Below are 110,907 nucleotides of genomic sequence, written 5' to 3'. Positions count from 1 at the left end.
GGCTATTTCGGCGCGGACAGCTTCACCTATACGGCGACCGGCCCCGGTGGGGCATCGGCGCCGGCGACCGTCAGCCTGACAGTCGCGACGCCGACCGCCCCGGTGGCGGTAAACGTCAGCAACGTCGCGGTGGCTCATGACAGCGCGGGTCAGGCCATCGATCTGTCGGCTTCGATCACAGGCGTCCACGCCAGCATCGCTATCGGGACTGCTCCGGCCCACGGCACGGCCAGCGTTTCGGGCGACGTGGTGACCTATAAGCCGAGCGCCGGCTACTTCGGCGCGGACAGCTTCACCTATACGGCGACCGGCCCCGGCGGAACCTCGGCGCCGGCGACGGTCAGCCTGACCGTGGCGGCGCCGAGCGCGCCCGTTGCGGCAAACGTCAGCAACGTCGCGGTGGCTCATGACAGCGCGGGTCAGACCATCGACCTGTCGGCTTCGATCACAGGCGTCCACGCCAGCATCGCTATCGGGACTGCTCCGGCCCACGGCACGGCCAGCGTTTCGGGCGACGTGGTGACCTACAAGCCGAGCGCCGGCTACTTCGGCGCGGACAGCTTCACCTATACGGCGAACGGCCCCGGCGGAACCTCGGCTCCGGCGACGGTCAGCCTGACCGTGGCGGCGCCGAGCGCGCCGGACATCGATCCGCCTGCACCGGTCGTCGTCCAGCCGACCCCGGGCGGGTCAGCCACGATCGCCCTGCCGCCCGCGACTTCAGGCACGGTGACGGGCTATCGCGTGGACAGCGCGCCCGCGCACGGCCAGGCGGTTATTCAGGCGCCGGGAGCCGGCGGGACGGAATGGAGCGTGGCCTATACGCCAGCTCCCGGTTTCATGGGCGAGGACACCATCGCGGTGGTGGCCCAGGGGCCGGGCGGCGAGTCCGCGCCGGCGACCATGACCTTCCGCGTGCTGGGCCAGGCGCCGGATCTGCAAGGGACTTCGCAGGGCGGTCAGGACGTGGTGTTCGAGCCGACGACCAGTCTGACCGGTGGCCCCTTCCAGGGCCTGGTGATCACGCGTCAGCCGACCTCCGGGACGGCTCAAGTCGATGGCCTGAAGATCATCTACACCCCGGAGGCCAATGCAGCGCCGGCGGCCCGGCGTATGGCGATGCGCGCGGCGGCGGTGCCCGCCGCGGGCGCTCCGGCGTCGATGGACTATGCTGTCATCCTGCCCTTTGGCCAGTCCCTGCCGGGCACGATCGAGGTCCAGACCGTCAGGGCTCCGACCCCGGTCCTGGCGCCGCTGACCGCAACCACCCTGGCCGGGCGTCCGGTGACGGTGTCGCTGACGGACACGGCGACGGGCGGGCCCTTCGTCGGCGCCACGGTGGTCGACGTCACGGATGAGGCCGGGACCGCGATCCTGACCGAGGGTGGCGTCGCGGGGAACCGCACCTATGATGTGACCTTCACTCCCGAGGGCGACTTCACCGGAACGGCCAGCGTCACCTATACCCTGTCCAATGCGGGCGGTCCGACCACGGGCGTGCTGACGATCACGGTCGAGGCGCGCTCAGATCCCTCGCTGGATCCGGAAGTGCGTGGGCTGGTCTCAGCTCAGGCCGATACGGCGCGTCGCTTCGCTCGTTCGCAGGCCGACAACTTCCATCGCCGTCTTGAACAGGTACGTCGCGGCGGCGGCGCGGGGGTCAGCAACCAGATGCGCTTGAATCTCGGCGACGGCGGGCTGAACCAGGACCCGCGAGAAGCCCTGCGTCAGCAACTGGGCCAGTCGCCCAGCGACCGCGACGACGGCTTCGACCGTCTGCCGTCGACCCGGATGTCGGCGGATGACGCCGCGACGCGACAGGCTGACGCGGGTCAGTCCGGCCAACCGGCCAAGGGCGGACTCGGCGTCTGGACCGCGGGCGCCATCGACTGGGGGCGTCGCGACGCCCAGGGGCAGCGCGACTATCGCTTCAGCACCTCGGGCGTCAGCGCGGGCGTGGACATGGCGGTGTCGGACCGCTGGGTCGCGGGCGTCGGTCTCGGTTACGGCCATGATCGCACCAAGGTCGGCGACAACGGCACACTGTCCGAGGCCGACAGCTATGTCGGCGCGCTCTACGGCAGCTGGCGCGCCACCGACGACCTGATCGTCGACGGCGTGCTGGGCTACGGCTCGCTGTCGTTCGACAGCCGCCGCTGGTCGTCGGACGCAGGCGAGTTCGCTTTCGGCGAGCGTTCGGGCTCGGTGCTGTTCGGCTCGGCCTCGGTCGCGCTGGAACGCTCCGCCCCCGGTCTGGCCTGGGCGCCCTATGCCCGGCTGCAGTTCGGCAAGGTTGATCTGGACGGCTTCACCGAAAACGGCGCAGGCTTCTTCGCCCTGAAGTACGACGCCATGACGGTCGACACCCTGGCCGCCGGTCTGGGCGCCAGCTTCGACTGGACCGTGCAGCGGCGCTCCGGCGTTCTGACCCCCAGCCTGCGCGTCGAATGGCGTCATGAGTTCGAGGGCGCGGACGACCAGACCGTCTCCTACGCCGACTGGCTGGCCAGCCCCGAGTATCGGGTCGGGCTGGAGCACTGGGCGCGCGACAGTCTCAGCCTGGGCCTCGGCGTCCAGTGGCGGGCGCTCTCGGGCTGGAGCTACGGCGCGGACTACAGCGGTCAGGCCGGTTCGGACCTGATCAGCCACAGTCTGAAGCTGAGCCTGTCCAAGGCCTTCTGACGAACAGGACCGCGGGGCTCGCCTCGCGGTCCTTTTTTCTGATGGGGCGCGGTTGCAAAGACGGCTCGCCAGGCGCCGCGGGGCGCACTATCTCTCGGCCATGACCAAGGTTCTGATTATCGGCGCGGGACACGCGGGGGGCTCGGCGGCGGCGCTGCTGAGACAGTATGGCTTTGAGGGCGAGATCGTCCTGGCGGGCGAGGAGGCGGCGGCGCCCTATCAGCGACCGCCCCTGTCCAAGGCCTGGCTCAAGGGGGAGGCGGGTCTGGAAGACCTGCTGCTGCGCCCTGAGAGCTTCTACGCCGAGCAGAATATCGACCTGCGCACCGGCGTCACCGCGACCGCTATCGACGCGGCGGCCAAGACCGTGACCTTCGCTGACGGCCTGGTCGAGCCCTACGACGTGCTGATCCTCGCCACCGGCTCGATGGCGCGAAAGCTGGCCATCCCCGGCGCCGACCGGCCCGACCTGCTGGAACTGCGCACGCTTGAAGACGCCGAGCGGCTGAAGGCCGCGCTCGCTCCCGGCAAGCGGCTGGCCGTGGTCGGCGGCGGCTATGTCGGGCTGGAGGCGGCGGCTTCGGCCCGCGCCCTCGGCGCCGAGGCGGTGGTGATCGAGCGCATGGATCGGGTGCTGGCCCGCGTGGCGTCGGAGACCCTGTCGACCTTCTTCACTGACTATCACCGGGCGCACGGCGTCGAGATCCTGACCGGGGTCGAGGTCTCGGGCTTCGAGGACGGCGGCGTGCGTCTGGCCGACGGCGGCTTGATCGAAGCTGACGCAATCCTCGTCGGCGTCGGCGCCCTGGCGCGCGAGGCCCTGGCCCGCACCGCCGGTCTTCCTTGCGAAAACGGCGTGGTGGTCGATGAGAACGCGCGCACCAGCGACCCGGCCATCTACGCCATCGGCGACGTGACCCATCGGCCTATCCCGGTTCACGGCGGGCGGATGCATCGGCTGGAGAGCGTGCCCAACGCCCTGGAGCAGGCCAAGCAGGCCGCCGCCGCCATCGTCGGCCGCGCCGCCCCGGCGCCCGAGGTGCCGTGGTTCTGGTCCGACCAGTATGATGTGAAACTTCAGATCGCGGGCCTGCCCTTCGACACCGATCGTCAGGTGGTGCGCGGCGATCCCACCAGCGGCGCCTTTTCCGTCTTCCACCTGAACAGCGACCGCATCGTCTGCGTCGAGGCGGTCAACGCCCCCGCCGACTTCATGGGCGGCCGTCTGCTGATCGGCAAGGGAGCGCCGGTGGATGCGGCCTTGTTGGCCGACCCCGCGACCTCGATCAAGGCGGTGGGCAAACCGGCCTAGGGGGCGATCCGATGACGATGGTGTGACATCCCTGCCGCAATTGCGATTTAGTCGCAGGAGTCAGATTGTCGCAGGCGGAAAAGGTGATATTGCGAGCCGGTCTCAATCTTAACTGACTGGCTGCTCCCCCATGTCCGACCGCTCCACCGCCCTCAAGGCGCTTCTGTTCGCTTCCAGCGCCGCCGGCATGCTGTGCGCTGCGCCGGCCATGGCCGCCGACGAAGCCCCGATCGCCACAGCGGACGTGACCCAGGACGCCACGACCCTGAGCGCCGTCGACGTGCACGGCCAGCGCGTCAAGCGCGAGCCGAAGGATCCGCAGTTCGTCGCCCCCCTGGTCGACACGCCGCGCTCGGTGACGGTGATCCCGCAGCAGATCATCGAACAGACCGCCGCCACCTCGCTGCAGGACATTCTGCGTACATCGCCAGGCATCACCTTCGGCGCCGGTGAAGGCGGCCAGCCCCTCGCTGACCGTCCCTTCATCCGCGGGCAGGCCTCGGGCAATAACGTCTTCGTCGACGGCATCCGCGACACCGGCGGCCAGCAGCGCGAAGTCTTCAACCTGGAGCAGGTCGAGGTCATCAAGGGCGCCGATTCCGTCTACTCGGGTCGCGGTTCGGGCGGCGGCAGCATCAACCTGGGCTCCAAGGCCCCGCGCCTGACGAACTTCGTCAACGGTTCGGCCGGCGTCGGCACGGACTCCTATGCGCGCGGCACGGTCGACGCCAACTGGCAGGTCAGCCCGACCGCCGCCATGCGCCTGAATGTCATGGCCTCGCAGGGCGACGTGGCCGGCCGCAACGGCGTCGATTTCGACAAGTGGGGCCTGGGCGCCGCCGTCGCCGTGGGCCTGGGCACGCCGACCACCATCACCGCCAGCTACTACCACCTCGACAGCAACCAGATGCCCGACTACGGCATCCCCCTGTTCAACAAGATCTACGCGCCCGCCAATCGCCCGACCGACAGCGGCATCCTCGACGTGCCCTATGACAGCTTCTACGGGCTCAAGGCGCGCGACTATCTGAACAACACGGTCGACAGCCTGACGCTGGAGGTCGAGCACCGCTTCAACGACAACCTGGCGATCAGCAACGTCACCCGCTACTCGCAGACGCTGAACGACTATGTCGTCACCAACCCCGGCGATGGCGGTCGTTTCGACTCGACGCCGCGTGGCGCGGCCCTGGTCAATGGCGTCTGGTGGATGAAGCGGGGCACCAAGTCGCGCTGGAACCCGGCCGAGACCCTGGCCAACGTCACTGACCTGCACGGCTCATTCCTGACCGGTTCGATCAAGCACGACTTCGACATCGGCCTGGAGGTCTCGCGCGAGAAGAACAAGAACGCCTCCTATGTGGTCACGACCCTGTCGGGTTCGGCCTGCCCGGCGCCCCTGACCGGCTTTGACTGCACCCCGGTCTACAACCCCAATCCGAACGACCCCTGGACCGGAACGATCACGCGCGGCGTGGTCAGCACCAGCGATTCCGACGCCCTCGGCGTCTACGCCTTCGACGCCATCCACCTGAACGAAAAACTGATCGTGAACCTGGGCCTGCGCTGGGACGACTATTCGGTCGACGGCGTGAATGCGTCGGGCACGGTCGCGGCGCCGGTCTATGTCGCGACCCGCGGCGACTGGGACTTCTTCAACTATCAGGTCGGTCTGGTTTACAAGCCGACGGCGAACAGCAGCATCTACGCCTCCTACTCGACCGCTTCGACGCCGCCGACCATTTCGGCCGGCGACCAGAACACGGGCACGACCAACGGCTCGGGCAATCTGGCCGTCCAGGTCCTGGACCCGGAGGATACCGAGAACTTCGAGATCGGCGCCAAGGCCAACCTGTTTGGCGATCGCCTGGCCGTCAGCGGCGCCCTGTTCCACCTGACGCGCAAGAACGCCGCCGTCCTGCAAAGCGACGGCGAGTACGAACAGCTCGGCGAGGTCAAGGTTCAGGGCCTGGAGCTGGGCGTGTCGGGCAACGTCACCAGCAAGTGGCAGGTCTTCGGCGGCTATACCTGGATGGATTCCGAACTGGTCAACGGCGCCTCGGGCAACGTCAACATCGGCGACGCCCTGGCCAATACGCCAGAGCACAGCGCCAGCCTGTTCACCACCTATCGCGTCATGCCGAAGCTGAGCCTGGGCGGCGGGGTCTATTACGTGTCGAAGTCGTTCGGCGGCAACCAGGGCGGCGCCGGCGGCGGCGCGAACCGCGTCTTCGCGCCGGAATACACCCGCGTGGACCTGTTCGCCTCCTATGAGATCAACGACCGTGCTTCGCTGCAGTTGAACGTTCAGAACGCGGGCGATGAGGAATACATCATCCGCACCAACGGCGTGCACCACGCCGACCCGGCTCCGGGTCGTTCGGCCATCCTGACGCTCAACCTGCGCTACTAAGCGACCGCGTTTCGCGCCATCATGTCGGCCCCGTCGTTCATCCGAGCGGCGGGGCTGATGCGTTTCCAGACGGTGAGAGAGCCATGCTGCTGCACATCCCCGACGTCTTCACCAAGGCCGAGGTCGCCGCCCTGCGCCGGACCCTGGACGCCGGCCCCTGGGCCGACGGCAACATGACCTCGGGCCACCAGTCAGCCACCGCCAAGAAGAACCAGCAACTGCCCGAGGACAGCGTGGCGGCGAAGGAGGTCTCGGCCCTGATCGTTCAGGCCCTGAACGCCAATCCCATGTTCGTTTCGGCGGCCCTGCCGCACACGATCTTTCCGCCCCTGTTCAACCGCTACGAAGGCGGCGGCGAGTTCGGCGTCCATGTCGACAACGCCATCCGCCAGCGCGGGGACCTGCGCATCCGCAGCGACCTCTCGGCCACCCTCTTCCTGTCCGAGCCCGAGGACTATGACGGCGGCGAACTGATCATCGAGGAGCTGTACGGCGCCCAGTCGGTCAAGCTACCCGCCGGCGACCTGGTTCTCTATCCGTCCAAGAGCCTGCACCGGGTCACGCCCGTGACGCGCGGCGCCCGCGTTTCCAGCTTCATGTGGCTGCAAAGCCTGGTCCGCGACGACGCCGACCGCGAAAGCCTGTTCCGTCTCGACGTGGCGACCCAGCGGGTGAACCTCGACAAGGGGCCTAAGGATCAGGCTGTCATCGAATTGACCGGCCTCTATCACAACCTGCTGCGGCGGTGGTCAGAGGTTTGACGCCTCAGTAAACGTCGCGCCGATACCGCCCGGTGTCGGTCAACCGCATCAGTCGCTCTTCGCCCAACGCCGCTTCAAGCGCCGCGTGGACGCCCTTGGACATGCCTTCCAGGCTGCCGCAGACATAGACATAGGCGCCGCGATCGACCCAGTCGGCCATGGGCCGGGCGTGCTCCGCCACCAACGACTGGACGTAGCGGTTCTCGCCGGCGTCGCGCGAGAAGGCGCGGTCCAGACGGGTCAGGGCGCCCGACGCCAGCCAAGCCTGCAGGTCGGCGTCATAGAGGGCGTCGTGGGCCTGCGTCCGCTCCCCGAACAGCAGCCAGGCGCCGCCGGTCTTCTCATGCCGCGCCCGCGCCTTCAGGTGGCTGCGCAGGCCGGCGATGCCGGTGCCGTTGCCGATCAGGATGATGGGGGCTTCCGGCGGCGGGGCGTGGAAGCTGCGGTTGGCGCGCACCCGCATGGCCACTTCATCGCCGATCTGCGCGTCTTGCGTCAGCCAGCCCGAAGCCAGACCCGGCATCCCGTCCGGGCGCGTCATCAGGCGGATGCAGAACTCCACCCGCCCGTCCGAGGGCAGGGAGGCGACCGAATATTCACGGCTGGCCGGCTGCTCGCCGTCGCGCACCGGCAGGCCCACCTCGGCGATGTCGCCGGCGGCCCAATCGGGCGCGTGGTCGATCGGTGCAAAGGCCAGATGATACGCCTCGCCCCCGGGGCTGCCCGCGTTCAGCAGGGACCGCTCGACCAGTCGCCAGCGGTCATAGGCGGGCGGGGTCCAGTCGGGGGCGGCGGTCGAGCCGGTGAGCTGGTTCAACTGGTGCTGCCAGTGGCGGATCGCGCCCGCGTCGCCGTTGTCCACCTCGACCCGGTCGAACAGGGTCTGGACGCCGCAGCGCTCCAGCCAGTCGCCAACCGCGTGGCCGAAACTGCAGTAGGCGTCATAGGAGCGGTCGCCCAGGGCCAGCAGGCCATAGGACAGGTGCGACAGGTCCACGTTCGCCGCCATCACTTGCCGCACGAAGCGGGCGGCGCTGTCGGGCGCGTCGCCCTCGCCGGTGGTCGAGGCGATGACCAGCAGGCGTCGCGCGCCCTTCAGCGTTTCCAGATCCAGGTCGGCGAATGACAGGGGGCGTGCGCCCACGCCGCCGTCGCCCAGCGCCCGGGCCGTCATCCAGGCCAGTTCCTCGCCAAAGCCGGTCTGGCTGGCGAAGGCGATCAGCACGGCGTCGTCGCCCGCCGCTTCCGCCAGCGCCCGCGCCTGCTCGGTGGCCTTCTTCGCGGCGGCGCGCACGCGCCACACGGTCAGGCCGATCAGGCCCAGCCACAGGATCAAAGCGACGCCGGCCCACAGCCAGCGGGTCAGGTCGGCGGTCACGATCAGGCTTCTTCTTCGTCCATCATGGCAGCGAAGGCGGACGTCATGCGCTCGATCAGGCCGCGCGGGGTGCGCTCGACGAAGTGGGCCGCGATCTGCATGGCTTCGGCGAACTCCGGCCCGTCATAGGGGCCGAGCACGGTCAGGGCCGTGGCCCACGTATCGGCGCGCATGGCCGAGGCGTCAAACACCGTCACCTGCGCCAGGCCATTGTCCACCGGCCGTCCGGTCGAGCCGTCGATGGTGTGCGGATAGAGGCGTTCTTCATGCACGAAGGCCCGGCGCCAATCGCCAGATGTGGCCACCGCCATGTCGAACAGGGCCGCCACCGTATGCGGCGCGGGCGAACCCGGCACGGTCTCGATCTCGACCCACCAGGGCTGGGCGTCCGGCTTGACCCCGCGCCCCAGAAGTTCGCCCCCGATCTCGACCAGATGCGAGGTCGCGCCCATCGCGGTCAGCCGTGCCGAGACCCGATCCACGGCGTGTCCCTTGGCGATGCCCGAGAAATCCAGCTTCATGCCACCGGCCTGCACCGCCGCCTGCGCGTCGCGGTTCAGCCTCAGCTTCTGCCAACCGGACACGGCCAGCGCCGTCTCGATCTCTTCTGCGGCGGGCAGGGGATTGAGCGGATCGCGCGGTCCTGGCGGGCCGAAACCCCACAGATCGACCAGGGCGCCCAGGGTCGGATCGACCGCGCCGTTGACGTCGTCGGCCAGATCCAGCGAGGCGTTCAGCAGGCTCCAGAAGTCGTCCGACAGCTTCCACGTCCCGGCGGGGGCGTTGTTGAAGCGGCTGATCTCGCTGCTGGGCGTCCACGGGCTGAACAAGGCGATGATGCGCGCCAGCTCTTCCTCGATGGCCGCCTGTAAGGCGTCCTGCGTCGTCCACATCGGCGGGACCAGACGCACCGACCAGGTGGTGCCCATGCTTTCCCCCGCCAGCGACCAGATCAGGTCGCTGGGCGGCCGCTCCGGCGCGCGGGTGGTCGGCGGGATCAGGACGCGCGTGTCCTGGCGGCCGTCAACCGCCGCTCCGATCCGGAGCGGCGGCGGGGTCGAGCTGGAGCGTTTCGAGGTCAGGGCAGGACTTCCAGCGCGCCGTTCCACGAGGCGTTCGAGCCGGGCTGGCCGTTCACGCCCGCCGTGCGCACCGAGGCGCCCAGCCAGTAGAGACCGGCCTGCGGCCAGGTCACGGTGAAGGCGCCGTCAGCGCCCGTCTTGACCGTGATCTCTTCCGGGTTGTCGCGATAGCGGGTGCCGCCGCGCGCGATGGTCACGTCCACGCCGGCGGCGGGCTGGCCGTCCTTCAGCAGCTTGAAGGTCGCGGCCTCGCCGGCGGCCAGATCGTTGGGGTGAGTGACCGGGGCCAGTTCCAGACCCTTGCCGACGACGGCCAGATCGGTCGGCTCGCCGAGCGTCACGAAGGTCTCGGTGCGGCTGTCGGTGCGGGTCGCCTCGACCTCGGTGGCGTCGGCGGGCAGGGCGCCGGGGAACTCGGCTTCCGTGCCGCGCCAGCGCTTCTGCTCGCCGCCCTGCTTGTAGCTGGCCATGAAGCCCGAACCGACATTGGCGACGCGATAGGTGCCGGGCTGGGCCAGGTGCAGGTCGAAGCTGGAGCGATACTTGGCCTGCATGACGTTCTCGGCCTGGGCGGTCGAGCCGTCCGGGGCGGTGATGGTCAGGCCGGCCAGACGCATGGCGGCGTGGTCGGGGATGAAGACCCCGTTCGACATGCCGGCGTCGAAGCCGACCCAGGCGTCGTTGCCCGACAGCACGGTCGAGGTCGGGGCCAGCCAGGCGCGGTGCGCCTGGGCCGAGAGCGGGGCGGCCAGAACGGCGGCCAGAGACAGGAAGGCGAGCGTCTTTTTCATGATCACAGGTCCTTAGCGGGTCACGGCGACGCGAACGGCGCCCAGTTCGGTGGAGCCGGTTCCGGCGGCGGTGTTGGCGCCGCCCCAGCGGAAGGGCACGCGGACGACCTCGCGGCCGCCCAGTTCACGGGCCGCCTCGACGACGATGTTGTACTGGCCGGCGGGCAGGTTGCGCAGGCGGGCGCCCGGCACGGTCACGGCGTGACGGCCCGGGGCCTTGGACGGACCGGACACGCCGTCGGCGGGCATGGTCATCGACCGGCCGCCCTTGCGCCACCAGGTGCGCAGGTCCTTCAGCCAGTCCTTGCCGTCACCCTCGTTGTTGCGGGTTTGCTGGTACCAGACGGCCAGGGTCTGCGCCGTCGACTGATCCGGCTTCTCGATCCACACGGCCACATAGGGCCGGTGATAGGAGGCGCTGGCGATGCGCGGCAGCTCGACGTTGACGGTCAGGTCGGCGGCGCTGGCGACGGCCGGGGCGGCGGCGAGGCCGGCGGCGGTCAGGACGAGAGGAAGCTTACGCATTGGGGAGGCTCGCCAGTTGAAGAGTTAATGGATGAACAGGAGGGCGATGACGACAGGAATGAGCAGACCCAGGGCTACGATGGGCCAGGTCGAGGGACGGCCGCGGGCGTGCAGCCACAGCAGGGCCAGGCCGGTGACGGAGAAGATCACGCAGGCCACGGCGAAGACATCGATGAACCAGTACCAGACCACTCCGGCGTTCCGACCCTTGTGCAGGTCGTTGAGGTAGGCGACCCAGCCGCGCGTGGTCTTCTCGTGCACGGCCTCGCCCGTTGAACGGTCGATGGTCAGCCATCCGTCGCCGCCGGGCGTGGCCAGGGCGACATAGATCTCGTCCGCCGTGGTCTCGGTGGGCTTGCCGTCCACCTGCACCTTGAAGGCGTCTGCGGCCCAGCGCGCCACGGGGGCGGGCACAGCGTCGGTGGTTTCCTCGGGGAAGTCGGCCAGACGCGCCAGCAGGGGGGCGGGCAGGGTGGCGGTCGCTTCCTTCGTCACCGGCTCGGCCGGGATCTGGGCCGCGTGGTTCAGGGTGATGCCGGTCGCCGCGAACAGGATCATGCCAACCAGGCTGACAGCCGCCGAGATCCAGTGCCAGCTGTGCAATTGCTTCAGCCAGAACGACCGCTTGGCGTTCAGCGCCGCCTTCGGTTTCACGGCGGTCTTGGCGGGATTTGCAGCGGCTTGGTTCACAAAATGGCTGTGCCATACTCTGCGAACGATTTGCAATACCGTTTAGGCGTCGGAATTGTCGCGGGGCGGATCGTCGTTCAGCAAGTCAGCCGTACTCCGGCGCTGACCAGGCGCGCCGACCATAGCCCGCGACGCCTGTTCCCGCCCCGAAAAGGCCGCCTCGCCCGCAGCAGGCAACAGGCGTGCGACGGTGACGATCACCTCGTCGAGGGGGGCGACGGAAGGGGCGGGGGGGCTGGAGCATCAAGCGGAACCATAGCCCAGCCCAGGCCCGGTTGCGCCTCCTTAAGCCGCCTTCGCCACCGCGTGTCGCGACAGGGCCAGGCGGATGGCGTTCAGCAGGGCGTCGGGCTGGATCGGCTTCTGCGCCACGCCATCCATGCCCGCCGCCAGATACTCGGCCTCGTCGCGCGGGTCGGCGTTGGCGGTCAGGGCCAGGATGGGGACCGCGCCAGCCACGCCGGGTAGGGCGCGGATCGCCCGCGTCGCCGCCACCCCGTCCATCACCGGCATCTTCACGTCCATCAGGATCAGGTCGAACGGCGCGATGGTCGCCCGCTCCACCGCCTGTCGCCCGTCCTCGGCGGTTTCATGGGTGCAGCCGAACAGTTCCAGCACCTTGCCGGCGACGAAGCGGTTGGCGGCGTTGTCGTCCACCACCAGGACGTGGAGGGTTTCGTGCGCGGTCGGGGCGACGGCCCGCTCCTCATTCCGGCGGGCGTCGGCCTCGGCCAGCGGCAGGTGCAGATCGAAACGGAAGCGCGCCCCGCCGGCGGGCGAGCGCTCCAGCGTCAGCCGCCCCTCCATTCGCTCGACGATCTGGCGGCAGATGGCCAGACCCAATCCCGCCCCCGCGCCCTGGCGCCCCGCCTCGCCAGTATTGAAGGGCTCGAAGATGGCGACCGCCGCCTCGTCGCTGACGCCCGGCCCGCTGTCGTCGACAATGGCGTCCAGCCTCACCCGGCCGTCGTCCAGCCGAGTGGTCAGGCTGACCTCGACGGCGCCGGCTTGCGTGAACTTCAGCGCATTGCCGATCAGGTTGTTGAGCAATTGCTTCAGCCGCATCTCGTCGCCGACCACCCAGCGCGCGGCGGCCGTGTCCGTCGCGACGCTCAGCCGCAGGTTCTTCTCTTCCGCGCGCGGTCGCCACAGGGCCGACAGGTCGGCGGCCACGGCGTCGAGGTCCAGCGGCGCCGGCTCCAGAGTCAGGATGCCCGCCTCGGCCCGCGACATGTCCAGCGCGTCGGTCAGCAGCCGCAGCAGGCTGTTGCCCGAGTCCAGAATGGTGCGGACATAGGGGCGCAGCGAGGCCTGCGTCAGCTCGCGCTCCATCAGGGCGGCCACCCCCAGAACCCCGTTCAGCGGCGTGCGGATCTCGTGGCTCATCACCGCCAGGAACTCTGACTTGGCGCGGCTGGAGGCGCGGGCCTCGGCTTCGGCGCGGACCAGGTTCTGGGCCAGCTGGCTCATGGCCTCGGCGCGGCGCTTGTGGATGGCCACCCCCGCCTGCAGCACGTGCAGCCCCGCTCCGACCCCGACATAGCGTCCGCGCGAAACGACGATGAAGCCCTTCAGCAGGGCGCCCAGCCCCGCCGCGTCCATCGACTGGAACAGAACGTCGGCAGAGGCGTCGGCCTCGACCATCAGCGGTTCGGGTTCCATCAGGGCCGAGACGGGGCGCCGGGCATAGAGGGCGCGGCCGAACTCGGCTGCCATCTTCAGGGTGAAGGCGTTGCGCTCGATCAGGCCGACAGGGCGGCCGTCAGCGTCGACCACGGCGATGACCAGGGTGTCGGGCTCGGCCTGAAACCGGTCGAAGGCCTCGGCGCCGGGCGCGTCGGGCGCCATGGGCGGCGCCGCCTCGACGAAGTCTCCGATCCTGGCCATCTGGTCGCCCCTCCCGCGTTTTGCGAGAGCGCAGTTAGGCGGGCGGCGCTTAACAGCCGATTTGCCGAAAGTGAATGTTTTACAAGAACAATTTGACGTTTGCTCCGAGCGCGGAGCTTAAAGTCGGGCCAGAAGCTCCGCCGCGAAACTCGACAGGCTGTCGTCGCGCGCCCCCATGACCACGACGCGGTCGCCGGGTTGGGCGATCGCCACGATGCGGTCGCCGCAGTCGGCGCGGGTAGGCAGGGCCTCGGCCTGACGCCCTTCGGCGCGCACGCCCGCCGCTATGTCCTCGGACCCCACGCTGCGGTCGGTGGTGCCGCCGTAATAGACCGGCTCGGGCATCAGCAGGACGTCGTGCTCGCGCATCAGCCCGGCGAAGCCCTCGATGAACTCCCGCTTCATCAGCTTTAGCGGGCCGAAGCCGTGCGGCTGGAACAGGATCAGCAGCCGCCCGTCGAAGGCGTGCAGGGTCTTCAGGGTGGCGGCGATCTTGTCCGGGTTGTGGGCGAAGTCGTCGATGACGGTGATGTTGTTTTGCGTGCCGACCACCTCGAGGCGCCGCCGGATGCCGGCGAAGCTTTCCAACGCCGTGACCGCCTCATCGACCGACACGCCCAGCGCCTTGACCGCGCCCAGCGCCGCCAGGGCGTTGGCGACATTGTGCGCACCGGGCACGTTCAGCACGACCGCGCGCGGGACCTCGCCGCGCACCCGCAACTCGAAGCTCATGCCGGTGGGCAGGGGCGCCAGATCATGCGCCGACAGGTCCGCCTCTTCCTCGCCGAGCGCGAAGGTGACGGCCTTGCCGGTCGGCAGCGTCTGCGCCAGCGCCGCCGTCTCGGGATTGTCGAGGTTCAGCACCGCCGTCGTCGCCCGGCCGACGAAGCCGCCGAACAGGTCGCGCAACTCCTCCATCGACTTGTGGTCCAGCGAGATGTTGGAGACGACCGCCACCGTCGGATTGTAGCGGGCGATGGAGCCGTCGCTCTCGTCCACCTCGGCCACGAACAGGTCCGCCCCGCCCACCAGGGCGCTGGCGAAAGGATGGTCGGCGTCGGCGAAATTCTTCATCACCGCGCCGTTGACCACGGTCGGCTTGCGCCCCGCCTGATCCAGGATCCAGGCCACCATGCCGGTGATGGTCGACTTGCCGCTGGTCCCGGCCACGCCGATCGAGGTGGGGGCGGCGTTGAACAGTTCGCTCAGCAGCTGGGGCCGGGTCTTGATGGTCGCACCGACGCGCCTGGCCGCGCCGATGTCGGGCACCGTGTCCTCGACCGCGCCGGTGGCGACGACGATCTGGTCGGCGCTGGTCACGCCCGACCCGTCCTGCGGAAACAAGGTCACGCCGTGAGCGCGCAGCCAGTCGAACTTGTCCGGCGTGCGCCCCTGATCCAGGGCCCGGTCCGAGCCGGCGATGCGGTTCCCTTGCGCCTGAACGATCATGGCCAAGGGCAGCATGCCGGACCCGCCGACGCCGCAGAAGAAATAGTCTTTGTTCATCGGCTTGATTTTGACGCGCGAAACCGGGGAATGTCCGGCGGCCTGACTAGCACGGGCGACGCCGGAGGCCAGCCCCATCCCTACGTCCACTCCCTTCAAGATCGGCGTTGTCAACGCCAGCTCGCGCCTGGACCCCGCCCGCGGCGAGGCCATCCGGGCCTGGATGGATCAGGCCTATCCCGGCGGCGAGGTCCAACTGGTCTTCCATCCGACGGTCTTTGACGTGCATGGTCACTTCGGCGGCGACGACGCCACCCGCGCCCGCGCCTTCGTCGAGTTCGCCAATGATCCGGGGCTGGGCGCCGTCTGGTTCGCGCGCGGCGGCTATGGCTCCTGCCGCATCGCCGAGGCGGTCCTGCCGCAACTGACCGAGGTCGCGAGGAAGAAGCGCTATCTCGGCTATTCCGACGCGGGCAGCCTGCTGGCCCTGCTCTACAAGGCTGGCTTCCCCCATGTGGCCCACGGGCCGATGGCCTCGGACGGGGCGCGCCACGAGGCGACGGGCCGTCGCGCGGTCGACTGGCTGGTCAGCGGCGACCGCGCCTCGCTGGAGCCGTCCCTGCTGGACGACTCGCGCCCGGCGGTCGCCTTCAATCTGACCATCCTGAATGAACTGGTCGGCACGGCGCTGGAGCCGGACCTGACCGGCCACGTCATCATGCTGGAAGAGGTGTCCGAGGCCCTCTATCGCGTCGACCGGATGATGTTCCATCTGACGGGGCAGGCCTCGATCCGACGCGCGGCGGGCATCCGTCTTGGCCGGGTCTCGGACGTCACGCCCAATGATCCCGACTTCGGCCTGACGGCGGAGGAGATCGTCCGCCATTGGTGCGCGCGCTCGGGCATCGCTTATCTGGGGGCCGCCGACATCGGCCACGACCCGGACAACAAGGTGGTGCCGTTTGGTGTGAAACGCTGAGGCTTTAGCCCTTGAAGGTCAGGCCCTCGGGTCGGGCCTCGAAGCCCGACAGCCGACCCAGATAGCTCATGCCCAGCAGCGAGGCGGGCATGTCGGCGTCCACCACCAGGGCCTCGACCGAGGTCAGTCGCACCCCCGCCACAGCTAGCGAGGGCAGGACGACGGGCGCCGCCTTCACGGGGCCGGTCGCGGTGTTCAGGGTGCGGGTGAAGTCTCCGGCGGAGACGTTGACGCCCGCCTTTTCGGCGTCGACGCGGCTCAGGGTCACGACGCTGGCGCCGGTGTCGACCAGCATCCGCATCGGCTTGCCGTCGACCACGGCTTCAGCCCAGTAGTGACCGTCGGCCGAGCGCACGACCGAAGGGGCGGCGATCGCGGCTTGCGCCTCGCCCGCACCGTCCATCCAGCGCAGGGCGCCGGCGCAGGCCAGCGACGTGGCCAGGGCGGCGGCGAAAACGACAGCAGAGCGCGGGTCGATACGGATCATGACCCTAATGTGCCGCAATGGTCTTGGCGTCGGGTGAAGCGATACGGCGAACGAAAGGTTGACGGGCGAACCGCGTTACTGGCCCAGCAGCGCCGGGTCGATCCGTCCCCGCCGTCCGTCCAGTTCACCCATGATCTGCGCCCGTTCCTCGTCGCTCATCCGGCTCCAGGTGGCGATCTCGGGCAGGGTGCGCAGGCAGCCCAGGCACAGGCCCGACGCCCCGTCCACGGTGCAGATCATGACGCAGGGCGTGGCGATCGCGCGCGGCGGTCGGGCAGGAGAGGGGACAGGCGACTGGCTCATGTTTTGTGACGTTGAAACTACAATACGTCCGATCTCGGACCAAAATCTTGACTTTTTAACCAAGCTGAGCTATCTAAACCCCTGACGCGAAACGACTGACAGGGTGAGAGTCCCAATAAGCACGACGCGTCTTCTTTCATCGTTCAGCGAAAGGAGACGCCAAAAATGAACGACAAGGAGCGCAACCTCCAGCACGCCATGATGTCCTTCGCCCTGTGGGGCGGGATGCTGGTCAACACGAAGCAGATGAACAACGCGAACAACCGCGTGGTCAGTCATCCTTCCAACTTCGTGCCCATAACGATCAAACGGCCGCGCGCGTAGTCGCGAGGGCAGTTGATCCAACCGCAACCCCGGTCAGAACGACCGGGGTTTTTCAATTCCGCTTGCCTTCGTCCGTCGCCCCGCTGAAACCCGCTCCATCATCAAGAGGAGCATCGCCATGGGTCTGATCGTCGAGGAGCGCCACGGCGCGGTCATGGTCTGGACCCTGACCCGCCCCGACCGGCTGAACGCCTTGCCGGATCTGGAGGACGGCGAGGCCTTCGCCGCCGCCTGCGAGGCGGTCAACGCCGACCCCTCGATCCGCTGCGTGGTGATGACCGGGGCCGGACGCGCCTTTTCGGCGGGCGGCGACCTGAAGGCGATGAAGGCTCGCGCCGACCTGTTCGAGGGGTCGGGCGCCGCCATCCGCGAACGCTATCGCCGGGTGGTCCACCGCATCGTGCGCTCGCTGTACGGGCTGGAGGTTCCGCTGATCGCCGCCGTCAACGGCCCGGCCATGGGACTGGGCTGCGACATCGCCGGACTGGGCGACATCCGCATCGCCTCCGACAAGGCCAGCTTCGGCGTGCCCTTCATGAAGCTGGGCATTATTCCCGGCGACGGCGGGTCCTGGCTGCTGCCGCGCAACGTCGGCTATGTCCGCGCCGCCGAGATGCTTTTCACTGCCCGCTCGATCGACGCCCAGACGGCGGATCAGTGGGGTCTGGTCAACCGAGTGGTCCCGCATGAGACGCTGATGGACGAGGCCATGGACACGGCCGCCCAGATCGCCGCCCAGCCGCCCCAGGCCCTGCGCATGGCCAAGAGCCTGCTGCGTCAGGGCCGGGACATGAATTTCGATCAGATGCTGGAACTGTCCGCCGCCATGCAGGCCCTGGCCCACCTGACCGAGGATCACATCGAGGGCGTGACGGCCGTGCTGGAGAAGCGGCCGGGCGACTTCACCGGCAACTGATCGGCGAACAAAAAAGGGGCCCCTCGCGAGGCCCCTTTTCCACTTTCAGTCTCTGACCCTTAGCGGCGGGCCGGGGTCTGCATCGAGCGGCTCGCGGGGACGCCGGCGACGCTGGTGTCGCGTTTGGCGCCGGCCGTCTGACCCGGCTTCATGAACTTGACCAGGACGCGCTGGCCGATCAGCAGCGGGGCGTCGTTGACGGCCACGACCACCTCGACGACGCGCTCGTCGGTGCGTTGCGAAGGGTCGTCCGAGGCCAGCTTGCGGGCGCCGAAGACGGCGGCGCGGCGCAGGACCTTGCCGACATAGACCTTCGAGGGGTCGCCTTCGGGGGTGATCTCGACGGCCTGATCCACGGCGACGTTGGGGATGTCGGCCTCGACGATTTCGGCGCGGGCGATGCGCGGGGCGTCGGGCTCCAGATCGAACATGTTGGACACGTTCAGGGTCGAGGCGCCGGCGCCGGGGTTGGCGTAGCGGCGCACGATGCGGCCGTCGGCGGGCGAGCGGATGACGGTCAGCTCGACGTCATAGGCGGCCTGGTCGCGGCGGGCGCGGGCGGTCTGGACCGCCGACTGGGCCGAGCCGAGGCGGGCCTGGGCCTGAGAGATGGCGTCGCGGGCCTGATCCAGCTTCTGGGCGGCGACGAAGTTGCTGTCCTTCAGCCGCGCCAGGCGCTCGTACTCGCGCTGGGCCGTGGCGATGTCGACGTTGATCAGGCGAAGCTGGCTTTCGGCTTCCGACAGGTTGGCGGCGGCGGTCTGCAGGGCCAGGCGCGGCTCATCGTCCTCCTGACGGGCCAGGATTTGGCCGGCGACGACGCGGTCGCCTTCCTGCACCAGAACTTCACGCACCACGCCGCCGCGACGGGCCGCGATCTGGATGATGCCGCCTTCGATGTCGACCTTGCCGTTGGCGATGGCCGCATAGGGGCTCTCGACCTTCTTCTCGGCGGCGGCGGCCGCTTCGGCCTTCTTGGCGGCCTGGGCCTTCTGGAACATGCCGAAGCCGACGACGGCCACGATCAGGACCACGAGGCCGATCCAGAGCCATTTGTTTTTCAGAAAAGCGGGCATGGAGGTGTCCTTGAGGATCGGTGTCAGTGCGAGGCCAGAACGGCGTCGGGATTGGGGATGCGGCGCTGGTCGTCGATGATCACGCCGTCTTCGATGTGGATGACCCGGTCGGCCCAGGCCTCGAGGCGCGGGTCGTGGGTCACGCAGATGACCGCCGCGCCATGCTCGGTGGCGGCCCGGCGAAGAAGTTTAATGACGATCTGGCCGTTCTCGCCGTCGAGCGCCGAGGTCGGTTCGTCGGCGAACAGGATCTGCGGGTCCTTGGCCAGGGCGCGGGCGATGGCGACGCGCTGCTTCTCGCCGCCGGACAGGGCCGCCGGGCGCTGGTGCAGGCGATGACCCAGGCCCACTTCTTCCAGAGCGAGGGTGGCGCGCTTCTTCGCCTGATCCGGGGTCAGGCCCTGGAACTTCAGCACCGTGGTCACCTGCTGCAGGGCGCTGAGCGACGGGAACAGGTTGAAGCCCTGGAAGATGAAGCCGCAGTGGTCCAGCCGGAACTTGTCGATCTTGCCCGATGAGAAGGACCACATATCGTCCATGTCCAGGGCATCGACCTGGCCTTCTTCGGGCTTCAACAGGCCGGACAGGGCGGCGATCAGGGTCGACTTGCCCGAGCCGGACGGCCCCATGACCATGGTCAGGTCGCCGTGACGGGCGTCGAAATTCACGCCTTTCAGCACCTCGACATAGTTCTTGCCGGACTTGAAGCGCTTGACCAGACCCTTGGCCTCGATGGCGAACTCGCCATGGCGGCCTTGAACTTTCGTATGCATGTTCATCGCAGCAGGTCCGCAGGTTGGCTCTTCTTCAGGATGCCCATCGAGAGGAAGCCCGACAGCATGGAGATGGCGATCAGGCCGCCGCCCACCACGATCAGCAGGGGCAGGGGCAGGGCGATGATGACCGCCTTGGACATGGCGAACAGCGACAGCAACCAGGTCAGGCCGATGGCGGCGCCGACGCCGACCACACCGACCCAGAAGCTCAGCTCCATGACGATGCGGCGCAAGGATCCCATGCCGACGCCCAGGGCGCGCAGCGAGGCGAACTCCTTGATGTTGGCCATGATGGCACCGCGCAGGGTCTGCCAGGTGATGGCCACGCCGATGATGATGCCCAGCACCACGCAGCCGCCGATGATGATGACCAGAATGCCTTCCTCGAACATGGCGCCGGCGTTGGCGTCGGCCAGTTCCTGACGCGTCCAGGCCTTCCACTGGCCATTGCCGATCTTGTTCAGCTCGGCGACGACGGCCGGGGCCTGGGCGGGGTCCTTGATCTTGATCATCAGCGGGCCGACGCGCGGGCCGGTGTCGGCCTGACCCAGCATTCGCAGGGTGTCGCGCGACATGACCACGCCGGGTTGCATCATGTTGGGATAGCCGCGCGTCACGCCGACGACGGTGACGGTCTGGCCGTTGTACAGGGCCTTGTCGCCCAGCTTGACGCCCAGGGTTTTCAGCGCCGTTTCGTCGACTGCGACGGTGTAGGGCTGGCGCAGGGCGTCGACCAGTTCCTGGGAATAGTCGGTGGGGATGGTGACCGAGCCCGGCGTCGTGTCGATGATGCTGGACTGGACGAATTTCTGACGCGGGGCGCCCTGCTTGGCGTTATCGGCCTGGCTGCGGGTCGGATCGACCTCCTTGACCGACTGGAAGGTGCCGCCGGCGCCGTCCAGAGGCTGCACCTCGACCACGGCGGGGTGGTTGTAGGCCAGGGGAATGAAGCGGCGCGGCACGCCCGACGGCCCGTTGATCAGGCTCTTGGCGCCGGGCTGCAGGATCATGATGTCGGCGTTCGAGCGCTCGATCTGAGCAGTGAAGCCCTTGCCGATGCCGATGAAGACACCGGTCATGGCCAGCACGAGCAGGCCCGACAGGGCCAGCGCCATGACGGCGGCCATATAACGTCGCCACTCGAAGAGCAGCGTGGAAAGCGCGAGCGACATAAGACGTTTCTGATCCCTGACTTGCAGCGTTATCTGACCGGGCGAGGGGCCGGGGCCAAGTTAAATCGGGGTAAGGCGACGGCGGGTCACTGCAGACAGGGGTTGAGGCCCTTCCCCTTGCGGGTCTAGTGACGGGGCAAGAACAAGGCGGGACGCCGGGTCCACGCCTCGGGAGAGCCTGAATGTCGCTTCGTCGCACCTTTTCCTTCACCGCCTCGCTGGCGGCCCTGGGCGTAGCCGCCGCCGTCACCGGCGCGACCGCCACCCCGGCCCGCGCCGACGAGGGCATGTGGACGTTCGACAACTTCCCGATCCAGACGGTGAACGACAAGTACGGCACGCGCATCGACCAGTCGTGGCTGGACCGCGTGCGCAACGCCGCTGTGCGTCTGCAGGGCTGCTCGGCGTCGTTCGTCTCGGGCGAAGGCCTGATCCTGACCAACCACCACTGCGTCATCTCCTGCGTTCAGGACCTGTCCACGGCCCAGAACGACTACGTCAAGAACGGCTGGATGCCGGCCACGCGTGAAGAAGAGAAGACCTGCCCCGGCCAGACCGCCGAGGTCCTGACCGACATCACCGACGTCACCGAGCGCGTCCTCGGCGCCGGTTCGGGCCTGGAAGGCGCAGCCTTCGTTCAGGCCCGTTCGGCCGAGATCGACAAGATCCAGAAGGAAGCCTGCGGCGACGACCGCAAGCTGACCTGCCAGGTCATCAGCTTCTATCGCGGCGGCAAGTACGCCCTCTACAAGTTCCGCAAGTACGAAGACGTGCGTCTGGCCTTCGCGCCGGAGTTCCAGGCGGCCTTCTTCGGCGGCGACCCGGACAATTTCAACTTCCCCCGCTACGCCCTCGATGCCGCCTTCCTGCGCGCCTACGAGGACGGCAAGCCGGTCTCGAGCCCCAACCACCTGAAATGGAATCCGAACGCCCCGGCCGAGGGTGAAGTCACCTTCGTCGCCGGCAACCCCGGCTCGACCTCGCGCCTGCTGACCATGAGCCAACTGGAGCGCCTGCGCGACCAGCAGATTCCGGTCACCCTGATCCAGGGCTCGGAATTGCGCGGCCGTCTGGTCGAGTACTCGACCCAGGGCGATGAAGAAAAGCGCGTCGCTCTGGACCCCATCTTCGGCCTCGAGAACAGCTTCAAGGTCTACTACGGCCAGCAGGGCGCCCTGACTGACCCGGCCTTCATGGGCAAGAAGCGCGAAGAAGAAACCGAGCTGCGTCAGCGCGTCGCCGCCGACCCGGCCCTTGCCGAGCGCATCGGCGATCCGTGGACGGATCTGGAAAAGGTTCAGTCGACGGCCCGCGACCTCTACCTGCCTTACCGTCAGCTGGAAGGTAACGCCGGCGGCGGTTCGACCCTCTATTCCTACGCCCGCGCCATCGTCCGCGCCTCGAAGGAACGCGCCAAGCCGGTCGCAGAACGTCGCGCCGGCTATTCGGACAGCGACATCGCCGCCATCGGCCGTCGCCTGGCCTCGGAAGCCCCGATCGCCAAGGGCGTCGAGGAAATCCAGCTGTCCTTCTGGCTGTCCAAGACCCGCGAATACCTGACCGTCGACAACGCCAATGTGAAGTCGATGCTGGGCCGCGAAAACCCCGAGGGCATCGCCGCCAGGCTGGTTGAAACGAAGCTGATCGACCCGGCCTTCCGCGCCCAGGCTCTGGCCATGACGCCGGAACAACTGGCCGCCTCGGGCGACCCGATGATCGCCTTCGTCCTGGCCAATGACGACGCCGCTCAGGCCGTCCGCACCCAGTGGGACGCAGGCGTCAACGGCCCGACCGCCCGCGCCGCCGAAAAGGTCGCCCAGGCCCGCTTCGCCGTCTATGGCGACAACCTGTACCCCGACGCGACCTTCTCGCTGCGTCTGTCCTATGGTCAGGTGAAGGGCTGGACCTATCGCGGCGTGACCGTGCCGGCCTTCACCTACATGGGCGGCCTGTACGAGCGCGCCACCGGCGCCGAGCCGTTCAACGCGGCCGCCCGCTTCGTCGACGCCGAGAGCCGCATCAACAAGAACGTCGTCTATGACTTCGTCTCGACCAACGACATCATCGGCGGCAACTCCGGCTCGCCGGTGATCAACGCCAAGGGTGAAGTGATCGGCGCCGCCTTCGACGGCAACATCCACTCGCTGGGCGGCTCGTTCGGCTACGACGGCGAACTGAACCGCACGGTGACGGTCTCGACCGCCGCCGTCACCGAGGCCCTGCGCACCGTCTACAACCAGCCGCGCCTGCTGCGCGAACTGGGCGTGCGTCGCTAAGCCTGCGCGTCAAGCAAGACCCTTCTCCCCTTGCGGGAGAAGGTGTCATGCGCAGCAGGACGGATGAGGGGTGTCGGCGACGCGGGTTGAATTTCAGCCTCGCCGCCGGGACCCCTTTTCGTAACCTCGCGCTCACACCCCTCATCCGAGCGCTCCGGCGCCCACCTTCTCCCGCAAGGGGAGAAGGACAAGGAACTCCTCATGCGTCACATGTTCTTCGCCTCGGCCGCCGTCCTGGCCTTCGCCGCTGCCTCTTCGGTTGCTTCTTCGGCGCGGGCCGAGGAGGGCATGTGGACCTACGACAACTTCCCCATTGCCCGCGCCAACCAGACGCTGGGGACCTCGATCGATCAGGGCTGGCTGGACCGCGTGCGCCTGTCGTCGGTCAAGTTCGGCGGCTGCTCGGCGGGCGTCATCTCGGGCGAGGGCCTGGTGATGACCAACAACCACTGCGTCGCCACCTGCGTCGCCAACCTGTCCACGCCCCAACTGCAGTACGCCGAGACCGGCTTCACGCCGAAGAGCCGCGAGGAGGAGCTGAAATGCCCCGGCGGTTCGGCCGAGATCCTGACCGACATCACCGACGTCACCGCACGCGTTCAGAAGGCGGGCGAGGGGCTGGACGGACAGGCCTTCACCCAGGCCCGCGAGGCCGAGGCCGGCCGTATCGAAACCGAAGCCTGCGGCTCTGATCCCAAGATCCGTTGCCAGGTCGTCAGCCTGTATCGCGGCGGCCAGTTCAAGCTCTACAAGTTCCGCAAATACTCCGACGTGCGTCTGGCCTGGGCGCCGGAAGACCGTGCCGCGACCTTCGGCGGCGATTTGGACAACTTCTCCTTCCCGCGCTTCGCCATCGATGCCGCCTTCATTCGCCTGTACGAAGACGGCAAGCCCGCCGCGACGCCGACCCACTTCACCTGGAACCCGAACAAGCCGACCGAGGGCGAGCCCGTCTTCATCACCGGCAACCCCGGATCGACCCAGCGCCTGCTGACCCAGTCGCAGCTGATGACCATCCGCGACGTGGTTCTGCCGATGGACCAGCTGATCGCCTCTGAGCTGCGCGGCCGTCTGATCCGTTATTCCGAGGAGGGCGAGGAGCAGGCCTTCATCGCCATGGATCCCATCGTCGGCGTCGAGAACACCTATAAGCGCGGCCTGGGCCGGATGCGCGCCCTGACCGACCCCGCCTTCATGGACAAGCTGGCCGGTCAGGAGACCGTCTTCCATCGTCAGGTGGCCGAGAATGAAACCCTGTCGGCTCAGGTCGGCGATCCCTGGGCGACGCTGGCGGCGGTCCAGCCTCTGGCGCGCGAGTTCTACGCTCCGATGGCTCTGCTGGAAGGCGGCACGGGCATGGGCACGACCTCAGTGGGCGGCGGCTCCTCGCTGTTCCAGTGGGCGCGGGCCATCGTCCGCGGCGCTCAGGAACGCGCAAAGCCGTCGGATCAGCGTCTGGGTGAGTTTGCCGACAGCCGCCTGCCTGGCGTCCAGTCCGGTCTGTTCGCCGAGCGTCCCACCTATGCGGCGCTGGAGCAGATCCGTCTGGAATGGTGGCTGTCCAAGACCCGCGAATGGCTGACTGTCGACAGCCCCTATGTCCGCACCCTGCTGGGCAAGGAAAGCCCTGAGGCCCTGTCGGCCCGCCTGGTCGAAGGCACGAAGCTGGCGGACCCGGCCGTGCGCCGCGCCCTGTGGGAAGGGGGGCTGCCCGCCGTCCAGGCCTCGACCGATCCGCTGATCCAGTATGTCCTGGCCATTGACGCCGACGCTCGCGCCGTCCGCGCCGACTGGGACAACAAGGTCAAGGCGCCGACCGACCGTGCCTCCGAGCAACTGGCCGCCGCCCGCTTCGCCGTCTATGGCGACGCTGTCTATCCCGACGCCACCGGCACCCTGCGTCTGACCTATGGCCGGGTCGAGGGCACGGACGTTCCGGGCCAGCGCATTGGCGCCTTCACCACCTTCGCCGGCCTGTGGGATCGTGCGACGGGGGCCGAGCCCTTCAACGTCGCGCCCAAACTCTTGGCCGCCAAGGACCGCATCGACCCGAACGCGGTGATGAACATGGCCGTGTCGTCCGACACCATCGGCGGCTCGTCGGGTTCGCCCGCCGTCAACGCCAGGGGCGAGATCATCGGCGCCAACTTCGACTCCACCGTCCTGACCCAGCGCAACGCCTACGGCTATGACCGCAACGTCAACCGCAGCGTCATCGTCACCACCCAGGCCGTGACCACGGCCCTGCGCGACGTCTACGGTATGGATCACCTGATTCAGGAACTGGGCGTGGCGCCCCAGAACGCTGGCAAGGCGGCCCCGCGCCGCACGCGCCGTTGATCGCCGCGACCTTCCGGCCCGCCGCGTCTTCGGACGTGGCGGCGCTGCACCGCCTTGTCGAAAGCGCCTATCGCGGCGATAGCGCCAAGGCGGGCTGGACTCACGAGGCTGATCTGCTGGGCGGCCAGCGTACCGACGAGGCCGAGCTTCTCGACATTCTCGCCGACGCCAGCCGCGTCATACTGCTGGCCGAGGTCGACGGCGTGCTGACCGGCTGCGTCCAGGTGGCGGATCAGGGGCAGGGCCTGGCCTATCTCGGCCTGCTGACCGTCGATCCCGCCCGTCAGGCGGGCGGCCTGGGCCGTCTGCTGATCGACGCCGCCGAGGCCGAGGCCCGCAGCCGTTTCGGCGCGACCCGCATGGAGATGACCGTCATCCGCCAGCGTGCCGAACTGATCGCCTGGTACGAGCGCCGGGGCTATGTTCTGACCGGCGAGACCCGGCCCTTCCCGCTGGACGACGAGCGCTTCGGTCTGCCGCAGACGCGGGAGCTGGAGTTTGTGGTCATGGAAAAGGCGCTGGGATAACCCAGCGCCTTCTTCATTTCAGCTTGTCGACGACGGGGATCAGAGATCCCGCATCTGCTTCTGGGCGGCGTTGAAATACTGCCAGCCGGTCCACAGGGTGATGAGAGCCGCCAGCCAGATCAGGGTGTCCGAGAACAGCTGGAATGCGGGCAGGTAGTCGAAGGGCAGACCCCAGCCATCCCAGTTGCGGGCGAACAGCTGGCAGCCCAGGGCCACCATCTGCAGGGTGGTCTTCCACTTAGCTGCCAGGGTGACGGGCAGGTTGATGCGTCCGGCCATGGTCTCGCGCAGGGCCGAAACCGCGAACTCGCGGAACAGGATCAGGCCGCAGGGAATGATGATCTGCTGCACCGAACCGGAGGTCAGCACGCCCAGGATGGCGCCCGTGACCAGGATCTTGTCGGCGATGGGGTCGAGAATGGCGCCCCAACGCGTTTCAGCCTTCCAGCGGCGCGCCAGATAGCCGTCGATCCAGTCCGTCGAGGCGGCGATGACGAAGATCCAGAAGCCCGTCCGGTACATGGCGAACTGGTCGTCGGGGCTCAGCATGGCCGAGACGAAGGGGAAGCCGCTGGTGGCGCCGGCCAGCAGCAGGAACATGACCACGCCCGCCGCCAGACGAATGCCGGTCAGGATGTTCGGGATCGGGTTGGCTTTGTGGGCAGAAGTCATCATCACGTCCATTGCAACGCCTGCGGTGTGGCATGGTTCGCGGCGCGATGCGAGGGCGACGACCTGTCGCCCTCGGCCGAGGCTCAGTCCAGCCGCTCGAACCGCTTGGCGCCGGTCAGTTTGGTCAGGATGCCGGCGGCGATGCCGAAGTGCAGGCCGCTGAGACGCAGTTCGCCCGCCGCTTCCTTCTCGGCGATCCAGGGGAAGGTGCGCAGATTGTCCAGCGACAGGCGGACCACGGCCTCCTCGGCCACGGTTTCCTGCTCGTCGGCGGCCACGCCCTCGAGAGCGGCGCTGACGGCGGGGACGCCCTGGGCGACCCAGGGGGCGACGAAGTCCTGGCAGTTGGACGGGGCGCCGTTGCGCATGGCGTTAACCCCGCCGCACGAGGCGTGGCCCATGACGACCACGTGCTGGACTTTCAGCACGTTGACGCCGAACTCCAGCGCCGCCGAGACGCCGTGCAGCTTGCCGTCGGGCTGATAGGGCGGCACCAGGTTGGCGACGTTGCGCACCACGAACAGTTCGCCCGGCGCGGTGTCGAAGATCAGGGCCGGGTCGGCGCGGCTGTCGGAACAGGCCACGACCAGGGTGTGCGGCTTTTGCCCGTTCGTGGCCAGGGCCTCGTATTCGGCGCGTTCGGACGGCCACCGATTCTGGCGGAAGCGATGATAGCCCTTGATCAGTTCATTGGTCATGAGCGCCTTCCTAGACCCGCGACCCGTCGCGGCTCAACCGCAAATGCGTCGGTTTCAGGACTTATGGAAGAAGCCGTGGATGCGCTCGGCCAGGGCCTGATTGACGCCGGGGACCTTGACCAGGTCGGCGACCGAGGCGCGCGACACCCCCTTGGCCGAGCCGAAGGCGTGCAGCAGGGCCTTCTTGCGCGAGGGGCCGACGCCGTCAATCTCGTCCAGCGGGTTCTTGCTGATGTCCATTGAACGGCGCTTGGCGTGGGCGCCGTTGGCGAAGCGGTGGGCCTCGTCGCGCAGACGCTGGATGTAGTAGAGGGCCGGGCTCTTCATCGGCAGCATGAAGGGCGGCTTGCCGGGCATGAAGAAGTGCTCCTTGCCCGCGTCCCGATCCGGTCCCTTGGCCACGCCGACGGCGGTGATGTCGTCGACACCCAGGTCGGCCAGCACCGCCAGCACCTCGGCCAGTTGCCCGGCCCCGCCGTCGATCAGCAGCAGGTCGGGGCGCTCGACGACCTCGCCGGCCTCCTCGTCCTTGACCATCTTGCCGAAGCGGCGACGCATGACCTCGCGCATCATGCCGTAGTCGTCGCCGGGGGTCAGGTCTTCGCCGCGGATGTTGAACTTGCGGTACTGGTTCTTGCGGAAGCCCTCTGGCCCGGCGACGATCATGCCGCCGACCGCATTGGTCCCCTGGATGTGGGCGTTGTCATAGACCTCGATCCGCTCGGGCCGGGCGTCCAGACCGAAGGCCTCGCAGACCTCGTCGAGGATCTTCGATGTGGCCGAGTTCTCGGCCAGCTTGCGGCCCAGGGCCTCTTTTGAGTTGGTCAGGGCGTAGTCGACGACGGCCAGCTTCTCGCCGCGCTGAGGGCGGGCGATGTCGACCTTGCGCCCCGACTTCAAGGTGAAGGCCTCTTCCAGCAGCTCCAGCTCATGCGGGCGGACGTTGGACAGGATCTGACGCGGGATCGGCTTGTCCTCGTAGAACTGGGCGAGGAAGGCGCCGAGGATCTCGGGATCGGTGTCCGACTTGTCGATGCGCGGGAAGTAGGCGCGCCCGCCCCAATTCTGGCCCGCGCGATAGAAGAAGACCTGGACGCAGGCCTGACCGCCCTCGGAATGGAGGGCGAAGACGTCGGCCTCGGCGTCGCCGGCCCCTTCGGCGTTCAGGCCCGATTCCATGGCGATGGCCGACAGGGCGCGGATGCGGTCGCGCACCCGGGCGGCGTGCTCGAACTCCATCTCGTCAGAGGCCGTCTGCATCTCGGCGGACAGGCGGGCGATGACGGCGCGCGACTTGCCGCGTAGGAAGGCCTCGGCCTCCTTCACCAGATCGCCGTAGTCCTCCAGCGAAATCAGACCGGTGCAGGGGGCCGAGCAGCGCTTGATCTGATGCAGCATGCAGGGCCGCGTGCGGGTCTCATAGACGCTGTCCGAACAGGTGCGCAGCAGGAAGGCCTTCTGCAGGGTGTTCAGCGTCCGGTTGACCGCCCAGGTCGAGGCGAAGGGGCCGAAATAGGCACCCGGCGTGGTATGGGCGCCGCGATGCTTGCGGACCTGGGGCGCGCGGTGGTCGCGCCGGATCATGATCTCGGCGAAGGATTTGTCGTCCTTCAACAGGACGTTGAAGCGGGGCTTCAGCCGCTTGATGTAGCCGGCCTCGAGGATCAGGGCCTCGGTCTCGGTGGTGGTGACCACCAGCTCCATCGAACGGGTCAGCGACACCATCAGGCCGATGCGCTGGGTGTGGAAACGCCCTTGCGCGTACTGGACGATGCGCTTCTTCAGCGACTTGGCCTTGCCGACATAGAGGCAGTCGCCGGTCTCGCCGTACATGCGATAGACGCCGGGCTTGTCCGGCGCGCGGCGCGCCTCGTCGGCGATCAGGGCGGTGGCCTGAAGCGGCAGGGCTTCGGTCGTCGCGTCGCTCGCGGCTTCGTCCACAGTGTCGATCGTCTCGTCGGTCATCGTGGCGGATATAGGCTCAGCCGCGCCGGACCAGAAGCACGCCGCCGAAAACCAGCAGGACGCCCAGCAGGCGGGTCAGGTTCAGCGGCTGCTTGGGCACGCCGAGCGCGCCGAAGTGGTCCAGCAGGACGCTGATCAGGATCTGTCCCGCCACCATCAGGATAACGGTCATGGCCACGCCGAGACGCGGCACGCTCCAGGCGGCGGTGACGACGAAGATCGCGCCATAGAGGCCGCCGATCCAGACCCACCAGGGCAGGGCCTTCATCGCCGCCGCGTCCGGCCGGGTCTGCAGCGTCAGGGCCAGCAGGCCCAGCGCCGCCGTTCCCACCAGAAAGGAGACGAAGGCCGCATTGACCGGGGAGGCCACGGCGCTCGCCAGTCGGGCGTTGGTCGGCGCCTGCAGCGCGGTCGCCCCGCCCGCGAGCATGACCAGCAGCATCACGATCCAGGACGGGTTCATCGGCGTTTCCTCTACCAGTTCGGATCGGCGGGCGCGCCGTGGAAGATCTCGGCCAGGCGGTCGCGGGTGGCGCGGGTCGCGTCCTCGGGCAGGGCGTCGGGATGGAACCAGCCGATCTCGGCGATCTCGCCGTGGCTGGTGCGCTCGGTCATGTCGAAGGCGTCGATGCGAAAGACCAGGACGTGATCGCCGGGAAAGAAGCGCTCATTGGAATGGACCGACAGCAGCCGCGGTTCCGAGCGGGCGATCAGCCCCGCCTCTTCACGCAGTTCACGGACCACGGCGGCCTGGGTCGTCTCGCCCCGGTCCACCCCGCCGCCGGGCAGCCACCAGCCATGCAGATAGGTGTGCTTGACCAGCAGCACCCGGCCTTGGGCGTCCGTCGCCACTCCGCGCACGCCCAGGGTCATGCCCCGGTTCATCCGCGACCAAGCGAAGAAGAGGGGCCGGGTGAAGGGCTCGATTCGGGTACGCCAGGTGGTCATGGGGTGACGATAGGCCGGGCGGCGGCGGCTTGAACAGTCGCGCCTCTGCCTCTATGCGAAGCTTTGAACAGGAGACTTCCCATGCTGGCCATCGGCATCATCTTCACCTTTATCGCCGTCATCGCCGCCGTGAACTTCTACGAGTTCGGCCGGGTTGACTGAATCGGCGGCCGGCGCGGGCGGGTTCGACTGGCGCAACGCCGGGGACCATGTCCGCGTCCTGTTGTCGGATGTGGCGGTCGATGTGCGCATCGGCCTGCACCCGTGGGAGCGGCACCCTGAGCGCCCCACGCGGCTGATCGTCAATGTCGAGATGTTCGCCGCCTGGCCTCTGCCAGAAGGCGGCTTCATCGATTACGACCGGGTGCGTGATCATATATCCGGCTGGCGCGGGCGTGAGCATGTCGAGCTGCTGGAAACCCTGGTCGAGGAACTGATCGGCGTCTGCTTCGCCCTGCCGCCGGTCGAGGCCTGCCGGGTGCGGATCACCAAGCCGCATATCTTCCCCGAGGCCGCCGGCGCGGGCGTGGAAATCTTCCGCCGCAGGCCGGGCTGAATGGAACCCCTGAACAAGACGGTGCTGATCACCGGGGCCGCGCGTCGCGTCGGCGCCGGGATGGCGCGGGCCCTGGCCGAGGCGGGCTGGGACGTGGCCGTCCACCATCGCGGCGGGGCGGATGAGGCGACGGCGCTGGTCGCCGAGCTGAGCGGCATGGGCGTGCGCGCCGCGGCCTTTCAGGCGGACCTGAACAAGGCGGACGAGCGCGACGGCCTGATCGCCCGCGTTGTCGGCCATTTCGGGCGGGTCGACGCCCTGATCAACAACGCCTCCCTGTTCCGCTATGATACCTTGCAAACCCTGACCGAGGCGTCGTGGGGCGAGCATCTGGCGTCGAACCTGACCGCCCCGGTCTTCCTGATCCGCGACTTCGTCAAGGCGGTCGAGGCGGCGGACGGGCAGGGGGTGGTGGTCAATATCCTGGATCACAAGGTGGACAGTCCGAACCCCGACTTCTTCGCCTATACGGCGGGCAAGGTCGGTCTGGCGGGGCTGACGCGGACCATGGCCATGGGGCTGGCGCCCCGCATTCGGCTGTGCGGCGTCTCTCCCGGTCTGATCCTGCGCAGCGGCGAGCAGACCGAGGCCGAGTACGAAGCGGCGTGGCGCGACACCCCGCTGGGGCGCGGCGCGTCGCTGGAAGACGTGGCCCGCACCGTGCGCTTCATCCTCGAGACGCCCAGCCTGACAGGCCAGAACCTGACCATCGACGGGGGCGAGACCCTGATCGGGCGAGGGCGCGACGTGGCCTTTGACGGGATTCCGGTTCCCTGACGCTGTTCTCGGACCCGCCTTTACTTCGCCGCCGTCAGGGTGTTGATGCGCGAACCCTTCGCGGCGCCTATATGGGGCGACTGCGTTTTCGGAACCCTTGCCCCTGATGCCTGCCGTCCAGTTCACCCGCCGCTTCTCGATGGCGCACCGGCTGATCGCCGATGCGGGGTCCAAGTGCGCCGTACCGCACGGGCATAATGAGTTCGTCAAGGTGACGCTGGAGCCGACCGCCGAGATCGCCTTCGGCCAGTCCAACCACGCCGCCTCGTTCGAGAACCTGAAACGGCGCTGGCACGGCTTTGTCGACCGCAGCCTGGACCACGCCTTCCAGCTGAACCGCGCCGACCCCCTGCTGGACTGGTTCCAGACGCATGAGCCGCAGCGGCTGAACCAGGTCCTGACCATAGACGGCGATCCGACGACCGAGGCCCTGGTCATCGCGCTCTGGCGGAAATTGGAAGCCATCCTCAAGGCCGAGGGCCTGCCCTTCCGACTGGCCGAACTGGCCATTGAGGAGACACCGACCAATACCGTGCTGACGCGCGGCCTGACCGAGGCCGAGCGGGCGTGGAAGCTGGGCGACTGGTGCGACCGGGCCGATTTCAGCATCAATGACATCCTGCCGCCGGAGACCTGGTCGTGAGCGCCGTCGTTACGCCTTTCACCGTCTCCGAGCCGCGCCGTCTGGGGCTGACCGTGCTGGTGCGCGGTCTGGAGGTTCAGGCCGCCATCGGCGTGCACGCTCATGAGCACGGCCGGTTGCAGCCCCTGTTCGTGGACGTCGAGCTGGACCTCGGCGCCGCCCCGATCCGCACCCTGTCCGACACTCTGGACTATGAGGGCGTGGCCCGGATCGCCCGCGAACTGGCGGGCGGCGAGCATATCGCCCTGGTCGAGACCTTCGCCGAGCGCGTTGCCCTGGCCTGCCTGAACGATCCTCGCGTCCTGGCGGTCAAGGTCCGGGTGGAGAAGCCCGGCGCCATCCCCGGCGCGGCGGCGGCGGGCTGCGAAGTCGCCTATTCGCGCTGAGGCCGGTTGCGCGGGGCCGTTCGTCCCGCCATTGTCCCGCCTCGTTCAAGAGGTTCCGATGGTCCAGTCCGGCGATTACAGCAGCAACAGCGCGGCCTCGTCCGACCAGGCCGGCGACCTGACCAGCCTCTATGTCGGCTATGCCCTGATCCTGTTCGCCGTGCCGACCTTCGGCGTGGCGGCGGCGATCGGCCTGCTGCGGGTCTGGCGCAAGGCGCCGCCAGCCGATCCGGTGGCGCGCAGCCACTTCATCTTCCAGCAGCGGACCCTGATGGCGGCCGTCGCCGCCATCGTCGGCGGGGTGGTGCTGATCCTGATCAACGTCGGGGTCTTCGTCCTGTTCGTCATGGCGGTGTGGACCATCGTGCGCGGCGCCCTGGGCCTGAAGGACCTGCTGGAAGGCCGCGCCATCCGCCATCCCCATCGTCTGTTCTACTGAGAAAGGCCCGGCCATGACCGATCAGAACCTGGAGGCGCGCGGCGCCGGGCGCGACGGCGCGGTGGTGGCCTGGATCCTCTATATCCTGTCGATCCCCAGCGCGAACGTGCTGGTGCTGGTCGGGCTGGTGCTGGCCTACGCCAATCGCGGCAGCGCGACGGGGCTGGCGGCCCAGCACGTCGAGGCGCAGATCAGCCTGTTCTGGTCAGTCTTCTGGGTCACCATCGTGCTGTGGGGCCTGATCGCGGTCAGCGCGGTGGCCTCGGTCTTCCTGATCGGCATTCCCTTCCTGATCCTGTTCGGGCTTCTTTTGCTGCTGGTGTCGATCTGGTTCACGGTCAAAAGCGTTCTGGGTCTGCTGGCCCTGCTGAACGACCGGCCGGCCTGATCTGAGGAGCCTTTCGTGACCGCCTTCCGCGACCAGCCCGCCGACCGCCGCTTTCAGCAGGAGTTCGCCGACGCCGAGGGGAACGAGCATCCCGTCTGGGCCGAGTACGCCATCCGCGGCCACGCCCGCGTCATCCTTCACGTTGAGGCCCACCCGGCCCTGCGCGGCCACGGCGCGGCGGGGAAGTTCATGCAGGCCCTGGCCGAGCACGCCCGCGCCGAGAAGCTGACCCTGATCCCGCACTGCAGCTATGCGGTGGCGTGGCTCAAGCGTCACCCGGAGTTCTCCGACATCGTCGGCTGACAGCGCGTTTTTCGCTGGGTCTGCGCGAAGCGCCGAGGCCGCGTCGGGTCGAGAAGGCGGAGCCTTCTGACCGCGGCCTACAGCGTCATGGATGGCTCTTGGCGATGATGGCCTTCATGGTCTCGGCCTTGACCGGCAGGTCCTGGCCCAGGCGGTGGGCCAGTTCGCGGGCGCCGACGGGGTAGGCGTCGCCGCCCTCGGCGATCTCCTTGGCCATGTCGGCGGCTTTCAGCAGAACCTCCTCCAGCGCCTCGACCTGTTCGAGCGCCAGGGCGCGCGCCTCGGCTTGCAGGCGCTTGACCCGTTCGGCGGTGGTTTCTGGCGCACGCATCAGGTCATAGACCTCGGCCTCGGGGGAGGTGACCACCCGCAGGTTGGGACGGTCGTCGGATTCTGGACTGTTCGGTTTGGACATGATGCACCCTTCGACACGACAATGCCGCAATTTCCGAGCCGTTCCCTCAAACAAGTGAGGCCGACGCCGGGTTTTGCGCCCCTGTGGCGCCCAAGCCTCAGGCCCCGGCGGTCCAGGGCGGTTCGTCCGGCGGCCCGTTTGTCGGCATGAGGGCGCCGCGCGCGACCGCCTCGTCATGCTTGCGCTGGAAGGCGGCGGCCAGGTGATCGACGCGCGAGAAGAACTCCTTCTGCAGTCGCCGCAGCTCGGCGGGATGGACGTCGCTCACGTCGTCAGGGTCGGCGACGCGGTCGCGGCGCGAGGGTCGGGGTCGGGCCATGGGGGTCTTCCTCTGGTTCAGGCCAACGGGTTTCGCCGCCACGCCGGACGGCGGGCGGTGGAGGGCTGGGCGGAGCGCCGGGCCGACGCCCGGAGTGGATGTGTGTGTACCGTTTCGGCGACGACTGACGCTCCGCGCGGACGGGCTTCCACGAGCTCGGGGCAGGCGCCGGTCTTATCGGCTACCCCCGGCGCCCAATTCTTCAGGAAGATGGGGGCAGGCAGGGGCCTGCTTGCGACAGGCCTCCTGGAACGGTCCGCGTAACCCCGCGACCCTGACCGGAACCTCTATGACGGACGGGTCGAACGCCCCGTTACCAGGCTCCATCGGCTCCTTGTCCTGACGTGTGGTCTATCGCCCTTGGGGGCTACTTGAGACCACGAGACGAAGGTTCAGGCGTTCGCCCTTGCTCCGTCCGTTGCATCTTAGGTCGCGCGGCGAAGACCGCCGCGACCTGTCCGCTGGGCTTCAGCGCCCTTGACCGGAGACCGCGACGGACGCCGCGCGGCCCGACAAGGACCCCGCTCCATCCGCTCCCGCCGCCCGCAAGGTCGCAGGCCTCACGAGCCCTCCATGCGACGGAACGAGCGCAGGGTGGCATGGGCGGAAGGTAGGGCGAGCCGAAAGGGGATGGCGGAGGGGGAAGGGCGAGAAATTGCCGGGATTGGGGCGGTGAGTTGGGCGTGTGTTTTTCGTTCTAAGCTTGAGGGAAAGGTGCTCTGCGCTGGCGATGGCCTTGCGGTTGCATTCAAAAATAGAACATCGATATAGAACGTCGATTTTTATACGATGGGGGATGTTATGAAGTTGGAGCAGCCTAAGCTGATCGAAGGGCCATGGGATTTCGGCTTTGCATTGGACAAACACACAAGGAAAAGTGTGTGCGTCGGTCACAATGAGCATGGCCATCCGGTTTTCGAGACTGATCGCACTCCTATGGGGGAGGCTCTCTTCCAGCTAAAATATCGCCAAGATAACTCCCAAGTTCAGCTTATAGCTGACGCAATGGCTGCGGCCATTGGTGAGGCTCGTGTGATGCAGGAGATCGGTATGGTCATCCCGATGCCTGCAACGACGGCTAGGCTAGTGCAACCCGTCGATCTTCTCGCTGATGCCGTTGCTCAAAAATTGGGGGTGCCGATGTTCAGTAATGTGCTTACCAAGGACGCTCAGCCAGCAGGAGCGCCGGCTTTGAAGAATATGCGTAGTCAAGAAGAGAAAATAGCAGCGCTCGAAGGCAAATTTCGTATAAATGATAACCTAGTCGATGGGCGATGGAATGTTCTTATGGTTGATGATTTGTATGATAGCGGCGCTTCTATGGTGACTGCAGTTAATACTTTAAAGTCATGGCGTAAGGTGGAGCAAGTATATTCAATTTGCTGTACGTGGAAATAGGCTATGACTAAAGTATTTATAGCTGGGTCAATAACGATAAAGAACCTTAGTGAAGAATTTTTGATTCGGATCAATAATATTGTTGATAAAGGTCTGACGGTATTAGTTGGAGATGCTGGTGGAGTTGACTTATCTGTGCAGGAGTATCTAAAGAATCTTTCTGCTGAAAACGTTATTGTTTATTGTAGCGGTTACGTTCCTAGAAATAATGTCAACTCTTGGCCTGTTGTTGCAGTAAAGGTAGATGCCAAAGAGGGTACTAGGGCATTTTTTACTGCAAAAGATAAGGAAATGGCTGCTGTTGCTGATTTTGGCTTGATGGTTTGGGACAAGAAAAGTACCGGTACGTTAAGTAACGTCATTGAGATGATTAAAGACCGCAAAATGGTTGCGGTGTATTTGAACAAGGATGGAGTTTTCTTTGACGTAAAGACGCCGGATGATTTGGAAATTCTTGTATCAAAGATGTCCGATGGCGCTAGAGAATTAGCCGAAAAGAAAATTTCACTAAGCAGCAAGCTGAATTCTGTTCGTTCTGTGCAGCTTGGTCTTGGTCTCTAGCGGTGTGTGAATTTAGGTGCGGTTAAGCGGGGGCTATAGCGAGGCTCGATGTACGCTTCCTCTACCGCCCCTTCCTGAACGCTTCTGCCTTCTCCGCCGCCGCCTCTTGCCGCCAGCGTTTGGGGGCTGACTTGTCGACCTCTTCACCGGCGCCGGTGAGCGCTTCGTTGGCGAATTCGAGGTCGAGGAGCTTCATGCGCTTGATCTCGTCGCGCAGGCGGGCGGCTTCTTCGAACTCGAGGTTGGCGGCGGCGGCGCGCATTTTGCCTTCCATGTCCTTGAGGGCGGCCTGGAAGTTGGAGCCGAGGAAGGGCTTGGCCTCTTCGGCGACGCCGGGGCGGGTCAGCTGGTCGAGGTCGCGGGACTCGTAGGGGCTGTCGAGGATGTCCTTGATGTCGCGCTTGACGCTCTCGGGCGTGATGCCGTGTTCGAGGTTGTAGGCCTGCTGCTTCTCGCGGCGGCGGTTGGTCTCGGCGATGGCGCGTTCCATCGAGCCGGTCATCTTGTCGGCGTAGAGGATGACGCGGCCGTCGACGTTGCGCGCTGCCCGACCAATGGTCTGGATCAGGGAGGTTTCCGAGCGCAGGAAGCCTTCCTTGTCGGCGTCGAGGATGGCGACCAGGCCGCACTCGGGGATGTCGAGGCCCTCGCGCAGCAGGTTGATGCCGATCAGGACGTCGAAGGCGCCCAGGCGCAGGTCGCGCAGGATCTCGATGCGCTCAAGCGTGTCGACGTCGGAGTGCATGTAGCGGACCTTCACGCCCTGCTCGTGCATGTATTCGGTCAGGTCCTCGGCCATCTTCTTGGTCAGGGTGGTGACCAGGGAGCGGTAGCCGGCGCGGCTGGTGGCCTTGACCTCGTCGATGACGTCGTCGACCTGGTTGCGGGTGGCGCCGGAGACAGGGCGGATCTCGACCGGGGGGTCGATCAGGCCGGTGGGGCGGATGACCTGCTCCACGAAGACGCCGCCGGTGCGCTCCATCTCCCAGGCACCGGGGGTGGCCGAGACGTGGACGGTCTGGGGCCGCATGGCGTCCCATTCCTCGAACTTCAGCGGGCGGTTGTCGATGGCGGAGGGCAGGCGGAAGCCGTACTCGGCCAGAGTGGATTTGCGGCTGTAGTCGCCTTTGAACATGGCGCCGATCTGCCCCACGGTGACGTGGCTCTCGTCGACGAAGAGCAGGGCGTTGTCGGGGATATATTCGAAGAAGGTCGGCGGCGGCTCGCCCGGCGCGCGGCCGGTCAGCCAGCGGCTGTAGTTCTCGATGCCGGCGCAGGAGCCGGTGGCCTCCATCATCTCCAGATCGAAGCGCACGCGCTGTTCGAGGCGCTGGGCCTCCAGCAGCTTGCCGTTCTCGTTCATCCAGGCGAGCGTCTCCTTCAGCTCCTCCTTGATGCCGGTGATGGCCTGGTTCAGCGACGGGCGCGGGGTGACGTAGTGGCTGGCGGCGTAGACGGTGACTTCCTCCAACTCGGCGGTCTTCTTGCCGGTCAGGGGGTCGAACTCCTGGATGGACTCCAGCTCGTCGCCGAACAGCTGGATGCGCCAGGCGCGGTCCTCCATGTGGACGGGGAAGATCTCCAGCACGTCGCCGCGCTTGCGGAACATGCCGCGTTCGAAATTCAGGTCGTTGCGCTTGTATTGCAGGGCGATGAGGTCGGCGCGCAGCTTGGCCTCGTCGATGGTGTCGCCGACCTTCAGGGTGAAGGTCATGGCGGTATAGGTCTCGACCGAGCCGATGCCGTAGATGCAGGAGACCGAGGCGACCACGATGACGTCGTCGCGCTCGAGGATGGCGCGGGTGGCCGCGTGGCGCATCCGGTCGATCTGCTCGTTAATCGAGCTGTCCTTCTCGATGTAGGTGTCGGTGCGCGGGACGTAGGCCTCGGGCTGATAGTAGTCGTAGTAGCTGACGAAATACTCGACCGCGTTGTCGGGGAAGAAGGCCTTGAACTCGGAATAGAGCTGGGCAGCCAGCGTCTTGTTGTGGGCCAGGATCAGGGCCGGGCGCTGGGTCTGCTCGATGACCTTGGCCATGGTGAAGGTCTTGCCCGAGCCGGTGACGCCCAGCAGGACCTGATCGCGCTCGCCGGCCTCGGCCATGGCGGACAGTTCGGCGATGGCGGCGGGCTGGTCGCCGGCGGGGGTGTATTTCGTCTCCAGCCGGAAGCGGCCGCCCTTCTTCGTGCCTTCGCGCGAGGGGCGGTGCGGCACCCAGTCGGCCGGGGCTGCGGGCGGCGTCTCGGGCGTCAGTCGCGGGCCGGCGACGGGGGCGAACATGGGCATGGCCTTGCCGCCGCGACCGCGCGGGCCGTCCTGGACGAAGGGCGCGGCCATCTCCTGCATCCCCGAGCTCTGGCCGGGCACGTGGACGGGCTTGATGGGCGGTGTCGAAGGAGAACGAGCCATGAACGTCAAGGTAGTGCGCGCGGGCGCGTGACGCCATAGGCGGCGATTGTGGCGACGCAGGAGGGGCTGAACGCGCCGTCGCCGCGATCCGGCTCGAGCTTTGCCTTATTCGCGCCGAATAGCGTCACAATACAGGCAAGATTTGGCTATTTGTCGCCATAAATGGACGAATTGTGGTTCAAAATAGGTGTGTTGGCGTCAAAATTGACGCGCTTTTTCGCCTAACGTCGCTTTATTGCAATATTTTGGTTGCCCTGATGTGGCGCTTTGCATAGCCGTCAATCCAACCAAGAAACGTAGAGTCGAACATTGGTATCCGAAACGTTGTTCTTGTAACAACGTATCAGTTATTAAATATTCACAGGTACACAGAGGCATATGAGCACTCGTAAAGACTACCTGCTGGGCACGACGATGGTGGCTGGAGCCGCCGCACTGTCGCTGACCCTGCTCGTTCCGGGAGCCGCGTTCGCTCAGGACGCAACCAATACCCAGGAAACCGCATCGACCGTCGACGAAGTCGTCGTCGTCGGCTCGCGCATTCGTCGCGACAATTTCAACGCTCCGTCGCCGACCCAGGTCGTGACGCGTGAAGAAGCGACGCTGCAAGGCTTCGCCTCGACCACGGAAGCCCTGCAGAGCACGGCTGTCACCGGCGGCACGGCGCAGATCAACAACTCCTACGGCGGCTATGTCACCAACGGCGGCCCCGGCTCCAACACGATCGGCCTGCGCGGCATGGGGCCGAGCCGCACCCTGGTGCTGCTGAACGGTCGTCGCGTGTCGCCTGCCGGTTCGCGCGGTTCGGTCGGCTCGGCTGACCTGAACGTGCTGCCGACGGCGATGATCGACCGCGTCGAAGTCCTGCGCGACGGCGCCTCGTCGGTCTACGGCTCGGACGCCGTGGCCGGGGTGGTCAACATCCAGACCCGCAAGAACTTCGAAGGCCTGACCCTGGAAGCCCAGGGCAACCTGCCCCTGGAAGCCAACAGCGCGGGCGGCTCGAGCCGCTTCTCGCTGACGGCCGGCGCTCGTGGCGACCGCTGGCGCGCCGCCGGTTCGATCGAACGCTATGAGCGCGACGAACTGACCCTGCGCGACCGTGAGTTCACGCGTTGCCAGACGGACGGCTTCCTGAACGGCAAGGACTACATCGACCCGATGACGGGCAAGTCGAAGTGCTACCCGATCACGGGTACCGGTTCGAACGGCTCGGCCATCAACTCGATCGGCACCAGCGACGCGACCGGCATCGGCGCGATCGGTACGACGGCGACCACGTTCAACCGTTGGCGTCCGAACGCGGCCATCACCGACGGCGTGGTGGGCTTCGAGGGCGTTGGCGGCACCGGCACCAACGTGAACGTGCGCGACACCTTCGACGATCGCATGCTGAACCGTTCGCTGATCTCGCCGGTCGAAATCAACACCATCTATGGTGAAGGCGGCTATCAGCTGAACGCGCTCGGCAACGCCGAGGTGTACGGCGAGTTCCTGGTCAACCAGCGCAAGTCGTCGCAGACGAGCTTCCGCCAGCTGGCCCTCGACTACGCCAAGGGCAGCCCGCTGATCCCGACCAACCTGGCATGGAGCACCATGTCGGCCAAGGATCTGGGTCTGAACAAGGGTCAAGCCGTGGGCGTGCGCGCCTTCATCGGTTTCGGCAACGACACCTCGACGCAGGAACAGGTGTTCAACCGCAACGTCGTCGGCATCAAGGGTGACTTCTTCATCCCCGACTGGCGCTACGACATGTCGGCCAGCTACTCGCGGTCGCGTTCGGAATACACCAGCCAGCAGTTCCTGACGAACCGCCTGCGCGAAAGCCTGGACGTCGTCAGCGACGGCAAGGGCGGCTTTGTCTGCCGCGAGCTGGCCAACAACCCGGGTTGCATCGCGGCCCCGGCCCTGAACAGCGCGACGATCGGCGGCAAGCTGCCCAAGGACTGGGTGGACTACGTCTTCCGTCCGGTCACGGGCGTCACCGAGTACAAGGAAACCGTGCTGAGCGCGGGCATCGACGGTCCGCTGTTCGACCTGCCGGCCGGTCAGGTGATGGGCTTCTTCGGCGCCGAGTACCGCAAGTCGGAAATCGACGATACGCCGGGCCTGGATTCGCAAACGGGCAACACCTACAACTACTCCAGCTCGGCTATCACGCGTGGTTCGGACTCGGTGTGGGAACTGTTCGGTGAAGTCGAAGCGCCGCTGCTGCGCGACGCTCCGTTCGCCAAGGAACTGACGTTCAACGCCTCGTTCCGCTACACGGACTATGACTCGTACGGCGACGACACGACCTACAAGGCTGGTCTGGTCTACCGTCCGATCGACTGGGTGACGCTGCGCGCCACCTACGGCACCTCGTACCGCGCCCCGGCGCTGTTCGAGCAGTTTGTCGGCGCCTCCACGGGCTTCCAGGCCAGCAACTTCGACCGTTGCGACAGCCTGGCGACCAAGGACAAGGCCACCGACCTGTACAAGAACTGCAAGCTGGACGGTCTGGCCGACAACTTCCAGTCGACCAGCGGCGTGACGGTGATCACGGCGGGCGGCGCTGACGCCGGCCTGGCTGCTGAAACCTCGACCAATATGACGATCGGTCTGGTGCTTCAGCCGCCGCTGCCCTCGGGCTGGGGTGATCTGGCCTTCGCCGTCGATTACTACGAAATCGAAGTCAAGAACGGCGTGTCGCGTACCGGCGCAGGCGAAATTCTGGACCGTTGCTACAATTCGAGCCAGGCTGATTTCGCGGCCAAGGCCGGCTTCTGCCGTCTGGTCGAGCGCGATGCGGATTCGACCAAGCTGACCGTGCACGACAGCTACGTGAACCTGGCCACGGACAACGTGAAGGGCCTGGACTACACGGTTCGCTACCGTAAGGACGTTGGTCCGGGTTCGATCCTGGCCAACCTGGCTGTCACCCAGTACACGGAAATCTCGAGCAAGCTGTTCGAGGAAGACCGTCTGGAAGACGTCAAGGGCATGCTGAACAACCCGGAATTCACCGGAACGTTCGACGTGGCCTACGCCTGGGATCAGTGGCGCGTCCGTTACGGCGTCGACTGGATTCAGGGCATGGACAGCTACGATTACTACAAGGATCGTCCCGCCATGGTGAACTACGATCACCAGGTGCCGGACTACTGGCTGCACAACGCCTCGGTCCAGTATCGCACGGACGGCTGGACGGCCACGGTCGGCGTTCGCAACCTGCTGAACGAAGATCCGCCGACCATTTCGTCGGGCTACTACAACCGGGTCGGCAACGCCCCGCTGTACTCGGGCTACGACTATCTGGGCCGCACGGCCTTCGTGAACCTCACGAAGTCCTTCTAAGGTCCGACCTGATTTCAGGTTGAGGAGAGGGCGGCGGACTTCGGTCCGCCGCCCTTTCTGCTGTCTGGGAACGTGGCGCCTCGTCCGGACGCCCTCGCTCCAAGGGGGCGCAGGGGCCAGGCCCTCAAGCCGTTGGAGTCAGGCCTGTCCGCCCGGCCACGATGTCCTGGGCGCAGATCGCAGGCCTTGGGGCGCCGGCGCGACCAAAGAAAACCCCCGGAGCGCGGGCTCCGGGGGTTTGTCGTTTGGCCGGCAAGGCGGGGATCAGTCGCCGAGGTAGGGCTGGGCGCCGACCGGGGGCTTGGGGTCTCCAGGACGGGTGCCGTCGGCCAGCTTGCGCTGACCGGCGAACATGCGGCCCAGCATCCGGCGGCCCCATCCGGCGATGTCGTCGACGATGGTGAAGAAGGCCGGGATGTAGAGCAGGGACAGGAAGGTCGAGGAGATCAGACCGCCCAGGACGGCGATCGCCATGGGCGAACGGAACTCGACGTCGGCGCCTACGCCCAGGGCGATCGGCACCATGCCGGCGCCCATGGCGAAGGTGGTCATCAGGATGGGACGCGCCCGCTTGTGGGCGGCGTCCATGATGGCCTCGCGGCGGGTCATGCCGCCCTCCTTCTCGGCGATGATGATGTAGTCGACCAGAAGGATGGAGTTCTTGGCCGCGATGCCCATCAGCATCAGCACCCCGATCAGGGCCGACATGGAGAAGCTCTTGCCGCCGATCACCAGGCCGATGAAGGCGCCGCCGATGGCCAGGGGCAGGGCCGCCATGATGGTGACCGGGTAGGCGAAGCTTTTGAACATCAGCGTCAGGACGGCGTACATCAGCAGGATGCCCGAGATGAAGGCGATGGCGAAGCCGGTGATCATCTCCTGGATGAACTCGGCGTCCCCGGCCGGCACCTGACGCACGCCCTCGGGCAGGTTCTTGACCGAGGGCAGGCGGTTGACGGCCTGACCAGCGGCGCCCGTGGTCATGCCCTCCAGTTCGGCGCGGATCGAGGCGATGCGCGACCGGTCCTGACGGCTGACCGTGGCCGGGCCGGCGCCGAACTCGATGTCGGCCACGGCGCTGAGCGGCACCGAGGCGCCCGAGGCGGTCGGGACGCGCAGGTTCTCCAGCACGTTGAGGTCCTCGCGCGCGGCTTCGGTCAGCTGCAGCCGGATCGGGATCTGGCGGTCGCCCAGGTTGTACTTGGGCAGGTTCTGCTCGATGTCGCCGATGGTGGCGACGCGGACGGCCTGGGAGATCGAGCCTGCCGACACGCCCAGCAGGGCGGCCTCGTCCGGGCGCGGCGTGACCAGGATTTCCGGACGGGCGATGGCGGCGGTGTTGACCACATTGGCCAGGCCCTTCACCCCGCGCATCTCCTCCTCGACCTTGCGGGCGGCGGCTTCCAGGGTCGCCGGATTATCGCCCAGGATGGAGAAGGTGTAGCTGGTGCCGTCGCCGGGGCCGCCGCCCTGCTGGGCGATGCCGGCCCGGATGCGGGCGCCGGGGATCTGCTTCAGCTCGTCAACCATGACGCGCTGGAAGGCCTGCTGGCTGAGGGCGCGTTGACCCTTGGGGGTCATGTCGGCGTAGACGTTGGCCTGGCCCACGTTCTGGCCGCCGATGGCGGCGTAGACGGAGGTGACCTCGGGCCGGGCGCGCAGCTTGGCGGTGACCTGCTGCACGATGGCGTCGGTCTGGCGCAGGGTCGCGCCGGGCGGCAGCTCGATCTGGAAGGCGGCGCGGCCTTCGTCGCCCGGCGACATGAACTCGAAGGACATCTTGGCCGCGACCGACAGACTGATGGAGCCGACCAGGAAGAGGGCGCCCAGGCCGAAGACCTTCCAGCGGTTGCCCAGGCACCAGTGCAGGCCCTTCAGGTAGCCCTTCATCCAGAAGGGATCCTTGTCCTCGTGGTGGGTGTGCTTGAGCAGATAGGCGGCCATCAGCGGGGTCAGCATCCGCGCCACCACCAGCGAGAAGAAGACGCTGATGCAGGCGGCCAGGGCGAAGGCCTTGAAGAACTGGCCGATGATGCCCGGCATGAAGCCGACGGGAGCGAAGACGGCGATGATGGTGCCGGTGGTGGCCACGACCGCCAGGCCGATCTCGTCGGCGGCCTCGAAGGCGGCGTCGTAGGGCGGTTTGCCGTCGCGCATGTGGCGGACGATGTTCTCGATCTCCACGATGGCGTCGTCGACCAGGATGCCGATGGTCAATGACAGGGCCAGCAGGGTGACACCGTTCAGCGACTGATCCATCGGCGCCAGAAGCGCAAAGGTCGGGATCAGCGACATGGGCATGGCCGTCGCCGCGATCAGGGTCGCACGCCAGTCGCGCAGGAAGATGAAGACCACGATGACGGCCAGGACGGCGCCCAGACCGAGGGCTTCCAGCGAGGCGAGGTAGCTCTCCTCGATGTATTTCACGCTGGAGGTAACCTGTTCGATGGTCAACTCAGGGTGGGCCTCGTCGATCTTGGCCACTTCGGCGCGGACCTTTTCCGCCACCTTGACCTCGCTGGCCTCGCGCGAGCGCAGGAAGTTGAAGGTCACGGCCTCCTGGCCGTTGTAGCGGGCCAGACGGCGGGGCTCGCCCCATTTGTCGACCACGGCGCCGAGGTCGCCCAGGCGCACGCTCTTGCCGTTACCCAGCGGCACCAGGGTCTCGCGCAACTGCTCGACCGATCCGGCGGCGCCCAGGGTGCGCACGGCGCGCTCGGATCCGGCCACGGTGACGCGACCGCCGGGCAGGTTGTTGTTGACGTTGGTCAGGGCCTGGCTGACCTGGGCGGCGGTGACGCCGTAGGAGGCCAGGCGCACGGGGTCCAGCTCGACGCGGATTTCGCGGTCCACGCCGCCCGAACGGTTGACCTCGCCGACGCCGCCGAGGGCGAGCAGGGCACGGCTCATCTCGTTGTCGATGAACCAGCTGATCTGTTCCGGCGTCATCGTCGGCGAGCGGACCACATAGGTGATCAGGGCGTCGCCGGTGATATCGATGCGCTGGACCGTCGGCTCCTGCATGTCCTGGGGCAGGGAGCCGCGCACGCCGCTCATGGCGTTGCGCACGTCGTTGGTGGCGCGCTCGGTGTCGGTGCCCAGTTCGAACTCGATGGTGGTCGAGGAGACGCCGTCGGTGACGTTGGAATAGATGTGGCGCACGCCCGACAGGCCGGCGATCGAGTCCTCGATCACCCGCGTGACCTGGACCTCCATCTCCGCCGGGGCCGCGCCGGGACGGGCGGCGGTGACGGAGACCAGAGGGAAGTCGATGTCGGGGTTGTTGTTGATCCGCATCCCCATAAAGCCGGTCACGCCCGCGAGGGTCAGCAACAGGAACATCAGGATGATGGGGATGGGATTCTTGATCGACCAGGAGGAGATGTTGTTCATGGCCGGGTCTTACTTCGCGGCCGGAGCGGCGGTGGCAGGCGCGGCGGCGATCGTGACCTTGTCGCCCTCGTTCAGGAAGCCGGCGCCCTGGACGACGACGCGGACGCCGGGCTCGACGCCGCTGACCGAGGTCTGGTCGTCGCGGCGCGACAGGACCGTGACCGGGCGGAAGTGGGCCGCGCCCTGGGCGTCCAGCACGAAGACGCCCGACTTGTTGTTGCGATAGAGGACGGCGCCGGTCGGCACCACGGTCGCGGGCTGGGCGCCGGCGTTGATCGAGGCGCGGGCGAACATGCCGGGCTTCAGACCGCTGCCGGGCGACAGGGTGATGCGGGCCAGGCCGAGGCGGGTCTGGGAATCGACCTCAGGCGTGACGATGCGGATCGTGCCGGAGGTGGCGACGCCCTCGTTAGAGGTGATGGTCGCGGTCTGGCCGGCGCGCAGGGCGGGCAGCTCGGTCTCGGGCACCTGGGCGTCCAGTTCCAGGCGGCCGTCGCGGACCATGCGGAACAGCTCGGTTCCGGCGGCGACGATCTGGCCCTTGGTGACGCTGCGGCTGATGATGAGGCCCGAGACGGGGGCCTTGATCTCGCTTTGGGCCAGACGGGTGCGGGTTTCCGACAAGGAGGCGCGGGCCGAGGCCAGGTTGGCCTGGGAGGCGCGCTGGTCGGCCAGGGCGTTGTCCAGCGAGGCCTGGCTGAGGAAGCCGCGTTGCTTCAGCTCCTGGGCGCGGGCCAGGGCGGAGTCGTCGCGGGCGGCGTTGGCCTCTGCGGTCTGCACGCCTGCCTGCTGCTGGCGCAGCTGGGCCTGCAGCAGGGCGTCGTTCAGCTTGACCAGCACCTGGCCCTGACGGACGTAGGAACCTTCATCGACATAGACGCCGACGGCGGTCAGGCCGCCGGTCTCGGCGCCGATCGGCACTTCTTCCCAGGCCGAGACGCTGCCCGAGGCGACGATGACGCGCGGCAGGGCGATCTCGACGGCCGTGGCCGCCGTGACCGTCTGGCGCGAGGCCCCGGCGGGCTTGTCGGTCTTGGCCTTGTCGTCGTGGCCGCCGCAGGCGGACAGGGTCAGGGCGGCGGCCGCCGCGAGCAGGAGGGCCGGAGTACGAAGAGTGGACGCCACGTGCGAGGATCCTTGAAGGGTCGGTGCAGGGAGGGCGCGAACCATTCTGTCCGGCGCCGGACGCGAGTTTGATAGCCACGCTTCATAGCGTTTCCGCGAAGCGCTCTCAAACCTCGCACACCACCATTACCGCGAAGTAATCCTCGCCGCCGTGGGATCAGGGGCGGTCGCGGGAGGGCAGGGCCATGACCTCGGCCTCGGTCAACTGCTTGACCACCTGGACGCGGCAGAGATCGCGCGGGGGGGCTCCGACGACCAACCGCGAGGTGTCGCCGACGCACAGGCGGCTGAGGGCGGTGTTGGGCACGAAGGCGATGGCGAAGGCGAAATCGACGTCGGAGCACATGCCGAAGGTCTGGAGTTCGAACACGTCCTTGTTGCGCGCCCGCACATAGATGGTCTGGTTGTTGCCGCGGAAATTATCGACCTGATCGGGATAGAAACACTGTCTGTTCGGCGAGGGCTTGGCGCCTTCGCCACCAGTCATGGGGGCGCAGGCGGAAAGGGCGGTCACGCCGAGGGCGGTCAGCAACAGCGAGGATAGACGCGACATGGGAGCCTCCATTGAACCGAGGATCGCGCTTCTAAAGCGTCGAGATGAACCTGGGCTTTAAGCGTGATCGGGCCGCTTTGGTTGCGCGAGGAGGCGCGAGGCGGCGAGGCGGGCGCCGAAGGCGGCGGGCAGGGGCGAAGGCTGTTTCAGGATCACGGCGGCCTGATGCTCGCCCAGCAGGGGGGCGACGCAGAAGCCGCGCGAACCGAGGCCGGTCAGGGCGTAGAGGTTTTGGCGGGACAGGGCGCCGATGATCGGCAGGCGGTCGGGCGTGGTGGCGCGCACGGCCTTGCGGGTCTGGACGGCGGCTTCGACGCGCGCGGCCAGCTCGGGCAGGGCGGCGGCGAGGGTCGTCAGGTTGCGACCGGACGCCTCGGCGGTCGGGGCGAGGTCGGTCTGGCCCCTGTCGTGGGTGGCGCCGAACAACAGGCCGGTTCCGGTGGGCACGGCGTAGCCGCCCCAGGCGACGGGCGGGGTGGTCGGGCCCTCGACCCATTGGGCCTGACCGGCGACGGGGGCGAGCGGAAGGTCGGGCGCGAGGGCGGCGGTTCCCCAGCCGGCGGCCAGGACCACGGCGTCGGCCTGGACCAGGACCGCGCCGACGGCGTCGCGCAGGGTCCAGCCCTCGCCTTCGGGGCGCAGGCTTGCGACGCGGGCGGTCAGGCGTTCGGCGCCGCTCAGCCAGGGCTCAAGCACCGCCGAGGGGCGTAGGGCCAGGGCGCCGCCCATCATCAGGCCGCCGGACTGAACGGTTTCGCCCAGATGGTCGGCGCAGGCGGCGGCGTCGAGGCGGGTCATGGCGGCGGCGGGGGCCTCGGCGGGCCACAGGTCCTGGACGGCGATCTTGTCGAAGCGGACGGCGTCGCGCGGGGTCTGTTCCAGTTGGAGCACGCCCTCGGCGATCACAGCGTCGGGCAGGGCGCGATAGAGATGGCGAGCGCGTTCCAGCGCCTGGGCGTGGAAGCCGGCGATGACGGCGTCGCCCGCGTCGAGGCGCGGCGTCACCAGGGCGGCGGGGAAGCCCGAGCCGCCCGCGCCGGGGCGCTCGGCCTCGATGACGGTGACGCGGGCGCCGCCGGCGATCAGGGCGCGGGCGACCGAGGCCCCGGCGATCCCGGCGCCGACGACGGCGACGTGGCGTTGCGGGCGGGCGGCGGGCGGGGGCGAGGGCAGATGCGCCTCAAGCCTTTCGCGCTTGCGCCCGTGACCGGGCTTCTTCTCGACGACGAAGCCGTGCTCGGCCAGGCCACGCCGCACGGCGCCCGCGACGGTGAAGGTGGCGACCCGCGCGCCGGGGGCGGAGCGGGCGGCGATCAGGGCCATGATCTCGGGCGACCACATGCCGGGGTTCAGCGCGGGCGAGAAGCCGTCGAGGAACCAGGCGTCGGCCGGGCCGGACCACTGCTCCAGCGCCCACTGGGCGTCGCCAACGGCCAGGTCGATGGTCACGTTCCACTGCGGCAGGTCGAGGCGGTGGAAGCCGGGGGCGCCCTCGGGCCAGACGGCGAGGACGGCGGCGGCGGTCTCGGCCAGTTCGGGCCAGGCGGCGAGGGCGCGGGCGGCCTCGTCGCGGGTCAGGGGGAAGCCTTCGATGGAGAAGACGTGCAGACGGGCGTTTGCGGGGCGGGCGCGGCGCCACAGGTCGAGCAGGGCGACGATGTTCAGCCCGGTGCCGAAGCCCAGTTCGGCGACGGTGAAGTCGGCGCGATCAGCCCAGGCGTCCGGCAGGCCGCAGCCGTCGAGGAAGACCGCGCGGGTCTCGGCCAGGCCGTCGTCCTTGGAGAAGTAGACGTCGCCGAAGCGGCCGGAGCGGGGTGAGCCGTCCTCGGCCCAGACCAGCTGGGGAGAGGCGTCGGTGGTGTCGTGATCGGGCAGTTCGTCGGCCATGGCGGCGCTTTAACGGCCCAGGCCTCTGCTGGATAGCAGGCACGAAAAAAGGGGCCGTCCGAAGACGACCCCTTTCCGCATCGCGACCCGGAGGCCGCGATCCAAGACGTAAGTCTTAGTGAGCGGCGGCCGGAGCGGCAGCCGGAGCAGCGGCGGCCGGAGCAGCAGCGGCGTCGGCAGCAGCCGGAGCAGCGGCAGCAGCGTCGGTGGCGGCGCCAGCAGCGGCGGCAGCGTCGGTGGCGGCGGCGTCGGCGGTGGCGGCGGCGTCCGTAGCGGTCGCAGCGGCTTCCGTGGCGTCGGCAGCGGCGTCTTCAGCCTTGTCGGTGGCGGCGGGCTGGCAAGCGGCCAGGGCCAGAGCGGCGGCCGAAGCGGCGATCAGAGCGGTGATGCGCATAGTTGTTATCCTTCAGAAGGGAAACGCGAGATCATGAATCCTCGCTGAGTGGAGATAACGGGATCGTGAGCGAATCCGCAAGCAAAATTCTCACGGGTTCGTGAAGTTGCGTTATCCGCATGAAGAAAGGCCGCCCCGACATCCAGTCGGGGCGGCCTTTTGCCGGTTTTTAGGCCAGTCGATTTTTTAATTGGGCGCCTTCTCGGGGGCAGCCGGAGCGGGGGCCGGAGCCATGGCGGCGCCGGCGGCGTCGGCGGCGTCGGCGGCTTTTTCAGTCGCGGCGCCGGCCGAGGCGGCGGCGTCGGTGGCGGCGCCCGCAGCGGCGGTGGCGGCGTCGGCGGCGGTGGCCGCGGCGTCGGTGGCGGTGTCGGCGGCCGCGTCAGCGACGGCGGCGGCTTCTTCGGTCTTGGGCGCCGGCGGCTGGCAGGCGGCCAGCGACAGGGCGCTGAGGCCCGCGGCGACGATCATCAGGCGACGGATGGTCATGAGACTATAGCCCCTTCGATATCAGTTTTCCGGCGGGACCAATCCCGCCGGTGCAAGGCGTAACGCGAGATTACGGGGTTCGGCAAGTCTGATGTCGGGTCAACGTCAGACGCTCGGGGGCGGCGGCGCGGTCGGGTTCATCGGATCGGTCGGGGGATCGGTCGGCGGCTTGTCGTCCGGAAGGGGCGGTGGCGGCGCGACCGATTCGCCCGGCGGCGGCGCGGCCTCGTCCGGCGGAGAGGGAGAGGCCGTCGGTTCGCTGGAAGCTGGAACGGGTTCGCTCGCGGGCGGCGTCACAGAAGGAACGCCGACCTCGTCGCAGGCCGCCAGCGCAAGCACGCCGGCGGCGGCCGGAATCCAGGGCGGAAGCGCATTCATGCGGAGCTCCACAGGGCGATGCACGCGAACGTGACCGATGGAGAACCGGCGTGAGGGAACTGTGTTCCCGGGGCCTTGCGCGGGATCAGGCGTCCATCGGTGCGGCGGCCAGGGCTTCTTCCATTTCAGAGAAGGAGGGCTGGGCCGTCGAGGGGATGTCGCCGCGGCCGATCTCGACCGAGATCTGGGCGGCGTTGCCGTGCAGGTGGGCGACCAGCACAGACTGGATGATCTTGTAGTAGGCGCCTTCCTCTTCGATGATGGCGTTGAGGCGCGCGGCGAAGGGGCCGACCAGGCCATAGGCCAGGAAGACGCCGAGGAAGGTGCCGACCAGGGCCCCGCCGATCATGCCGCCCAGGACTTCCGGCGGCTCGGTGATCGAGCCCATGGTCTTCACGATGCCCAGAACGGCGGCGACGATGCCGAGCGCGGGCAGGCCGTCAGCCAGGTTCTGCAGGGCGTGAGCGGCGGCCAGGGCCTCGTGGTGGTGCTTCTCCAGCTGCTTTTCCATGGCGTCCTCGATCTGATGCGGATCTTCGAGGTTCATGGTCATCATCCGCAGGGTGTCGCAGATGAAGTCAGTGGCGAAGTGGTCCTTCAGCACCTTGGGATACTTTTGGAAGATGCTGCTCTCGGCCGGCTTCTCGATGTGGCTTTCCAGGGCGATGACGCCCTTGGACTTCATCGTCTTGGTCAGCTGGAACAGGAGCGACAGCAGATCCTTGTAGTCCTGCTTCTTCCACTTGGGTCCGGCGAAGGTCTTGCCGAAGCCGGCCAGCGAGGCCTTGATCACCGGCAGGCTGTTGGAGATCAGGAAGGCGGCGACGCCCGCGCCGCCGATGGCCATGAACTCGTGCGGCAGGGCGTGCATGATGACGCCGAACTTGCCGCCCGCCAGGACGTAGCTGCCGAACACCATGGCGAACAGCAGGACAATGCCGATAATCTGGAACATGGGGCGGTCGGACGTCCTGCGGGAGAAAGCTCAGGACGCCCGTTATCGGCGTTAATGCTTAAGGGCGGGTTTCACGAATCCCGGTTCGGGACGTAGGCGACGGAGCGCGATGTCGCACCTTCGTCGCGCTAGAGCCGCGTCGTGCCGTCGAGGATGGCCTCGTAGGCCTTGGCGGTCAGCTTCTGATAGCCGGCCTTGCCGCCGCGGACGTAGACAGCGCCCGTGACCTTCTCGAGGTCGAAGCCGTCGGCGACCAGGTCGACCTTGCGGTACTTGAAGGTGCCGGTGGTCTCGGCCGACTTCATCAGGCGCAGGAAGACGGGGCGGGCGTAGGCCGGCAGTTGCTCGTCGGCGTAGGCGGCGAAGGCGGCGGGGTCGAACTTGCCCTCCATGACCAGGCCGGCCATGCCCGCCTTGCCTTCCTGACCCGGGACGACGACGCCATAGGCGATGACTTCCTGAACGCCGGGGGCGTCATGCAGGCGCTGCTCGACCTCGGCGGTGGAGACGTTCTCGCCCTTCCAGCGATAGGTGTCGCCCAGCCGGTCCATGAAGTAGAAATAGCCGTCGCGGTCCTGACGCATCAGGTCGCCGGTGCGGAACCAGCGGTCGCCCTTCTTGAAGACGTCGGTGAGGATCTTCTTCTCGGAGGCCTTCTTGTCGGCGTAGCCCGAGAAGTCGTGACGGATGTCCGAAGCGATCTGACCGACGGCCTCGCCGGTCTGGCCGACCGAGACCAGCTGGCACATGCCGTCCGGCCGGCGCAGCGGCTCGCCGGTTTCCGGGTCCAGGGCGATCAGGCGGATGTTGATCTGCGACTTCAAATAGCTGGGCACGCGACCGATGGCCCCGGCCTTGCCGTCGAAGTTGAACAGGGAGACGTTGCCCTCGGTGGAGCCGTAGAACTCCATGATGTCCTTGATGCCGAAGCGCTTCTGGAACTCGGTCCAGACGTCGGGGCGCAGGCCGTTGCCGAAGGCCAGGCGCAGTTTGTGGGCGCGCTCGTCCTCGTTGGGCGGGCAGTTGACCAGATAGCGGCACAACTCGCCGATATAGACGAACATGGTGGCGCCCGAGGCTTTCACGTCGGGCCAGAAATGGGTCGAGGAGAAGCGGCGGCGAATGATCATCCGCCCGCCGTTCAGCAGGATCGACCCGACCCCGACCAGGCCGCCGGTCGAATGATAGAGCGGCAGGCAGTTGTAGAGGGCGTCCCTGGTCGTCGAGGCGGTGGCCCCGGCGAAGGCGCGCATATAGGTGCGGGCGCGCGAGTGCGGGATGCGCGCCGCCTTGGGCAGGCCGGTGGTGCCCGAGGTGAAGATGAACAGGGCCGTGTCGCGGTTGGTCAGGCCGTTGCGCAGGCTCTTGTCGGGGCGCACCGAAGAGGCGCTGCGAACCGCGTTGTCGATGTCGCGGCGGTCGTTGGTCTCGTCCTCGTCGGCCAGGCCGTGGACCCAGCTCATCAGATTGCGGTCGATGAAGGGGCGGGCTTCTTCAACCGCGCGCCAGCAGTCCTGATCCGTCACCACGTTGAAGGCGTTGGAGATGGTCAGGCAGTGGGCCAGGGCCTGACCCGTCAGGTTGGTGTTGATCAGGGCCGTGGCCACGCCGACCTTGGAGAAGCCGATCCAGGCGGCCAGGTATTCGACCCGGTTGTGCATCACCAGGGCGATGACGTCCGAGCGCTTCAGGTTCCGCGCCTTGGCCCAGTGGGCGTAGCGGTTGGCCAGGGCGTCCAGCTCGCGATAGGTCAGACGGCGGCTTTCGTCCTCGACGGCGACATGGTCCGAGAACTTGTCGACGGCCTCCTCGATGTCGTCACAGACCAGGACGTCGCTGTCGAGCGTGATCGGCTTGATGCGCTTCAGGAGGCGGTACAGCCCGCCCGCGAACTTCATATCGCGCCGGATGTTCGCTGCCAGACCCATGGTTGCGCCGCCCCTTGTTAGAATGTGGTCTCGTGGTGATGAACGGGCGGCGACGGCGGGTCAACAGGTCGCGAGCGCCCATCGCCACAATGTTTCGTCGATGCGATGCTTGGGCCTCATTTTCGATGACGTTGGGTAAGGTTGCTCTGCGACGTTACGTCAACCTCCGTGGCGATCAGACGGAAGAAGGCGGCAAGAAATGACAGTCAGATGACTTGATCATGCTTTCGCCTGAACTGTGGCGGTGGTGGTGTTTCTTCGGGGTGGTGACGTTATTCGTGGAACCTTGCTCTTTTTGGCGGGGTTGTGTGGCCCTTGGATCGAGGAGAAGACATCATGTCCGTGACCTATACTGATCAGGTTCGTTCCGCCGCCGCCCGCAACGACGCCGAGGCCTATGTGCCGGTCTATGCTCGCAGCCGCGCCCGCAAGTCGAACAAGCCGGTGAAGACCTGGATGATCCTGGCGCCGATCGGCTTGCTGGTGGTCGGCGGGGCGGCGGCGGCCATGCTGATGCAGCCGGCCACGCCTGCCGTGGAAGAGGCGGCGCCGTTCGCCCCTCTGGCGGCGCAACTCGCTGCATCGGAGACCCAGCCGCTCACCGCGCCGTCGATTCCGATGGAGACCCCCGCAGAGCTGACGAGCGATGCGCCGATCCCGCCGTCCGTGGCGGCGCCGGTTGAACTTCGCGCGACGCCTGTGACCCCGGCCCGCGCCGCCCGCGTCACGCCGCGCGTCGTCGCTGCGGAAGCGGTCGAGGCGCCGGTCGCGCCCACAGGTCCGCAGCCCTATCTGTCGGTCGCGCCGCAGACGGCCGCGCCGACGGTCGTAGCTCCGTCGGCGCCCGTTGCGCCCACGACGCCGCCCGCGCCCATCGCGATCACGCCGCCGAACTGATCGAGGCGACGGCGCAAACTGAAAGGCCCGGCTCGCGCCGGGCCCTATTTTCTGGAAGCCTCAAGGGCGAGCGGCGGGCGTGACCCGCCAGATGACGTCGCCCACGTCGTCGGCCACCAGCAGGGCGCCGGAGCGGAGGCCCAGCACCCCGACCGGGCGGCCCATGGCCTCGCCCTTGTCGTTGCGGAAACCGGTCAGGATGTCCTGGGGCGGACCCGCAGGCTTGCCGCCGCTGAAGGGGACAAAGATGACCTTGTAGCCGGCGGGGGGATTGCGGTTCCACGAGCCGTGCTGGCCGATGATCGCCCCGTTGCGCCACTGGGGCATCAGGGCGCCGGTGTAGAAGGTCAGGCCCAGCGAGGCGGTGTGCGAGCCCAGGGCGTAGTCGGGCTTGATGGCCCTGGCGACCATGTCGGGCCGGGGCGGCTGGACCCGGGCATCGACGGTCTGGCCGTAATAGCTCCACGGCCAGCCGTAGAAACCGCCGGGCGTGACCGAGGTCATGTAGTCGGGGACCAGGTCGTCGCCGATCTCGTCGCGTTCATTGACCGAGACCCAGAGGCGGCCGTCCTCGGGGTTCCAGGCCATGCCGACCGGATTGCGCAGGCCCGAGGCGAAGACGCGGCGGGCGCCGGTGGCCGGGTCGATCTCCAGCACGGCGGCGCGGTCGACCTCTTCGTTCAGGCCGTTCTCGCCGACATTGGAGTTGGAGCCGACGCCGACATAGAGTTTGGAGCCGTCGGGCGAGGCCACCAGGCTCTTGGTCCAGTGGTGGTTGCGGCCGGCGGGCAGGTCCGCGACCTTGACCGGGGCGGCGTCGATGCGCGTCTGGCCGGTCTGATAGGGGACGGCGACCACGGCGTCGGCGTTGGCGACGAACAGGCGGTCGCCGATCAGGGTCATGCCGAAGGGCGAGGTCAGGCCGGACAGGAAGACGGTCTTCGTCTCCGCGACGCCGTCGCCGTCGGCGTCGCGCAGCAGGGTGATGCGGTTCGCGCTGGGCGCCCGCGCGCCCGCCTTGCCCATGATGCGGCGCTCGAACCAGCTACGTATGCCGCCGCCGTCGCTGGATTCAGGCTTGGGCGGGGCGTTGGTTTCGGCGACCAGAACATCGCCGTTGGGCAACTCGTAGAGCCAGCGGGGGTGGTCCAGATCGCTGGCGAAGGCATTGACGGCCAGACCTTGCGCCGCGACCGGGGTGCGGCCCTCGGGCCAGCCGACGGCGGGGGCGATCTTGACCGTCGGCACCTTCTGGACCCGGGCTTCGGGCAGTTGCGGGTCTGCGCCGAAGCCGGCGCTTTCGGGCAGTTTGCTCTCGGTCTCGCAGGCGGACAGGGCGAGGATCAGGGGCAGGGCGGCGACGGCGAGGATACGGGAACCGGGCATGGGCGGACCTTGCGTCTGAATGATCTTGGGAACGACGGTATTATAGCGCGGTTTCGACCTCAGGGATCAGCGTCGCCGTGGGGCCTTGAGCGGGCTACGACGTCTTCCTATCTGCGCAACCTGCGCCGGGAGGGCTCATGCCGCCAGTCATCACCATTCAGGGTCTGACCAAGACCTACAAGTCCGGCCATCAGGCGCTGAAGCCCATCGATCTGGAGATCGAGAAGGGCGAGATCTTCGCCCTGCTGGGGCCGAACGGGGCGGGCAAGACGACGATGATCTCGATCATCTGCGGCATCGTCACGCCCTCGACCGGGACCGTGATCGCCGACGGCCATGACATCCAGAAGGACTATCGCGCCGCCCGCACCCGCATCGGCCTGGTGCCGCAGGAGCTGACGACGGACGCCTTTGAAACCGTCTGGGCCACCGTCACCTTCAGTCGGGGTCTGTTCGGCAAGGCGCCGAACCCGGCCCTGATCGAGCGCATCCTTCGCGACCTCAGCCTGTGGGACAAGAAGGACGCCAAGATCATGACCCTGTCCGGCGGGATGAAGCGCCGCGTCATGATCGCCAAGGCCCTGAGCCACGAGCCCGACATCCTGTTCTTGGACGAGCCCACGGCGGGCGTGGATGTGGAGCTACGCCGCGACATGTGGGGTCTGGTGCGCAAGCTGCGCGATCAGGGCGTGACCATCATCCTGACCACCCACTACATCGAGGAGGCGGAGGAGATGGCCGACCGCGTCGGCGTCATCCTCAAGGGCGAACTGATCCTGGTCGAGCAGACCGCCGTCTTGATGAAGAAGTTGGGCAAGAAGACCCTGACGCTGAACCTGCAGGAGCCGATGGCGGCGATCCCGGCGGAACTGGCCGAATGGGACCTGAGCCTGAAGAACGAGGGTGGGGAACTGGAATACGCCTTCGACGCCCACGCCGAGAAGACGGGGGTGCCGTCGCTGCTGCGCCGCCTGTCGGACCTCGGCATCGCCTTCAAGGACCTGAACACACGCCAGAGCTCGCTGGAAGACATCTTCGTCAGCCTGGTTCACCGCGATGGGGAGGCCGCCTGATGAGCTTCAACGGACATGGCGTCTGGGCCATCTATCGTTTCGAGATGGCGCGGGCCCTGCGCACCCTGTGGCAGTCGATCGTGACGCCGGTGATCACCACGGCGCTTTACTTCGTCGTCTTCGGCGGGGCCATCGGCAGCCGGATGAGCGAGGTCGGCGGCGTGCCCTATGGCGCCTTCATCGTGCCGGGCCTGATCATGCTGAGCCTGTTCACCCAGTCGATCTTCAATGCGTCATTCGGCATCTACTTCCCGAAATTCACCGGCACCATCTATGAGATCCTGTCGGCGCCCGTCAGTCCGTTGGAGATCGTCCTCGCCTATGTCGGGGCGGCGGCGACCAAGTCGGCGGTGCTGGGGCTGATCATTCTGGCGACCGCGGCCCTGTTCGTGCCCTTGCAGATTCTGCACCCCTTCTGGATGCTGGCCTTCCTGATCCTGATCTCGACGACCTTCAGCCTGTTCGGTTTCATCATCGGGGTGTGGGCGCAGAATTTCGAACAGCTGCAGATGATCCCCATGCTGATCGTCACGCCCCTGACCTTCCTCGGCGGGGCCTTCTATTCAATCGACATGCTGCCGGACGGCTGGCGGACGGTGACCCTGTTCAATCCGGTGGTCTATCTGATCTCGGGCTTCCGCTGGGCCTTCTACGGCATAGGCGACGTCAGCGTGGGCCTGAGCCTGACGGCCACCCTGGGCTTCTTCTTCGCCTGTCTGGCGGCGGTGGGCTGGATTTTCAAGACGGGCTATCGTCTGAAGAACTAGGTCGACGGCGGTTGTCACGAAACCGCCGAACTCGCTCAGCAGTCTGAGGGCCTGCCGACCCTCTTCGTGATGCGCGCCGCCCGGCGCCGGAGCCCGAATGTCCGACGCCGACGACAAGTCCGTTCCCTTCGCCCGCCGTCAGGTGCAGTGGGGCCGTCCGCCCCAGACGACCTTTATCGCCGGACCTCTGCCGCGCGGCACAGGTCTGATGCCGCCCGTGACGCCCAAGGCGGCGGAAGCGCCGAAGCCGGCGCCGCGTCCGGCCGCGCCCGCCGCCCCGCGTCCGTCTGCGGCGTCGAGCAGCATGTTTGGCGGCTCGCTGGTGCCGCAACGTCGCGCGCCGCAGGCGAACGCTTCGCCGAACCTGCTGACGGCCCCGATGCCGTCTGCGCCGCAGCCCCGGCCCGCGCCCCAGCCTGGGCCGCGCGTCGCCCCGGTCGCCCCGGCGGCGCCGGTCGATGCGACGCCTCGGCCATTGCCCGCAGCAACACCCGTCGCGGCCCGTGAGCCGGAGGCGGCGCAGCCTGTCGCGCCCCGGCCGACGCCTGCGCCTGAACCGGCGCTGGCGCCGACGTCTCGCCCCGCCGCGGCCAGGCCCGTCGCGGAGACGCCCCGAACGGCGACGCCTGCGCAGGCCCAGGTCTCGGCCCGCAGCCGCACGCCCCTCTACATCGCCGCCGCCGCCGTGGTGGTGATCGGGGCGCCGCTGGCTACCTGGCTGATCACGCGCTCGAACAGCGAGCCGGCCGCGCCGTCGATCCCTGAGGCTCCGGTTGCAGCCGAGGCGGTGCCTGCCGCTTCGGCGCTCGAGGCGGCGCCGGCCTCGGTCGTGGCGCCGAGCACAGCGCCCGCAGCAGCGCCGCTGACGAGCGCTCCAGCGCCCCGACCGGCCGCGCCGCGTCGGGCCGCTTCGACGTCGCCTGAAACCCTGGCCGCCAATACGGCCGCGCCCGCCGCCGCGACGGCCCCGGCGACAGCGCCCGCCGCTACCGCGCCCGTTGCGCCGCCGCCGGTCGTGACGGTCGCGCCCGCGCCGGAGCCGACCCCGCCCGCCGGTCCGCCGCCCACCGCCGCCCGCCCGGCCCAGAGCGACCCCGACGCCCCGGTGGTCACCAAACCCCAGCCGTTGGACTAGGGCGCGGACGTCAAGGCGTTTGACAGCCGTGCGGGCGCTTGTCCGCTCGGTCCTGCGCGGCTATGGCCACGGTCGGAGAGGGGCGCGCTGGTCGGGGCGCTCTGCCGTCCCCCAGTAAATGTCGCGTGAGTCCAGCCTATGCCTACCTCGAACCCAGCAGCCTTCGCCGTCCGTCTCGGCGGCGAGGGGCATAGGGGCGAGACGGCGGCGTCGGTTCGGGCGCTTCTAAACGCGCACGCCGACAGCCTGGTTCAGGCCTTCTACGACACCCTGCTGGATGACCCGGAGGCCAAGGCCTTCCTGCACCACTCCATCGTCCAGGAGCGGTTGAGCCGGTCGCTGCACGACTGGCTGCTGGACCTGCTGGACACGACGGGCGACGCCAATGACGCGGCCTTTATCGCCCGCCAGATCAAGATCGGCGAGGTCCACGCCCGCATCAAGATTCCGGTGCATCTGGTCATGGCCGGGGCCTCGGTGCTGAAGGCCCGTCTCGCCGACCTGCTGGAGGGCGAGGCCGACGGCTTCCGCCAGTTCCGCCTGATCGACGAGCGCATCGACGCGGCGATCCGCCTGATGAGCCAGTCCTATGTGAAGGGCACCATGAACCGGGCCCGGCTGGACGAGGCCTATCGCCTGTTCTCGCTGGATCAGGACGTCAATCTGGAGCGCGAGAGCCAGCGCGCCAGCCTGATGGAATGGGGCCAGAAGACCCTGTTCCGCATCCTGGGCAACGGCGCCGTAGACGGGCGCGAGGCCATGGCCAACTCGCCGTTCGGCCTGTGGATCCGCCATCGGGCGGGCTTCCTGTTCGAGACCTCGCCGCATCTGGCGGCGCTGAACCAGGCCATGACGCGGATCGACGGGGTTCTGTTGCCCCGACTGGAGCCCGACAGCGGCGGCGACCGTGCCGAGGCCCTGAAGGCCCTGCAGACGGCGGTCGAGGAGGTCGCCTATCTGCTGAACGAGATGTTCCAGGTTCTGGGCGACATGGAGAACGGGCGCGATCCCCTGACACGGGCGCTGAACCGGCGCTTCCTGCCCTCGATCCTGAGCCGCGAGATCGGCTTCGCCAACGCCAACAAGAGCGCCCTGTCGGTGATGCTGATCGACGTGGACCACTTCAAGAGCGTCAACGATACGCGCGGCCACCAGGCCGGCGACGAGGTGCTGCGTCAGGTCGCCGAGTCGATCACCGAGAACGTCCGGCCCAGCGACTTCGTCTTCCGCTACGGCGGTGAGGAGTTCCTGGTGGTGCTGGTCGAGACCCGCATGGATCAGGCCCTGGCCATCGCCGAGCGCGTTCGCGCCGCCCTGCAGGGGCGGGCGATCAAGGCGGGGGGGCTTGAGGCCTTCGGCGTCACCGCCTCGATCGGCGTGGCCGAACACGGCGGCCACCCGGACGAGAACTATCTGATCAAGGCCGCCGACGAGGCGCTGTACCGGGCCAAGAACACGGGCCGAAACCGCGTCGAGCGGGGGTAGGGCTTACGCTTATCGCAAGGTCAGGTAGCCGCGTTCGACCATGCGGCGCAGGGCCTCGTAGGCTTCGGCCAGTTCTTCGTAGGCGGTGCGGGCGGCGGTCAGGCGGGCGGTCTGGTCGACGGTCACGGCCGAACCCGATTCCGACAGGCGGAGGGCCTCGGCGGCCCAGCGGGCGCGGGCGTTGGCGGTCAGGACGGCCAGCTTCTGGAAGGTCCCGGTATTCACCTGCGACAGGGTCTGGCTGATGACCTCTCGGTTCGAGATGAAGGCGGCGTAGTCGATCTGCTCCAGAAGGCCGCGCAGGCGGCGCTGCTCCTGCGGGTCCATGTCCTGCGGCTCGAAATGGTCGCGCTGGCGGCGGTAGCTCTGGGTCAGCACGGTCGACATCGGCGGCGCTCCACAAGGCGGCCCACAGGGACTGTGAGCCTGAGGCTGGCCCGCTTTGGTTAAGGAGCGGTTTGCATCCCTGTAGGGGCCAATTTGAGCCGCTCGCGGTCGGGTGCGCCCAGACCGCGCGGGCAGGCCATGGGCTGATAGGTTCTGGAGTAGCAGAGCCGCGCCTCGCGGAACCAGCCGTCGGTGGTGGCGATGAAGACCCCGTCGCGCGGCAGGCCGGGGTTGGCGGCGACGAAGGCGTCGCGGATGGCGCCGGCGGTCAGGCGTTCATCGGGAATGGCCTCAAGGTCCGGCTTGTTCAGGCCGTTCCACATCCGCGCGGCCTGTTCGAAATAGGCCTCGGGGCTGTCCCAGCCGCAGGTCCCGTGGGCGGCCCATTCGTGCTGCTGCAGGGACGGCGAAGGGGTCATGCAGAAGTGCTTCTTCACCGTCGCGACCGGGATGGCGGGGCCCGGAGCGGCGCAGTAGCGCGGGTGCTTGTCAGCCGCGCCGTTGGGCCACAGGCCGTGCAGGGTCAGGCCGAACTCATTCCGGGCGCACTGATAGCGCTCATCCGGGTAGTCCTTGCCCGAGCGGCAGGCCTGGGGCGACCAGCTGACGGCCAGCATGTTGAAGGCTACCGGCACGTCGGGCGCGGCCTCGTCGGCCGGGATGGCGTAGGGGCGGGCGGGCGTCAGGTCGGCGGGGACGGCGCAGGTCGCGCCCTCGGTCGAGGCCGTCATGACCGGCGACGACAGGCGCGGCTCGCAGGCGGTCAGCAGCAGGGCGGCGCCCAGAGCCAGGGCGGAGGCGGCGGGCGAAAGCAGAGAGAAGGGCCGCATCAGGGGCTCCGGTCGGGCAGGCGATAAAAAACGACGACTAATGGCTGGGCGCCGCGCGGTCGAGGCGGAACCCACCGCCGCTCTCGCTCATTGATAAGCGTGAGCATAGGGGACCCTGTGATGCCTGAACAAACCGCCTTTGAAGCCGCCCTGGAAGAGGCGATCGCCCTGTTCGAGCAGGGCGAGGCGATGAACCAGGCCCGCTTTGACGAACTGCTGGCCGAGCTGGAAGCGCGTCGCCCCGACCTGGCGGCCGTGCCCGAGAGCGACCCCCGCGCCGCCAAGGCTCGCGAGTTGCAGGCCAGGGCCGACGAACTGGAGCGCCGCGCCGCCGTCGGCCACGGCCAGATGGACGAGGTCAACACCCTGCTGACCCCGCTGATGGGCCGCAAGGGCGCCTGAGCGCTCAAGCAGCCCAGAGGACGGTAGCGCGCTAAAAACTAGTAGCGCCCGTCGAAGCCGAAGGCGGGCTTGCGCTCGCTCCATTTGCCGCGAGTGAAGTCGGGGAAGTCCAGGGTGCGGTTCCCTTCGGCGATCGACTGCTCCGACAGGGGGGTGATCGCGCTCCAGCTGACCCCGTCATAGATGTCGAGCGGCATCGGCACCTTGGCCTTCAGGGCCTCGATGAAGGCGTGGATGACGAAGAAGTCCATGCCGCCGTGGCCGGAACCGGCGGCGACGCTCTCATAGGTCTTCCACAAAGGGTGGTCGTACTGCTCGAACCAGGCCTCTTGCGCCTCCCACTGGTGGGCCGGGCTGCGGCCCTCGATGTGAACCGACTTGTTCAGATCCATCCAGAGGCCGTTGGTGCCCTGGACCCGGAAGCCCAGCGAATAGGGGCGCGGCAGGTTGGTGTCGTGCTGCAGCAGGATGGTCTCGCCGTTGAAGCAGGTGATCGAGGTGGTGACCACGTCGCCCAGCTTGAACTTCACCGCCGCATTGGGGTGATCGGCCCCGCCGGTCTTGACCACATAGTCGTGCAGGCCGCGCGCCTTGCTTGAGTGGCTGGTCAGATTGACCATCCGGTTGCCCCGGTTCAGGTCGATGTAGTTGGCGATCGGGCCGATGCCGTGGGTGGGATAGAGCTCGCCGTTGCGGTTGACCGAGTGCCAGGTGCGCCAGCGCGCCTCGGACCAGCCCTTGGGCCCGAACTCGACGCCGCCGCCATAGGGCTTCTGCGGATCGCCGCTGTTGAACTTCACCGCGCGCAGGTCGTGCTGATAGCCGCCCTGCAGGTGGACCAGTTCGCCGAACAGGCCGGCGCGGACCATGTTCAGCGCCGCCAGGACGTCGCGGCGATAGCAGACGTTTTCCAGCACCATATAGGGGGTGCCGGTGCGCTCATGGACCTCGATCAGGTCCCAGTGATCCTGCAGCGTCACTCCGGCGATGACCTCGCAGGCGACGGGGATTTTGGCCTCCATCGCGGCGATGGCCATGGGGGCGTGCCATTCCCAGGGCGTGGCGATGACGACGGCGTCGAGGCCGGGATGGGCCAGCAGGTCGAGGTAGGCCCGGTCGGGCGCCCCCTCATAGGCGCGCGGCGCGGGACGGCCGGCGGCGGCGATCATGCCCTTGGCGCGGGCGATCATCAGGGGCTCGATGTCGCAGACGGCCACGATGTCCACGTCGTCGCGTTTCAGCAGGATGGGCATCAGGCTCTGGGCCCGCAGGCCCGTGCCGATGATCCCGATCTGCAGCCGGTCGGTGCTCTGCGTCCGCGCCATGGCCGGCATGGCCAGGGTCGAGGCGGCGGCGGCGGAAGAGGCGGCGATGAAGGCGCGGCGATCCATGAGAGCTCCGTTGGTCAGCAACTGATCCGGCTTAGGCGATGACGGCGACCGCGTCATCAGCCAGGGGCTGGCGCAGCGTAACAGCAACACCATATGGTGCGGATAATCAGAGGAACCGCCCCATGACCGACGCCCCCGCCCCGCTGAAGACCCTGAAGATCGACTTCGTTTCCGACGTGGTCTGCCCCTGGTGCGCCGTGGGGTTGGGCGGGCTGACGACGGCGCTGGACAGGCTGAAGGGCGAGGGGATCGCCGCCGACATCGCCTTCCAGCCGTTCGAGCTGAACCCGCAGATCGCGCCGGAAGGCGAGAACATCGTCGAGCATATCGGCCGCAAGTATGGTTCGACGCCCGAACAGTCGGCGCAGAACCGCGAGATGATCCGCGCCCGCGCCGCCGAGGTCGGCTTTGACATGAAGATGGGGCCGGAGAGCCGCATCTGGAACACCTTCGACGCCCACCGCCTGCTGCACTGGGCCCACGAGACGGCGCCCGAGAAGCAGGAGGCGCTGAAGCGCGCCCTGTTCACCGCCCACTTCACCGAGAACCGCAACATCACCGACGCCCGCGTCCTGACCGAGGCCGCCGAGGCGGCGGGGCTGGACAGGGCCGAGGCGGGCGAGGTCCTGGCCTCGGGGCGGTATGCGACCGAGGTGCGCGGCGCCGAGGACCTGTGGCGGGCGCGGGGGATCACCTCGGTGCCGGCCGTCGTGGTCGAGGGCAAGTACCTGATCAGCGGCGGCCAGCCGGCGGCGGCGTTCGAACAGGCCCTGCGCCAGATCGCGGCGGAGGTTTAAAAGGGCGGATCGCCCAGGTTCTCCACGTCATAGACGTCGCTCAGCGCATACATGCGCGGGCCATAGTCGGGGTGGCCGGGCGGCGATGTCTTCACCAGCTCCTCGCGGGCGCGGAAGAAGCCGAGGAAGTCGCCCGACGACACGCTCATCAGCAGCCGGGTCGACTCCTGGCCCTGGTTGCCCTGGGCGTGGGGCGTGCCGCGCGGGATGAAGACATAGTCGCCCGGCCCCAGCACCCGCGTCTGGCCGTCGACATGCAGGGTCAGCTGTCCCGACAGGACATAGAAGCTCTCGTCCATGCGGTGGTGGACGTGGATCGGGGTGCGATAGCCCGGCCCCTCGATCAGCAACAGCTGGCCCAGAGCCCCGGCCTCGGGCGGGGTCAGATAGGCGACCTGTCCCACCCCGATCGTGCCCGCCGCTTCGTCGGCGCGGCGGATGACGGCGGCGGGCGTGGGGGCGGGGGCCTCCTGAGCGGGCGGCGTCAGCAGGGCGGCAAGCAGCATCAGCATCGGGCGGTCCTCCCTGACCTGCCGAACGGCGATATGGCGCCATCAAGCGCCGCCGGGCGCGGTTTGGCAAGGCGGGGGAGGGCCCCGCAAAGACCATTCGTCATCCTCCGGCGAGCGGAGCGAGACCGGGGGACCCAGCGGCGCCCGTAGGGCGACCTGAAGGACGGCGCGTAGCAGCCAAACCATCATACTCGAGGTTACTGCAAAGATCGCCTTCGGCGCCGCTGGGTCCCCCGGTCGGCGCCGCTGCGCGGCTTGCCGGAGGATGACGGAGGCAGGGTCAGGGCGGGGCTGGCTCCACGGAAAAAACAGAGTCCAATTCGTCTGAATCGTCTGAAATCAGCCCCTCGGGATCGAGGCGGGTTTTGAGGGCGGCCAGGCGGGCTTCGATGGCGCGGCGGCCGGCGTGGTCGTCGGGGGGTAGGGCGGCGGCGTCGCGGGCGACGGCGGCGACTTCCTGCAGGTCCTGCTCCAGGGTGGAGAGGGGTTCGGGTTCCGGTTCGGGCGCGGCGGCGGCCAGCAGGGCGGGGTCCGTCAGGGCGCGCCAGGTGCGCAGCCAGGAGGCGGCCTCGGCGGCGCGGCCGCGCTGCAGGGCGCGGTTCAAGCGCATCAGGGCCTGGGCCGCCATGCGGGTCAGGTCGGGCGGGGAGGCGTCGGCCTCTTCGTCCTGCGGATCGGGCCAGACGTCTTCGATGTCGCTGCGGCGCCAGCCCTCGCGCGCGGCGCGGGAGCGCAGGGTTCCCAGCTTCAGGTCATAGCGGGCGCAGACGGCCTCGGCCGCGTCCCCGGCCAGATAGTCGCGCCGCGCCGCCGTCCAGACGGCGTCGGAACGGATGCGATAGCCGTCGGCCCCGCTCCTCTCGCCGCCAAGATCGCCCCCAAAATCGCCAAGCGGGGTCGCGTCGGGATCGGCGGGCGGCGCCGTCGAGGGGCGGATGTGGTCGGGGATGTAGGTGGCAGCGCCGAACTCATCCTGCTCCCACCGGCCGGAGGCGATGATCCGGGGCTCGCCCTCGTGCCAGTAAGCCTCGTCGTCCATCTCGCCGCCCTCCTGCCTGAGTGAAGGAGGTTGGCGGACGGGTGCGTCAGGATCGGACGGGGGGTGCCCCTTCTTTCGTCATCCTCCGACGACCCCCGCGAAAGCGGGGGGAGATCGGGGGACCCAGCGGCGCCGAAGGCGATCTTCACAGCAAGCGCGGCGGGTCGCGTTAGCTCGGTTGGGCCGGCGAGGAGAACGATGGTGGGCATGAGCTTATCGAATGCAGCCTCATTCAAAGCCCGTTCACGCCCCCGCTGCCTCGATGTAGGCCGCATTTCGCATCCGGGCGTCAGTGAGCAAATCTCTCCATTCGATAAGCTCTATTGTGCCTCGGAAGTCACCATTGAGCTCTAGCCAGCGGCCACGACCATCCGCTGTTGTTTTCCATCCGGATGTATATGTTTTGAGTTCTCCGACGATGTCGGCAACGACGTAGCAATAGAAGATGCAATCTTCCGCCACGCGAACTCGCTCGCCCCGATAACTCTGAATGTCGCCGTTCTTCAGAGCTGTCAGGTAGCGCATAATCTGATTGCTCGGCAGGTATCGCTCTGTGTATTGCTCGCGACCCGGTTTCTTAAATTCGACGAGCATCACGCGCTTGAGGGGCTCTCCGCTGTCCTCCCCTAAGCCGTGTAAGCGGTCCCAGACTAGAAGATCGGGACGTTCTCCATTTCGATTGTCTTCGATCAGATTACGAACGGGCACGTCCGAAGCAAAATACCTTGCGAGGGTGAGCCGCTCGTCAATGATCCAGAGGTCGTGGTCCGAATCTTCAACTCTGGTTGGATCATCGCCGCGCACGCGCATCGGGCAAATAAATTGATGAAGCGTGGCTTCGAGATGGTAATCTTCTTCGCCATCTGGCCGTGCGCGCAAGCGCCGTATGAGCACATCCAGGACGTCTAATACGACCTTCCTGCGAAGGACGTACTCTGTGAGTTGTCTTTGCTCTTCTGCGCGAACGTCATTCGCGGCCTCGCGTATACGTTCTGCAAGGTCGCCCTCTACGTTGTGACCTTCTCCAATTTCGGCAACGATCCTCTGAACCCGTTTCTTGCGTTCCGTGTCGCGACGTATCCGGACAGGAATCAATGCCTGAGCGAACTGCTCCGCTTTGGTTGCGTTCTTGGGCGTTCTCGCCAGAAGCGCATCAATGTCAGCGAATCCAAATGATGGATACTCGGCGATGAAATCAGACATCGTTTCCGATCTGCCTACATCGTATGTCTGAACTTCTTGATTAAGAGCATCCCTCACCGCCGCTTCAGCGCAGACCTTAGAAAGTTGCTCTAGAGTTTTCTCATCGAAATTGAAGTTCGTGCGCTCTTGGTTGACCCGGTCATCGAGGAATACGCCTGAAACACAGCCGTGATAGACGGCATTGTCATCGGGACCGAAGCGACCGACACCGATTAGCCCATCAATCTTGCGGCTTGTGACGGTGCGACCATTGGCGATGAAATGAAGCTGATGTTTGCCTTCGAAGCCCGCCGACGCCGCGCTTCGAAAAACGAAGTGCGAAACTTGCAGCTGACCAAAAACATCATGATTGAAATCAGAGTGACCACGCTCTTCGATGAGAAGATTTCTTATATCTTGGGGGAAAGTGGCGTTTCGAGCGTCAACTTGGACGAAGACCTGTGGGGAGTTTCCTAGAATAAACTCGGCGAGGAAGTGTGAGCCAAAGTGCCGAACAACAACGGCCGGGCGCTCGGGGAATTTCGCCCGATACGCTCCCTCGCGGATGCCGACGAACTCAACAGACGTTCCGGGAGCGCCGTCCAAAATTTGCTCTAGCACTTCATTTTGGAGCTGATCCCGTTCAGCTAGGACAAAGTCAAAGCTTCGGCGCCACAACTCCTGCTGTTCGTTCAAGAAGACACTCTGAACGCGGACTGTTTCGAACATGTCGAGCCAGAGGAGGCGGCCAACGCCCTTCCCGCCTCGCTCAAATTTGAAGCCCGTATCGGTTGTAATGAACGCATTAAAGCGAGCGTCGTCGAGTCCGATCCCGTTATCAGTCACACGAACTGACACTTGCCCAGGGTTGCCGAGGTTCTGAACTACTACGTCAATGCGCCCTTGAACCTTTGATTCGCCGTTGGGAAAGCGGTCGTCGATGGCGTGCATCGCATTGCTCACCGCCTCGAAGATCGGCTGAAGCGCTTCCGCCGCCGTTGTGGGTTTCGGGAGGCGGCGGACGCGGTTGACGATATCGCCAGCTAGTGAAGTCATTCTATCCCCCAAGACCGCACTTAGGTTGCCCGGCCAAGGGTGCGCGGTAAAGTGGTATTGTCGCGCTCTGTGCTACGTCAGCCTTTCACACCTTCACCTCCACCACGCCGCCTCCAGCCCGGAACTTGGCGCTCATTTCGGCCATGCCGGCTTCGGCTTCGGTGAGGCTGGCGCCGGCGTCGTTCTGGGCCAGGGCGTCGCGGCGGATGTCCTGGCTGATCTTCATCGAGCAGAACTTGGGGCCGCACATGGAGCAGAAGTGGGCGGTCTTGTGCGCCTCCTTCGGCAGGGTCTCGTCGTGGTACTTGCGGGCGGTTTCGGGGTCGAGGCCGAGGTTGAACTGGTCCTCCCAACGGAACTCGAAGCGGGCGCGGCTGAGGGCGTCGTCGTGCATGCGGGCGGCGGGGTGGCCCTTGGCCAGGTCGGCGGCGTGGGCGGCGATCTTGTAGGTGATGACGCCGTCCTTGACGTCCTGACGGTCGGGCAGGCCGAGGTGTTCCTTGGGCGTGACGTAGCAGAGCATGGCCGTGCCGAACCAGCCGATCATGGCCGCGCCGATGGCCGATGTGATGTGGTCGTAACCGGGGGCGATGTCGGTGGTCAGCGGGCCAAGCGTATAGAAGGGCGCTTCGTGGCAGTGCTTGAGCTGCTCATCCATGTTGGCCTTGATCTTGTGCATCGGCACGTGGCCGGGGCCTTCGATCATGACCTGGCAGCCCTTGGCCCAGGCGATCTTGGTCAGTTCGCCGAGGGTGCGCAGTTCGGCGAACTGGGCCTCGTCATTGGCGTCGGCGATGGAGCCGGGGCGCAGGCCGTCGCCGAGGCTGAAGGAGACATCATAGGCGCGCATGATGTCGCAGATGTCCTCGAAGTGCTCGTAGAGGAAGCTCTCCTTGTGGTGGGCCAGGCACCACTTGGCCATGATGGAGCCGCCGCGCGAGACGATGCCCGTCACGCGCTTGGCCGTCATCGGCACGAAGGGCAGGCGGACGCCCGCGTGGATGGTGAAGTAGTCCACGCCCTGCTCCGCCTGTTCGATCAGGGTGTCGCGGAAGACCTCCCAGGTCAGGTCCTCGGCGATGCCGTTCACCTTCTCCAGCGCCTGATAGATGGGGACGGTGCCGATGGGGACGGACGAGTTGCGGATGATCCAGTCGCGGATGTTGTGGATGTTGCGGCCCGTCGACAGGTCCATGACGTTGTCGGCGCCCCAGCGGGTGGCCCAGACCAGCTTGTCCACTTCGTCATCGACGCTGGAGAGCACGGCCGAGTTGCCGATGTTGGCGTTGATCTTCACCAGGAAGTTGCGGCCGATGATCATCGGCTCGACTTCGGGGTGGTTGATGTTGTGCGGGATGATGGCGCGGCCGCGGGCGATTTCCTGACGCACGAACTCGGGCGTGACGAAGTCGGGGATCGAGGCGCCGAAGTCTTCGCCGTCGCGGATGCAGGGGGCGTTCTGCTCGCGGCGCAGGTTCTCGCGGATGGCGACGTATTCCATCTCGGGGGTGATGATCCCGGCTTTCGCGTATTCGTACTGGGTGACCGGGCGGCCCTCGACGCCCTTGAAGACCTGATGGTTGGAGACGTCGAAGCGGGGGGCCAGGTGCTTGCCCGACGCGTGGCCGTTGTCCTCGGGTTTGACCTCGCGCGGGTTCAGGACGGGGGCGATGTCGCCGCGGTCCAGCTGCCACGACGACTTCACGCGCGGCAGGCCCTTCTTGATGTCGATGACGACATTGGGGTCGGTGTAGGGGCCGGAGCTGTCATACATCGTCACCGGCGGCTCGTTGGCGCTGGGGTGGACGGCGACCTCGCGGAAGGGGACGCGGATGTCGGGGAAGAGCTCGCCCGCCACATAGACCTTGACGCCGCCGGCGCGGGGGCCGGTGGGGATGCGGCCGGTCTCGGCCTCGACGGCCTTGCGGGCCTCGGCGAGGGGGAGCTCGATGTTCGGCTCGTGCGGCTGTTCGGTCGTCGGCGTGACGTTGATGTTCATGGCGGCCTCTAAACTGCGAGAGGTCCGCCGACGTCGGGCGAGGCGGTCCCCTGACGTAAAGCCGCCGGAGACCAAAGCGTTTCCCATCCCTTCGCCGGCATGACCCGGATCAGGTTCGACGGGTCAGGCGGCTACGCCAATCTCAGCCGCTCAAATGCGACCCCCCGGAGAACGGCGCGACCCTAGCTCCTTTCCGTGGCGGGTCAAGCGAGGCGTGTTACGGAGGGGCATGACCCATTCGCGACCCTATCGGCTGGACGACATGGCCGGGTGCCTGGCCCTGTTCGACAGCAATACGCCGCGCTTCTTCGACGAGAGCGAGCGGGAGAGCTTTGTCGGCTTTCTGCAGGATCAGGCCCTGCGCTGGCCCTATCAGGTGATCGAGCTGGACGGGCGGATCGTCGGCTGCGGCGGCCATGCGGTCGAGCCGGACGGGATCAGCGTCGCCCTGTGCTGGGGCATGGTCGACAACGGCCTGCACGGTCAGGGGCTGGGGCGGGTGCTGACCGAGGCGCGGATCGCGGCGGCGCGGGCGACGCCGGGGATCCGCCGCGTCATCCTGAACACCAGCCAGCATACGCAGGGCTTCTATGCGCGGTTCGGCTTCGAGACGGAAAAGGTCACGCCTGACGGCTTCGCGCCCGGCATCGACCGCTGGGACATGGTGCTGAGGCTGTATTGAGAGGGGGCCTAAAGGATGATGCAGTGGGCCTGACGCATCGTCGCCCGCAAAGCCTCGTCCATATGGTGCGGCAGGAAGGTCGCTTCCTGACGGATCAGGCGAAGGTGGGCGTCCGGCGTCGGACGATACCAGATCAGATAGCCGCATTCGTCCTGAAGGGCGTGAGAGGCGACATAGTCGACAGCGCCATAGTGGCCCGCCGGTGCGCCTGACGGATTGGAGTACCAGGTCAGGCGGCCGATCTGGCGTTCGGTTGTTGCGCCAATGGTCTCCCTCTGCGCGAGGACGCGGGCCGTCCAGTTCTCGAGCGTGGCGCCGCCCGTCATCTTTTCGTCGACCATGGCGAAGGCTTCGGCGAAGCGGCCTTTGTCGAGGGCGTCGAAATAGGAGTCGCTCAGGGCGGTAAGCCGGGGGTTGAGCGCCGCTGTGTCGGCCTCGCTCAGAACCGGGGCGGCGGCGGGCTCGACAACCGACGTAGCGGGGCCGCAAGTCAGGTTCTGCACGACCGTCAGCGCCCCGTTTTTCACCTCCGTCGATCCCTTGGCGACGGTTTGCTCGAGGTCGAAGGTGTAGCGACCGAAGTGGTATCCGGCCACGCCGCACAGTTCCGCCGCGCGCGGACGAAGGCGCTCGGCCAGGCGGAGGGGATCGGTTTCATCCTTTGCGGTGATGGTCAGGCGCCACGCGTCGTGGCCGTCAGCCTCCACAACGATCTGTGGATCAGCCTGCAATGCGGCCGTGAGCGCGAACAGTAACAACGACATCGAGACGTCCCCCAACAGACCAACAGCAGATATCGATGTTCGGTTGCGGTCAAGGGAGGAGGAAGGGGGGCGGTCCGACTTCTCAGTCGGGGGGGCGTTAAGGCCGGACCGCCACAGACGACATCGGGGTTGGGGGGCGTCCGATGTGTCCGATGCAATAACAACGGACCTGAAACTTGGTTCCGCAAGAATTCGCGTCTTAAGCATGATTGTTGAACGCCGGTCGGCGAGGCCGTGGTTTCCTTCGTCCGCGAACGGTTGAAAGATGTATTTCCGAGCAAGACAGAGGCGCGCGGCATGAAGACTTTGGGCGTTCTGGGCGGCATGGGGCCGGCGGCGACGGTGGCGTTTCTGGCGCGGGTGCAGGCCCTGACGCCGGCGAAGGGCGATGAGGACCACATTCGCGTGGTGATGGACATGAACCCGCAGGTGCCGAACCGGCATACCCAGCCCGAGGCGGCGGGGCGGACCCTGGGCGAGATGGCGGTGAGACTGCGCGAGGCCGGGGCCGAGGTCTTGGCCATGCCGTGCAACACCGCCCACGCCCACGCGGCGGCGATCCGCGCGGCGGGGCTGCCCTTCATCGACATGGTGGCGGAGACGGCGAAGGCGGCGAAGACCGGGGGCGCGACCCGGATCGGGGTGCTGGCGACGCCGGGCGGCGAGGCGCTCTATGCGAAGGCCCTGGCGGCCGAGGGCGTGGAGATGGTGCGGCTGTCGGAGGCCGACCGGGCGCGCTTCATGACTGTGGTGTTCGGGGTCAAGGCGGGGGACGTGGGGCTGGAACAGAGGGCGGCCATGCGGGAGCTGGCGGCGGCTCTGGTCGCGGCGGGGGCCCAGGGGGTCATCGGCGGCTGCACCGAGGTGCCGCTGCTGCTGGACACGGACGACGTCGTGGTTCCGCTGACGGACTCGGCCGAGGTGCTGGCGCGGGTCTGCGTTGAGGCCTGTCTCTGACAAAAGCTTAAGTTGCCGGGAGCGAAAGTCGAGGCGAACGCTTCCGGCTTTGCAGCAGCGAGGTTTGGATCATGAGCCTGTATCTTCGCGCCATCGCCGTGGTGCTGGCGCTGGGGGCCGCCGGCCCGGTCGTCGCCCAGGAGGCGGCCTATCCGCAACGTCTGGCCACGCCGGGCGGCGAGGTCATCATCCCTTCAGCCGGGCAGAAACGGGCTCACGACGAAATCGGATATGCCCCCGCACGTCGGGTCGGAGACGTTCTGTATGTGTCGGGGCTGGTGGTGTTTCGCGCCGAGGGCGAGGGGAACGACGTGGCCGCCTTCGAGGGGCAGGTGCGCCGCGCCCTGCGCCAGCTGAACCAGACCCTGCGGGCGGCGGGAAGCAGCCTGGACGATGTCGCCATGCTGAACACATTCCATGTCTGGGACGGACCGGGCTTCGCAGGCACGAGGGACGAGCAGGTCGCGGTCCTGTCGAAGGTCTGGCGCGAGTTTTCTCAGGGACCGCGACCAGCCTGGACGGCGGTGGGGACCAGTGGCCTGCTGGGCGGCGAGGGCAGCATTGTCGAGATCCAGTTGATCGCCCATTCGCCCGCCCCGCGCGACTGAGGCGCTTGCGGCGCTCGGCCGGTCGGGGCAGGGAAGGACGGTGAAACAGTCTCTCATCATTGATTGCGATCCCGGCGTCGACGACGCCACGGGGTTGCTGACCGCCTTCGCCTCAAACGACCTCGATCTGCTGGCCGTGACTACGGTCGGGGGCAATGTCAGCGCCGTGCAGACGGCGCGGAACGCCCGCATCCTGCGTCAGATCGCCGGGCGCGAGGACGTGCCGGTCCATGCCGGGGCCGAGCGGCCCCTGAAGCGCGAACCGGCCGGGGCGGGCGAGTTCCACGGGGCCGAGGGCCTGGGTGATCTGGCGCCGTTCGAGCCGGAGGCGCCGGCGGGCGACGGGACGGCGGCGGAGGCCATTGTGCGGCTGGTGATGGAGCGGCCCGCGGGGTCTGTCGCCCTGGCCGTCATGGGGCCGATGACCAATCTGGCCCTGGCCCTGCGGGCCGAGCCCGCGCTGGCGGCGCATTTGGGGCCGGTGGTGGCCATGGGTGGGGCGCGCGCGGAAGGCGGCAACATCACCGCCAGCGCCGAGTTCAACATCTGGGCCGACCCGGATGCGGCGGCGGAGGTTTTCGCCTCCGGCTGCCGGATGATCGTCATGGGTCTGGATGTCACCCATCAGGTGCGGGCTACGGAAGACCGCATCAACGCCATCGAGGCGGTGGACACGGCCTCGGCGCGGACGGCGGCGGCCATGCTGCGCTTTTCGCAGCGGATCGAGCGGGTCATCGTCGGCTGGGACGCCGGGCCGTTGCATGATCCCTGCACCGTGGCCTGGCTGCTGAAGCCGGAACTGTTCGATCTGGCGCCGTGCCGGATCGACGTGGAGACGCAGAGTGATCTGACGCGCGGGCATACGGCGGTGGAGTTCCGCGTCGAGGCCGCGACGGCGAACCATTTCTGGGCGACAAAGGCGGATGCGGACGGGGTCTTCGCCCTGATTACGGAACGACTGGGAGCAGGCGCATGAGGATCACCGTCGTCGGGTCGATCAATCTGGACATGGTGGCCTCGGCCCCCAGCCTGCCGGCGCCGGGAGAGACGGTGACGGGGGCGACGCTGGCGCGGCACGCGGGCGGCAAGGGCGCCAATCAGGCGCTGGCGGCGCGGCGGTTGGGGGCCGACGTCAGCCTGATCGGTCGCGTGGGCGAGGACGAGATGTCGGGGGCGGCTGTGGCCCTGATGCTGGCGCACGGCGTGGACCTGTCGGGCGTCGAGACGGACATCGCGGCGCCGACCGGGGTGGCCCTGATCGCCGTCGATCCCTCGGGCGAGAATCAGATCGTGGTCGCCGCCGGGGCCAATCACATGGTGACGCCCGAGCAGTTGCCGTCGCGGATCGAGACGCCGCTGATCGCCCAACTGGAGCTGCCGATTGAGACGGTCGAGGCGGCGGTGGGGCGGGCGACCGATTTCGTCTGCGTCAACCTGGCGCCCGCGGCGCCGGTGTCGGAGGCCCTGCTGCGCCGCGCCGATCTGATCGTGGTCAACGAGACCGAGGCCGCCTTCTATGGCGAGGCTCTGCACGTCGGCGGCGGGCGGGTGGTGGTGACCAAGGGCGCGCGCGGGGCGGTCATGTACCGGCGCGGGGTCGAGATGGCCTGGGCCACGCCACCACGCGTCGAGGCGATGGACGCCACAGGGGCTGGCGACGCCTTTGTTGGGGCCATTGTCGTGGCCCTGCTGGACGGGATGACGGAGGACGCAGCCCTGCACTTCGCGTGCGCAGCGGGGGCGCTGGCGGCGACCCGGCCGGGCGCCCAGCCGTCGCTGGGCACGCGTGCAGAGGTCGAGGCCTTGCTGGCGGGGTAGGGCGTTCTCCCTCCCCCTTCTTGAGGAGGGAGTCGGCGGGATTGTCCTAGCGCTCGTCGTACTGGCGCAGCAGGAACAGGGTTCCGACCGCCGTCAGGGCGCCGAGGGCGAAGGCGGCGACCAGGGAGCCGGTGGCGGCGGCGGTGGAGACGGTGACCGGACGTTTGGCGTACCATTCGACGATCTCGCCCGCGTGGGCGTGGTCGAGGCCCTCGTCATAGGCGTCGTCCAGATAGGTGTCGTCGGCGGCGGCCATAGGCGTCTCCTTATTGCCTGCGCTAAATCCCCGGCGCGGTCGGGCGGTTCCCAGTCGTGACAGAGGATCGCACATCCAGTAAAGGGCGCGCCTCACGTTTCAGAAATCTGGCAGACGAAACCATGGCCGGCCACTCGAAATTCAAGAACATCATGCACCGCAAGGGGCGCGCCGATGCGCAGCGCTCCAAGCTGTTCTCCAAGCTGTCGCGCGACATCACTGTGGCCGCCAAGAACGGCATGCCCGACCCGGCGCTGAACCCGCGCCTGCGTCTGGCGGTCAATAACGCCAAGGCCGAGAGCCTGCCCAAGGACGTCATCCAGCGCGCCATCAACAAGGCCGCCGGCGGCGACGTCGATACGATGGAAGAGGTCCGCTACGAGGGCCGGGGCCCCGGCGGCGTCGGCATCATCGTCGAGGCCCTGACCGACAACCGCAACCGTGCGGCCTCGAACATCGGCGCGGCCTTCAAGAAGAACGGCGGCGCGCTGAGCGAGATGAACTCGGTCGCCTTCATGTGGGATAAGGTCGGCCAGATCATCTACAAGGCCGAGGCCGGCACGGAAGACGCCGTCATGGAGGCCGCCATCGAGGCCGGCGCCCAGGACGTCGAGAGCGATCTGGTCAAGCCGGACATCTATGAGGACGCGCCGGGCCACACCATCTGGACCGCCTATGAGGACCTGAACGAGGTGGCCGAGGCCATGTCCAAGGTGCTGGGCGACCCCAAGTCGACCGCCATCGTCTGGAAGCCGCAATCGGAAGTGCCGGTCACGGGCGAAGCCGTCGGCACCCTGTTCAAGCTGCTGGACGCCCTGGACGCCGAGGACGACGTGTCGTCGGTCTATTCCAACGAAGACATCTCGGACGAAGACGCGGCCAAGTACGCGGGCTGATCGTCCCGGGACCTGCCCCTAGACGGGGCAGGTCTCCATCCAGTCCTGATCCGGCTCGGCGGCCCTGAGGTCGTCGAGCGACGGCAGGTTGCGCTCGGCGTCGGCGCTGACGGTGATGGACGACATGGCCGAGGCCGTCGGCGCCTCGCGACTGTAGACGCTCAGGGCGAAGGGGACGTGGCCCGGGGCATCGACGCGCCAGACGCTGTTGGTTTCGCCCGCACCCAGGGCATAGCAGCCGATCGGATAGACCTCGGCCCCGCGTACCCGAAGGGCCTCGACCGGATCGAAGGGCACAGGCTGGCCCGTCGCCGACCAGTTGAAGATGATCCGGGTCGTGGGCGTGCGCGTGGTCTCGACATTCAGATCCGCCAACCGACCTTGCGACGGCGAAGTCCAGCGGACCATGGACGCGCGGCGCTGAAGGTCGGCGGGGTCGAGCGCTGAGGGCGTGCCGGCGACGAAGGCCGACAGGATGGCGTCGACCATCTGATTGGCGCGGGTGATCTTCGGCCATTGCTCGGCGCAGGCGCCCTCTGCGTAGCTCTGCATATTGGCCGTTCGGGCCAGAGCCATGGTGCAGCGGTCCATAAACTGCTCCCGCGTCTCCTGGGCGGCGACGGGCTTCGCGGCGAGAGGCAGCAAGCAGGCGAGAGAGGCAACGAACAGGGCGGCGCGCATGGCGGCTCCTTTCGGCTATCGCAGATTTTTAAACCATGCGCCTCGATGCGGGGGCGAGCAAGCGTGGCCGGAGTGGACGCACCCTCTTGTGACCCCCTCTTGTGGCCGGGCGCGGCGCGGTCCACGGTGGGCGGTCCTGTGCAGCTTGAGAGGCGGACATGACGATGGCCGGAACGGTGGACTGGGCGCTGATCGCCCCGGTGGCGGCGGCGATGGTCGCGGGCGGCCTGATCGGGATTGAGCGGACCTACCACGGGCACCCGGCGGGGTTCCGCACCCATATCCTGGTCTGCATGACGTCCTGCGTGCTGATGCTGGCGGCCATGCATCAGTCGACCTGGGCCTTTGTCGCTCTTCCGGATCAGAGGCTGGTGATCGACCCGACGCGGATGGCGCACGGCATCCTGACGGGCATCGGCTTTCTGTGCGCCGGGGTCATCTTCCGCGAGGGCTTCTCCGTCCACGGCCTGACCACGGCGGCGTCGCTGTGGACCACCTCGGCGGTCGGGGTGATGTTCGGGGTCGGGATGTGGAACCTGGGTCTGGTGGCCGGGGGCGCGACCCTGCTGGTGCTGGCCATCCTGAGGTTCCTCGACGCGCGTCTGCCGCACGTGGGGGTGGTCGACGTGACCCTGCGCTGGGCGCGCGGCGCTGTGCCGGATGAGACGAAGCTGCGGGCCCTGCTGAGCGACAGCGGGCTGAAGTCGGTGCGCATCGGCCATGTGGTCAGCCACGACGGCCAGATCCACGAGCACCATATCAAGGCGCGTGGGGCGATGCCGCTGCGGGTCCATGACCTGTCGGCGCGGCTGGGCGAGCAGGCCGGGCTGGCCGGGTTCTCGGTCATGCCCAGAGACGACTGACGGGACGGCCGGCGGGCTCTGCGAGCGTCTGGTCATTGTTCGTCAACCTCGTTTGGGGCATGACTGGAACGAATGACGAACGTATCGACTCGAATCCTGGGGCTGGACCCCGGTTTGCGCCGCACCGGCTGGGGCGTGATCGAAAGCGAGGGCAGCCGCCTGCGCTGGATCGCGCACGGGGTGGTGGCGCCCGCCGAGAAGGCGCCTTTCCCGGAGCGGCTGCTGCATCTGCTGGAGGAGGTCGGGTCGATCTGCGCGGCCTATAGCTGCGACGAGGCGGCGATCGAGGAGGTCTTCGTCAACATGAACGGGGCCTCGACGCTGAAGCTGGGCCATGCGCGGGCGGCGGTCATGCTGGCCCCGGCAAGGGCGGGACTGAGCGTGGCCGAATACGCCCCCAGCCTGGTGAAGAAGGCCGTGGTCGGCGCCGGGCAGGCGGACAAGAGCCAGGTGGCCTTCATGATCAAGCGGCTGTTGCCTGCGGCGGGCGAGGTGAAGGCGGACGCGGCGGACGCCCTGGCGGTGGCCATCACCCACGCCCACCATCGGCGGAGCCTGAGTTTGAATGCGAGTTTGAGGGGGGCGGCATGATCGGTCGTCTGAGAGGCGTTCTGGCCGAGGTCGGGGAGGCGGAATGCCTGATCGACTGCGGCGGGGTGGGCTATGTGGCGACCTGCGGGGCGCGGACCCTGGGGCGTCTGCCGGCGCCGGGCGACGAGACGACCCTCTATATTCACAGCCAATGGAGCGAGGACGCGGGGCCGCGTCTGTACGGTTTCCTCTCGCGCGACGAGCGCCGCGCCTTCACCCTGCTGCTGGCCATTCAGGGCGTGGGGCCGAAGGCGGCGCTGAGCGTGCTGGACGTGCTGCCGCCGGGCGAACTGGCCAGCGCCGTGGCGCGCGAGGACAAGGCGGCGGTGGGGCGCGCCAACGGCGTGGGGCCGAAGCTGGCCCTGCGCATTGTCACCGAACTGAAGGGCAAGGCTCTGGGCGACGGGCATTTCGCGCCGAGCGCGCCGGGGGTTCACGCCGAGGTCGCCGCCGCTCCGCCGCCGCCGAGCGTGACGGGCGAGGCGGTCGCGGCCCTGCTGGGGCTGGGCATAGCCGAGGTCAATGCGCGCCGGGCCGTGGATCAGGCGCTGATCCGGCTGGGCGACGAGGCGGAGTTGTCGGCGGTGATCCGCGCGGCGCTGCAGGAGCTGGGACGGTGAGGCGCGCGCTTCGGGCGGGGAACTTGTTCCGCGCGCGCGACGCGGCCTATGACGGCGGCCTCTCTGAAACGCAGTCAAGGTTTGAAAATGAACAAGAAATTGCAGGTCGTCATCGTTTTCATCGTTGGACTGGTCGCCATGGCGGCGGGGTACGCCGTCCTGAAGATGTAAGGCGGACCGGCGTGGGAGCGATGCGATGACGGATGACCGGCTGATCGCTCCCGACGCCGCGCCCGGCGAAAAGCACGACCGCGCACTACGCCCGCAGACCCTGTCCGAGTTCGTCGGCCAGTCGGCGGCCAAGGGCAATCTGAAGGTCTTCATCGACGCCGCCCGCGCGCGGTCCGAGGCGCTGGATCACGTCCTGCTGTTCGGGCCACCCGGTCTGGGCAAGACGACGCTGGCGCAGATCGTGGCGCGGGAGCTGGGCGTGGGCTTTCGGGCGACGTCCGGGCCGATCCTGGCCAAGGCGGGGGATCTGGCGGCCATCCTGACCAATCTGGAGCCGCGCGACGTCCTGTTCATTGATGAGATTCACCGCATGGCCCCGCAGGTGGAGGAGATCCTCTATCCGGCGATGGAGGATCATGTGCTGGACCTGATCATCGGCGAAGGGCCGTCGGCGCGCAGCGTGCGCATCGACCTGGCGCCCTTCACCCTGGTCGGGGCGACGACGCGGGCGGGGCTGCTGGCCACGCCGCTGCGCGACCGGTTCGGCATTCCGCTGCGGCTGGAGTTCTATACGCCGGAGGAGCTGACGGCGGTGATCCGCGGGGCGGCGCGCAAGATGGGTGCGGCCATCACCGAGGACGGGGCGATGGAGATCGCACGTCGGGCGCGGGGCACGCCGCGCATCGCCGGGCGACTGCTGCGCCGGGTGCGGGATTTCGCCGAGGCCGAGGGCGGCCAGATCGACCGGCTGGCGGCGGCGCGGGCGCTGGCGCGGCTGGAGGTCGACGAGCAGGGGCTCGACAGTCTGGACCGGCGCTTCCTCAAGGCCCTGATCGAGAACTATGGCGGCGGGCCGGTGGGCATGGACACCCTGGCCGCCGCGATCGCCGAGGCGCGCGATGCGGTCGAGGACGTGATCGAGCCCTATCTGCTGCAACAGGGCTTCATCATGCGCACCCCGCGCGGACGCGTGGCCTGCGCCAAGGCCTATGAGCATCTGGGGCTGGAGGCGCCGAAGGCTCAGGCCGCGCCGCCGCCGGATCTGTTCGGGAAGTAGATCGCAAGCGATTCGCAAAGGGGCTTCACCCGTTCGTCAAACCCGGCCATGCTCCGTGGCGAAGGGAGACGGGCGATGGCGCGAGGCGGGATCGGCAAGGACCAGATGATCGTCGTGCTGGGCGCGGCGGTGCTGCTGCTCGGCGCGCTGAGTCTGGTCGCCGTCAGTCAGGGCGCGCGCTTCGGGCCGAAGCAGGCGACGCCGGCGGAACGGGCCCTGACCCAGGTGAAGGCCCAGATGGGGCCGGGCGCCGAGGTGCGCTATCTGGAGACTGGCAAGCGCCGCGCCGTCTGCGGCTACGCCGGGATCGCCGGGCAGAAGGCAGCCGTGGCCTTCGTCTCGCGACCCAACCGCATCCTGATGGGCGATGATCCCCTGGGCGCCGAGTTCGCGGAGATGAAGGCGCAGTTCTGTCCGGGCTTCAACGCGGCCGCCCCGACGGCTAAGGCCTCGGCGACGACTTCCGCTCAGGGCTGATCCATGACCGACCAACCGACCGCCGGCCGTTTCGACGGGCAGGATCACCTGCTGCCGGTGCGGGTCTATTACGAGGACACCGACTTCACCGGTCTGGTCTATCACGCCAACTATGTCCGCTATTTCGAGCGGGGGCGGTCGGACTTCCTGCGGTTGGCCGGGGTGGGGCACGCCGAACTGCTGGATCAGGACGAGCCGCTGGCCTTTGTGGTGGCGGAGTTGAACATCAGGTACGCCAAGCCGGCGCGTATCGACGACGCCCTGGTGGTGCGGACCCGCTATGAAGCGATCAGGGGGCCGCGCCTGATCATCCGCCAGACGGTCGAGCGCGACGGCGAGGTGCTGTGTCGGGCCGATGTGACGGCGGTCTGCATCCATCTGGACGGACGCCCGCGGCGGCCGACGAAGCGGTTGGTGGAGTTGGTGACGCCGTGGCTCTCCGGTGAAGCTTCGCAATAACGAGGTTGTCAGATCGGCCCCCCGTGACGCAGGAGCCGACGACCGCTAGACCCGCCGCCATGAAACCGCCACGTCGGCCCGCTCGAAAAGGGCTGACGACACCGGACCCATCCAAGGACCCTGCATGACCGCCCCAGTCGACGCTTCGCTGCTGAATCCCATCGAGCTGTTCATGACCGCCGACTGGGTGGTGAAGACCGTGATGATCGGCCTGGCCGCGGCCTCGGTCTGGTCCTGGACCATCATCATCGACAAGGGCGTGCGCTTCGCCCGCATGAACGCCCGCGCCACCGAGTTCGAGAAGCAGGTCGAGAGCGGCCGCTCGCTGGAAGACGTTGCGGCCCAGGCCGGCGCCCAGCCCGTCGATCCCCTGCCGCGCATGCTGGTGTCGACCCTGCAGGACTGGCGTGAGGCGCGCACGCGCGGGGCCATGACGGACACGCAGGGCAATATGCTGATCGCCCGCATCGACCGCGCTCTGGACTCGGTCATCGCCCGCGAGAGCCAGAAGATCGAGAACGGTCTGGGCGTGCTGTCGGTGGTGGCCACGGCCTCGCCCTTCATCGGCCTGTTCGGCACGGTCTGGGGCATCATGAACGCCTTCGACAGCATTGCGGCGGCGGGCAACACTAATCTGACGACCGTGGCCCCGGCCATCGCCGAGGCCCTGTTCGCCACGGCCATCGGTCTGGCGGCGGCCATCCCGGCCTATATCGCCTTCAACGCCTTCTCGGTGTCGGCGGGCAAGTTCACCGGGCGTCTGGAAGCCTTTGCCGACGATCTGCAGTCGGCCATCGCCCGCCGTCTGGGCGCGCCCTCGGCCCCGCCGCCGCCGCCGCCGCCGTCTGCTGACCTGAACCTGCGTCGGGGCGCCTGATCCATGGCGATGGGTGGAGGAGGCGGAAGCTCGGGCGGGCGCGGTCGTCGCCGCGCGCGCAAGCGGCCGCTGAGCGAGATCAACGTCACGCCGCTGGTCGACGTCATGCTGGTGCTGCTGATCATCTTCATGATCTCGGCGCCCCTGCTGACCGTCGGCGTGCCTGTGGAGCTGCCCAAGACCGAGGCCAGCGCCGTCGAGACGACGGACAAGCCGATCACGGTCTCGATCGATCAGAACGGGGCCATCTTCATCGGCGACAGCGAGGTCCGCTGGGAGAACCTGGCGATCCGCGTGGCCGAAGAGGGCGGCGACAAGGCGCGCGACAAGGCCGTCTTCATCCGCGCTGACGGCCGCGCCCCCTATCAGGCCGTGGCCCGCGTGATGGCGCGTCTGTCGGCCTCGGGCTTCACCAAGCTGAACCTGATCACCGACACGGCCGCTGACGAGACGACGGAGGGCTGACGGCTTTGCGTCGACCCAGTCCCGCCATTGTCGGATCGCTCGCGCTGCACGCCGGCGTGGTGGCGCTCGCCCTTGTCTCGTGGTCGTCGAAGGACGAGCCCAAGCCGCTGGTGAACTCGGTGCCGGTGTCGATCGTCTCGGACATCGAGATCGCCGCCGCGCCCGCCGACAACCCGCAGCCGGAGCCCTCGCCCGAGGACGGGGCCACCGCGCCGGTCGAGACGCCGCCGGAACCGGTTCCGCCTGAGCCGACTCCGACCCCGCCGCCGCCCAGGCCGACGCCGCCCGCGCCCCGGCCGGTTCCGACGCCCCCGGCGCCGCGTCCCACGCCTGCGCCGACGCCCCGTCCCACGCCGCCCAAGCCGACGCCGCCGACCCCCGCGCCGCGCCCGACGCCGACGCCGCCGCGTCCGACCCCGCCCGCGCCTGCGCGTCCCACGCCCCCGGCTCCGGCGCGCCCGGCGCCCGCCAAGCCCGCGCCCGGTCTGGACCTGGACGCCCTGGCCGGTCCGCCGCGTCCGACCCAGAACCGGGGCCGTCCGGCCACGGGCCAGCAGGGCTCGGGGCAGGCCAGTCAGGCGACGGGGCCGCAGATCACGGCCATCTTCAACCAGGTCTATGACAACTGGAACGTGTTCATTGTTTGCAACATGCCGGGTGGAGACGAGTTGCGGATCCAGATGGACGTGACCCTGTCCGCAGATGGACGGATCACGCGCGGGCCGACCCTCATCAATCCGCAGTCCAGCAACGTGTATCGTGCCGCCGCTGATGAAGCGATGCGCGCCCTGCGCCAGACGGCGCCCTTCGACGTGCCGACGGGCTTCCCCGGCGGAGCCTATCGTCCGACCTTCAACACCGAGCGGGCCTGCGCCAACCGGTAGGGCGTGCAGCTCAGCGATCCTCCCCTGCGCAGCGGGGGAGGATTGAGCGGCGGCGGCGTCAAAGTCTGAAAGTCGCCCCATTCCGGGGCAAGCTTGTCTTTCACAAACTGGTTTTTGTCATACGGTCTGGCGATAAGGACCGACGAGCCGTCCAACTTCCGGGAGTTCCCCCTATGCGTCTGCACCTTCTCCTCGCCTCGACCGCAGCGGTCCTGATGGCGGGTCCGGCGACAGCCCAGACGCAGCCGACCATGCCTGCGCAGCAGACGGGGCCGGTCGAGGTCGAGATCGATCAGGGCGTGCTGCGCCCTCTGCAGATCGCCATCGTGCCCTTCACCGGTCAGAACGGGCCTCAGATTTCGAACGTCATCAGCGGCAACCTGAAGCGCTCGGGCTTCTTTGATCCGCTGAACCCGGCCAGCTTCATCGAGACCGGCCTGACTCTGGCCAATGCGCCCAACTTCCCGCAGTGGACCTCGATCGGGGCGCAGGCGGTGCTCTACGGCGGGGTGACGCCGCGCGCCGACGGGCGGGTGGACGTGGGCTTCCGCCTGTATGATCCGTACCGCCAGTGCCAGCTGGTCAGCTATCAGTTCACCGCCACCTCGGAGCAGTGGCGCCGGATCGCGCACAAGATTTCCGACGTCATCTATCAGCGCATGACGGGCGAGGCGGGCTTCTTTGATTCGCGGGTCCTGTTCGTGTCGGAGAGCGGCACCCAGTTGAACAAGCTGTCGCGTCTGACCATCGTCGATCAGGACGGCTACAACCCCGTCTTCCTGACCCAGGGCGACGAGATCATCATGTCGCCGCGCTTCTCGGCGTCGAACCCGGACGAGGTCACCTATGTGGCCCTGGGCAAGGATTACAGCCGCATCTACCTGTACAACCTGTCGACGGGCCGTCGCGAAAGCCTGGGCGAGTTCGACGGTCAGGTGCTGGCGCCGCGCTTCTCGAACGACGGGTCCAAGATCGCCTTCTCGATCATTCGCGGCGGCAACACCGACGTCTATGTGATGAACCTGCGCACGCGTCAGCTGTCGCGCCTGACGTCTGATCCCGGCATCGACACCTCGCCGTCGTTCAGCCCGGACGGCAACCAGATCGTCTTTACGTCGGACCGCTCGGGTTCGGCGCGCCTTTACACCATGCGGGCGGACGGCTCGGGCCAGCGTCCGATCTCGCGCGGCGGCGGCATCTATACGGCCCCGGCCTGGAGCCCGCGCGGCGACATGATCGCCTTCACCAAGCAGTCGGGCGGGCGTTTCCACATCGGCGTGATGAAGTCGGACGGCACCGGCGAGCGCATCCTGTCGTCCAGCTACTTCGAGGAAGGTCCGTCCTGGGCCCCGAACGGTCGCTACATCGCCTTCGCGCGCCAGAGCCCCGGCGGCGACACCCGCCTGTGGACCGTCGACCTGTCGGGTCGCGTAGTGGCGCAGGCGGGCTATGACGGACGCGGTTCGGACCCGGCCTGGTCGGGCCTGCTGGACGCTCCGCCGGCCACGCTCGGCATCGGTCAGGGCGCGGATTCCTGCCCGGCGTAACCGGGTTACGGCTTCGTGAGATCACGCGCGGAGCCCATCCCATAAACTGTGCGTTATCACGGTTCGGCATGGCTGGCGTGGCGGGATGCCGCACGGTAGCAGAGCCGAATAAAGCCAAGCTTTGAGGCCGCCGTCCTCAGAATGAACACCAAGGAGACGACCCCGATGAATTCCTCGACCCTGATCAAGCTGGCGACCGTCAGCGCCGCCGTCGCCGCCCTGGCCGCCTGCGCGCCCAAGCCCAAGGTCGAGCCCGCCGTGCCGGTCGAGCCGGCCCAGCCGACCGGCCCGCAGTACCCGACCGCCCCGACCGGCCCCGTCACCGGCGGCAACGTCGGCGCCGCCCTGCCGGGTTCGGAGCAGGACTTCGTCGTCAACGTGGGCGACCGCGTCTACTTCGACCTGGACTCCTACTCGGTGCGCCCGGAAGCCCAGCCGCGTCTGGACGCCCAGGCCGCCTGGCTGGCCCGCTATCCGCAGGTCACTGTCCGCATCGAAGGCAACGCCGACGAACGCGGCACGCGTGAATACAACCTGGCCCTGGGCGCCCGGCGCGCCGAGGCTGTCCGCACCTATCTGATCCAGCGCGGCGTCCCCGCCGGCCGCATCGACACCATCAGCTTCGGCAAGGAGCGTCCGATCGCCGAGGGTTCGAACGAGTCCGCCTGGGCCCAGAACCGCAACGCCCACACCGCCATCGTGTCGGGCGCCCCGCGCTAAACACCGCGGAAGCAACGGAATGAGGAGAGGCGTCGGCTTTGCAGCCGGCGCCTCTTTTCTTTGAGGGCGTAGCGGATCAAAGTCCGCGCCGAATCCGGGGGGAAGCTGAGTGATTGATCTGGAAGCAGCGGGCGGCGCCATGACGGGCGGCATCATCGCAGGGGCCATCGAGAAGCCGACCGGGCAGGCGGGCGAGCATCATACGATCTGCGCCGACTGCGGGGCCGAGGTTACCGGCAACTTCTGCTCCAACTGCGGTCAGGCGGCGCACGTGCACCGCACCCTGCTGCATCTGGGCGAAGAGCTGCTGCACGGGGTCATGCATTTCGACGGCCGCTTCTGGCGTACCCTGCCGCTGCTGATCCTCAATCCGGGTCGGCTGACGCGCGAATGGGTGCAGGGCAAGCGCACGCGCTATGTCTCGCCCCTGGCCATGTTCCTGTTCACGCTGTTCGTCATGTTCTTCGCGCTCAGCTTCATGCCACATTCGGAGGTGAAGCTGCAGGGCCTGCCGGAGCAGATCGCCGCCCAGCGCGAGGCCATTGCTGAGGCCGAGCAGGTCGTCGCGGCCGCCCAGAAAGAGGTCGACGCCGCCGCCGCGGCGATGGAGCCCGCAGACGGCGCGCCCCCTGCGCCCAACAGCGGCGCGCGGGCCGGCGTCGCCGCCGGTGTTCTGGCCGCCGCCCAGGCTGGGGTCATCAGCGAAAAGGCCAAGCTGGAACGTCTGGAGCATGACGCCGTCGAGGGGCGCAAGGACGGTTTGGCGCCTGGCAGCTGGCAGGCCCAGGTGGCGGACATCGCCGCGGACGTGGGCAAGGACGGCGAGGTCAACGGCCTGACCAAGACCGTGGCCAAGAAGCTGAAGAACCCGGACCTGGCGCTCTACAAGCTGCAACAGACGGTCTACAAATTCGCCTTCCTGCTGGTGCCCCTGTCCATCCCCTTCGTGGCCCTGATGTTCCTGTGGAAGCGGGGGTTCACCCTGTACGACCACGGGGTCTTCGTCCTCTATTCGCTGACCTTCATGTCCTTGCTGCTGATGGCGGTGGTGATCGTGGCGACAACGATCAAGGGGGCGGGGGCCGCCGCGGGGCTGGTGGCGGGCCTGATCGTGCCGGTCCACATGTTCGCCCAGCTGAAGGGCGCCTACAGCCTGAAGATCTTCTCGACCCTGTGGCGAACGGTGGCCCTGGTGATCTTCTGCGAGATCGCCGCGACCCTGTTCATCGTGTCGATCATCTATCTGGGCCTCGGCCACTGACCTTGGCCTTGCGAGCGCCGCAAATCGATGGGACGACTTGAGACATGCTGAAGCTGCCTTTTTCCAAATCCGCCGCCCTGACGGCCATCGGTCTGACCCTGATCGGGGGCACCGTCGTCGCCCAGGTCGCGCCGATGGAGCCGGTCCAGTGGGACAAGCGCCGTCTGGACCAGCTGGACCGCAACGTCCGCCGTCTGGAGCGCGCCCTGACCCAGAGGAACGCCGCCGGCCAGCCCGTGGTGGTTGAACCCGATCCCGAGGTTGTGGCCATGCAAGGCCAGCTGCAGATCATGGACCGACGCCTGTCGGACCTGGAGCAGACCTTCCAGCGGGTGAACGCCGACGGCGAGCGGCTGACCTTCCAGCTGGACGAGGCGACGCGCGACAACGCCGCCCTGAGTCGCCGTCTGCGCGACGCCGAGGCCCGTCTCGAGAAGATCGAGAAGGCGGCGGAAGAAGAAGCCGAGATGAACGGCCCGATCACGCCCAACTCACCGACCGGCGATGCGGCCCAGGACCTGACGGCGGCGCTGCGCCTGCTGGGGACCGATGGCCCGCGCGGACAGCGGGCGCTGGAGACGGTCATCGTCACCTGGCCCAATACGCCGCAATCGCGTGAAGCCAGCTCGCGCCTGGGCGACCTGCACGTCGCCGCCCGCGACAACGCCGCCGCCGTGCCCGCCTACGCCGCCGCCCTGAACGGCTGGCCGCGCACGCCCTGGGCGCCGGAGACGACGCTGAAGCTGGCCGAGGCCCTGCGCGCCACCGACCGGGCCACCCAGGCCTGCGGCGCCCTGACCGAGTTCACCCGCCGCTACGCCGAGACGGCCACGGCGGCGCAGAAGACCCGCGCCACGCAACTGCGCACGCGGGCGAACTGCAGCTGACGCCAGACGACGCCGACGGCCTGACCAGCCGGGTCTTCGCCCGGCTGGACGCGCGGCTGGATGCGGATCGGGTGGAGCCGGTCGCGGTCGCCCTGTCGGGCGGGGGCGACTCGATGGCCCTGCTGCGCCTTGCCGCTGACTGGGCGAAGGCGCGGGGGCGGCGGCTGCTGGCCCTGACGGTGGATCACAATCTCAACCCTCAAAGCGCGGACTGGACCCGGTTCGCGGGCGAGGCCGCGCGGCAGGTCGGGGCCGACTGGCGGGCCTTGAGCTGGGAGGCGCCCGTCGCTGGGCCCGGGCTGACGGCGCGGGCCCGGGTGGCGCGGCATGGGCTGATCGCCGAGGCGGCGCGGGCGGCGGGAGCGCGGGTCGTGCTGCTGGCCCACACTTTGGATGACGTGGCCGAGGCCGACTGGATGCGGGCGCGGGGCTCGACCCTGGGGCGGGTGCGGGAGTGGTCGCCCTCGCCGGTCTGGCCGCAGGGGCAGGGGCTGATGCTGTTGCGGCCCCTGCTGGCCGAACGGCGCAAGGGCTTGCGGGAAGATCTGCGGGGGCGCGGCGTCGGCTGGGTCGAGGACCCGGCCAATGCGGATGAGCGGTTCGGGCGCAGTCGGGCGCGGGCGGCGCTGGCTGGTGAGGCGCTCGCCCTCCCCGCCCGGTCGCTGCGCGACCACCCTCCCCATGCAGGGGAGGGAGAGGCGGGGCGCTTCGCGTGGGTCGGGGTGCTGGAGGTTTCGCGCGATGTGTCGGCGTCCACGCTGGCGGCGGCGCTGCTGTGCGCGGGGGGCGGGGCGGTTCCGCCGCGCGGGGAGCGGCTGGAACGGTTGAAGGCGCGGCTGGCGGCGGGCGAGGATTTTTCGGCGGGGCTGGCGGGGGCGCGGGTCGAGGCGGCGGGGGCGTCGGTGCGGCTGATGCGCGAGCCGGGGGAGATGAAGCGGCGTCCGCAGGAGACGGTGCGGCTGGCGCCGGGCGTGGCGGCGGTTTGGGACGGGCGGTTCGAGATCGCTGCGACCGAGCCGGGCTGGCGCGTCGAGGCGGCGGCGGGGCGATTGGTCCGGCTGTCGGACGCCGACCGGCGGGTGGTCGCGGGCTTGCCGGCAGGGGCGCGGGGGAGCTTGCCGGTGCTGGTTCGCGAGGATGGAAGCGGGGCGATCCTGGCCTGGCGCGGGGCCGAGGTGCGGGCCCTGGGGGCGCGGCGTCTGCGCCTGGCCTTGGGCGAAACGACGCAGGAAGCCGACCTCTTTCACCCCATGCATGGCGAAACGCCGCCGACTGACCTATTTTCCTAGAAAGACTGCTGATCGACGGGGCCCGTGGCGCACGTCGAGAAACCGAGGATCGAATGAATCTGCGTAATTTCGCCATCTGGGGCGTGATCCTGCTGGGTCTGGTCGCGCTCTACGCCGCCATCGGCCAGAATGGCGGTGCGGCCATGCCGGGCGCCAAGACGGCGGCGGCGGGCCGTCCCGATCCCATCACCTATTCGCAGTTGATCACCGCCATCAACGGCCAGGAGATCAAGTCGGCGACCGTGCGCGGCGACACCGTTACGGGCGTCTACAAGAACGACAGCAAGTTCACGACCGTCACGCCCCTGCCCAATATCGACCTGGTCGACAAGATGCAGGCCGCCGGCGCCGCCGTGGACGTCAAGAGCACGCGCCAGCCCTGGTGGTCGGGCCTGCTGGGCCTGCTGCTGCCGGTGGCCCTGATCATCGCCTTCTGGTTCTTCATCATGAACCGGATGCAGGGCGGGGCGAAGGGCGCCATGGGCTTCGGCAAGTCCAAGGCCAAGCTGCTGACCGAGCACAAGGGCCGCAAGACCTTTGACGACGTCGCCGGCGTGGACGAGGCCAAGGACGAACTGCAGGAGGTCGTCGACTTCCTGAAGGATCCGGGCAAGTTCCAGCGTCTGGGCGGCAAGATCCCCAAGGGCGCCCTGCTGGTGGGCCCTCCGGGCACCGGCAAGACCCTGCTGGCGCGCGCGGTGGCGGGCGAGGCGGGCGTGCCCTTCTTCTCGATCTCGGGTTCGGACTTCGTGGAAATGTTCGTCGGCGTCGGCGCCAGCCGCGTGCGTGACATGTTCGAGCAGGCCAAGAAGAACGCCCCCTGCATCATCTTCATCGATGAAATCGACGCCGTCGGTCGTCACCGCGGCGCCGGCCTGGGCGGCGGCAACGACGAGCGCGAGCAGACGCTGAACCAGCTTCTGGTCGAGATGGACGGCTTCGAGGCGTCCGAGAACATCATTCTGATCGCGGCGACCAACCGTCCTGACGTGCTGGACCCGGCCCTGCTGCGTCCGGGCCGCTTCGACCGTCAGGTCGTGGTGCCGAACCCCGACGTCTCGGGCCGCGAACGCATTCTGCGCGTCCACATGAAGGATGTGCCCCTGGCCGCCGACGTCAACGTCAAGACCCTGGCGCGCGGCACGCCGGGCTTCTCGGGCGCGGACCTGGCCAATCTGGTCAACGAAGCGGCCCTGATGGCGGCCCGCAAGGACCGCCGCATGGTCACGCACCGCGACTTCGAGGACGCCAAGGACAAGGTCATGATGGGCTCTGAGCGGAAGTCCATGGCCATGAACGAGGAAGAGCGCCGCCTGACCGCCTATCACGAGGCCGGTCACGCCATCGTCGCCATCAACGTCAAGATGGCCGACCCGGTGCACAAGGCGACCATCGTCCCGCGCGGCCGCGCCCTGGGCATGGTGATGCAACTGCCGGAAGGCGACCGCTATTCCATGAAGTTCCAGCAGATGATCGACCGCATCGCCATCATGGCGGGCGGCCGGGTCGCCGAGGAACTGATCTTCGGCCCTGAGAGCATCACCTCGGGCGCCAGCTCGGACATCGAACAGGCGACCAAGCTGGCCCGCGCCATGGTCACGCGCTGGGGCTTCTCCGAGAAGCTGGGTACGGTGGCCTATGGCGAGAACCAGGAGGAGGTCTTCCTGGGCCACTCGGTGTCGCGCAGCCAGAACGTCTCGGAAGAGACGGCCCGGATCATCGACGAAGAGGTCAAGCGCATCGTCACCGAAGGCTGGGACGAGGCGCGTCGCATCCTGACCGACAAGGCGGGCGACCACGAGAAGCTGTCCCAGGCCCTGCTGGAATACGAAACCCTGTCGGGTGATGAGATCCGTGACCTGCTGGAGAAGGGCGTGGCCCCGAACCGCGACGAGGCCAATGACACGGTCGCCGGGCCGTCGGTCTCGGTGCCGGTGACGCCGGTGTCGGACGGCGTCGAGGTCGAGACGGCCAAGCCGTCGGAACCGGCCGCCGCCCCGACGACGAGCGTGCCGACCGTCTGATCTTTCGGACAGGCTGAAACAAGGAGGGGCGGGCCGTGAGGCCCGCCCCTTTTTCGTGCGTGAGGGCTCGCGATGCGGTTTGTGCAGACTTGTTTGTAATTTAGACTGGTCTGTGAGATGTAGAGTTATCCGAAACAGGAGGACGCCATGACGGCATCCCAATTCGATCAAACCGAACGCCTGCATGGCCTCGACGGGCTGCGGGGCGCGGCCCTGTTGCTGGGGGTGGTGCTGCACGCCACCCTGTCTTTTTTTCCCGCACAGATCTGGATCGTGGCCGACGACCATACGTCGGTCTGGGCCAGCGGGTTGTTCTTCGTCATCCATCTGTTCCGCATGGCGAGCTTCTTCCTGATCGCCGGCCTGTTCGGCCACATGATGCTGAAGCGGCGCGGGGCGGCGGAGTTCATCAAGAACCGGCTGATCCGCATCGCCGGACCGCTGGCGGCCTTCTGGGGGCCGGCAATGGCGGGGATCGTGGCGGTGCTGATCTGGAACGCCTCGCTGCACGGCCTGACCGCCGCCGACGCGCCGCCGCCGCCGACCTATGACTGGACCAATATCCCGCTGACCCATCTGTGGTTCCTGTGGGTGCTGCTGTGGTTCTACGCCGCCCTGTTGATCGGGCATGTCGTTGTCGCCCGGCTGGATCGGAATGGCGCTCTAGGGCGTGGGATGGACCGGTTGGCTGGCGGTCTGATCGGGCCGTGGGGGCCGCTGGTGCTGGGCGCGCCGCTGGCGTTCGCCCTGTGGTTCGAGCCGAACTGGATCGCCTTCTTCGGCATTCCGACGCCGGATGCGGGGCTGGTGCCTGAGACGGCGGCCCTGGTCGGTTTCGGGCTGGCCTTCGGCATGGGGGTGTTGCTGGCTCGCCGTCGCGACCTGTTGGCGCGGATCGAGACCTGGACGCCGGTCTGGCTAGGGCTGGCGCTAGGGGCGGGGACGACGGCGTTGATGCTGTCGGGCGGGCCGACGCCGGTGCTGACGCCGATGACCGATCCGGCGGCCAAGGCCATGACGGCGGCGGCCTTTGGCGTGGCCACCTATGCCTCGATGTTCGCCGTGGTCGGTCTGGCGCTGAGGTTCTGGTCGGGACACAGCGCGGTGCGGCGCTATCTGGCCGACGCCTCCTACTGGATCTACATCGTCCATCTGCCGCTGGTGATGGCGGCGCAGGCGGTGGTGCAGGACTGGACCCTGGTCTGGCCGGTCAAGCTGGCTGTCGTCGTGGTCGGCGTCACGGCCCTGTCCCTGGCAAGCTATGAGCTGATGGTGCGCCACGGGATGATGGGGCGGTGGCTGAACGGGCGTCGCGTGCCGTGGCGCCATCCCGCGCCTCGGACCGCCCCCGTCGCCGCCGAATAGCTTGCCAACCTTGGCGGCTGCGTCCATCCGAGGGGGCAGCCGCGTCGCGCCAGGAATCACCCGATGACCGACAAGTCCCGCACGCCCGAAGCCGACCTCGCCTTCCTGCGTTCGATCGTGGAAGGGGGCGGGCGACCGCCGATGACCCTGGCGATCTGCTATCTGGCGGGCGGGCTGCTGTACGGCCTGCAGTGCCTGTTCCATGTCGGACAGGTGATCGGGCTGATCCGCTGGCCCGATCTGGCCAATCTGGCCTTCGTCGTCGGCATCACCGTCGCCTTTCTGGCGGTCCTGACCTGGGCCATTTTGAAGGACCGCAAGGCTGGCCCGTCCAACCGCGGACCGCAGGCGACGCGGGTCATGAACGCCGCCTTCAGCGCCACGGGCATGGCCAACGCTGCCGTGGTGATCGTCTTCGCGGTGGGGGCGGTGCGGGATCAGGACTTCGCCGTCTGGCTCTACTACGCCGCCATCGTCTTCGCCCTGCAGGCGGCGGCCTGGTACGTGGCCTGGGTGCTGAAGAAGAAGGGCTGGATGCTGGCGGTGTCGCTGGGCGGCTGGGTCACGGCGGTGGCCCTGGGCCTGCTGGTGCGCCAGCCGGTCGCTTATCTGGGCGTCTGTACAGCAGCCCTCTTCCTGCTGTTCGCCCTGCCGGGATGGGTCCTGTTCCGCGACGCCCGCGCGGGCGCCAGGGCCGCCTGACGTCATGGGTCTGGCGGACGATTTTGGACGGATTGACGAGGTCATCCACGGCCGCATGCGGCTGGGGATCATGGTCTATCTGGCCGACGTCGAGGCGGCGGACTTCACCGAGCTGAAGACGGTGCTGGAGGCGACCCAGGGCAATCTGTCGGTCCACCTGAAGAAGCTGGAAGAGGCGGGCTATGTCGCCATCAGCAAGAGCTTCGTGAACAACAAGCCCCTGACCCGGATCGCCATCACCCCGGAAGGACGGGCGGCGTTCGCCGCCTATCTGGACGCGCTCGGCGGGTTGATCGGGCGGAAGTAGCCGCCCTTCTCCCGCAAGGGGAGAAGGGTTTTACCAGCGCAGGGACTTTCAGTGGGCGGCGGCCTCGATGGGGTCTTCGTCCTCGATAAGGACCGGGGTCAGCTTGCGGGTCTCGCCCGAAGGGTCGGGCCAGACGATGGACTGGCCTTCCTTGAGGCCGATCAGGCCGGCGCCGACGTGCGACAGGATGGAGACGCGTCCGGCGTCGATGTCGGCCTCGCGCGGCAGGACCAGCTGAACGCGGCGGACATCGGGGTGGCGATCATCGGCGTAGTGCAGCCAGCGGTTCAGACCGACCACGTCCTTGGGCATGTCGGCGGACTTGCACACCTTGGCGCGGTCCAGTTCCTGCTGCAGCAGGCCGGCGGGGCCCGTGCCGGGCAGGTCGCCGACGAGGCGATCCAGGGCGTCAAAATCTTCCTGGCTGAGGACGATGGCGGGCAGGGCCGGAGGGCGGCCGCGGGTCTTGGCGGTGGTCATGTCGGTTCTCGATGTAGAATAGAAGAAAAAGTGGCGTCAGGCGGCCGAGGGGCCGTCGTCGTCGCCGTCGTCGCTCATGTCGTCAGACGGGAGCGAGGGTTCGGGCGCGAAAACCGGCGGCGTGTCGACGGGCGGCGAGGGCCGCCTGAAGGGCAGGATGTCGGCGCTGCGCGCGGGCGCAGCGACGTCCTGGGGATCGTCTTGACGATGGGTCATGACATGCATGTTCGCGGGCGCCGGTGGGCGAACGCGATCCTGATGAGTGAAAACTAGGGAAAAAGCGAAGCAACGCGCCCCGTAGCGGACGACAGCAAGCTGGCCGCTACGGGTTAAATGCCTTCGACGCGGCGACCCGCGTGGGTGAGGCGTCGAGCCTGGCTGACGAAACGTTCCATAGTGGCTAGAGGCTGGGCCTCAGCGCGCGGAAAGTCAAACCGGCGCCCCGGGAGTTCTTGTCGCATGAGCCTTCAATCCCTCGTGAAACCGCCGCTGGTCATGGGAATCGTCAATGTGACGCCCGACAGTTTTTCGGACGGCGGGCGGCACGACACGCACGAGGCGGCGCTGGCCCATGCGCTGCGGCTGATCGAACAGGGAGCGGACGTGCTGGACATCGGCGGCGAGAGCACGCGGCCGGGCTCCGAGCCGGTGGCCGAGGATGAGGAGATCGCCCGCACCCTGCCGCTGATCGCGGCGATCCGGGCGCGCTGGGACGGGCCGATCAGCATCGACACGATGAAGCCGGGGGTGGCGCGGGCTGCGGTCCGGGCGGGGGCGACGATGTGGAACGACGTGACGGCCTTGAGCCACCATCCCGATAGTCTGGCGACCGCCGCCGAGCTGGGCTGCGAGGTGGTGCTGATGCACATGAAGGGCGAGCCCAAGACCATGCAGGATGACCCGCGCTATGACGACGTCGTGGCCGAGGTGGCTGCCCATCTGGCGGCGCGGGCCGAGGCGGCCATGAAGGCGGGGGTGGCGCGCGACAAGATCTGGCTGGATCCCGGCATCGGCTTCGCCAAGACGACGGCGCACAATCTGACGCTGACGGCGCGGCTGGAGGCATTGGTCGAGCTGGGCTTTCCGGTGCTGTACGCGGCCAGTCGCAAGCGGACGATTCAGGGCGTGGACGAGACGGCGGTGGCGGCGACCGACCGGCTGGGCGGCTCGCTGGCCCTGGCGCTGGAAGGCGCGCGGCGCGGAGCGAAGATGGTGCGCGTCCACGACGTGCGCGAGACGGTTCAGGCGCTGAAGGTGCAGGCCGCCGTGACGGCTAGAGCGAAATCGGTTCAGATGCGATCGCATCTGAACCCAGATCTTCGCTCCAGCATTAATCCTGGAGCCTGATTCACGGCATTGGTGGGATCGCGAAGCGATTCCACCTCAACCGATCAGGCTCTATGGCGCCAGGCCGATCTGTTTCATGAAGGCCTGGTTGTCCCAGTAGAGCCATTCCTCGACCATCAGGCCATTCTCCCAGCGGCCGACGGTCAGCATGGGCAGTTTGAACGCCTTGCCCGTCGGCTGGATCATCTTGCCGCCGCCCACGTCCATGGGCTGGGTGAAGGTGCCCTCCATGATGCCCTGAACCGCCGTGAAATTGCCGTCGGCCAGTTTGATCGGATGCTCCCTGATCCGGGTGTCGGGGGCGAAGACGAACTGCGGCTTCAGCATTTCCAGATGGGCGGGCAGGCCGGTGGTGGTCGTGCCGTCGGGGTAATGGACCAGGATGTTCGGCGCGTGGCTGCGGGTGAACTCGTCCCACTTCTGGCCGCTGTAGACGTTGAAGTCGAGGTCGTCGAAATTGGCCAGGTTGCGGGCCTGTTCGGCGGTGTGGCCGGGCGCGGCGGCGGCTTCGGGCGCCTTCTCCTTGGTCTTGTCAGCGGCGGGCGGGGAGCAGGCGGCGAGGGCCAGACCCGAGGCGGCGAGCAGGATGAGATGGCGCATGGTCCCCTCCCAGGGGGCGGCGTCGCGGGATGGCGCGACTCGCGGTCCTAATGCGCGGCCGGTATCGTCGTTCCGCGAGGCGCGGCGGCGAAAGCGGTTGCCCCGGGACGGCGGCTGGGTCATGCAGCGGCCATGTCCTGGCTGTTGTCACTCAATCCGTGGGCGGTGCTGATCGTCGCCGGTCTGTTCGAGGTCATGTGGGCCTCGGGCATCAAGTATGTGGGCGTGCAGCGGCCGTTGCTGTCGCTGGGCGTGGCCGCAGCCCTGGTGGCCAGCATGGTCGGGCTGTGGATCGCCACGCAGAAGCTGCCGGTGGGCACGGCCTATGCGGTGTGGACCGGCATCGGCGCCGTGGGCGCGGCGACGGTCGGGATCGTGGTCTATGGCGAGCCGGCGACGGCGGTGCGGGCGGTCTGCATCCTGCTGATCGTGGCGGGCATCGTCGGGCTGAAGCTGTTTTCGGGAGCGGCGGCGTGAGCGAAGCCAAGGGACGCGTATTGATTCTGGCGGGCTCGGATTCCGGCGGCGGGGCGGGCGTTCAGGCCGACATCAAGGCGGTGACCATGCTGGGCGGGTTCGCCGCCACGGCGATCACGGCCATCACCATCCAGAACACCCTGGGGGTTCACGGCGTCTACCCCCTGCCGATCGACGTGATCGAGGCCCAGGCGAAGACGGTGCTGGACGACATCGGGGCCGACGCCCTGAAGACCGGCATGCTGGGCTCGGTCGAGGTGGTTGAGGCGGTGGCGGGTCTGATCGACTATGCCGACGGCGTGCCGGCGGTGGTCGATCCGGTGATGATCGCCAAGGGCGGTTCGCCCCTGCTGGAAGATCGGGCGGTCGAGGCGGTGCGGCGGCTGATGGTCCCGCGTGCGGCCCTGCTGACCCCCAATGCGCCCGAGGCCGAGGCCTTGACCGGGATCGCCGTGGTTGATCTGGACGGCCAGCGCCGGGCGGGCGAGGCCCTGCTGGAGATGGGCGCGCGGGCGGTGCTGATGAAGGGCGGCCATGTGCCCAGCGAGACGGTGATCGACCTGCTGCTGACCCGCGATGGGGAGACGGTGCTGGAGAGCGAACGCATCGACACCCGCCACACCCACGGCACAGGCTGCACCCTGGCCAGCGCCTGCGCCGCCGGGATCGCCAAGGGGTTGCCGCTGCAGACCGCCGTGGCCGAGGCCTGGGCCTATGTCGCCGAGGCCATCCGCCGCGCGCCGGGCTTGGGGCAGGGACATGGGCCGCTGGATCACGGCTGGCCGTTGCGGGGTTAGGGCTTTCGTCGGACGCGGAATCGCCGTCTCTGCCGCCCATGAGCCTAGAGACCCGACTGATCGAGATCGTCCGCGCCGACCCGGCGCTGATGCATGTGCTGACCGTGATGCGGGATCTGGACCTGCCGGACTGGCGGCTGTTTTCCGGCGCCGTCTATCAGGGGGTGTGGAACGACCGGACCGGGCGGCCGGTCGGCTACGGCATCAAGGATTATGACATCGGCTATTTCGACCCCGACACCTCGTGGGACGCCGAGGATGCGATAATCAAGCGCGTCGCCGCCGCATTCGAATCGCCGTTTCGCGACCTGGTCGAGGTGCGCAATCAGGCGCGGGTGCATCTGTGGTTCGAGAGCAAGTTCGGCGAGCCCTATGAAGCCCTGACCTGCACCGACGACGCCCCGGCCCAGTTCGTGGCCCCGGCCTTCGCCCTGGCCGTGCGGCTGGAGAAGGACGACACGATCAGCATGGCCGCGCCCTATGGCCTGCAGGACGTGTTCGACATGGTGATCCGGCCCAATCCCGTGAGGGGGCTGGCCAAGGGTTGGGACAAGGTCGTCGCCAGCGCGCGCGGGCGCTGGCCGGAGATCACGGTGATGGAGCCTGCATGACGAAAAGGGCGCGACCCTTGCGGATCGCGCCCCTCGGTCGGGCCTCGGACAGGGAGGGATGAGGCCCGGTTCTCAGTCGGCCGTCAGTGGCGACGGCCGTTGTAGTCGTTGCGCTCATAGCGGACCTTGGCCGACAGGCGGTCGTAGCGACGGTCCAGGTCCTCGCGCTCCCAGCGGGTCAGGCCGCCGCGCATGTACTGCCGTTCCAGACGGACCAGGCTGTTCAACTCGTCCTGCAGGCGCGAGGCCTCGCGGCGGCTGAGCTGGTGATTGCGGATGCCCTGGTCGATGCGGCGATCCAGGTTGTGCTTGCGCTGCGAGATGGCGTTCCAGCCGTTGTAGTTCTGCTCATAGCCGTGACCGCGCGAGGGACCATGGCGGTCATAGGATTGAGCGGCGGCGGGCAGGGCGGCCGAGGCGACAGCGACGGCCAGGGCGGGGATCAGCAGCTTCTTCATGGTCTTGCTCCTTCGGTTCGTCGCAACCGGATCGGCTGCGTTGATCCCAAAAGACCACCCGGCGGCTGAGCCGCGTCTGAACGGCGCGTTTCAGACAGCGTTCATCAGCATGAGAAGTTCTTCATCTTCATCGACATGCGACTCCCGCGTCTCTTGTGGGCGACGGCGACGGAGAATCCGCGCGTGCACGTTCCTAGTTCGGATGAACGGCGATAGACTGTCTGTTCAGCCCCTGTTCAGAGGCCCCTGTCTAGAAGACGATCCATGATGCGCATTCGAGCCCTCCTGCTGGCCGGCCTGATCGCCCTCGTCCCCCTGACGGACGCGGCGGCCCAGTCGCGCGGCCGCGACCGGGATCGCGACGACGATCGCCGGGAGCAACCTCGCGGCTATCCGGGTCAGGGGCTGCGCGACGCGCCCCGCTCGGCGCCGCGCGCGGATCCGGGCGACATCGCCCGCCGCGTCCAGTCGGGCCGGCCCGGCCGGATGCTGGGCGTGCAGCAGCGCGGCGGCGACTATGTGGTGCGCTGGGAATATCCGGGCGGACGCGTGTCGGACATACAGGTTGACGGCCAGTCCGGCCGGGTTCGCGGAGACGACTGAATGCGGGTGCTGCTTGTCGAGGACGACGTCGATCTGTCGCGCCAGCTGAAGACCGCTTTGGGCGACGCCGGATACGCCGTTGATCACGCCCCCGACGGCGAGGAAGCCTGGTTCCTGGGCGACACCGAACCCTATGACGTGGTGGTGCTGGACCTGGGTCTGCCCAAGATCGACGGCGTGTCGGTGCTGGAGCGCTGGCGTCGCGAGGGCAAGACCACGCCGGTGCTGATCCTGACGGCGCGCGGCGCATGGTCGGACAAGGTGGCGGGCTTTGACGCCGGGGCCGACGACTATCTGACCAAGCCCTTCCACACCGAAGAACTGCTGGCCCGTCTGCGCGCCCTGTTGCGCCGTTCGGCCGGTCATGCGGCGGCGACCCTGACCTGCGGCGGCCTGAGGCTGGACCCGCGCGCGGCGCGGGCGACGGTGAACGGCGAGCCGCTGCGCCTGACCAGTCTGGAATACCGCCTGCTGCACTACATGATGATGCATCAGGGCCGGGTCATCAGCCGCACCGAGTTGGTCGAGCACCTGTATGATCAGGACTTCGACCGCGACTCGAACACCATCGAGGTCTTCGTCGGTCGCCTGAGGAAGAAGATCGGCTCGGACCGGATCGAGACGGTGCGCGGTCTGGGCTATCGCCTGTCGCCGCTGGCCGGCGAGAGCGACGCGGCCTGATCGCGGGATGAGCGACGCCGGGGCGGCTGAAGCGCCCGCCAAGCCGCACAGGAACGAATGGGGCCGCTGGTTCGGGCGACCGGGCAAGTCGCTGACGCGTCGGCTGATCTGGCTGGCCTCGGCCTGGATTCTGGTGGCCCTGCTCGTCACGGGCGTGGTCCTGACCTCGGTGTTCCAGGAGTCGGCGCTGCGGCGGCTGGGCAATATGCTGGGCGACACCATCGACGAGACGGTGGTGGCCGCCAGCATCACGCCCGAAGGCGAGGTCTTCGTCGGCGAAATCCGCGACGCGCGCACCGAGCGCCTGCTTTCCGGCAAGTACTGGATGGTGGCCGAGCCGACGGCGGACGGACGGCTGCAGGTGGTGGCGCGCTCGGCCTCTCTGGGCCGGGCCGATCTGGAATACGCCCCCGATCTGGACGAACGGCTGAAGGCGGCCTTTGGCCAGACCATCAGCTACAACGCCGAGGACGGCCCCAAGGGCGAGCCGCTGCGCATCGCCGCCAGCATGAAGCAGTTGCCGGGACGCACCGCGCCGGTGGTCTTCTTCGCCGGGGTGGACCGCTCCGACATCGACGCCGACACGCGCCAGTTCGCCACCGTGACCTGGGTGGCCATGCTGCTGCTGGGGGCCGGTCTGGTCTCGGCGGTGTTCATTCAGGTGCGGGTCGGTCTGCGGCCCCTGTTCGACCTGCGCGATGAGATTTCGGACGTGCGCAAGGGCAGCTCGCACCGCATCGAGGGCGTCTATCCGGTCGAGATCCAGCCCCTGGCCGAGCAGGTCAACCGGCTGCTGACCCACAATCAGGAGACGGTGGAGCGCCAGCGCACCCACGTCGGCAACCTGGCCCATGCGCTGAAGACGCCGCTGGCGGTCATGCTGGCCGAAGCGGGGACGGCCGAGGGCGTCCTGCCCGACATGGTGCGCAAGCAGACCAAGGTCATGCAGGATCAGGTGGATCACCATCTTCGCCGCGCCCGCGCCGCCGCTCGCGCCGCCCATGGTCTGGGCGAAACCACGCCGGTGGGCGAGGTGCTGGACGAACTGGCGGTCATGCTGGAGCGCGTGTTCGAGACCAAGGGGGTTGAGATCGACTGGCGTGCGCCGGACGAGCTGGCCTTCCTGGGCGAGCGTCAGGACCTGCAGGAGATCTTCGGCAACCTGATCGAGAACGCCGCCAAGTGGTGCAAGCGCCGGGTGCGGATTTCAGCCGGGGCCTCGGTGCCCGGACAGATGGTGGTGGTGGTCGAGGACGACGGCCCCGGCCTGCCCGCGGATCAGCGCGACGCCGCCCTGAAACGCGGCACGCGCATGGACGAGGACACGCCGGGCACCGGTCTGGGCCTGTCCATCGTCGAGGACTTGACCCGCGCCTATGGCGGGCGCGTGACCCTGGCCGACAGCGACATGGGCGGGCTGAAGGTGCTGCTGGAACTGCCGGCGGCGGAGGCCTAGCGCCGCTTTCGTCGAAAGCGGTCGAGCTGAAGGTCGGCCAAGGGTGGAAAGCGGGCCTTGAGCCGCCGAAAAGTATTAGACATGCTGCCGAGATGACCGTCGAGAACGAAACCCAGATCGATGCCATGGGCATTGAGCCGGCCACTGGCAACGTGGTCCTTATGATCTCTGATCATTTGGACTGGTCAGAGACGCCAACCCACCTCGAAGCAATTGAGGCCAAGGTGAACGCCTATCTCGCGTTCGTTCAAAGCCCGCAGCTTGTCGAAGCGAACCCCGACGCCAGAAACCGCAAAGTCAAGATTGCGATCTATCAGGCCCACCCCGAACCTGAGGAGGTGAAGCCCATCCTCAACAAACTGGCCCGGCAACTGGGCTTTGTCGGCATCGAACTCTGGCGCGGCGCTCTTCCCCCAGGCTACTAGGCGCACAGCAGCCCTTCTCAAGATCCGCAACGGGTGGTTAGCGGACGTCACGCCGACCGAAGCCGCTCCAATAAGCGCAGTCCTGCGCGAGTAAGAAAAAGCGGTTGGTCAGCCCTTCCGCCACCTATGATAATTTCGTCAGCGTCCACCCACTCACCCCGAACTAGGCGCATGGAAAGCTCGTCGCCGCGATAGGTGTGAGTGATCTCCGCGATACGTTGATCGCCGTTGAAGACTGCGTAGAGGTAGTTGCTAAACGGCCCGTCGTCTTTGCGTCCATCGGGGGACATCCGGCCATCGCGGGTAACAGTGATGCTCTCCATTCAGGATCAATAACGTCGATCTCAGAGCTTAGAAACAGACGTTGCCGACGTCCGCCTTGGGTCGATTCCGGCCCTAGGCTCCGGCGTTGACAACGGACATTGGCCACTAGGCTCGAAAACTGGCTGACGCCAGCCACAATCCGGCGCTGGGTTTGAGGTGCCGAGAGTTCAGGGCGCCGTCTTGGCCTTTTTCAGCTCGGCTTTGAGCGCGGCGGCTGCCTCGGGTGAAATTTCAACACGAACTTCCTGGGTCTGGCGTGATGTTGAATGTCGCCCTGCCTGCTCAGCATTTCGAACTTCGACGCTGACTTCATGTTTCGGCTCGGAACAGGCGGCGAGAAGCAGCAGTCCAAGCACCAATCCCGTATTTCGCATCGTCGCCTCCGGTTGCCCAGCGCTCAACCTATCCGGTGCGGGCGGAGTGTCGAGTGAACCTTGTTTCATGAAGTCACGCTCGATGGGGACGGCCTGAAGGCGCGGCGGCGATTTGACAACGTCGATTTATACAACATATTGCGCAACATATTTCATGATTGGATCGATGATGAAGACACGCGCTTTCCCTTCGCTGTTGGCGGTCGTGGCCCTGGGGGCGTCGCCGGTTGTGGCGCAGACGCTGGATCAGGGGGCGCAGCGCGAGGTGGTGGCGCGGCTCGAGACGGCGCTGAAACAGAACTACGTCTATCCTGACCGCATCCCCGCCATAGCGGCCGAGCTGGATCGACGGGTTCAGGCCGGGCCGGTCGAGGCGAAACCCTTCGCCGAAAGCCTGGCCCAGGGTCTGGTGAAGGCGAGCGAGGACCTGCATTTCTCGGTGGCCTTTGATCCCGCGGAGGTCGAGGCTGACCGCCAGGCGAAGGCGGGCGGCGAGGCCACCACCCAGGCGCAGCGCGACCGGGAGCGCGGGGCCAATTTCGGGTTTCGTGACGCGCGTCGGCTGGACGGCGACCTGGCCTATGTCCGCTTCGACTTCTTCGCCGACCCGCAATACGCCCAGGAGACGGCGGCGGGAGCGATGCGGTTCGCCGAAGGGGCCAAGGGGCTGATCTTCGACCTGCGCTACAACAACGGCGGGGTGCTGGAGATGGCGCAGTTCCTGATGAGCTACCTCTATCCAGCGAGCAAGGATCAGGAATTCTTCGACTACAACTACAACGAAAAGGGGGTGCAGGTGGCGCGGAGCCAGTGGAGCCTGCCCGCCGTGTCCGGCCAGCGCGCGCCGGACATGCCCGTCGTGGTGCTGACCGGGTCGACGTCCTTTTCTGCGGCCGAGTGGATGGCGTTTTCGCTGCAGCGTCTGGGGCGGGCGACCGTGATCGGGGAGCAGACCGCCGGCGGGGCGCACCCCGTCACCCGCGTGCCGATCGACGACCGTTTCATGCTGCAGGTGCCGTTCGGGCTGATCCGGGACCCGGTCAAGGGGGAGGATTTCGAGGGCGTCGGGGTGACCCCCGATCTGGCCGTCCCGGCCTCGGAGGCGCTGCTGGTCGCGCAGAAACACCTGCTGAAGGGCCGGGCGGAGGCGGGCGACGCCGACGCCCGATGGGCGCTGGTCCCGGTCGAATGGGCGCTCGCAGGTCAGGCGCCCAGCGCCAAGGACCTGGACGAGGCGGTCGGGGCCTATGAAGGGCGGACTCTGGTGCGCACGCCCGGCGGGCTCGCCTATCACTGGCGCGGGCGCTTCGTTCTGGCGCTGGACCCGATCGGCAAGGATCTATTTGCGGTTCAGGGAACGGACGCCTACCGGTTCCGGCTGGTGCGGGCCAAGGGCGCCGTCGCCGCGCTGGAGCGCGTGGAGAAGTCTGGCGAGACGACGACCTATCGTCGCCTGGATTGAGGAGATGTCGGGCGAATGATCGAGTTGAACCGCACCTATCTGGGGCGCCTCAGCGAGCAGTTGAGCGAACTGATCGAGCAGCAGTCGGCCGAGGTGTTCAGGCGCGCCGGTCTGGTCATTCCGGTCAAGTCGTCGTCCCTGATGATGGCGATCGCGAAGCTGGGGCCGGTCTCGGTCGCCGATCTCGGGCGGGCGCTGGATCGTTCCCACCAGTTGATCCAGCAGAAGATCCCCAAGCTGGTGAAGCTGGAGCTGGTCATACGCCAGCCTGATCCCGAGGATCAGCGCGTGACCCTGATCGCGATCACGGACAGGGGGCGCGAACAACTGGCCCTGCTGGACGGTCTGGATGGCGCCTTCGAGCGCGCCTACGCCGGGATGGAGGAGGATGCGGGTCCTGTGTTCGACGGGATCAAACGCGCCGTCCAGTCCCTGAAGGCGCGGCCTCTGGTCGAGCGAATGGACATCTGAATCCGGACAAGGGTCCGCCTTAATATCGTCGCTTAAAGCTTGGCCATATTCGTCGCGGGGCCGTGGGGCCGCGTGGGGAATGAGGGAAGTCTATGGCGTCGCGTTTCATTGGCAGGCGGGTTGGACTGACTACGGCCTTGCTCCTGCTTTCGGCCACGGGCGCCGCCGCCAGGGCACAGCCTGAGGCCGCACCGGCCATGGCGGCGTTCGAGCAGGCGCGGTCCCTGTGCGAGGCGGACGGCGGGCGGGCGTGGGGTGTCAGCCTGTGCGGGCCTGTGCTGATCGCCGATCCGGCGACCCGACAGGTCATCGCCAACATGGACGGGGTCGATGCGCCGCTGGAACGCGACGGGGCCGTCTTCCGCGGCCGCCTGCCGGACGCCGTGCCGATCGCCAACACCGCCGTGCGCTGGAATGGCCGCGTCTGGACCATGCTGGTCGCGCCCCTGCCGCAGGATGAGCCGGGGCGGTCCATCCTGCTGATGCATGAGGCCTGGCACCGGATCCAGGATCAGATCGGCCTGAAGGCGGCGAACGCCGACCAGCCCCAGTTGGCGACGGAGGCGGGGCGGGTGTCGCTGCGTCTCGAACTGCGGGCGTTGTCGGCGGCGCTGGTCGCCACGGACCCGGCCGCGCGCCGCGTCGCGGTGGAGGACGCCCTGACCTTCCGCGCCTGGCGCCATGCCCGCTTCGCCGAAGCGCAGGCCGCCGAGGACGCCCTGGAGCGGCATGAAGGGCTGGCTGAATACACCGGCCGTCTTCTGTCGCGGGACGAGGCCATGATCCCGCATCTGGGCAGGGGGGACCGGGTCCGCGCCTATGCGCGATCCTTCGCCTACTACACGGGACCGGCCTACGGCCTGCTGCTGGACGCTGCGGCGCCGGACTGGAAGACCACATGGGACCGGCGCGAGGGCCTGCCGCAGTTGCTGGCACGGGCGCTGGGTCTGGAGATGGCCGCCGACGACGCCGCCTTCGCGGCTAGCGGAGCACGCCACGGGGCGACGATGATCCAGGCCGAGGAGGCCGCGCGGGCGCTGGAACAGGCGGCCCGTGTCGCGAGCCTGAGGGCCGGGCTGGTGGACGGTCCGGTGCTGGTCGCGCCTGTCGCCGGAGCGAGCTTCAGCTTCGATCCCAACCGGGTGACGCCCCTGCCGCCCGAGGGGACCGTCTATGGCGTCATTCGCGCGGCCGCCGACTGGGGCGTGCTGGCGGTCGAGAAGGACGGGCTTCTGTCGACTGACTGGTCGTGTCTGACTGTGACCCATGCCGGGGCGACTCCGATGGAGGGCGGCCTGAAAGGCGACGGGTGGACGCTGACGCTCAAGCCGGAATGGCGGCTGACGCCGGGCTCGCGCGACGGCGACTGGACGATCGCGCGGCGTCCCTGAAATCGGGACCGTCGGATGGGCTCCAATCCCCTGTTAACCCGAAAGGCGCACCCTGACCCCCTTGGCCGGGAATCGGATCGGCTAGAGGAGAGTGCATGGCGGACCTGTCGGCCGCGCAAAGGGCCGCCCTGGCCCAGCTGATCGCCGCTTGCCCGGATCATCTGCTGTCCCAGCTGGAAACGCTGGCGGCGGCGATGACGGGGGATCGGGCGTGGGCGCTGCGCGACATGGTCGAGGCCGAGGTTCTCGACCGGCGACGGCGTGACGCGGCCTTTGCGCCATTGAGGCCCTTGTTCCGACGACGTGAGGACGGGCTGGAGGGGCTGGGCTTTCCCGCGACGATCCCGGCGCGGTTGTGGCGACTGGCGACGCGGAATGAGCCTGAACTGCTGCCGCAGCTGGATCGCGACGACGAGCTGTCGCGCATGGTGGCCGACCGCCTGTGTCTGGGCGCGGCCTCGGCGGTGCGGGATCGGGGCGAGGAATTGTGGCCCGGCGCCAGCGCGGCGCGGCTGGCCGAGCTGGCGGCCTGTTTCGATCTGGCGGCCCTGGCGCGGCGCTGTCTGGATTATCTGGAGACCTGGCTGGGACGGCCGGGGCCGGAGGCGGTCGCCGAGCTGAAGCTGGCGCTGAGGCAGGCGGGCGCGATCGCGCCAGACGGGGCGGCGCGGCTGATGGAGATGCTGTTCGCCCACCTGCCGGACGCGCGCATGATGCTGCGGGTGGTGGCCCAGGCGACGCCGACGGCGGGGCGGGAGACCCTGCTGGGCGAGAGCGAGCTGGCGGTCTTTGTCGACCGGGTAGTGACGGCGCTGGCGCACCGGGCGGCCGAGGCGGCGGCCTTTGATCCGACGGCGCCGGGGGCGGATGCGGCCCTGCTGAAGGCCGACCTGGACTGGTGCGCCGAGACCCTGTCGGAGATCGACATGACCCTGTCGCTGCGGGCTGACAGCGCCTGGGGCAAGGCGGTGCGGCAGGCGCGGGTGAAGATCGCGCTGCGCTTGTCGGAATTGTTCAGCGCCGCCGAGAAGGCGACCGGCAAGGTGCTGCCGGTCGAGCGCACGGCCATGGCGGGGCGGATGACGCGCCCGGCGCCGCGCCTGGACGAGGCGGTGGACGCGGCGGCGGCGGACAGGGCCAGGGCTTTGGCGGCGGTGATCGGCCTGGTACGCGGGCCAGCCACGGTGTTCGGCTGCGAGGCCGAGCGACGCCAGACGGCGGAAGGCCTGACCGGGCGTCTGGCGACATGGGCTGACGAGGCGCTGGAGCGGCTGAACGACGGCGAGGCGGCGGATGAGGGGATCGCGCGCAAGCGGATCGCCCTGACCGCCGAGCTGCTGGGCCTGATCGGAGCCAAGGAGGCGCAGCGGACGGTGAGGCGGCGGCTGACGGTGGCCGGGGCGCCGCCCAGCGTCGCGGTCGAGGCTGCGACTTCGGGAGCCTCGCGTCGGCGCGCCTGATCCGCTAGAGCGGCGAGCATGACGATCTTCTGGATCATGACGGGACTGGCTGCGGCGATGGCCGGGCTTCTGGTGCTGGCCGGCGCGCGACGCGGGGCGGACGCCGAGGCCGTGGTCGATCGCGACGCCGCCGGGCGCGAGTTGGCCGAGCTGGACCGGCTGAAAACACGCGGCCTGCTGGACGAGGCGGGCTGGACCGCCGCGCGGGCCGAGGCGGGACGGCGACTGCTGGCGGCGCGTCGCGATGCGCGGGCGCCGACAGTGGGATCCAAGGATCGCCTCTGGGTTCTGGGCGGGATCGGCCTGACTGCGGCGGTTTCGCTGGGCCTCTATCTCGGCCTTGGCGCACCGGGCAGGGCGGATCAGGCCTATGAGACGCGGGTCCGCGACTGGGCGGCCTCGCCCGAGACGCTGGAGCCGGCCCAAGCCGCCGCCGTGATCGGCCGCATCGTCAAGGATCGACCCGACGATCATCGCGCCCTGACCATGCTGGGCGCGGCGCGGTTCGAGGCGGGCGATCCCATCGGGGCGGCCTCGGCCTTCCGTCGGGCGCTGGCGATCAAGCCCGACGACGCCCAGAGCTGGGCGCGGCTGGGCGAGAGCCTGGTGCGGGCCAACGAGGGCGCGGTCGGCGGCGACGCCGAGGCGGCTTTCCGCGAGGCGCTGAAGCACGATCCGGATCAACTGGGCGCGCGCTACTTCCTCGGCGAGGCGGCGCTGAAGCGCGGCGACAAGGCCGGGGCGGCCGTGGTCTGGGGGCCGCTGATCGCGGCGCTGGAGCCCAACGACCCGCGCCGGGCCGAACTGCAACAAAGACTGGGCGGAGTCGGATGACGGCGCGCTGCAACCCTTCTGTGATGTCCTGACATGAGCTGGCTTCCCAAATCGCCCAAGGCGCGGCGGCGTCTGTGGATCGTGGCTGCGGCGGCGCCCGTGCTGGCCCTGGCGGTCGGCCTGTCGCTGTGGGCCATGAAGGACAACGTCACCTATTTCTTCTCGCCGTCCGAAGTGACCGAGGAAGCCGCGCCGGTCGGGCGAGTCATCCGTCTGGGCGGACTGGTCGAGGCCGGCAGCGTGGTCAAGGGCGCGGACGGGACGGTGGTCTTCGTCGTCACCGACAACGTGGGCTCGTCCAAGGTCAGCTATCACGGCGACCTGCCCGACCTGTTCCGCGAGGGGCAGGGGATCGTGGCGCAGGGGGCGTTCCGTCCCGACCGCACCTTCGAGGCCAGTCAGGTGCTGGCCAAGCACGACGAGACCTATATGCCGCGCGAAGTCGCCGACCGCCTGAAGGAAAAGGGCGAGTGGCGTCCTGAAACCGGCGAAGCCCCGCCCGCAGCAGCCGCGAGCCGCAGCCTGTGATCGTCGAACTGGGGGCGTTTGCGCTGATATTGGCGCTGGTACTGGCCGGGCTGACGACGGGGCTGGCGACGGCCGGGCGGTTGAGAATGAGCCCGGTGCTGGCGGGGGCAGGCGGCGGGGCGTTGATCGCCTCGGCGGCGGCGACATTGCTGGCCTTCGCGGCCCTGATCTACGCCTTCGCGGTGTCGGACTTCTCGGTGTCGAACGTGGCCCTGAACAGCCACACCGACAAGCCCATGCTGTACAAGGTGGCCGCCGCCTGGGGCAGTCACGAAGGCTCGCTGGTGCTGTGGTGCCTGGTCATGACCGGGTTCGGCGGGGCGCTGGCGCTGGCGCGCGGCCTGCCGTTCGGGCTGAAGACGTCGAGCGTGGCGGTGCAGGGCGCGCTGTCGACCCTGTTCCTAGCCTTCGCCGTCTTTACCTCCAATCCGTTTGCGCGTCTGGACCCGGCCCCGGTGCAGGGGGCGTCGCTGAACCCGCTGCTGCAGGACCCGGCGCTCGCCTTCCATCCGCCGCTGCTCTATGCGGGCTATGTCGGGTTTTCGGTCTGCTTCTCGCTGGCGGTCGCCGCCCTGATCGAGAAGCGGGTCGATCCGGCCTGGGGGCGCTGGGTGCGGCCGTGGGCGCTGGCGTCCTGGGCCTTTCTGACGGTCGGCATCACGCTGGGCTCCTTCTGGGCCTATTACGAGTTGGGCTGGGGCGGCTGGTGGTTCTGGGACCCCGTGGAGAATGCGTCCTTCATGCCGTGGCTGGCGGGGGCGGCCTTGCTGCACTCGGCCATCGTCACCGAACGGCGCGGGGCGCTGGCGGGTTGGACGGTCTTCCTCGCCATCCTGGCCTTCACCTTCTCCATGCTGGGGGCGTTTCTGGTGCGCTCGGGCGTGCTGACGAGCGTCCACGCCTTCGCCGTCGATCCCGAGCGGGGGATGATGCTGCTGGCCATCCTCGGCGTGGCGGCGGGCGCGGCCTTCATCCTGTTCGCCTTGCGGGCGCCGGCCATCCGGTCGGGCGCGGCATTCGCGCCGATCAGCCGCGAAGGCGCGCTGGTGTTGAACAACCTCTTCCTGACGGCGGCGGCGGCGACTGTGCTGCTGGGCACCCTCTATCCGCTGATCCTTGAGGGGATTTCGGGGGCGACCATTTCGGTGGGGCCGCCCTATTTCAACGCGACCTTCGTGCCCCTGCTGCTGGTGGCCTGTCTGATCCTGCCCGCCGGGCCTCTGCTGGCGTGGAAGCGCGGCGACCTGAAGGGGGCGCTGCAGCGTTTGTGGCTGGCGGCGGGCCTGGCGGTCGTGGCGGCCTTCGCGGCCTTCCTGCTGTTCGAGCCGAAGAAGGCGCTGGCGGCGGCGGGCTTAAGCGTCGGGGCCTGGCTGATCTTCGGCGCGCTGGCGGAACTGGCGACGCGGACCAAGGCGTTTCGCGCGCCGCTGGGCGAGACCCTGCGCCGGGCCAAGGGCCTGCCGCTGGGGGCCTGGGGCATGACCCTGGCCCATGCGGGTCTGGGCGTCTTCATCCTGGGGGCCGTGGTCGAGACCAGCTTCAAGGCCGAGGCCGCAGCCGCGGTGCCTCTGGGCGGGGTGGTGTCGTCGGGGCCATGGCGGGTGCGTCTGGACGCGGTCGAGGTGATCGAGGGGCCGAACTACCTGGCCGAGCAGGGACGACTGACCGTCATGCCGGTTTCGGGCGATGCGGTTGAGCGCGTCGTCACCGCCGAGCGCCGCTTCTTCCCGGCGGGCGGGCAGACGACGACCGAGGTGGGCCTCGACTTCCGCGGGCTGGACGACGTCTATGTGGTCATGGGCGAGCGAGCGGCGACCGAGAGCAACGATCAGGCCTGGACGGTGCGGGTCTATTATAATCCCTGGGCGCGGCTGATCTTCCTCGGCCCGGCCATCATGGCGCTGGGCGGGGTGCTGTCCCTGCTGGATCGGCGGCTGCGGGTCGGGGCTGGCTCGCGCAAGAAGAGCGCGGAGGCCAGGGCGTGAGGCGTCTGGCGGCATTGGCGGGGGCGCTGAGCCTGATGGCGGGTGCGGCGATGGCCGAACCGCCGCCGGCGCCGGACCGGCCCCTGCCCGACGCGGCGCAGGAGGCGCGGGCGCGAGCCCTGTTCGGCGACATCCGCTGCGTCGTCTGCCAGCACGAATCCATCGCCGACAGCCCGGCGGGCATCGCGGCCGACATGCGCCGTCTGGTCCGCGAAGAGATCGCGGCGGGCAAGAGCGATCAGGCTGTGCGCGCCGATCTGGTGCGACGCTATGGCGACTACATCCTGTTCCAGCCGCCGGTGCGGGCGGGGACCTGGCTGCTGTGGTTCGGCCCCTTCGCCCTGGTGCTGGGAGCGGTGGTGGTGTTTGTGTGGAGATCGCGCCGCCGTCGGGTCGAAATCGCTCCCCTGACGGACGAAGAAGAACGGGCGCTGGCGGAACTGACCGCCGCGCAGACCGCTCAGCCTGACGAAACAGAAAGCCTTTCGCCGCGATCCTGACGCACCTGCGCCACACCGGGAACGATCATCGCGGTCAACCATCGCGAGGGCGTGCATTGGCTTAGGCTGAAACCCCCTATATCCATGGGCGAACGGAGCTTTTGGAGCTCCAGATTTCAGGACTGCAAGGACGACGATGCTGAAACGCAAGGAGTTCATTCTGGGGGCCGCCGTCGGCCTGACCTTCGCCGCGGCTGCGACGGCGGGCGGGGTCATCAGCTGGCCGGGCGCGCACGCTGCGCCCGCCGCTGCGCAGGCGGGACGGCTGGTCCCCTCGGCCGGGGCTGCGGGCCTGGCCTTTGCGCCGCCGCAGGGCGCGCCGCTCAGCTTCGCCGACATCTTCCAGCAGGTCGCGCCCGCCGTGGTGCAGATCGACGTCAAGACGCGGGTCCAGCGCCCGGCCGGCGTGCTGCAGATCCCCGGCTTCGGCGCCGTGCCCATTCCCGGCCAGCCGCGCGGCGGCGGTTCGGGCGAAGAGGGCGAGGACGACAACTCGACCACGGCGCTCGGCGCCGGTTCGGGCTTCCTGATCTCGGCCGACGGCTTCATCGTGACCAACAACCACGTCGTCGAGAACGCCGAGGAGATCAAGGTCAAGCTGAGCGACGGTCGCGAGCTGAA

The 110,907-nt window shown here is 68.0% G+C and carries 114 protein-coding genes and 1 riboswitch (2 of these 115 only partly in view); of the genes, 68 read left to right on the top strand and 46 right to left on the bottom strand.

What is annotated here, in order from left to right; genetic code table 11:
- From ACIQTU_RS13445 to ACIQTU_RS13430, 4 genes are all read left to right on the top strand, one after another.
- Positions 1-2,682: the 3' portion of an Ig-like domain-containing protein gene (locus ACIQTU_RS13445; protein ID WP_400547997.1), read on the top strand. The gene continues 1,692 nt to the left of window position 1, outside the view; 2,682 of the gene's 4,374 nt are visible here — the last part of the coding sequence; the start codon falls outside the window, past its left edge; the stop codon is at positions 2,680-2,682.
- Between the two features lie 100 nt (positions 2,683-2,782).
- Positions 2,783-3,994, top strand: a complete 1,212-nt coding sequence (locus ACIQTU_RS13440) for an NAD(P)/FAD-dependent oxidoreductase (protein ID WP_400547994.1) — start codon at positions 2,783-2,785, stop codon at positions 3,992-3,994.
- Between the two features lie 130 nt (positions 3,995-4,124).
- Positions 4,125-6,407 (top strand): TonB-dependent receptor, encoded by a 2,283-nt coding sequence (locus ACIQTU_RS13435; protein ID WP_400547991.1) that lies wholly within the window; start codon positions 4,125-4,127, stop codon positions 6,405-6,407.
- An 83-nt stretch (positions 6,408-6,490) separates the two neighbouring features.
- Positions 6,491-7,168: a Fe2+-dependent dioxygenase gene (locus ACIQTU_RS13430; protein ID WP_400547988.1), complete on the top strand. Its 678-nt coding sequence runs from the start codon at positions 6,491-6,493 to the stop codon at positions 7,166-7,168.
- 4 nt (positions 7,169-7,172) lie between these two features.
- Here the strand turns inward: ACIQTU_RS13430 and ACIQTU_RS13425 are convergent, their stop codons facing one another.
- The 7 genes from ACIQTU_RS13425 to murC all read right to left on the bottom strand — a co-directional run bounded on the left by ACIQTU_RS13425 (position 7,173) and on the right by murC (position 15,027).
- A complete protein-coding gene (locus ACIQTU_RS13425) occupies positions 7,173-8,546 on the bottom strand; it encodes a sulfite reductase subunit alpha (protein WP_400547985.1) in 1,374 nt (457 codons plus the stop codon).
- A 2-nt stretch (positions 8,547-8,548) separates the two neighbouring features.
- Entirely contained in the window at positions 8,549-9,655 is a 1,107-nt protein-coding gene (locus ACIQTU_RS13420) for an FAD:protein FMN transferase (RefSeq protein ID WP_400547982.1), read from the bottom strand.
- Positions 9,625-10,419 carry a DUF4198 domain-containing protein gene (locus ACIQTU_RS13415; protein ID WP_400547979.1) on the bottom strand — a complete coding sequence of 265 codons (795 nt, stop codon included), beginning with the start codon at positions 10,417-10,419 and terminating at the stop codon, positions 9,625-9,627. The genes ACIQTU_RS13420 and ACIQTU_RS13415 overlap by 31 nt, the downstream gene beginning before the upstream one ends.
- A 12-nt stretch (positions 10,420-10,431) precedes the next feature.
- A complete protein-coding gene (locus ACIQTU_RS13410) occupies positions 10,432-10,944 on the bottom strand; it encodes a DUF2271 domain-containing protein (RefSeq protein ID WP_400547976.1) in 513 nt (170 codons plus the stop codon).
- 24 nt (positions 10,945-10,968) lie between these two features.
- The gene (locus tag ACIQTU_RS13405; protein ID WP_400547973.1) at positions 10,969-11,634 is read right to left on the bottom strand and encodes a PepSY-associated TM helix domain-containing protein; all 666 of its coding nucleotides are present in this window, start codon (positions 11,632-11,634) and stop codon (positions 10,969-10,971) included.
- 285 nt (positions 11,635-11,919) lie between these two features.
- The gene (locus ACIQTU_RS13400) at positions 11,920-13,521 is read right to left on the bottom strand and encodes an ATP-binding protein (RefSeq protein ID WP_400547971.1); all 1,602 of its coding nucleotides are present in this window, start codon (positions 13,519-13,521) and stop codon (positions 11,920-11,922) included.
- A 117-nt stretch (positions 13,522-13,638) separates the two neighbouring features.
- Positions 13,639-15,027, bottom strand: coding sequence for a UDP-N-acetylmuramate--L-alanine ligase (murC, locus tag ACIQTU_RS13395; RefSeq protein ID WP_400547968.1), 1,389 nt, complete (start codon positions 15,025-15,027; stop codon positions 13,639-13,641).
- 76 nt (positions 15,028-15,103) lie between these two features.
- Here murC and ACIQTU_RS13390 point away from each other — a divergent pair, with 76 nt between their 5' ends.
- The gene (locus tag ACIQTU_RS13390; RefSeq protein WP_400548991.1) at positions 15,104-15,946 is read left to right on the top strand and encodes an LD-carboxypeptidase; all 843 of its coding nucleotides are present in this window, start codon (positions 15,104-15,106) and stop codon (positions 15,944-15,946) included.
- A gap of 4 nt (positions 15,947-15,950) precedes the next feature.
- On the opposite strand, the gene ACIQTU_RS13385 is transcribed toward ACIQTU_RS13390, so the two are convergent.
- Complete coding sequence (locus tag ACIQTU_RS13385) at positions 15,951-16,433, bottom strand: TIGR02281 family clan AA aspartic protease (RefSeq protein WP_400547965.1); 483 nt, start codon at positions 16,431-16,433, stop codon at positions 15,951-15,953.
- A gap of 75 nt (positions 16,434-16,508) precedes the next feature.
- Complete coding sequence (locus ACIQTU_RS13380; protein ID WP_400547962.1) at positions 16,509-16,736, bottom strand: DUF1289 domain-containing protein; 228 nt, start codon at positions 16,734-16,736, stop codon at positions 16,509-16,511.
- A 165-nt stretch (positions 16,737-16,901) separates the two neighbouring features.
- Between ACIQTU_RS13380 and ACIQTU_RS13375 the strand changes: the two genes are divergently transcribed.
- Together ACIQTU_RS13375 and ACIQTU_RS13370 are read left to right on the top strand one after the other, a co-directional pair.
- Complete coding sequence (locus ACIQTU_RS13375) at positions 16,902-17,060, top strand: hypothetical protein (RefSeq protein ID WP_292083720.1); 159 nt, start codon at positions 16,902-16,904, stop codon at positions 17,058-17,060.
- A gap of 118 nt (positions 17,061-17,178) precedes the next feature.
- A complete protein-coding gene (locus ACIQTU_RS13370; RefSeq protein WP_400547958.1) occupies positions 17,179-17,976 on the top strand; it encodes a crotonase/enoyl-CoA hydratase family protein in 798 nt (265 codons plus the stop codon).
- A gap of 59 nt (positions 17,977-18,035) precedes the next feature.
- On the opposite strand, the gene ACIQTU_RS13365 is transcribed toward ACIQTU_RS13370, so the two are convergent.
- Genes ACIQTU_RS13365 through ACIQTU_RS13355 form a run of 3 tightly spaced genes read right to left on the bottom strand, consistent with a single transcriptional unit; the run spans position 18,036 to position 21,000 of the window.
- Positions 18,036-19,052 carry an HlyD family secretion protein gene (locus ACIQTU_RS13365; RefSeq protein ID WP_400547955.1) on the bottom strand — a complete coding sequence of 339 codons (1,017 nt, stop codon included), beginning with the start codon at positions 19,050-19,052 and terminating at the stop codon, positions 18,036-18,038.
- Positions 19,053-19,075: 23 nt separating this feature from the next.
- Positions 19,076-19,831: an ABC transporter ATP-binding protein gene (locus ACIQTU_RS13360; protein WP_400547952.1), complete on the bottom strand. Its 756-nt coding sequence runs from the start codon at positions 19,829-19,831 to the stop codon at positions 19,076-19,078.
- Entirely contained in the window at positions 19,828-21,000 is a 1,173-nt protein-coding gene (locus ACIQTU_RS13355) for an ABC transporter permease (RefSeq protein ID WP_400547950.1), read from the bottom strand. Before ACIQTU_RS13355 ends, ACIQTU_RS13360 begins: the two co-directional genes overlap by 4 nt.
- Positions 21,001-21,182: 182 nt before the next feature.
- Here ACIQTU_RS13355 and ACIQTU_RS13350 point away from each other — a divergent pair, with 182 nt between their 5' ends.
- From ACIQTU_RS13350 to ACIQTU_RS13340, 3 genes are all read left to right on the top strand, one after another.
- Entirely contained in the window at positions 21,183-23,276 is a 2,094-nt protein-coding gene (locus ACIQTU_RS13350; RefSeq protein ID WP_400547947.1) for a S46 family peptidase, read from the top strand.
- 201 nt (positions 23,277-23,477) lie between these two features.
- Positions 23,478-25,616, top strand: a complete 2,139-nt coding sequence (locus ACIQTU_RS13345) for a S46 family peptidase (protein WP_400547944.1) — start codon at positions 23,478-23,480, stop codon at positions 25,614-25,616.
- On the top strand, positions 25,613-26,143 hold the full coding sequence (locus ACIQTU_RS13340) for a GNAT family N-acetyltransferase (protein WP_400547941.1): 531 nt from the start codon (positions 25,613-25,615) through the stop codon (positions 26,141-26,143). Before ACIQTU_RS13345 ends, ACIQTU_RS13340 begins: the two co-directional genes overlap by 4 nt.
- A 39-nt stretch (positions 26,144-26,182) precedes the next feature.
- Here ACIQTU_RS13340 and pgsA read toward each other — a convergent pair whose 3' ends face one another.
- The 5 genes from pgsA to ACIQTU_RS13315 all read right to left on the bottom strand — a co-directional run bounded on the left by pgsA (position 26,183) and on the right by ACIQTU_RS13315 (position 30,426).
- On the bottom strand, positions 26,183-26,815 hold the full coding sequence (pgsA, locus tag ACIQTU_RS13335; protein WP_400547938.1) for a CDP-diacylglycerol--glycerol-3-phosphate 3-phosphatidyltransferase: 633 nt from the start codon (positions 26,813-26,815) through the stop codon (positions 26,183-26,185).
- Positions 26,816-26,898: 83 nt separating this feature from the next.
- Positions 26,899-27,513, bottom strand: coding sequence for a carbonic anhydrase (locus ACIQTU_RS13330; protein WP_400547935.1), 615 nt, complete (start codon positions 27,511-27,513; stop codon positions 26,899-26,901).
- Positions 27,514-27,567: 54 nt separating this feature from the next.
- Positions 27,568-29,478, bottom strand: a complete 1,911-nt coding sequence (gene uvrC, locus ACIQTU_RS13325) for an excinuclease ABC subunit UvrC (RefSeq protein ID WP_400547932.1) — start codon at positions 29,476-29,478, stop codon at positions 27,568-27,570.
- Positions 29,479-29,494: 16 nt separating this feature from the next.
- Positions 29,495-29,941, bottom strand: coding sequence for a DMT family transporter (locus tag ACIQTU_RS13320; RefSeq protein ID WP_400547929.1), 447 nt, complete (start codon positions 29,939-29,941; stop codon positions 29,495-29,497).
- Positions 29,942-29,952: 11 nt separating this feature from the next.
- On the bottom strand, positions 29,953-30,426 hold the full coding sequence (locus tag ACIQTU_RS13315; protein WP_400547926.1) for an NUDIX domain-containing protein: 474 nt from the start codon (positions 30,424-30,426) through the stop codon (positions 29,953-29,955).
- 154 nt (positions 30,427-30,580) lie between these two features.
- Here ACIQTU_RS13315 and ACIQTU_RS13310 point away from each other — a divergent pair, with 154 nt between their 5' ends.
- The 7 genes from ACIQTU_RS13310 to ACIQTU_RS13280 all read left to right on the top strand — a co-directional run bounded on the left by ACIQTU_RS13310 (position 30,581) and on the right by ACIQTU_RS13280 (position 33,918).
- The gene (locus tag ACIQTU_RS13310; RefSeq protein WP_400547924.1) at positions 30,581-30,982 is read left to right on the top strand and encodes a dihydroneopterin aldolase; all 402 of its coding nucleotides are present in this window, start codon (positions 30,581-30,583) and stop codon (positions 30,980-30,982) included.
- Positions 30,983-31,759 carry an SDR family oxidoreductase gene (locus tag ACIQTU_RS13305; protein ID WP_400547921.1) on the top strand — a complete coding sequence of 259 codons (777 nt, stop codon included), beginning with the start codon at positions 30,983-30,985 and terminating at the stop codon, positions 31,757-31,759.
- A gap of 106 nt (positions 31,760-31,865) precedes the next feature.
- The gene (locus tag ACIQTU_RS13300; RefSeq protein ID WP_400547918.1) at positions 31,866-32,402 is read left to right on the top strand and encodes a 6-pyruvoyl trahydropterin synthase family protein; all 537 of its coding nucleotides are present in this window, start codon (positions 31,866-31,868) and stop codon (positions 32,400-32,402) included.
- Complete coding sequence (gene folB / locus ACIQTU_RS13295; protein ID WP_400547915.1) at positions 32,399-32,788, top strand: dihydroneopterin aldolase; 390 nt, start codon at positions 32,399-32,401, stop codon at positions 32,786-32,788. Before ACIQTU_RS13300 ends, folB begins: the two co-directional genes overlap by 4 nt.
- Before the next feature lie 58 nt (positions 32,789-32,846).
- A complete protein-coding gene (locus tag ACIQTU_RS13290; RefSeq protein WP_400547912.1) occupies positions 32,847-33,227 on the top strand; it encodes a serine/threonine protein kinase in 381 nt (126 codons plus the stop codon).
- Between the two features lie 13 nt (positions 33,228-33,240).
- Positions 33,241-33,615, top strand: a complete 375-nt coding sequence (locus tag ACIQTU_RS13285) for a hypothetical protein (protein WP_400547909.1) — start codon at positions 33,241-33,243, stop codon at positions 33,613-33,615.
- Positions 33,616-33,630: 15 nt separating this feature from the next.
- Complete coding sequence (locus tag ACIQTU_RS13280; protein ID WP_400547906.1) at positions 33,631-33,918, top strand: GNAT family N-acetyltransferase; 288 nt, start codon at positions 33,631-33,633, stop codon at positions 33,916-33,918.
- Between the two features lie 85 nt (positions 33,919-34,003).
- Here ACIQTU_RS13280 and ACIQTU_RS13275 read toward each other — a convergent pair whose 3' ends face one another.
- Positions 34,004-34,333, bottom strand: coding sequence for a hypothetical protein (locus ACIQTU_RS13275; RefSeq protein WP_400547903.1), 330 nt, complete (start codon positions 34,331-34,333; stop codon positions 34,004-34,006).
- Positions 34,334-34,430: 97 nt separating this feature from the next.
- On the bottom strand, positions 34,431-34,652 hold the full coding sequence (locus ACIQTU_RS13270; protein ID WP_400547900.1) for a hypothetical protein: 222 nt from the start codon (positions 34,650-34,652) through the stop codon (positions 34,431-34,433).
- A gap of 801 nt (positions 34,653-35,453) precedes the next feature.
- Between ACIQTU_RS13270 and ACIQTU_RS13265 the strand changes: the two genes are divergently transcribed.
- Entirely contained in the window at positions 35,454-36,050 is a 597-nt protein-coding gene (locus ACIQTU_RS13265) for a ComF family protein (RefSeq protein ID WP_400547897.1), read from the top strand.
- Between the two features lie 3 nt (positions 36,051-36,053).
- Positions 36,054-36,611 (top strand): hypothetical protein, encoded by a 558-nt coding sequence (locus tag ACIQTU_RS13260; protein ID WP_400547895.1) that lies wholly within the window; start codon positions 36,054-36,056, stop codon positions 36,609-36,611.
- A gap of 61 nt (positions 36,612-36,672) precedes the next feature.
- On the opposite strand, the gene uvrB is transcribed toward ACIQTU_RS13260, so the two are convergent.
- Positions 36,673-38,898: an excinuclease ABC subunit UvrB gene (uvrB, locus tag ACIQTU_RS13255; RefSeq protein ID WP_400548988.1), complete on the bottom strand. Its 2,226-nt coding sequence runs from the start codon at positions 38,896-38,898 to the stop codon at positions 36,673-36,675.
- Positions 38,899-39,399: 501 nt separating this feature from the next.
- Between uvrB and ACIQTU_RS13250 the strand changes: the two genes are divergently transcribed.
- Positions 39,400-42,357, top strand: a complete 2,958-nt coding sequence (locus ACIQTU_RS13250) for a TonB-dependent receptor plug domain-containing protein (protein WP_400547892.1) — start codon at positions 39,400-39,402, stop codon at positions 42,355-42,357.
- A gap of 264 nt (positions 42,358-42,621) precedes the next feature.
- Here the strand turns inward: ACIQTU_RS13250 and ACIQTU_RS13245 are convergent, their stop codons facing one another.
- From ACIQTU_RS13245 to ACIQTU_RS13205, 9 genes are all read right to left on the bottom strand, one after another.
- Complete coding sequence (locus tag ACIQTU_RS13245; protein WP_400547889.1) at positions 42,622-45,750, bottom strand: efflux RND transporter permease subunit; 3,129 nt, start codon at positions 45,748-45,750, stop codon at positions 42,622-42,624.
- 9 nt (positions 45,751-45,759) lie between these two features.
- Entirely contained in the window at positions 45,760-46,875 is a 1,116-nt protein-coding gene (locus tag ACIQTU_RS13240; RefSeq protein ID WP_400547886.1) for an efflux RND transporter periplasmic adaptor subunit, read from the bottom strand.
- A 157-nt stretch (positions 46,876-47,032) separates the two neighbouring features.
- Positions 47,033-47,428, bottom strand: coding sequence for a DUF6491 family protein (locus ACIQTU_RS13235; RefSeq protein WP_400547883.1), 396 nt, complete (start codon positions 47,426-47,428; stop codon positions 47,033-47,035).
- 57 nt (positions 47,429-47,485) lie between these two features.
- Complete coding sequence (gene mnmD, locus ACIQTU_RS13230) at positions 47,486-49,315, bottom strand: tRNA (5-methylaminomethyl-2-thiouridine)(34)-methyltransferase MnmD (protein WP_400547880.1); 1,830 nt, start codon at positions 49,313-49,315, stop codon at positions 47,486-47,488.
- Between the two features lie 115 nt (positions 49,316-49,430).
- Positions 49,431-49,709, bottom strand: a complete 279-nt coding sequence (locus ACIQTU_RS13225; RefSeq protein WP_400547877.1) for a hypothetical protein — start codon at positions 49,707-49,709, stop codon at positions 49,431-49,433.
- A 186-nt stretch (positions 49,710-49,895) separates the two neighbouring features.
- Complete coding sequence (locus tag ACIQTU_RS13220; RefSeq protein WP_400547874.1) at positions 49,896-50,195, bottom strand: hypothetical protein; 300 nt, start codon at positions 50,193-50,195, stop codon at positions 49,896-49,898.
- 105 nt (positions 50,196-50,300) lie between these two features.
- Complete coding sequence (locus ACIQTU_RS13215) at positions 50,301-50,573, bottom strand: hypothetical protein (RefSeq protein ID WP_400547871.1); 273 nt, start codon at positions 50,571-50,573, stop codon at positions 50,301-50,303.
- An 85-nt stretch (positions 50,574-50,658) separates the two neighbouring features.
- On the bottom strand, positions 50,659-51,528 hold the full coding sequence (gene motA, locus ACIQTU_RS13210) for a flagellar motor stator protein MotA (RefSeq protein ID WP_400547869.1): 870 nt from the start codon (positions 51,526-51,528) through the stop codon (positions 50,659-50,661).
- A gap of 128 nt (positions 51,529-51,656) precedes the next feature.
- The gene (locus ACIQTU_RS13205; RefSeq protein ID WP_400547866.1) at positions 51,657-53,456 is read right to left on the bottom strand and encodes a long-chain-acyl-CoA synthetase; all 1,800 of its coding nucleotides are present in this window, start codon (positions 53,454-53,456) and stop codon (positions 51,657-51,659) included.
- A gap of 336 nt (positions 53,457-53,792) precedes the next feature.
- Between ACIQTU_RS13205 and ACIQTU_RS13200 the strand changes: the two genes are divergently transcribed.
- Positions 53,793-54,353 carry a hypothetical protein gene (locus ACIQTU_RS13200; protein WP_400547863.1) on the top strand — a complete coding sequence of 187 codons (561 nt, stop codon included), beginning with the start codon at positions 53,793-53,795 and terminating at the stop codon, positions 54,351-54,353.
- A 60-nt stretch (positions 54,354-54,413) separates the two neighbouring features.
- Here ACIQTU_RS13200 and ACIQTU_RS13195 read toward each other — a convergent pair whose 3' ends face one another.
- Positions 54,414-55,739 carry a PQQ-dependent sugar dehydrogenase gene (locus tag ACIQTU_RS13195; RefSeq protein WP_400547860.1) on the bottom strand — a complete coding sequence of 442 codons (1,326 nt, stop codon included), beginning with the start codon at positions 55,737-55,739 and terminating at the stop codon, positions 54,414-54,416.
- Between the two features lie 137 nt (positions 55,740-55,876).
- Between ACIQTU_RS13195 and ACIQTU_RS13190 the strand changes: the two genes are divergently transcribed.
- The 4 genes from ACIQTU_RS13190 (at position 55,877) to ACIQTU_RS13175 (ending at position 60,199) form a co-directional block, all read left to right on the top strand.
- The gene (locus ACIQTU_RS13190) at positions 55,877-56,812 is read left to right on the top strand and encodes an ABC transporter ATP-binding protein (RefSeq protein WP_400547857.1); all 936 of its coding nucleotides are present in this window, start codon (positions 55,877-55,879) and stop codon (positions 56,810-56,812) included.
- Positions 56,812-57,579, top strand: coding sequence for an ABC transporter permease (locus tag ACIQTU_RS13185; RefSeq protein WP_400547854.1), 768 nt, complete (start codon positions 56,812-56,814; stop codon positions 57,577-57,579). The genes ACIQTU_RS13190 and ACIQTU_RS13185 overlap by 1 nt, the downstream gene beginning before the upstream one ends.
- A gap of 97 nt (positions 57,580-57,676) precedes the next feature.
- Positions 57,677-58,714 (top strand): hypothetical protein, encoded by a 1,038-nt coding sequence (locus tag ACIQTU_RS13180; RefSeq protein ID WP_400547851.1) that lies wholly within the window; start codon positions 57,677-57,679, stop codon positions 58,712-58,714.
- Positions 58,715-58,852: 138 nt separating this feature from the next.
- Entirely contained in the window at positions 58,853-60,199 is a 1,347-nt protein-coding gene (locus tag ACIQTU_RS13175; protein ID WP_400547848.1) for a diguanylate cyclase, read from the top strand.
- A 9-nt stretch (positions 60,200-60,208) separates the two neighbouring features.
- On the opposite strand, the gene ACIQTU_RS13170 is transcribed toward ACIQTU_RS13175, so the two are convergent.
- Positions 60,209-60,586, bottom strand: a complete 378-nt coding sequence (locus tag ACIQTU_RS13170) for a hypothetical protein (RefSeq protein ID WP_400547846.1) — start codon at positions 60,584-60,586, stop codon at positions 60,209-60,211.
- Positions 60,587-60,645: 59 nt separating this feature from the next.
- Complete coding sequence (locus ACIQTU_RS13165) at positions 60,646-61,416, bottom strand: ribonuclease (protein ID WP_400547843.1); 771 nt, start codon at positions 61,414-61,416, stop codon at positions 60,646-60,648.
- A gap of 120 nt (positions 61,417-61,536) precedes the next feature.
- Here ACIQTU_RS13165 and ACIQTU_RS13160 point away from each other — a divergent pair, with 120 nt between their 5' ends.
- Positions 61,537-61,818, top strand: a complete 282-nt coding sequence (locus tag ACIQTU_RS13160) for a hypothetical protein (protein WP_400547840.1) — start codon at positions 61,537-61,539, stop codon at positions 61,816-61,818.
- Between the two features lie 38 nt (positions 61,819-61,856).
- Here the strand turns inward: ACIQTU_RS13160 and ACIQTU_RS13155 are convergent, their stop codons facing one another.
- Complete coding sequence (locus ACIQTU_RS13155) at positions 61,857-63,209, bottom strand: Gfo/Idh/MocA family protein (protein ID WP_400547837.1); 1,353 nt, start codon at positions 63,207-63,209, stop codon at positions 61,857-61,859.
- A gap of 122 nt (positions 63,210-63,331) precedes the next feature.
- Between ACIQTU_RS13155 and ACIQTU_RS13150 the strand changes: the two genes are divergently transcribed.
- The gene (locus ACIQTU_RS13150; protein ID WP_400547835.1) at positions 63,332-64,006 is read left to right on the top strand and encodes a DsbA family oxidoreductase; all 675 of its coding nucleotides are present in this window, start codon (positions 63,332-63,334) and stop codon (positions 64,004-64,006) included.
- Here the strand turns inward: ACIQTU_RS13150 and ACIQTU_RS13145 are convergent.
- The 4 genes from ACIQTU_RS13145 to thiC all read right to left on the bottom strand — a co-directional run bounded on the left by ACIQTU_RS13145 (position 64,003) and on the right by thiC (position 69,794).
- On the bottom strand, positions 64,003-64,518 hold the full coding sequence (locus tag ACIQTU_RS13145) for a cupin domain-containing protein (protein WP_400547832.1): 516 nt from the start codon (positions 64,516-64,518) through the stop codon (positions 64,003-64,005). The genes ACIQTU_RS13150 and ACIQTU_RS13145 overlap by 4 nt on opposite strands.
- Before the next feature lie 280 nt (positions 64,519-64,798).
- Positions 64,799-65,557, bottom strand: coding sequence for a hypothetical protein (locus tag ACIQTU_RS13140; RefSeq protein ID WP_400547829.1), 759 nt, complete (start codon positions 65,555-65,557; stop codon positions 64,799-64,801).
- 243 nt (positions 65,558-65,800) lie between these two features.
- The gene (locus ACIQTU_RS13135; protein ID WP_400547826.1) at positions 65,801-67,795 is read right to left on the bottom strand and encodes an ATP-binding protein; all 1,995 of its coding nucleotides are present in this window, start codon (positions 67,793-67,795) and stop codon (positions 65,801-65,803) included.
- 85 nt (positions 67,796-67,880) lie between these two features.
- Positions 67,881-69,794, bottom strand: a complete 1,914-nt coding sequence (gene thiC, locus ACIQTU_RS13130; protein WP_400547823.1) for a phosphomethylpyrimidine synthase ThiC — start codon at positions 69,792-69,794, stop codon at positions 67,881-67,883.
- A 68-nt stretch (positions 69,795-69,862) separates the two neighbouring features.
- Positions 69,863-69,971: riboswitch (TPP riboswitch) on the bottom strand.
- Between the two features lie 52 nt (positions 69,972-70,023).
- Here thiC and ACIQTU_RS13125 point away from each other — a divergent pair.
- A complete protein-coding gene (locus tag ACIQTU_RS13125) occupies positions 70,024-70,476 on the top strand; it encodes a GNAT family N-acetyltransferase (protein ID WP_400547820.1) in 453 nt (150 codons plus the stop codon).
- Positions 70,477-70,484: 8 nt separating this feature from the next.
- Here the strand turns inward: ACIQTU_RS13125 and ACIQTU_RS13120 are convergent, their stop codons facing one another.
- Entirely contained in the window at positions 70,485-71,240 is a 756-nt protein-coding gene (locus ACIQTU_RS13120) for a DUF4019 domain-containing protein (protein ID WP_400547817.1), read from the bottom strand.
- A 297-nt stretch (positions 71,241-71,537) separates the two neighbouring features.
- Here ACIQTU_RS13120 and ACIQTU_RS13115 point away from each other — a divergent pair, with 297 nt between their 5' ends.
- The 4 genes from ACIQTU_RS13115 (at position 71,538) to ACIQTU_RS13100 (ending at position 74,623) form a co-directional block, all read left to right on the top strand.
- Positions 71,538-72,197, top strand: a complete 660-nt coding sequence (locus ACIQTU_RS13115; protein WP_400547814.1) for an aspartate/glutamate racemase family protein — start codon at positions 71,538-71,540, stop codon at positions 72,195-72,197.
- A gap of 71 nt (positions 72,198-72,268) precedes the next feature.
- Positions 72,269-72,805 (top strand): Rid family hydrolase, encoded by a 537-nt coding sequence (locus ACIQTU_RS13110; RefSeq protein ID WP_400547810.1) that lies wholly within the window; start codon positions 72,269-72,271, stop codon positions 72,803-72,805.
- Between the two features lie 40 nt (positions 72,806-72,845).
- Positions 72,846-73,781, top strand: coding sequence for a nucleoside hydrolase (locus ACIQTU_RS13105; RefSeq protein ID WP_400547807.1), 936 nt, complete (start codon positions 72,846-72,848; stop codon positions 73,779-73,781).
- Positions 73,778-74,623, top strand: a complete 846-nt coding sequence (locus tag ACIQTU_RS13100; RefSeq protein ID WP_400547804.1) for a ribokinase — start codon at positions 73,778-73,780, stop codon at positions 74,621-74,623. Before ACIQTU_RS13105 ends, ACIQTU_RS13100 begins: the two co-directional genes overlap by 4 nt.
- Before the next feature lie 46 nt (positions 74,624-74,669).
- Here ACIQTU_RS13100 and ACIQTU_RS13095 read toward each other — a convergent pair whose 3' ends face one another.
- On the bottom strand, positions 74,670-74,879 hold the full coding sequence (locus tag ACIQTU_RS13095; RefSeq protein WP_400547801.1) for a hypothetical protein: 210 nt from the start codon (positions 74,877-74,879) through the stop codon (positions 74,670-74,672).
- 122 nt (positions 74,880-75,001) lie between these two features.
- On the opposite strand from ACIQTU_RS13095, the gene ACIQTU_RS13090 reads away from it, so the two are divergent.
- The gene (locus ACIQTU_RS13090) at positions 75,002-75,775 is read left to right on the top strand and encodes a YebC/PmpR family DNA-binding transcriptional regulator (protein ID WP_296175813.1); all 774 of its coding nucleotides are present in this window, start codon (positions 75,002-75,004) and stop codon (positions 75,773-75,775) included.
- 18 nt (positions 75,776-75,793) lie between these two features.
- On the opposite strand, the gene ACIQTU_RS13085 is transcribed toward ACIQTU_RS13090, so the two are convergent.
- Positions 75,794-76,456: a hypothetical protein gene (locus tag ACIQTU_RS13085; protein WP_400547798.1), complete on the bottom strand. Its 663-nt coding sequence runs from the start codon at positions 76,454-76,456 to the stop codon at positions 75,794-75,796.
- Positions 76,457-76,614: 158 nt separating this feature from the next.
- On the opposite strand from ACIQTU_RS13085, the gene ACIQTU_RS13080 reads away from it, so the two are divergent.
- The 18 genes from ACIQTU_RS13080 (at position 76,615) to ACIQTU_RS12995 (ending at position 93,022) form a co-directional block, all read left to right on the top strand.
- A complete protein-coding gene (locus ACIQTU_RS13080; RefSeq protein WP_400547795.1) occupies positions 76,615-77,319 on the top strand; it encodes an MgtC/SapB family protein in 705 nt (234 codons plus the stop codon).
- 72 nt (positions 77,320-77,391) lie between these two features.
- Positions 77,392-77,910, top strand: coding sequence for a crossover junction endodeoxyribonuclease RuvC (ruvC, locus tag ACIQTU_RS13075; protein ID WP_400547792.1), 519 nt, complete (start codon positions 77,392-77,394; stop codon positions 77,908-77,910).
- Entirely contained in the window at positions 77,907-78,530 is a 624-nt protein-coding gene (gene ruvA, locus ACIQTU_RS13070) for a Holliday junction branch migration protein RuvA (RefSeq protein ID WP_400547790.1), read from the top strand. The genes ruvC and ruvA overlap by 4 nt, the downstream gene beginning before the upstream one ends.
- Positions 78,531-78,726: 196 nt before the next feature.
- Entirely contained in the window at positions 78,727-79,758 is a 1,032-nt protein-coding gene (gene ruvB, locus ACIQTU_RS13065; RefSeq protein ID WP_400547787.1) for a Holliday junction branch migration DNA helicase RuvB, read from the top strand.
- 75 nt (positions 79,759-79,833) lie between these two features.
- Positions 79,834-80,235, top strand: coding sequence for a hypothetical protein (locus ACIQTU_RS13060; RefSeq protein WP_400547784.1), 402 nt, complete (start codon positions 79,834-79,836; stop codon positions 80,233-80,235).
- Between the two features lie 3 nt (positions 80,236-80,238).
- A complete protein-coding gene (ybgC, locus tag ACIQTU_RS13055) occupies positions 80,239-80,694 on the top strand; it encodes a tol-pal system-associated acyl-CoA thioesterase (RefSeq protein ID WP_400547781.1) in 456 nt (151 codons plus the stop codon).
- Positions 80,695-80,818: 124 nt separating this feature from the next.
- Positions 80,819-81,571: a protein TolQ gene (gene tolQ, locus ACIQTU_RS13050; protein ID WP_400547778.1), complete on the top strand. Its 753-nt coding sequence runs from the start codon at positions 80,819-80,821 to the stop codon at positions 81,569-81,571.
- 3 nt (positions 81,572-81,574) lie between these two features.
- A complete protein-coding gene (locus tag ACIQTU_RS13045; protein WP_400547775.1) occupies positions 81,575-82,036 on the top strand; it encodes an ExbD/TolR family protein in 462 nt (153 codons plus the stop codon).
- A 5-nt stretch (positions 82,037-82,041) separates the two neighbouring features.
- The gene (locus tag ACIQTU_RS13040) at positions 82,042-82,920 is read left to right on the top strand and encodes a hypothetical protein (RefSeq protein WP_400547772.1); all 879 of its coding nucleotides are present in this window, start codon (positions 82,042-82,044) and stop codon (positions 82,918-82,920) included.
- Between the two features lie 173 nt (positions 82,921-83,093).
- Entirely contained in the window at positions 83,094-84,467 is a 1,374-nt protein-coding gene (gene tolB / locus ACIQTU_RS13035; protein ID WP_400547769.1) for a Tol-Pal system beta propeller repeat protein TolB, read from the top strand.
- 165 nt (positions 84,468-84,632) lie between these two features.
- Positions 84,633-85,187, top strand: coding sequence for a peptidoglycan-associated lipoprotein Pal (pal, locus tag ACIQTU_RS13030; RefSeq protein ID WP_400547766.1), 555 nt, complete (start codon positions 84,633-84,635; stop codon positions 85,185-85,187).
- Between the two features lie 109 nt (positions 85,188-85,296).
- Positions 85,297-86,448 (top strand): DUF3667 domain-containing protein, encoded by a 1,152-nt coding sequence (locus ACIQTU_RS13025; RefSeq protein ID WP_400547763.1) that lies wholly within the window; start codon positions 85,297-85,299, stop codon positions 86,446-86,448.
- 44 nt (positions 86,449-86,492) lie between these two features.
- The gene (locus ACIQTU_RS13020; RefSeq protein WP_400547760.1) at positions 86,493-87,335 is read left to right on the top strand and encodes a tol-pal system protein; all 843 of its coding nucleotides are present in this window, start codon (positions 86,493-86,495) and stop codon (positions 87,333-87,335) included.
- A 71-nt stretch (positions 87,336-87,406) separates the two neighbouring features.
- On the top strand, positions 87,407-88,624 hold the full coding sequence (gene tilS / locus ACIQTU_RS13015; protein ID WP_400547757.1) for a tRNA lysidine(34) synthetase TilS: 1,218 nt from the start codon (positions 87,407-87,409) through the stop codon (positions 88,622-88,624).
- Positions 88,625-88,677: 53 nt separating this feature from the next.
- A complete protein-coding gene (gene ftsH / locus ACIQTU_RS13010; protein WP_400547754.1) occupies positions 88,678-90,648 on the top strand; it encodes an ATP-dependent zinc metalloprotease FtsH in 1,971 nt (656 codons plus the stop codon).
- A 147-nt stretch (positions 90,649-90,795) separates the two neighbouring features.
- Complete coding sequence (locus tag ACIQTU_RS13005) at positions 90,796-92,013, top strand: acyltransferase family protein (RefSeq protein ID WP_400547751.1); 1,218 nt, start codon at positions 90,796-90,798, stop codon at positions 92,011-92,013.
- 63 nt (positions 92,014-92,076) lie between these two features.
- Positions 92,077-92,715, top strand: coding sequence for a hypothetical protein (locus ACIQTU_RS13000; protein ID WP_400547748.1), 639 nt, complete (start codon positions 92,077-92,079; stop codon positions 92,713-92,715).
- A gap of 4 nt (positions 92,716-92,719) precedes the next feature.
- On the top strand, positions 92,720-93,022 hold the full coding sequence (locus tag ACIQTU_RS12995; RefSeq protein WP_292034477.1) for a transcriptional regulator: 303 nt from the start codon (positions 92,720-92,722) through the stop codon (positions 93,020-93,022).
- Between the two features lie 48 nt (positions 93,023-93,070).
- Here ACIQTU_RS12995 and ACIQTU_RS12990 read toward each other — a convergent pair whose 3' ends face one another.
- Both ACIQTU_RS12990 and ACIQTU_RS12985 read right to left on the bottom strand, forming a co-directional pair.
- Entirely contained in the window at positions 93,071-93,502 is a 432-nt protein-coding gene (locus ACIQTU_RS12990) for a GreA/GreB family elongation factor (RefSeq protein ID WP_400547745.1), read from the bottom strand.
- A 36-nt stretch (positions 93,503-93,538) separates the two neighbouring features.
- Positions 93,539-93,718, bottom strand: a complete 180-nt coding sequence (locus ACIQTU_RS12985; protein WP_400547742.1) for a hypothetical protein — start codon at positions 93,716-93,718, stop codon at positions 93,539-93,541.
- 243 nt (positions 93,719-93,961) lie between these two features.
- On the opposite strand from ACIQTU_RS12985, the gene folP reads away from it, so the two are divergent.
- Positions 93,962-94,849, top strand: coding sequence for a dihydropteroate synthase (folP, locus tag ACIQTU_RS12980; protein ID WP_400547739.1), 888 nt, complete (start codon positions 93,962-93,964; stop codon positions 94,847-94,849).
- 51 nt (positions 94,850-94,900) lie between these two features.
- Here folP and ACIQTU_RS12975 read toward each other — a convergent pair whose 3' ends face one another.
- Positions 94,901-95,449 (bottom strand): ester cyclase, encoded by a 549-nt coding sequence (locus ACIQTU_RS12975; protein WP_400547736.1) that lies wholly within the window; start codon positions 95,447-95,449, stop codon positions 94,901-94,903.
- 132 nt (positions 95,450-95,581) lie between these two features.
- On the opposite strand from ACIQTU_RS12975, the gene ACIQTU_RS12970 reads away from it, so the two are divergent.
- From ACIQTU_RS12970 to ACIQTU_RS12960, 3 genes are read left to right on the top strand one after another with little or no spacing between them, the layout of a single operon-like run.
- On the top strand, positions 95,582-95,926 hold the full coding sequence (locus ACIQTU_RS12970; RefSeq protein ID WP_400547733.1) for a DMT family transporter: 345 nt from the start codon (positions 95,582-95,584) through the stop codon (positions 95,924-95,926).
- Positions 95,923-96,723, top strand: a complete 801-nt coding sequence (gene thiD / locus ACIQTU_RS12965; RefSeq protein ID WP_400547730.1) for a bifunctional hydroxymethylpyrimidine kinase/phosphomethylpyrimidine kinase — start codon at positions 95,923-95,925, stop codon at positions 96,721-96,723. Before ACIQTU_RS12970 ends, thiD begins: the two co-directional genes overlap by 4 nt.
- 38 nt (positions 96,724-96,761) lie before the next feature.
- Positions 96,762-97,334, top strand: coding sequence for a nucleotidyltransferase family protein (locus ACIQTU_RS12960; RefSeq protein WP_400547727.1), 573 nt, complete (start codon positions 96,762-96,764; stop codon positions 97,332-97,334).
- Positions 97,335-97,417: 83 nt separating this feature from the next.
- On the opposite strand, the gene ACIQTU_RS12955 is transcribed toward ACIQTU_RS12960, so the two are convergent.
- Positions 97,418-97,792 carry a hypothetical protein gene (locus ACIQTU_RS12955; protein WP_400547724.1) on the bottom strand — a complete coding sequence of 125 codons (375 nt, stop codon included), beginning with the start codon at positions 97,790-97,792 and terminating at the stop codon, positions 97,418-97,420.
- Positions 97,793-98,056: 264 nt separating this feature from the next.
- On the opposite strand from ACIQTU_RS12955, the gene ACIQTU_RS12950 reads away from it, so the two are divergent.
- The 4 genes from ACIQTU_RS12950 to ACIQTU_RS12935 all read left to right on the top strand — a co-directional run bounded on the left by ACIQTU_RS12950 (position 98,057) and on the right by ACIQTU_RS12935 (position 100,957).
- Positions 98,057-98,395, top strand: a complete 339-nt coding sequence (locus ACIQTU_RS12950) for a hypothetical protein (RefSeq protein ID WP_400547721.1) — start codon at positions 98,057-98,059, stop codon at positions 98,393-98,395.
- Positions 98,396-99,076: a response regulator transcription factor gene (locus ACIQTU_RS12945; RefSeq protein WP_114818691.1), complete on the top strand. Its 681-nt coding sequence runs from the start codon at positions 98,396-98,398 to the stop codon at positions 99,074-99,076. It abuts the gene before it with no gap.
- A 7-nt stretch (positions 99,077-99,083) separates the two neighbouring features.
- Positions 99,084-100,532: a sensor histidine kinase gene (locus ACIQTU_RS12940; protein ID WP_400547717.1), complete on the top strand. Its 1,449-nt coding sequence runs from the start codon at positions 99,084-99,086 to the stop codon at positions 100,530-100,532.
- Between the two features lie 92 nt (positions 100,533-100,624).
- Positions 100,625-100,957, top strand: a complete 333-nt coding sequence (locus ACIQTU_RS12935; RefSeq protein ID WP_400547714.1) for a DUF6572 domain-containing protein — start codon at positions 100,625-100,627, stop codon at positions 100,955-100,957.
- 47 nt (positions 100,958-101,004) lie between these two features.
- Here ACIQTU_RS12935 and ACIQTU_RS12930 read toward each other — a convergent pair whose 3' ends face one another.
- Positions 101,005-101,280 (bottom strand): hypothetical protein, encoded by a 276-nt coding sequence (locus ACIQTU_RS12930; protein ID WP_400547711.1) that lies wholly within the window; start codon positions 101,278-101,280, stop codon positions 101,005-101,007.
- Between the two features lie 168 nt (positions 101,281-101,448).
- Complete coding sequence (locus ACIQTU_RS12925) at positions 101,449-101,724, bottom strand: hypothetical protein (protein ID WP_400547708.1); 276 nt, start codon at positions 101,722-101,724, stop codon at positions 101,449-101,451.
- Positions 101,725-101,824: 100 nt separating this feature from the next.
- Between ACIQTU_RS12925 and ACIQTU_RS12920 the strand changes: the two genes are divergently transcribed.
- The 9 genes from ACIQTU_RS12920 to ACIQTU_RS12880 all read left to right on the top strand — a co-directional run.
- A complete protein-coding gene (locus ACIQTU_RS12920; RefSeq protein WP_400547706.1) occupies positions 101,825-103,117 on the top strand; it encodes a S41 family peptidase in 1,293 nt (430 codons plus the stop codon).
- Positions 103,118-103,132: 15 nt separating this feature from the next.
- On the top strand, positions 103,133-103,588 hold the full coding sequence (locus tag ACIQTU_RS12915; RefSeq protein ID WP_400547703.1) for a MarR family winged helix-turn-helix transcriptional regulator: 456 nt from the start codon (positions 103,133-103,135) through the stop codon (positions 103,586-103,588).
- Between the two features lie 137 nt (positions 103,589-103,725).
- Entirely contained in the window at positions 103,726-104,979 is a 1,254-nt protein-coding gene (locus tag ACIQTU_RS12910; protein WP_400547700.1) for a hypothetical protein, read from the top strand.
- 95 nt (positions 104,980-105,074) lie between these two features.
- Positions 105,075-106,439: a hypothetical protein gene (locus ACIQTU_RS12905; RefSeq protein ID WP_400547697.1), complete on the top strand. Its 1,365-nt coding sequence runs from the start codon at positions 105,075-105,077 to the stop codon at positions 106,437-106,439.
- A gap of 18 nt (positions 106,440-106,457) precedes the next feature.
- Positions 106,458-107,273: a c-type cytochrome biogenesis protein CcmI gene (gene ccmI / locus ACIQTU_RS12900; protein WP_400547694.1), complete on the top strand. Its 816-nt coding sequence runs from the start codon at positions 106,458-106,460 to the stop codon at positions 107,271-107,273.
- Between the two features lie 33 nt (positions 107,274-107,306).
- Positions 107,307-107,801 carry a cytochrome c maturation protein CcmE gene (ccmE, locus tag ACIQTU_RS12895; RefSeq protein ID WP_400547691.1) on the top strand — a complete coding sequence of 165 codons (495 nt, stop codon included), beginning with the start codon at positions 107,307-107,309 and terminating at the stop codon, positions 107,799-107,801.
- The gene (locus tag ACIQTU_RS12890; protein WP_400547688.1) at positions 107,798-109,786 is read left to right on the top strand and encodes a heme lyase CcmF/NrfE family subunit; all 1,989 of its coding nucleotides are present in this window, start codon (positions 107,798-107,800) and stop codon (positions 109,784-109,786) included. Before ccmE ends, ACIQTU_RS12890 begins: the two co-directional genes overlap by 4 nt.
- Positions 109,783-110,286: a cytochrome c-type biogenesis protein gene (locus ACIQTU_RS12885; protein ID WP_400547685.1), complete on the top strand. Its 504-nt coding sequence runs from the start codon at positions 109,783-109,785 to the stop codon at positions 110,284-110,286. Before ACIQTU_RS12890 ends, ACIQTU_RS12885 begins: the two co-directional genes overlap by 4 nt.
- A gap of 136 nt (positions 110,287-110,422) precedes the next feature.
- Positions 110,423-110,907: the 5' portion of a Do family serine endopeptidase gene (locus tag ACIQTU_RS12880; RefSeq protein WP_400547682.1), read on the top strand. It continues 1,075 nt past the right edge of the window; 485 of the gene's 1,560 nt are visible here — the first part of the coding sequence; it begins with the start codon at positions 110,423-110,425; its stop codon lies off the right edge, out of view.

The organism is Brevundimonas sp. NPDC090276 (assembly GCF_044772165.1).
GTDB lineage: Bacteria > Pseudomonadota > Alphaproteobacteria > Caulobacterales > Caulobacteraceae > Brevundimonas.
This window is presented reverse-complemented; position numbering and strand designations above follow the sequence as displayed.

Coding starts and splice junctions, on each gene's coding strand:
- ACIQTU_RS13375 (WP_292083720.1), top strand. CDS start 16,902: ATGAACGACAAGGAGCGCAACCTCCAGCACGCCATGATGTCCTTCGCC.
- ACIQTU_RS13260 (WP_400547895.1), top strand. CDS start 36,054: ATGACTAAAGTATTTATAGCTGGGTCAATAACGATAAAGAACCTTAGT.
- folP (WP_400547739.1), top strand. CDS start 93,962: ATGAGCCTTCAATCCCTCGTGAAACCGCCGCTGGTCATGGGAATCGTC.
- ACIQTU_RS13135 (WP_400547826.1), bottom strand. CDS start 67,795: ATGACTTCACTAGCTGGCGATATCGTCAACCGCGTCCGCCGCCTCCCG.
- ACIQTU_RS13330 (WP_400547935.1), bottom strand. CDS start 27,513: ATGACCAATGAACTGATCAAGGGCTATCATCGCTTCCGCCAGAATCGG.
- ACIQTU_RS13380 (WP_400547962.1), bottom strand. CDS start 16,736: ATGAGCCAGTCGCCTGTCCCCTCTCCTGCCCGACCGCCGCGCGCGATC.
- ACIQTU_RS12935 (WP_400547714.1), top strand. CDS start 100,625: ATGACCGTCGAGAACGAAACCCAGATCGATGCCATGGGCATTGAGCCG.
- ACIQTU_RS12985 (WP_400547742.1), bottom strand. CDS start 93,718: ATGACCCATCGTCAAGACGATCCCCAGGACGTCGCTGCGCCCGCGCGC.
- ccmE (WP_400547691.1), top strand. CDS start 107,307: ATGAGCTGGCTTCCCAAATCGCCCAAGGCGCGGCGGCGTCTGTGGATC.
- ruvC (WP_400547792.1), top strand. CDS start 77,392: ATGACGAACGTATCGACTCGAATCCTGGGGCTGGACCCCGGTTTGCGC.
- ACIQTU_RS12950 (WP_400547721.1), top strand. CDS start 98,057: ATGATGCGCATTCGAGCCCTCCTGCTGGCCGGCCTGATCGCCCTCGTC.
- motA (WP_400547869.1), bottom strand. CDS start 51,528: ATGTTCCAGATTATCGGCATTGTCCTGCTGTTCGCCATGGTGTTCGGC.
- ACIQTU_RS13220 (WP_400547874.1), bottom strand. CDS start 50,195: ATGACCATCCGTCGCCTGATGATCGTCGCCGCGGGCCTCAGCGCCCTG.
- ACIQTU_RS13205 (WP_400547866.1), bottom strand. CDS start 53,456: ATGGGTCTGGCAGCGAACATCCGGCGCGATATGAAGTTCGCGGGCGGG.
- ACIQTU_RS13250 (WP_400547892.1), top strand. CDS start 39,400: ATGAGCACTCGTAAAGACTACCTGCTGGGCACGACGATGGTGGCTGGA.
- pgsA (WP_400547938.1), bottom strand. CDS start 26,815: ATGACTTCTGCCCACAAAGCCAACCCGATCCCGAACATCCTGACCGGC.
- ACIQTU_RS13195 (WP_400547860.1), bottom strand. CDS start 55,739: ATGCCCGGTTCCCGTATCCTCGCCGTCGCCGCCCTGCCCCTGATCCTC.
- ACIQTU_RS12975 (WP_400547736.1), bottom strand. CDS start 95,449: ATGCGCCATCTCATCCTGCTCGCCGCCTCGGGTCTGGCCCTCGCCGCC.
- tolB (WP_400547769.1), top strand. CDS start 83,094: ATGCGTCTGCACCTTCTCCTCGCCTCGACCGCAGCGGTCCTGATGGCG.
- ACIQTU_RS13150 (WP_400547835.1), top strand. CDS start 63,332: ATGACCGACGCCCCCGCCCCGCTGAAGACCCTGAAGATCGACTTCGTT.
- ACIQTU_RS13315 (WP_400547926.1), bottom strand. CDS start 30,426: ATGACCACCTGGCGTACCCGAATCGAGCCCTTCACCCGGCCCCTCTTC.
- ACIQTU_RS12945 (WP_114818691.1), top strand. CDS start 98,396: ATGCGGGTGCTGCTTGTCGAGGACGACGTCGATCTGTCGCGCCAGCTG.
- ACIQTU_RS13160 (WP_400547840.1), top strand. CDS start 61,537: ATGCCTGAACAAACCGCCTTTGAAGCCGCCCTGGAAGAGGCGATCGCC.
- murC (WP_400547968.1), bottom strand. CDS start 15,027: ATGAACAAAGACTATTTCTTCTGCGGCGTCGGCGGGTCCGGCATGCTG.
- ACIQTU_RS12930 (WP_400547711.1), bottom strand. CDS start 101,280: ATGGAGAGCATCACTGTTACCCGCGATGGCCGGATGTCCCCCGATGGA.
- ACIQTU_RS13305 (WP_400547921.1), top strand. CDS start 30,983: ATGGAACCCCTGAACAAGACGGTGCTGATCACCGGGGCCGCGCGTCGC.
- ybgC (WP_400547781.1), top strand. CDS start 80,239: ATGACCGACCAACCGACCGCCGGCCGTTTCGACGGGCAGGATCACCTG.
- ACIQTU_RS13275 (WP_400547903.1), bottom strand. CDS start 34,333: ATGTCCAAACCGAACAGTCCAGAATCCGACGACCGTCCCAACCTGCGG.
- ACIQTU_RS12970 (WP_400547733.1), top strand. CDS start 95,582: ATGTCCTGGCTGTTGTCACTCAATCCGTGGGCGGTGCTGATCGTCGCC.
- uvrB (WP_400548988.1), bottom strand. CDS start 38,898: ATGCCCATGTTCGCCCCCGTCGCCGGCCCGCGACTGACGCCCGAGACG.
- ACIQTU_RS12960 (WP_400547727.1), top strand. CDS start 96,762: ATGAGCCTAGAGACCCGACTGATCGAGATCGTCCGCGCCGACCCGGCG.
- ACIQTU_RS12990 (WP_400547745.1), bottom strand. CDS start 93,502: ATGACCACCGCCAAGACCCGCGGCCGCCCTCCGGCCCTGCCCGCCATC.
- ACIQTU_RS13095 (WP_400547801.1), bottom strand. CDS start 74,879: ATGGCCGCCGCCGACGACACCTATCTGGACGACGCCTATGACGAGGGC.
- ACIQTU_RS13090 (WP_296175813.1), top strand. CDS start 75,002: ATGGCCGGCCACTCGAAATTCAAGAACATCATGCACCGCAAGGGGCGC.
- ACIQTU_RS12915 (WP_400547703.1), top strand. CDS start 103,133: ATGATCGAGTTGAACCGCACCTATCTGGGGCGCCTCAGCGAGCAGTTG.
- ACIQTU_RS13180 (WP_400547851.1), top strand. CDS start 57,677: ATGTCCGACGCCGACGACAAGTCCGTTCCCTTCGCCCGCCGTCAGGTG.
- ACIQTU_RS13165 (WP_400547843.1), bottom strand. CDS start 61,416: ATGCGGCCCTTCTCTCTGCTTTCGCCCGCCGCCTCCGCCCTGGCTCTG.
- ACIQTU_RS13435 (WP_400547991.1), top strand. CDS start 4,125: ATGTCCGACCGCTCCACCGCCCTCAAGGCGCTTCTGTTCGCTTCCAGC.
- ACIQTU_RS13320 (WP_400547929.1), bottom strand. CDS start 29,941: ATGAACCCGTCCTGGATCGTGATGCTGCTGGTCATGCTCGCGGGCGGG.
- ACIQTU_RS13110 (WP_400547810.1), top strand. CDS start 72,269: ATGAGCCTGTATCTTCGCGCCATCGCCGTGGTGCTGGCGCTGGGGGCC.
- ACIQTU_RS13370 (WP_400547958.1), top strand. CDS start 17,179: ATGGGTCTGATCGTCGAGGAGCGCCACGGCGCGGTCATGGTCTGGACC.
- ACIQTU_RS13020 (WP_400547760.1), top strand. CDS start 86,493: ATGCTGAAGCTGCCTTTTTCCAAATCCGCCGCCCTGACGGCCATCGGT.
- ccmI (WP_400547694.1), top strand. CDS start 106,458: ATGACGATCTTCTGGATCATGACGGGACTGGCTGCGGCGATGGCCGGG.
- ACIQTU_RS13080 (WP_400547795.1), top strand. CDS start 76,615: ATGACGATGGCCGGAACGGTGGACTGGGCGCTGATCGCCCCGGTGGCG.
- ACIQTU_RS13290 (WP_400547912.1), top strand. CDS start 32,847: ATGGTCCAGTCCGGCGATTACAGCAGCAACAGCGCGGCCTCGTCCGAC.
- ACIQTU_RS13345 (WP_400547944.1), top strand. CDS start 23,478: ATGCGTCACATGTTCTTCGCCTCGGCCGCCGTCCTGGCCTTCGCCGCT.
- ACIQTU_RS12925 (WP_400547708.1), bottom strand. CDS start 101,724: ATGAAACAAGGTTCACTCGACACTCCGCCCGCACCGGATAGGTTGAGC.
- ACIQTU_RS13245 (WP_400547889.1), bottom strand. CDS start 45,750: ATGAACAACATCTCCTCCTGGTCGATCAAGAATCCCATCCCCATCATC.
- ACIQTU_RS13365 (WP_400547955.1), bottom strand. CDS start 19,052: ATGCCCGCTTTTCTGAAAAACAAATGGCTCTGGATCGGCCTCGTGGTC.
- mnmD (WP_400547880.1), bottom strand. CDS start 49,315: ATGGCCGACGAACTGCCCGATCACGACACCACCGACGCCTCTCCCCAG.
- ACIQTU_RS12905 (WP_400547697.1), top strand. CDS start 105,075: ATGGCGGACCTGTCGGCCGCGCAAAGGGCCGCCCTGGCCCAGCTGATC.
- ACIQTU_RS13005 (WP_400547751.1), top strand. CDS start 90,796: ATGACGGCATCCCAATTCGATCAAACCGAACGCCTGCATGGCCTCGAC.
- thiC (WP_400547823.1), bottom strand. CDS start 69,794: ATGAACATCAACGTCACGCCGACGACCGAACAGCCGCACGAGCCGAAC.
- ACIQTU_RS13000 (WP_400547748.1), top strand. CDS start 92,077: ATGACCGACAAGTCCCGCACGCCCGAAGCCGACCTCGCCTTCCTGCGT.
- pal (WP_400547766.1), top strand. CDS start 84,633: ATGAATTCCTCGACCCTGATCAAGCTGGCGACCGTCAGCGCCGCCGTC.
- ACIQTU_RS13045 (WP_400547775.1), top strand. CDS start 81,575: ATGGCGATGGGTGGAGGAGGCGGAAGCTCGGGCGGGCGCGGTCGTCGC.
- ACIQTU_RS13350 (WP_400547947.1), top strand. CDS start 21,183: ATGTCGCTTCGTCGCACCTTTTCCTTCACCGCCTCGCTGGCGGCCCTG.
- ACIQTU_RS13270 (WP_400547900.1), bottom strand. CDS start 34,652: ATGGCCCGACCCCGACCCTCGCGCCGCGACCGCGTCGCCGACCCTGAC.
- ACIQTU_RS13430 (WP_400547988.1), top strand. CDS start 6,491: ATGCTGCTGCACATCCCCGACGTCTTCACCAAGGCCGAGGTCGCCGCC.
- ACIQTU_RS13215 (WP_400547871.1), bottom strand. CDS start 50,573: ATGAATGCGCTTCCGCCCTGGATTCCGGCCGCCGCCGGCGTGCTTGCG.
- ACIQTU_RS13155 (WP_400547837.1), bottom strand. CDS start 63,209: ATGGATCGCCGCGCCTTCATCGCCGCCTCTTCCGCCGCCGCCGCCTCG.
- ACIQTU_RS12940 (WP_400547717.1), top strand. CDS start 99,084: ATGAGCGACGCCGGGGCGGCTGAAGCGCCCGCCAAGCCGCACAGGAAC.
- ACIQTU_RS13285 (WP_400547909.1), top strand. CDS start 33,241: ATGACCGATCAGAACCTGGAGGCGCGCGGCGCCGGGCGCGACGGCGCG.
- ACIQTU_RS13385 (WP_400547965.1), bottom strand. CDS start 16,433: ATGATCCGTATCGACCCGCGCTCTGCTGTCGTTTTCGCCGCCGCCCTG.
- ACIQTU_RS13265 (WP_400547897.1), top strand. CDS start 35,454: ATGAAGTTGGAGCAGCCTAAGCTGATCGAAGGGCCATGGGATTTCGGC.
- ACIQTU_RS13235 (WP_400547883.1), bottom strand. CDS start 47,428: ATGTCGCGTCTATCCTCGCTGTTGCTGACCGCCCTCGGCGTGACCGCC.
- ACIQTU_RS13170 (WP_400547846.1), bottom strand. CDS start 60,586: ATGTCGACCGTGCTGACCCAGAGCTACCGCCGCCAGCGCGACCATTTC.
- ACIQTU_RS12955 (WP_400547724.1), bottom strand. CDS start 97,792: ATGAAGAAGCTGCTGATCCCCGCCCTGGCCGTCGCTGTCGCCTCGGCC.
- ACIQTU_RS12920 (WP_400547706.1), top strand. CDS start 101,825: ATGAAGACACGCGCTTTCCCTTCGCTGTTGGCGGTCGTGGCCCTGGGG.
- ruvA (WP_400547790.1), top strand. CDS start 77,907: ATGATCGGTCGTCTGAGAGGCGTTCTGGCCGAGGTCGGGGAGGCGGAA.
- ACIQTU_RS13140 (WP_400547829.1), bottom strand. CDS start 65,557: ATGGACGACGAGGCTTACTGGCACGAGGGCGAGCCCCGGATCATCGCC.
- ACIQTU_RS13200 (WP_400547863.1), top strand. CDS start 53,793: ATGTCCGTGACCTATACTGATCAGGTTCGTTCCGCCGCCGCCCGCAAC.
- ACIQTU_RS13355 (WP_400547950.1), bottom strand. CDS start 21,000: ATGTCGCTCGCGCTTTCCACGCTGCTCTTCGAGTGGCGACGTTATATG.
- ACIQTU_RS13410 (WP_400547976.1), bottom strand. CDS start 10,944: ATGCGTAAGCTTCCTCTCGTCCTGACCGCCGCCGGCCTCGCCGCCGCC.
- ACIQTU_RS13175 (WP_400547848.1), top strand. CDS start 58,853: ATGCCTACCTCGAACCCAGCAGCCTTCGCCGTCCGTCTCGGCGGCGAG.
- ACIQTU_RS13145 (WP_400547832.1), bottom strand. CDS start 64,518: ATGCTGATGCTGCTTGCCGCCCTGCTGACGCCGCCCGCTCAGGAGGCC.
- ACIQTU_RS13125 (WP_400547820.1), top strand. CDS start 70,024: ATGACCCATTCGCGACCCTATCGGCTGGACGACATGGCCGGGTGCCTG.
- ACIQTU_RS13360 (WP_400547952.1), bottom strand. CDS start 19,831: ATGAACATGCATACGAAAGTTCAAGGCCGCCATGGCGAGTTCGCCATC.
- ACIQTU_RS13060 (WP_400547784.1), top strand. CDS start 79,834: ATGGCGCGAGGCGGGATCGGCAAGGACCAGATGATCGTCGTGCTGGGC.
- ACIQTU_RS13190 (WP_400547857.1), top strand. CDS start 55,877: ATGCCGCCAGTCATCACCATTCAGGGTCTGACCAAGACCTACAAGTCC.
- ACIQTU_RS13400 (WP_400547971.1), bottom strand. CDS start 13,521: ATGGCCAGGATCGGAGACTTCGTCGAGGCGGCGCCGCCCATGGCGCCC.
- ACIQTU_RS13100 (WP_400547804.1), top strand. CDS start 73,778: ATGAGGATCACCGTCGTCGGGTCGATCAATCTGGACATGGTGGCCTCG.
- ACIQTU_RS13085 (WP_400547798.1), bottom strand. CDS start 76,456: ATGCGCGCCGCCCTGTTCGTTGCCTCTCTCGCCTGCTTGCTGCCTCTC.
- ACIQTU_RS13115 (WP_400547814.1), top strand. CDS start 71,538: ATGAAGACTTTGGGCGTTCTGGGCGGCATGGGGCCGGCGGCGACGGTG.
- ACIQTU_RS13300 (WP_400547918.1), top strand. CDS start 31,866: ATGCCTGCCGTCCAGTTCACCCGCCGCTTCTCGATGGCGCACCGGCTG.
- tolQ (WP_400547778.1), top strand. CDS start 80,819: ATGACCGCCCCAGTCGACGCTTCGCTGCTGAATCCCATCGAGCTGTTC.
- ftsH (WP_400547754.1), top strand. CDS start 88,678: ATGAATCTGCGTAATTTCGCCATCTGGGGCGTGATCCTGCTGGGTCTG.
- ACIQTU_RS13185 (WP_400547854.1), top strand. CDS start 56,812: ATGAGCTTCAACGGACATGGCGTCTGGGCCATCTATCGTTTCGAGATG.
- ACIQTU_RS13415 (WP_400547979.1), bottom strand. CDS start 10,419: ATGAAAAAGACGCTCGCCTTCCTGTCTCTGGCCGCCGTTCTGGCCGCC.
- ACIQTU_RS13225 (WP_400547877.1), bottom strand. CDS start 49,709: ATGCGCATCACCGCTCTGATCGCCGCTTCGGCCGCCGCTCTGGCCCTG.
- ACIQTU_RS13120 (WP_400547817.1), bottom strand. CDS start 71,240: ATGTCGTTGTTACTGTTCGCGCTCACGGCCGCATTGCAGGCTGATCCA.
- ruvB (WP_400547787.1), top strand. CDS start 78,727: ATGACGGATGACCGGCTGATCGCTCCCGACGCCGCGCCCGGCGAAAAG.
- ACIQTU_RS13440 (WP_400547994.1), top strand. CDS start 2,783: ATGACCAAGGTTCTGATTATCGGCGCGGGACACGCGGGGGGCTCGGCG.
- uvrC (WP_400547932.1), bottom strand. CDS start 29,478: ATGACCGACGAGACGATCGACACTGTGGACGAAGCCGCGAGCGACGCG.
- ACIQTU_RS12995 (WP_292034477.1), top strand. CDS start 92,720: ATGGGTCTGGCGGACGATTTTGGACGGATTGACGAGGTCATCCACGGC.